We start from the raw sequence: 88522 nt of genomic DNA, 5'->3' as shown, positions 1-88522 counted from the left end.
GGCCGATCCCGACGGCGGCTTCCCCTCCCCGGAGGACCCCCGCGGTCAGGCCGCCTATCCCGGCTTCCGCGGGTACGCCCGCGCGCAGACCCTCACCGGCGAGTTCGGCGTGTTCACCCTCAAGCCCGGCCGGGTGCCCGACGGCGAGGGCGGCTGGCAGGCGCCGCACGTCGACGTGTCGGTGTTCGCCCGCGGCCTGCTCGACCGCGTGGTCACCCGGATCTACTTCGCCGACGAGGCCGACGCCAACGCCGCCGACCCCGTGCTCCAGGCCCTGCCGGAGGACCGGCGCCAGACGCTGCTGGCCACCCCGACCGGCGACGGCTACCGCTTCGACGTGCACCTGCAGGGCGAGCAGGAGACCGTCTTCTTCGCCGTCTGAGCAGGCCCGCTCTCACACCCGGCCGGGGCGGCGGGGGGACCGGCCCGCCGCCCCGGGTGGCACGCGTCAGTGCGCCGCGTCGGCCTGCGCGGTCTCGTCCGCGGCGTGGGCGATCGAGCGGGTGTCCTGGAAGGCGCGGACGCCCTCGATGCCCTGCTCGCGGCCCATGCCCGAGGCCTTCATGCCGCCGAACGGTGCCCGCAGGTCCAGGCGTGCCGCGCCGTGGTCGTTGACCCAGACGTAACCGACCTCCAGCTGGCCGCCGATGCGGTTGGCGGAGTCGGTGTCGGCGGTCCAGACCGACGCGCACAGGCCGGCCCAGGTGTCGTTGGCCAGCCGCACGGCGTCGGCGTCGTCGTCGAACGGGAGCACCGGGATCACCGGGCCGAACTGCTCCTGGGTGACCACCCGCAGCGACGGGTCGGGGTCGACGACGATGGCCGGGCGGAGGAAGTTCCCCTCGGCGAGCTCCCCGCCGGGCAGCTCGCCGAACTCCAGCACGGTCGCCCCGGACTCCTTCGCCTCCTCGACGATCTCGGCGACGAACGCCTTCTGCGCCGGCTGGTGGAGCGGGCCCATCGTCGTGTCCTCGGCCAGCCCGTGGCCGAGGACGGTCCGCTCCAGCCGCGCGGACAGCCCCGCCACCAGCTCGTCCATCCGCGACCGGTGCACGTAGATCCGCTTGGCGTTCATGCAGATCTGGCCGGTGGTGTCGTAGACGGCGCTGAACAGCCGGTCGAGGTGCTCGTCGTCCAGGACGGCGTCGGCCCGGATGATCGCGGGGTCGTTGCCGCCCAGCTCGAGGGTGACCCGGGTGAGGCTGCGCGAGGCCATCTCCATGATCTTCTTGCCGCCGTTGACGCTGCCGGTGAAGCACACCTTCGCGACGTCGGGGTTCTCGATCAGGCTGGCCATCTCGCTGTCGCGGCCGGTGACCACGTTGAGCACGCCGGGGGGCAGCTTCTCGGCGACGCGCTGCACCAGGCGCGTGGTGGCCAGCGGCGTCGACGGCGGGGGCTTCACGATCACCGTGTTGCCGGCCAGCAGCGCGTGCGGGAGCGACGCGGCGAGGATCGCGATCGGCCAGTTGAAGGGCACGATCACCGTCACCACGCCGAGCGGCTGGTGGGCGACGGTGGTCTGCACGGGGATGCCCGGCGCGGGCGGCAGCACCTTCGTCTGCTCCACCTCGTCGGCGAGGGAGAGGGCCAGCTGCCACCGGATCTCGAAGACCAGGGCGTCCACCCACGCCTCGTGGACGATCTTGCCGTTCTCCAGCGAGAGGACGCGGGCGTCCTCGTCGCGCTCGTCGGCCAGGCCCTCGATCGCGGCGGCCATCCGGGCCGCGCGCTCGGTGGCCGGCAGGGCCGACCACGCCGGGTAGGCCGCCTTGGCCGCCGCCACGGCGTCGGCCACGTCCTCCTTCGTCGCGGCCGCGGCGGTCCCGACGACGACGCCCGGCCGGGCCGGGTCGACGACCTCGAGCACCTCCTGCGTGGACCGTTCCTGCCCGCCGATGTAGAGCCCCGTCGTGACGGGGGCCGTCGTGCTCACCGTGCTCGTCATGCGGATCGCCACCTCTCTGTGTGTCCGTTGTCGGTCGTGTCCGGTTGATCATCGGGATGCCTGCGTGCCGTGTCGACGGCCGCGAGGACGCGGACGGCGTCCGCGCTGCCGGCCACGTCGTGCACGCGCACGCCCCACGCACCCGCGCGGGCGGCCAGCACCGAGGTGGCCAGGGTGGCGCTGTCGCGCCGGTCGGGGGGCGGGGGGTGCCCGTCGGCGCCCGCGAGGACGGCGCCGAGGAAGCGCTTGCGGGAGGCGCCGACCAGGACGGGGAAGCCGAGCTCGGTGATCCGGTCGAGTCCGGCCAGCAGCGCGAGGTCGTGGCCGGGCTGCTTGGCGAAGCCCAGGCCGGGGTCGACGACGATCCGCTCGGCCGCCACGCCCGCCGCCATCGCCGCGTCGACGCGCCGGCACAGCTCCCGCCGCACGTCCGCGACGACGTCCCCGTAGGTGGCCCGGGCGTCCATGTCGCGGCTCTCGCCCCGGCGGTGCATGAGCACCCACGGGACGCCGGCGTCGGCCACCACGGAGGCCATGACCGGGTCCGCGAGGCCGGCGCTGACGTCGTTGACCATGACGGCCCCGGCCGCGAGGGCGGCCGCCGCGACCGACGCCCGCGTCGTGTCGATGCTCACCGCGATCCCGAGCCGGGCCAGCCCGGTGACCACCGGCAGGACCCGGCGGCGCTCCTCCGCGGCGGGCACCCGCTCCGCGCCGGGCCGGGTGGACTCGCCCCCGACGTCGACGTAGTCGGCGCCGGCCCCGGCCATCGACAGCCCGTGCGCGACCGCGGCCTCGACGGTGGGGTGGCGGCCGCCGTCGGAGAACGAGTCCGGCGTGACGTTGAGGATCCCCATGACGACGCAGCGGCCGGGACGGGCGATCACGGCCGGGCTCCGCGCGCAGCAGGGCACGGGCCCGCGCTCACGCGCCGCCTCCCGGGGATGCCGCGACCGGCGTCCCGGCCGCCGCCCCGGTGAGCAGGCGCGCCGCGCGCCGGCCGCGCAGCGAGTTGAGCACCGCGACCTCCTCGGCCCCGAACAGGTCGGGGACGGTCAGGACGCGCTCGTGCAGGACCCCCGACTCCAGCAGGCGTCCCCGCTCGACGCCGGGCAGGCAGCCGGAGGTGGTGGGCGGGGTCCACCACCGGCCGCCGATCCGCAGGGCGAGGTTGGACGTGGTGGTCTCGGTGAGCTCGCCGTGCCGGTTGACCAGGACGACGTCGTCGGCCTCGGGGTGCCGCAGGGCCCGGGTCAGGTAGACGTCGCGGCGGGTGCTCTTGTGCTGCAGCCACGGGTTGCCGGCGTCCACGGGCTCGTCGTCCAGGGCGAGCCGCACCGGCCGGTCGGGAGCCGGTGGCATCGCCCCCAGCTCGACGTCGACCTCCCCGTCGCGCGAGAGCAGGACCCGTACCCGTGCCGGCTCGGTGCGCCCCGACACGGCACGGCGGACCGACTCCGCCGCCGCTGCCGGGTCGAAGCGGAAGCCGGCCCAGTCGGCGGAGTCGGCCATGCGGGCGAGGTGCCGCCCGAGGTGGCGCAGGCCCTCGCCGGGGATGAACGCCAGCGTCTCCAGCAGCCGGTGCTCGGTGACGTCGTGGGTCAGCACGGCGGCCTTGGCGTGCAGCTCGGCCCGCTCCCGCGCCGGCTCCGAGCCCCAGGTGATGCCGCCGCCCGCGCCGTACACGGCCTCGCCGGTGGCACGGTCGACGACGGCGGTCCGGATGGCGACGCCGAAGCGGGCCCGGAACCGGGCCGACGGGGGACCGACCAGCCCCACGGCGCCGCAGTAGACCCCGCGCGGCGTCGGTTCCAGCTCGTCGATGAGCTGCATCGTGCGCCGCTTCGGGGCGCCGGTGACCGAGCCGCACGGGAACAGGGCGGTGAACAGGTCCACCAGGCCGGTGCCGGCCGGGACGCGCGCGCTCACCTGCGAGGTCATCTGCCAGACGGTGGGGTAGCGCTCGAGGGTGAACAGCTCGTCGACCACCACGCTGCCGACCTCGGCCACCCGGCCCAGGTCGTTGCGGAGCAGGTCGACGATCATGAGGTTCTCGGCCCGCTCCTTGCTGCTGGCGCGCAGCCGGCGGCTCTGCTCGCGGTCCTCGGCGGTCGTGCGGCCGCGCGGGGCGGTGCCCTTCATCGGCCGCGTCCGGACGACGTCCCCCGCCCACTCGAAGAAGAGCTCCGGGCTGGCGCTGGCGACCACGTGCCGGCCGAGGTCGAGGTAGGCGTTGTACGCGCCGCGCTGGGCGAGGGCCAGGCGGGCGTAGAGGGCCTCGGGGTCCTCCGGGGCGGCCGAGCGCAGCCGGTCGGTCAGGTTGCACTGGTAGGTGTCGCCGGCCGCGATGTGCTCCCGGACCCGGGCGACGGCCGCGGCGTACTCGTCGTCGGTCCGGTCCGGCCGCCACGACGCCGGTCCGGTCGCGGCCGGCGCGGCCACGCAGGGGACCCGCGCCGGTTCGTCGCACAGCCCGAACCACACCAGCGGCGGGTCCCCGGCCGGAGTGGCACCGCCGGGCAGCTGCGGATCGAGACCGGCGGCGGCCTCGTAGGCGACGTGGCCGAAGGCCCAGCTGCCCTGCTCCGTGGCGTCGTGCACCTGCTGGAGCACCGCGGCGACGTCGTCGGGGTGCTCGGCGGTCAGGACCCGGGACGGCGGCGGGCAGAGCAGCGCCTCACCTGCCCGCAGGTCGTCGAACCGCGCCCACGGCCGGGCCATCAGACCCCGACACCCTGCTGGACCCTCGCCGCGGTGAGGGTGTTGGCGAGCAGCATCGCGATCGTCATCGGCCCGACCCCGCCGGGCACCGGGGTGAGCGCGCCGGCCACCTCGGCGACGGCGGCGGCGTCGACGTCCCCGCGCAGCCCGTCCTCGCCGCGGTGGATGCCCACGTCGATGACGGTCGCCCCGGGCCGGACCGCGTCGCCCCCGACCAGGCCGGGGATGCCGGCGGCGACGACCAGCACGTCCGCCCGCCGGCAGACCTCGGCGAGGTCGCGGGTGCGCGAGTGGCAGACCGTCACCGTGGCGTTGCGCGCCAGCAGCAGCTGGGCCATCGGCTTGCCGACCAGCACCGACCGGCCGACGACCACCGCCTCGGCGCCGGAGAGGGGGACCTCGTACTCGTCGAGCAGCGCCATGACCCCGGCGGGCGTGCACGGCCGCAGCCCCGGCCGGCCCTGGGCGAGCAGCCCGGCGTTGGCCGTGGTCAGCCCGTCGACGTCCTTCGCCGCCGGGATGCGGGAGATCAGGGCGTCGCTGTCCAGGTGCGCCGGTAGCGGCAGCTGCAGCAGGATGCCGGACACCGCGGGGTCGGTGGCCAGCTCGTCCACCAGCGCGGCCACGGTCGCCTGGTCGGCGTCGGCGGGCAGGTGGCGGTGCAGGTCCCGCATGCCGGCCCCGACGGAGAGGCGGCGCTTGTTGCGGACGTAGACCTCCGACGCCGGGTCGTCGCCGATCAGCACCGTCGCCAGGCCCGGGGCGACCCCGCCCGCGGCCACCAGCGCCTCGACCCCGCGGCCGACCTCCTCGCGGACCCGCCGCGCCACGGCGGTGCCGTCGATGAGCCGTGCGGTCACTGGGGTCTCCTCGGGAGGTCGGGTCAGCAGGGGTGCGGACGTCGTCAGGCGAGGTCCGCGAGCACCCGCTGGCGCCACGCCTCGGTCGGCCCGAGGTCGTTGAAGGTGAAGACGTGGAAACCCTCGATGTGGTTGTCCGGCTTGCCGATGTGCGGGGCCAGACCCTTGATGATCTTGTCGGGGCTGTAGCCGCCGGGGACGAAGAAGCGCCACAGCAGGTTCTGCTGCTTCTTGAGGAACTTCGCCGACTCCCCGATGCCGATCCCACCGGAGACCCGGAGCAGCTTCTGGCGGTGGACCGCCCCGGGGACGCCCACGTGCACCGGCAGGTCGATCCCGCGGTCCTTCACCTCCCGCGCCCACGTCAGGATGGCCGCCGGGTCGAAGACGATCTGGGTGGTGATGTGGGTCGCCAGCGGTGCCTTGTCCTCGAGCGCCTGGAACAGGACCTCCGTCGACGCGGTGGGGTGGCCCTCCGGGTGGCCGCCGATGCCGATGTCGGTGAACCCGTGGTCGATCTCGTGCAGGGCGACCAGCAGGTCGTGCGCGTGGCGGAACTGCGTCGGGTGCTCGGCGGGGTCCCCGCCGACGACGAAGACGTCGGTGATGCCGGCCTCCCGGCAGCGGGCGACGACGTCGGCGAGGTGGGCGCGGTCGCGGACCTGCTGGGCCGAGAGGTGCGGCGCCACCGTGTAGCCGTGCCCGGCGAGCGCGACGGCGAGGTCGACCGTGGCGTCCTGCCCCTTGGCCGGGGAGGCGGTGACCGTCAGCCGGACGTCCTTGGGGACGCACGAGAGCACCGACTGCTGCGTCTTCTTGAACGGGATGACCTCGTAGCCGAGGCCGGAGAACGCCTGCCTCAGCGAGTTCCGGGTGGTCGCGTCCCGGACGGCCAGCGAGCGCTTCACGGTCTCTCCTCTGCAGGGGTCGGGCACGGTCCCGATCCATCGTGACCTGCGCCACCCCCGGCGGGCACGGTGCCATGACTGCACCTCGGGAGCCGGTTCGGCGGGAGGCCGTACGTCAATCGTCGCGGTCGGCCGCCCCGGACGGGTGGCCGAGCGGCAGCACTCCCCGCGCACCGCTGCCCGCGGACGGCGGCGCGTGCCAGCATCTCCCCGTGGTGGTGCGTGTCCCGGGTGGTCAGGGACGGGGCATCGGGAGGGAGGGTCGGGTGCGACCAGGAGCACGACCGGCCGCCGGCGCGGCGGGTCCGGTCCCCTCGGCCGAGGAGGTGGTGCGGCAGGCCCCCGACGGCCTGGCGGTCGTGGACGCCCGGGCCCGCTTCGTCGACGCCAACCCCGCCGCGGTGCTCCTGTGCGGGCTCGACCCGGACGCCGTCGCCGGTGCCCCCTCGCCGTTCCCCGTGCCGGGTGCCCCGTCCGCGGCCCGGTCCGGGGAGCTGACCGTGGCCTGGGAGCCGCTCCCCGGGCAGCGCCGCGAGTTCGCCTACGTGCTCGCCCCCGTGCCCGGCGGGGAGCACTGGGTCGTCTCCTTCCGCGACGTGACGCTGGACCGGCTGCGCGAGCGGCGGCTGGCCGCGATCGCCAAGGCGGCCTCGAGCGTGGCGTCCAAGGGCTCACTGGTCGGCACGCTCGAGGCGCTCGCGCAGGAGGTGGCGCGCACCGACGCGCTCGCCGGCGTGCAGGTCCTCACGGTCAACTCCGCCGGCGACCGGCTGCACGTCATGGGCGCCGCGGGCTTCGGGCGGGCGGCGGACTTCTTCGACCGGCTCATGGAGTGCCACGCCCTGGGTGTGGAGCTCAAGATGCTCGAGGCGCTGCACCGCCGGGAGCCGCTCGTGGTGCCCGACCGCTACGAGCAGACGATGCGCGATCCCGCCTGGGCGCCGCTGCACGACCTGCTGCGCCACCCCCGCTGGGACTGGTTCGTCAGCGTCCCCCTCCTCGCCCGCGGGGAGCCGGTCGGCATCCTCAACGCCTTCTACGCCCCGGGCCAGGCCGTCGGGGAGACCGAGCTGGAGTTCCTGCTCGCCATGGCCGAGCAGGCCGCCCTGGCCGTGGACCACGCCGCGCAGCGGCAGCGGGAGCGCGACATCGCCCGCCGCGAGGAGCGCCAGAAGCTCGCCCGCGACCTGCACGACTCGGTGGTCCAGCAGGTGTTCTCGATGATGATGCAGGCCCGTTCGCTGGGGGTGCTCGTCGAGCGGGGGCTGCCGCCCACGCCGGACCGGGTGGCCCAGGTGGCCGACGACCTGAGCAGCAGCGCCGAGGCCGTGCTGGCCGACCTGCGGGGGATGGTCGTGGAGCTGCGGCCGGCGACGACGACCGGCAACGGGCTGCACTCCGCGCTGCAGTCGCTGGTCGACACGACCAGCGCCCGCACCGGGCTGGCCGTGTCGCTGGAGGTGGACGACCCCGACGACGAGTTGTCGGCCCAGGACGGCGACCTGCTGGAGGACGTCTACCGGGTCCTCGCCGAGGCGCTGCACAACAGCGTCAAGCACGCCGACGCCTCGGGGATCGCCGTCCGGCTCTCCGTCGGGCCCCGCGGGCGCCGGCGGCGGCTGGTCGCCGAGGTCACCGACGACGGGCGCGGGCTGGCCGCCGGCGACGCCGCACCGGCTCCCGCGGGCGACTCGACGTCGAGCGGCTTCGGCATGACGGTGATGCGCGAGCGCGCGGAGCGCTGGGGCGGCACCGTCCGGGTGCGCCAGCCCGCGGCGGGCGGCACCACCGTGCGGCTGACCCTGCCCCTGCGGACCTCCCTGCCCGCCGCGCCGGCGGCCGACCGTACGGTCGCCCCGTGACCGCGCCGCACCCCATCCGGGTCCTTGTCGTCGACGACCACGCGGTCGTGCGCCGCGGGGTGGTCGCCTACCTCGAGGCGCTCGAGGACGTCGAGGTGGCGGCCGAGGCCGGCGACGGCCAGGAGGCGCTCGACCGGCTGGCGCGCGCCGCGGCCCACGGCGAGCTGCCGCACGTCGTCCTCATGGACCTGCAGATGCCGGGGATGGATGGGGTGACGGCGACGGGGGAGGTGCTGAGCCGGTTCCCGGAGCTCAAGGTCGTGATCCTGACCAGCTTCGGCGAGACCGAGCGCGTGCACGCGGCGCTGGAGAGCGGCGCGTCGGGCTACCTGCTCAAGGACGCCGGACCGGCGGAGGTCGACGCCGCCCTGCGCGCGGCGGTCCGCGACGAGGTCTTCCTCGACGCCGCGGTGACCCGCCGCCTCACCCAGGAGATGCGCGCCCCGCGGACCGGGCTCGGCGCCCTCACCTCGCGGGAGAAGGAGGTGCTGGTCCTCGTCGCGGAGGGCCGGTCGAACAAGGACATCGCACAGCACCTCGTCATCAGCGAGCGGACCGCGCGGACGCACGTGAGCCACCTGCTGACCAAGATGGGCCTCACCTCCCGGACCCAGGCGGCCCTGCTGGCCGTCAAGGAGGGGCTCGTCCAGCCCCGGTGAGGGGCGGACCGGACCGGGACGGACGACCCGGAGACGGATGACCCGGAGACGGATGACCCGGGACGGATGACGTAGCGCGCGCCTGCCGCGGCGGTGGCCCGGCCGTGACATCGGGCGGATCCGCCCGCGCGCCGCGCTGCCTACCGTGGAGGGTCGACGGGGACCGGTCCCCGCGAGGTCCTCGGCGAGGAGGCGGCATGGCCACGTTCGTGCTCGTGCACGGGGCCTGGCACGGCGGGTGGTGCTGGGACCGGGTGGCGGGCCCGCTGCGCGCGGCCGGCCACGAGGTGCACGCACCCACGCTCACCGGGCTGTCGGAGCGTGCGCACCTGCTCTCGCCGCTCGTGGGGCTGGAGACGCACGTCGAGGACGTGGTCCGGGTGATCGACGTGCTGGGCCTCACCGACGTCGTCCTGGTCGGGCACAGCTACGCCGGCCAGGTGGTGACCGCCGTCGCCGACCGCCGCCCGGGCGCCGTCGCCCGGCGCGTGTACCTCGACGCCTTCGTGGGCGACGACGGCGAGGCCGCCCGCGACCTGCTGCCCGAGACGGTGGAGCACCACTGGGCGCAGTCGGCGGCCGAGCAGGGCTTCGGCTGGCTGGTGGCGGTGCGGAAGCTGTCGGTGCTGGGCGTGACGGAGCAGGCCGACGTCGACTGGCTCACCCCGAGGCTCACCCCGCACCCCTGGAAGACCTACACCGACCCGCTGCGGCTGACCGGGGCGGTCGACTCCGTGCCCGCGGCGTTCGTCGAGTGCGTCAGCTGGATGCGCGTGTTCGCCGCCCAGGCCGAGCGCGCCCGCGCGCGGGGATGGCCGGTGCGCGAGATCGAGACCGGTCACGAGGCGATGGTCACCGCGCCCGAGGAGCTGGTCGCGGTGCTGACCGAGCTCGCCGGCCCCGTGCCGGACCCGTCCGACGGAGGAGACTGACGTGGAGTTCCTGGTCCGGTCCGAAAACCGGCTGCCGCCGGACACGCCCGCCGAGCGGCGGGAGGAGCTGCGGGCCGCCGAGCGCGCGCGGGCGATGGAGCTGCGCGCCGCGGGGGTGCTCAAGCGGTTGTGGCGGGTCCCCGGGCGGAACGCGACGATCGGTCTCTACGAGGCCGAGGACCCGGCCGCGCTGCACGACGCGCTCGTGTCGCTGCCGATGTCGCCGTGGCTCGACGTCCACGTCGAGGCGCTGGCCACCCATCCCCAGGAGCGGACGTGACGCACCGGCCGGGGACCCCGCCGGTGCGGGAGAGAGGAGAAGCGAGGGCCATGGGCACAGGCGCCGGGGCGGGCCGTCTCGACCTGCCGGGCACACCGATCTTCGACGGCGACACCAGCCGCCGGGGACTGCGGATGAACAAGCTCTTCATGAGCCTGCGCGACGCCGCCAACCGCGAGCGGTTCCTCGCCGACGAGGCCGCCTACTGCCGCGAGTTCGGCCTGTCCGAGCAGCAGGAGGAGGCCGTCCTGGCTCGCGACTGGCAGGCGATGATCGACCTGGGCGGCAGCATCTTCTACGTCTACAAGCTGGCGATGATGGACGGCCGGTCGATGCAGTACCTCGGTGGCGTGTTCACCGGGATGGGCGAGGAGGACTTCCTGGCCGCGATGCGTGCGGGGGGCCGCCGCGATGGCTGAGGTCACCTGGGGTCTGGCGACCTCGCACGTCCCCTCGATCGGCGCGGCGATGGACCGCGGGAAGACCGACGACCCGAACTGGAAGGCCCTCTTCGACGGCTACGCCCCGGCGCGGGCGTGGCTGGCCGAGCACCGGCCCGACGTCGCGATCGTCGTCTACAACGACCACGCCAACGGCATCGACCTGGACTTCATCCCGACCTTCGGCCTCGGCACCGCCGAGCGCTACGAGGTCGCCGACGAGGGCTTCGGCCGGCGGCCGGTGCCCGACGTGCTCGGCCACCCCGAGCTCTCCTTCCACCTGGTCGAGAGCCTGGTGGACGAGGGGTTCGACCTGACCGTCTTCCAGGAGCTGGCCGTCGACCACGGCTTCACCGTGCCGCTGTCGGTCTGGACCCCCGACCCGGGGGACGCCTGGCCGTGCCCGGTCATCCCGCTGCTGGTCAACGTCATCCAGTACCCCCAGCCCACGGCGGCGCGCTGCTACGCCCTGGGCCAGGCGCTGGGGCGGGCGATCCGCAGCTACCCGGAGGACCTCACCGTCGGCGTCCTCGGCACCGGCGGCATGTCCCACCAGCTGGCCGGCACCCGCGCGGGGTTCATCAACCCCGACTTCGACTCCATGTGGATGCAGGCGATCGAGACCGACCCGGCCCGCCTGGCGGCGATGTCCCGGGAGGAGCTGATCCGTCAGGCCGGGTCCGAGGGGATCGAGCTCATCATGTGGCTGGTGATGCGCGGGGCGATGGACGAGCGGATCACGAAGGTGCACTCGGACTACTTCGTGCCGGCGTCCAACACCGCCGCGGGCATCGCGCTGTTCGACAACCGGCCGCCGTCGGCCTGACGACCGCGGCTCCCGCCGTCGAACACCCCCGGGACGACCCGTCCCGGGGGTCTCGACCCGTTCAGCGGCCGCGGTAGGACTCGCGGGCGAAGTCGACGAACGGGACGGGGGCGACGGTGGCGCGGATCTCGACCTGCACGTGGTCCTCGACCGCGGGCTTGCCCGAGACCGGCTGCTCACCCCACACCACGGTCACCTCGGTGCCGGGCACGGCGAACTCGTTCTCCAGCGTGGCCAGCGAGACCATCACCCGCTCGTTGGCGAGGTAGCCGCAGTCGAGCGAGAGGCCGATCCGCCGGCCGTCCTGGAGCACGACGTCCTCGTGGTGGGTGGCGTAGCGGGCCTTCGGCATCTCGATGTACTTCGCGCCGGGTCCGGGCCGGTAGGCCGAGCCGACGGCCGCGGTGACGTCGTCGGCGTCCCAGACGAGGGTCACCTTGGTCCGCGGCGGCGCCTCGGCCAGCCGCTCGAGCGCCTCGCGGCCGACGAACTCGTGGTCGAACCGCACGTTCTTGCCGTACCCGACGTCGAACGGCGTCAGGTAGTAGTCGCGGATGTCGGCGGAGTCGTGGCTGCCGCCGATCGACCCGACCTTCGCGAGCGGGAGCCACTCCCGGTACTCCTGCATGAGCGGGTGGTCGGAGAACAGGGCCGCCATGGGCGCCGGCACCCAGCCGGACTCGAGGTTGGCCGTCGAGTACGCCTTGGCGCCGACCCGCACGAGGCCGTGGTCCTCCCCGGCCGCGAGCAACGCCGCCAGGACCGCCTCGCCGTCCTCCCACGGGCCGAAGAGCTCGAAACCGGGCTGGCCGGCCATGCCGTGCCGCAGGCCGCGCACCCGCCGGCCGGCGATCGAGAACTCGGTCATGGAGAAGAAGCGGACCTCGGGCAGCGGGGCGCCGGTGACCTGCTCGATCAGGGCGGCCGCCGTCGGCCCCTGCAGCTCGTAGCGGTAGAGCCGCGGCGGGCCCGAGGCCCGCACGGCGGAGTTGTCGTCCCGCTCCGCGGTGGCGTCGACGTCGCCGCGCTCGAGGTGGAAGGTGACCCAGTCGATGACCATCGGGTGCCCGACGAGGTCGAAGAGCTCCTCCTCGAGGTGGAAGAGGATGGCGTCACCGATCAGGAAGCCCTCCGGATCCACGGCGACGTACTGCTTGGCCCTGCCCACCCCGAAGCCCGCGAAGGTGTTGACGGCCAGGCCGCTGAGCAGCCGCAGGGCGTCCGGTCCCTCGATGAAGAGGTCGGTCATGTGGTGCGACTGGTCGAGCAGCGCGCAGCTGTCCAGCCAGGCCCGCTGCTCGGACCGCCAGTTCGTGAACTCGGGCCGCACGGGGAAGGTGCTCGGCGGGAACGCCAGGTTGCGCAGCAGCTCGACCGGGCTGCCGACCCGGGCGAGGGCCGCGGCCAGACTCTCGGAGGACATGACGGTGGTGGCCCTTTCGTCGCGGGGCGGATCGGTCGTCCCGACCGTAGGGAGCCCGGGTGTGCCGCGGATCACGCGGATGACCACGTCCGGCGACCTCTCCGACGCCCGCGCCCCGCGACATGTGACGTACCCCGCCGACCGGGCCCGGACATGACGGTGGCCGGGCGACGAGGGGGTCGTCGCCCGGCCACTGCCGGGGATGCGGTCAGGCGCGGCCGGCGGTCCGCCAGCCGCTGTGATAGGTCTCCCGCGCCATCCTGGCGTAGGGGACCGGGCTCACGATCGCCCGGACCTCGAACTGCTCGTGCGGCTCGACGGTGGTCTTCTTGCTGCCGCCGTCGGGCTCGCCCCACACCACGCGGACCTCGGCGCCGTGCGGGACGTCGGGGCTGATCGTCGCCAGGGACAGCCCCTTCTTCTCGTTGGCCGAGATGCCGGTGAACATCGAGACACCGAGCACGGTGCCGTCGGCGTCGAGGACGGAGTCGAAGTTCGACGACCCGTAGTTCGCGTTGGGCAGGTCGAAGAACTGGTACCGGGCGTCCTCCACCTGGTTGGCGAGGAGCTTGGCCAGGTCCTCGGAGTTCCACTCCAGGGTGACCTTGCGGCGCTGGCTGTCCTTGTCCAGGGCCTCGAGGGCGTCCCGGCCGACGAAGTCGTGGTCGAACTTGACGAAGGAGCCGTACCCGAGCTCCCAGGGGTTGGTGTAGTAGTCCTCGATGTCGGAGGAGACGAAGCTGCCGGCGATGGCGTTGGTCGCCTCGTAGCTGTCGGCGCCGAGCCACTCGCGGTACGGGCGCAGCTCCTCGCCGGTGTAGATGGCCGGCAGCGGCGAGGGGATCCAGCCCGACTCGAGGGTGTTGGTGGAGTAGGCGCGCGAGCCCACGGGCTCCATACCGAACTCCCGGCCGGCCTCGAGGATGGCCTCGCGGATCCGGTCGTAGCTCTCGTACGGGCCGAAGATCTCCAGGCCCGGCGCACCGGCCATGCCGTGCCGCAGCGTGCGCACGGTCTCGCCGGCGATCGTCATCGTGCTCATGCGGAAGAACTTCAGCTGCTCGACGCTGCCGCCGTTGAGCTTCTCGATGATCGGCCAGGCGTTGGGCCCCTGGATCTGGAAGCGCCACAGGTCGCGGGTGACGGCCTTGCCGTACGGGCGCGACGGCGACCGCGGGTCGTTGCGGATCTCGACGTCGTAGCCGCCGGTCTCGCCGCGGAACTGCAGCCAGTTGGCGCCGGGCGCACGGCCGACGTAGACGAACTCCTCCTCGGCGAGGTGGAAGAGGATGCCGTCGCCGATGACGTTGCCGGCCGGGGTCACCGGGACGAACTGCTTGGCCATGTCGACCGGGAAGTTGGCCACGCTGTTGATCCCCGTGTCGGAGATCAGCTTGAGCGCGTCCGGGCCGCGCATGAAGAGGTTGAACATGTGGTGCGACTGGTCGAAGAGCACGGCGGTCTCCTGCCACGCCTTCTGCTCCCGCCGCCAGTTGGTGAACTCCGAGGGGACGACCGGGTAGATGTAGGCGCCGAGCTGGGAGTTGCGGAGCAGCCCGACGGTGTCTCCGGTCTGGTCCAGGAGCTCCTGGAGGTTCTTCGCAGTCATGTCCGTCCGTTCTCGTCGGTTGTCGCTGCCCTGGGTGTCACTGCTCTGGGCCGGCCCTGCTGCCGGCGGCTGCTGGCCTCCGGTGTCCCTGCGAGGGACCGGGGACGTGCGGGGCCCACGCCCCTGCTGCACCGCAGCCCGAGCCTAGAGCGACCGCTGTGGTCCAGCACACAGACATCCGTCACCGCGCACCGGCCGTTCCGGCTGCCGGGCGTGCGTCGGATGACCGTCCGTCCGCGTCATTTGACGTAGAGCGGGGCAGGTCTGCGGCTCTGCGCGTGACGACGGCGCCGGCATCGGCGAGGGTGGCCGCGTCGGGACCGCGGAGGGGGGCAGGCTGTGAGACGTCGGCCGGTCGCCCCGGGGACCCCGCTCGCGGCGGCCGGGGCTCCCGGCCGGACGTCCTGGTCCGCCGTGGCCGCCCTCCTGGGCGCCGGGGTGGTCGCCGCGGCGCAGATCGGCGGGGCCGCGGCCGCGCTGCCGGTCCTGACCGACGACTTCGGGCTCGGCTCGGGCACCGCCGCCTGGTACCTGTCGACGGTGAGCGCCCTGAGCGCCGTCGGGGGTGCCCTGCTCGGGTGGCTGGGGCAGACGCTGGGGTTCGGCCGTCAGGTCCGGCTCGGCCTGACGGCGATCGTCGTCGCCGACCTCGCGGGCGCGGCGGTCGACTCCCTGGCGGGGCTGCTGGCGGCCCGCGTGGGGGAGGGCATCGGGCTCGTGATGGTGATCCTCGCGGCGCCGCCGCTGCTCTCGGAGGTGTCCGGACCGGAGCACCGGCGGCTCGTCGCCGGGACGTGGGGCGCGTACATGCCCGTGGGCGCCGGGCTGGCGGCGCTGCTCGTCCCTCCCGCCATCGGGCTCGTGGGCTGGCGGGGGGCGTCGGTCGCCGACGCCTGCGTGGCCGCGGGCGCGCTCCTGGTGGTCCTGCGCTGGGTGCCGTCCGGCGCGGTGCGCCGGAAGCCGTCCCTCGCGAGCCTGCTGGGGGCGTTCCGCTCGCGGTCCGTGGTGGTCATCAGCGTCGTCTTCGGGCTCTACTCGGCCCAGTACCTGGCCGTCGTCGGCCTGCTGCCGGCCGCGCTGGTCGCCGATGAGGGACTGTCGGTCGCGGACGCGGGACTGGTCGGCGCCGTGGTCTTCCTCGTGAACGCCCCCGCCAACCTCCTCGGGGCGTACCTGGTGCACCGGGGGGTGCCCCTGCGGTGGGTGGTCCCCGCTGCGAGCGCGGGCATGGCCGCGACCGTCTGGGGCGTGCTCGACCCGGCCCTGCCCGCGGGCCTGCGGATCGTGTGGGCGGTCGCCTTCTCGTTCGTCGCGGGGCTGGCCCCGGCCGCGCTCTTCGCCGGCCTGGCCGCGGTGTCGGCGGGCACCGGATCGGCCGGTGCGGCCATCGGCCTGGTGACGCAGGGGTCGGGCGTGGGGCAGTTGCTCGGTCCGCCGCTCGTGGTGGCGGTGGGCACGGCCGCCGGCCCCGGGGCGGCCCAGTCGGCGGTGCTCGTGTGCCTCAGCTGCCTGGTCGCAGCGGGTGCCGTGCTGCTCCCTCGAGGCGCGCGGATCCCCTGACGGGGGTCCGCGGCGACTGAGACAAGTTTCACATCAAATCGTTGACAATCCCCGTGAGGCCTCCGTACGTTGCGGCGACGGGCCGGGGGCCCGCGCACCGGAGCACGCCCCAACGGCGGGAGATGCGGCAATGGCAGGTGAGCTGACGCTGCAGGACGTGAGTCTGCAGTTCGGCGGGATCAAGGTGCTGCAGGACGTGTCCTTCGCCGTCGAGCCGGGCCAGATCTTCGGCCTCGTGGGGCCCAACGGCGCGGGCAAGACCTCGCTGTTCAACTGCATCAGCGGGCACTACAAGCCGACCGCGGGCACCGTGCTGATCGACGGCACCGAGGTCCAGGGCGCACGCCCGGCGACGCTCGCGCGCCACGGCCTGGCCCGGACGTTCCAGCACCCGGCGCTGCAGCTGCACGAGACGGTGCTCGAGAACGTGCTGCTCGGTGCGCACGCGCGCCTCCCCGGCGGAGCGCTGGAGTGGTCGGTGCGGACACCGCGCACCCGGCGCGCGGAGAAGGAACTGCGCGCCGAGGCGCTCGACCTGCTGGAGCGCAACGGCCTGGGCTGGGCCGCGCACCTGCCGGCCGACGAGCTGTCGCACGGCCTCCACAAGGGCATCGAGCTCTGCCGTGCGCTGCTCATGAAGCCGAAGCTGCTGCTCCTCGACGAGCCGGCCGCCGGTCTGCCGCACAGCGAGGTGGAGACCCTGATCGCGACGGTCCGGCGTCTGCGCACCGACGACGACATCACCGTCGTCATCGTCGAGCACCACATGGGCCTCATCGCCGCCCTCACCGACCGCGTCGTCGTGCTCGACCACGGGGCCAAGCTCATGGAGGGGACGGCCGCCGAGGCGCAGTCCGACGCCCGCGTCATCGAGGCCTACATCGGGAAGGACGCCGCGGATGACGCTGCTTGAGCTCGAGGGCGTCACCGCGTCCTACGGCCCCGTGCAGGTGCTCGACGGCGTGTCGCTCAGCGTTCCCGAGGAGGGGGCGGTCGGCATCCTCGGCGCGAACGGCGCGGGCAAGACCACGACGCTCCGCGCGATCAGCGGCACCGTCCGCGCGGGCGGCCGCATCACCTTCGACGGCAAGGACATCCGCGGCATGCGGCCCGACCAGGTCGCCGCCCTGGGCATCGCCCACGTGCCGGAGGGGCGCGGCACGCTCGGCGACCTGACCGTCCGCGACAACCTGCGGGTCGGCGCCTACCTGCGCAAGGACCGCAAGGGCGTCGACCAGGACATCGACTACTGCCTCGACCTGTTCCCGAACCTGCAGGAACGCATCACCTCGAACGCGTCGGCCCTGTCCGGTGGTGAGCAGCAGATGCTCGCCGTGGGCCGGGCGATCATGTCCAAGCCGCGGCTGATGCTCCTCGACGAGGCCTCGCTCGGCCTCGCCCCGAGCACCGCGAAGAACGTCTACGACGCGATCCGGCGCCTGCGGATCGAGTCCGGGATCGCCATGGTCGTGGTCGAGCAGAACGCCAACCTCGCCTTCACCCTCGTCGACAGCGCCACGGTCCTGGAGACCGGGCGGAACGCGCTCACCGGCACGTCCGCCGAGCTCAGGGGCATGGACGAGATCCGTCGCGCCTACCTGGGAGGTTGAGATGGGGAAATTCGTCCAACTCGTCGTCGACGGCCTGTCGACGGGCTCGGTCTACGCCGCGCTCGCCCTCGCCATCGTGCTGGTCCACCAGGCGACCGGCCTGATCAACTTCGCGCAGGGCGGCATGGCCGTGCTGTCCGCGTACGTCGCGTGGTGGCTGACGAACCAGGGCCTGCCACTCATCGTCGCCATCCTGCTGGCGATCGTCTTCTCCGTCGTGTTCGGCGCCCTGGTGGAGCGGTGGTTGATGCGGCGCTTCGAGCGTGGCGACCCCGACACCGCCGTCGTCGTCACGATCGGCCTGCTGACGCTGATCACCGGCTTCGCCGGGTGGCTCTGGACGTACAACAACCAGCAGTTCCCCTCGCTGTTCCCCCTCGACACGGTGTCGTTCCTGGGCGTCTCCGTCAGCGTCCGCTCGCTCGGGACCACCGCCGTGATCGTCGTGGCGATGCTCCTGCTCCAAGGGCTCTTCGTCGGCACCAAGCTCGGCCTGGCGCTGCGCGCCGTCGCGATCAACCCGCAGTCCGCGGCGTTCTCCGGGCTCCCCGTCGGACGCCTCCTCATGGTCGGCTGGGGCCTGGCCGCAGCGCTGGGCGCCGTCGCCGCCGCGCTCGTCGCGCCGCAGCTCACGCTGACCCCGGGAATGCTCGACAACGCCCTCGTGTACGCGCTGGCCGCCGTCATCCTCGGCGGTCTCACGAGCCCGATCGGGGTGGTCGTCGCGGCCTGGATCATCGGCATCCTGGAGAACCTGGCCGCGGTCTACGTCCCGTTCATCGGCTTCGACCTGAAGGTGGCCGTGCCGTTCATCCTCATCTTCGTCGTGCTCATCGTCCGACCCCAGGGCCTGTTCGGCCGGAAGACCGTGGTGCGCGTGTGATGGCCTCCTCCCCGAAGACGTCCGCCTCGACGACATCCGCGCCGGCGTCGTCCGCCACGACGTCGTCCGCCTCGTCGTTCCGGCAGCGTCCGTGGGTGCGCTGGGGAGCTCCGCTGCTGCTCGTCGTCGGGCTCGCCGTCCTGCCGCTCGTGATGACGGAGGGCGCCAACGACACGCTCGCCCGCATCGGCGTCTTCGCCGTCGCCGTGCTGGGCCTCAACGTGGTGATGGGCTACACCGGGCAGGTCTCGCTCGGCCAGATCTTCTTCCTGGGTCTCGGTGCGTACGTCACCGCGTACGGGGTCCAGAGCGGGTGGAACATCGTCCTCGTCTTCGTGCTCACCTGCCTCATCCCCGCCGTCGCAGGACTGCTCGTGGCACTCGCCGCCGCACGCCTGGGTGGGCTCGCGATCGCGATGGTCACCATCGCGCTGCCCATCGTCGGTGTGCCGCTGGCGAAGCGGTTGAGCGACTTCACCGGCGGCTCGCAGGGCCTGTCCGCGCGTTTCGTCGAGGCGCCGGAGGGGAGCGGGCTCTACGACGACCAGTGGCAGCTGTACCTCGTGCTGGTCATCGGCGGGATCGTGTTCCTGATGACGAGCCTCCTCGTCCGGGGCAAGTACGGCCGGGCCTTCGCCATCGTCAAGGGCAACGAGAACGTGGCGTCGTCCATGGGCATCTCGCCCTACCGCTACAAGGTGCTGGCCTTCACCATCGCGTCGCTGATCGGCGGGGTGAGCGGCTTCCTGTACATGGTCGTCGTCCAGTACACGTCGCCGGAGACCATGAGCTTCGGGCACTCGATCGAGCTGCTCGTCGCCATGGTGATCGGCGGCGCGGGCAGCATCGTGGGGTCGCTCCTCGGCGGCGCGTTCTACGTGATCGTCCCCGACGTCACGAACGCCATCGACCCGAGCCTGACGGCGCTGCTGCAGGGCGCGCTCCTGCTGGCCGTGCTGTTCGTCCTGCCCGGTGGCCTCGTGTCGCTGCCCCGCGCGCTGACGCGCAGGCTGCGGCGCTCTCCCGCCGGACGCGGCTCCGCCGCACCACCGACCACTCCGTCATCGACCCCCGGGTCGGGCACCGCGGCGGAGCAATCCGAGACAGAGAGGCAAGGTCACGCATGAACAGACACCTCCGATCGCGGAGGGCGCTCGGCATCGCCGTCGCGTCGGCGCTCGCGGTCACGGTCGCGGGTTGCGGCAACCGGGACGACGCCGGCCGCAGCGGTGACGCGGCCGAGGGGGCGCCCAGCCCCGGTATCACCGACGACTCGGTCACGCTCGGCATCACCACCCCGCTCAGCGGTGCCACGGCGGGCCCGGGCACCTGCACGGTCGCCGGCATCACCGCGTACTTCGGCATGAAGAACGCCGAAGGTGGCATCGAGTTCGGCGACGGGCAGACCCGCACCGTCGAGATCGAGGCGCTCGACGACACGTACGACCCGCAGCAGGCGGCGGCGAACTACGACCAGCTCAAGGACGACGTCTTCGCGATGACCGCGGGGCTGGGCACGCCGACGAACCGTGCCTGGCGCGACGCGGCGATCGCCGACGAGGTGCCGCAGGTGCTGATCATGACGGGCGACCCGCTGTTCAGCGACACCGAGGAGAGTCCGTGGCAGCTCGGCTTCGTGCCGATCTACCAGAACGAGGGCGAGGCCTTCGGTGAGCTGCTGGCCTCCTCGAGCGGCGAGCACCGGGTGGCGATCCTGTCGCAGAACGACGACTTCGGTGCCGGCTACGTCGAGGGCTTCAAGTCGGCCATCGAGGGCGCGGACAACATCGAGATCGTCGACGAGCTCACCTACGAGGCCACCGACACGTCGGTCGACGCTCAGATCACCGAGCTGGCCAACAGTGACGCCGACGTCTTCTTCAACGCGATGTCGGTGACCCCGCTGGTCATCTCGTCGCTGCAGAAGGCGCAGCAGCTGGGCTGGACGCCCAACTGGTTCCTGCCGTCGAACACGTCGAGCCCGACGGCGATCCTCGAGCCCGGCGGCGCCGCGGCCTTCCCCGGCATCTACTCGGTGTCGTTCGCCAAGGCGCCGCAGAGCCCCGCGTTCGCCGAGGACGAGGACGTGCAGACCTACCTGTCCGCCCTCCCGCAGTACGGCAACTACCCCGACCCGCCGGCGTTCCCGCACTGCCAGTGGAGCTGGATGGTCGGCGCGACGCTGGAGCAGGCCTTCACGGAGATGCAGGAGCCGACCCGCGACAGCTTCATGGAGGCACTGCGCGGAATCGAGGGCTTCGAGGCGCCGCTCATGCTGCCCGACACGTCGGTGACCACCACCGAGGACGGTCAGCCCGCGGTGTCGACGGTGGTCGTGCAGAAGTACAACGGCCGGGGCTACGACACGGTCGAGACCTTCGAGTGACGCCGGCGTGAGGCGCGGGGACGGCCCGTCCGTGGACGAGCCGTCCCCGCGTGCGGCGCATCCGCCGTGGTCGTCGCCGACCGGCCGGCTCGGGGGACACCGCGCCCCCGGGCGCTCGCCCGGCCGCGATCGCGGTCCCTACGGTGACCCGGTGGCCCACCGCACCGGCGAGCACGCCCGCCTGCTGAGCGGTGTGCAGGCCCGGCGCATCGCCGAGCGACGACTCCGGGACGAGATCACGCGCGGTGTCGTCGTCCCGGGACAGCGGCTGGTCGAGCCCGAGCTGGGCGAGCGGTACGGCGTGACCCGCAACAGCGCCCGGCTGGCCCTGGACGTGCTGATCGCCGAGGGCCTGGTGGAGCGCATCCCCAACCGCGGGGCGCGGGTCCGGGTCATGTCCGGGTCCGAGGTGGTCGCCGTCCTGGAGTGCCGGCAGGTCCTCGACGGCCTGCTGGCGCGCAAGGCCGCCGAGAACGCCGCCGGCGACCAGGTCGAGCGACTCCAGGCCACCGTCGGGCGGTTGCGGCGGGCGGTCGCCGACCACGAGTCCCTCGAGTGCTGGGAGCTGATCCAGGAGCACCACCGGCTGGTGGCCGAGGCCGCCCGCCACGGCCTGGCGTCGTCACTGGTCGAGCTCCTGCAGAGTCGTGTCGCGCGGCACTCGTTCCAGTTCCTGCTGCGCCCGGGCCGCGCGCAGCAGGCGCTCGCCGAGCTGACGCAGGTGGTCGACGCCATCGCGGAGCGTCGGGCCGACGCCGCCGAGCGGGCCGCCCGGGCGCACCTGCAGAGCGGCATCGACGAGCTGCTGCGGGAGCCGACGGAGGCCTGACCGGCAGTCGGCGAGAAGAACGCCATCGATTGCTCACAGGATCGTTGGCAATCCTGCACCCCTGGGACTACCGTGCCGCCATGGCTTCCCCGGCCCAGGAGACGGCTGAGCGCGTCCTCCGCGTCGCGATCGCCCGCGGCGACATGCCACCGGGATACCGGCTGGTGGAGGCCGAGCTGGTGTCCCGCACGGGGGTCAGCCGCGGTGCCGTGCGGCTGGCGATCGACGCGCTGATCGTCGAGGGTCTGGTCGAGCGGATCCCGAACCGCGGCGCGCGGGTGCGGGTCGTGTCCACCGACGAGGCGGTGGCGATCACCGAGGTCCGGCTACCGCTGGAGGCGCTGCTCGCCCGCAAGGCGGCCGAACGCATCACCGACGCGGAGGCCGATCGGCTGCGCGCCCACCTGGAGACGATGACCGCCGCCGTCGACTCCGGCGACGTCCGCACGTACTCCGAGCTCATCCAGCAGCTCTACGGCATGGTCGGCGCCGCCGCCCGGCACCCGATCGCCGCGGACCTGGTGAGCCGGCTGCAGGCGCAGCTCGTCCGCCACCAGTTCCGCCTCTCGCTCCGTCCCGGCCGGCCCCGCGTCAGCCTCGCCGGGTTCACCGAGCTCGTGGACGCCGTCACGGCCCGGGACCCTGCCCGGGCCGAGGCCGCGGCGACCACCCATCTGCGCGGCGTCATCGCGGCGCTGTCCGAGCCGAACCCCGAACCGGGAGGACCAGCATGAGGACCGTCGTCGTCACGGATCCGCCGCGTGCCGACGTCGGCGACGCCGAGACGCTGGGCGGCTTCGGCGTCGCCACCGTGCACGAGGCCCTGGGCCGCGTCGGCTACCTGGGGCCGGTGTTCCGCCCGGCCTGGGCCGGGGCGCGCATCGGCGGGACGGCGGTGACCGCGCTGTGCTGGCCCGGGGACAACCTGATGATCCACGTCGCGGTGGAGCAGTGCCGTCCCGGCGACGTGCTCGTCGTCGCCACCAACTCACCGTCGACCGACGGCCTGTTCGGGGAGCTGTTCGCCACCGCGCTGGCGCACCGCGGCGTCCGCGGGGTCGTGCTGGGCAGCGGCGTGCGCGACGTCGCCGAGCTCCGGGAGATGGGCTTCCCCGCCTGGTCGACCGCGGTCAGCGCGCAGGGGTCGGTGAAGGCCACCGCCGGGGCGGTCAACGTGCCGGTCGTCCTCGGCGGCCAGCGGATCTGTCCCGGGGACGTGGTCGTCGCCGACGACGACGGCGTCATGGTGGTGCCCCGCGCCGACGTGCCGCGGGCCCTCACCGCCTCCCGGGCGCGCCTGGACAAGGAGGCGGCCAGCCGCGAGGCGTTCACGCAGGGCGAGCTGGGGCTCGACCGCTACGGCCTGCGCGCGCGGCTGCCGGAGTTCGGCATCGAGTACGTCCCGTACGAGGAGTTCGCGGAGGAGGAGCGGTGAGCTACGACGACACCGGGGTCCGCTGCACGATGCTGCGGGCCGGCACCTCCCGCGGGCTCTACCTCGAGGCACGGGACCTGCCCGCCGACGCCGCCGCGCGCGACGACCTGCTGCTGCGGCTGATGGGCACGCCGGACCCGCGCCAGATCGACGGCCTCGGCGGCGCCACCACCCTGACCAGCAAGGTGGCGGTCGTCTCGCCGTCGGAGGACCCCGAGGTCGACGTCGACTACCTGTTCCTGCAGCTCGGGGTGGACGAGGCCACCGTCAGCGACCGGCAGAACTGCGGCAACATCCTGGCCGGCGTCGGGCCGTTCGCGGTCGAGCGGGGGCTGGTCCCCGCCGCCGGGGACGAGACCAGCGTGCGGATCCGCATGGTCAACTCCGGCAGCGTCGCCGTCGCCACCTTCCCGACGCCGGACGGGCGGGTCGAGTACCGCGGCGACGTCGCGATCGCCGGCGTGCCCGGGACGGCGGCCCCGGTCGTCCTGGACTTCGCCGACACCGAGGGGTCGGCCACCGGCGCGCTGCTGCCGACCGGCCACGTCCGCGACACCGTCGAGGGCATCGAGGTCACCTGCGTCGACAACGGGATGCCGGTCGTGCTCGCGCTCGCGGAGTCCTTCGGGCTCACCGGGCACGAGCCGCACGAGCAGCTGGCCGCCGACGCGGCGCTGCTCGACCGGGTGGACACCTTCCGCCGCAAGGCCGCCGAGCTCATGGGCATGGGCGACGTCTCCCGCGCCTCGGTGCCGAAGACGGTGCTGCTCGCCCCGCCGCGCGACGGCGGCCAGGTCAGCACCCGGTCGTTCATCCCCGACCAGCCGCACACCTCGATCGGCGTGCTCGGCGCGGTCAGCGTCGTGACCGGGATGCTGCTGCCCGGCGCCGTGGGCTCCGAGCTCACCGCCGGCTGGCCGCAGGGGACCTCGCAGGTCGACGTCGAGCACCCGACCGGGCACCTGCTCGTCGACGTCGTCGTCGACGCCTCCGCCACCCCGCCGCGCGTCGTCCGCTCGGGGGTCGTGCGCACCGCCCGCAAGCTGTTCGACGGCACCGCCTACCCCCGCTGACCAGCCCGACCCGGAGGAGAGTCCCGTGCCGCCACTGCACGACATCGCGCACCTCGCCCACGTCGAGGTCCTCACCGACAAGCCGGAGGAGTGCCTGGACTTCTACGTCCGCTACCTCGGCATGACCGAGAACGGGTCGGCCGGCGACTCGGTGTTCCTGCGGGCGTGGGACGACTACGAGAACACGACGATCAAGCTGACCGCCGCGCCCCGGCCCGGCGTCGGCCGGACCAACTTCCGGGCCGGCGCGCCGGAGGCGCTGCAGCGCCGGGTGGCCGCCATCGAGGCGACCGGGCTGGGCCGCGGCTGGGAGGACGGCGACCCCGGCTACGGCCCGGTGTACGTCTTCACCGACCCCGACGGCCACGAGATGGGCGTCTACTACGAGACGGAGTGGTACCGGCCGACCGGCGACCTCGTGCCGGCGCTGAAGAACCAGGCCCAGGCCTATCCCGGCCGCGGCGTGAGCGTCCGGCGGATCGACCACATCAACTACCTCGGCGTCGACGTGGTGGCCAACCGCGACTTCGCCCGCGACGTCCTCGGCGGGATGGTCACCGAGCAGATCGTCCTCGACGACGGCGTCGCCGGGAGCTGGACGACGTTCACGAACAAGGGCTACGACGCCGTCTGGACCCGGGACAACACCGGCACCTCCGGCCGGCTGCACCACCTGTCCTTCGCCGTCGACAGCCGCGACGACGTCATCCGCGCCGCGGACCTCGCGCTCGAGCACGGGATCCACATCGAGACCGGGCCGCACAAGCACACCATCCAGCAGAGCTTCTTCCTCTACGTCTGGGACCCGGCCGGCAACCGGATCGAGCTGGACAACCCCGCCGCGCGGCTGGTCATGGCCCCCGACTGGCAGCCGATCGACTGGTCGGCGGCCGAGCGGGCCAAGGGCCAGGCGTGGGGGCTGCAGACGATCAGCACCTTCCACACCCACGGCACGCCGCCGGTCGAGGTGCCCGGGCAGTGACCACCTGCATCGCCGTCCTCGGGCTCGGTGAGGCCGGCTCGGAGATCGCCCGCGACCTCGTCGCGGCGGGGGCCGACGTGCGCGGCTACGACCCCCTCGGCATCGTCGTCGACGGGGTCGCGCCGCGGGGGAGCGAGGCCGAGGCGGTGGCCGACGCCGACCTGGTGCTCAGCGTGAACAGCTCGCACGACGCCATGACCGCGCTGGGCAACGCGCTCCCCGCGCTGCGTCCCGGCACGCTGTGGGCCGACCTCAACACCGCGAGCCCGGGACTGAAGGTCGCGCTGGCCGAGCGCGCCGCCGGGCACGGCGTGGACGTCGTCGACGTCGCGCTGATGTCGCCGGTGCCGGGCAGGGGCCTGCGCACGCCGATGCTGGTGTCGGGCGAGGCGGCCGACCGGTACGTCGGGCTCGTCACCGCCCTGGGCGCCGAGGCCGAGGTCCAGGAGGGCCCGGTCGGCACCGCCATCTCCCGCAAGCTCCTGCGCAGCGTCTTCTACAAGGGACTGGCCGCCGCCGTCGTGGAGGCCCTGCGCGGTGCCGAGGCGGCCGGGTGCGCCGACTGGCTGCGGGGGAACATCGCCGCCGAGCTGACCGGGTTCGACGCGCGCACCGTCGACCGGCTGGTGGAGGGCACCCGCGTGCACGCCCGGCGGCGGGCCGACGAGATGGCCGCCGCCACCGAGCAGCTGGAGGAGCTCGGCGTGCCGGCCCGCGTCGCGCCGGCCGCCCGCGACCTGCTCGTGGAGCTCCGCGACGCCGCCGCGCAGGAGGACACGTGATCATCGACTGCCACGGGCACTACACGACCGCGCCGGCCGCGCACACCGCCTGGCGCGAGCAGCAGGTGGCGGCCTGGCAGGCCGGGACGACGCCGCCCGCCTATCCGTCCATCAGCGACGACGAGATCCGCGAGACGATCCGGTCGAGCCAGCTGCGGCTGATGGACGAGCGGGGCATCGACGTCACGCTCTTCTCGCCGCGCGCCTCCGCGATGGCCCACCACGTCGGCGACGCGGGCGTGAGCCTGGAGTGGTCGCGCCGGTGCAACGACCTCGTGCACCGCGTGGCGACCCTGCACCCCGGCCGGTTCGTCCCCGTCGCCCAGCTGCCGCAGTCGCCGGGGGTGGACCTGCAGGCCTCGATCGACGAGCTGCGCCGGTGCGTGGACGAGCTCGGGTTCGTCGGCTGCAACCTCAACCCCGACCCCAGCGGCGGGTTCTGGACCTCACCGCCCCTGACCGACCGGCACTGGTATCCGCTCTACGAGGCGATGGTCGAGCTCGACGTGCCGGCGATGGTGCACGTCTCGGCCTCCGCCACCCCGGTGTTCCACGCCACGGGCGCCTACTACATCAACGCCGACACGACGGCGTTCATGCAGCTCGTGCAGGGGGACCTGTTCACCGACCTGCCGGACCTGCGGCTGGTGATCCCGCACGGCGGGGGAGCGGTGCCCTACCACTGGGGCCGCTACCGGGGACTGGCCGACATGCTCGGCCGGCCGCCCGTGGAGTCCGCCGTCATGGGCAACGTCTTCTTCGACACCTGCGTCTACCACCAGCCCGGCATCGACCTGCTCCTCGACGTCGTGGACACCCCGAACGTGCTGTTCGGGTCGGAGATGGTGGGCGCCGTCCGGGGCATCGACCCCCGGACCGGCCACCACTTCGACGACACCCGCCGCTACGTGGAGGCGGCCGGGCTCGACGACGACGCGCGCGCGGCCGTCTTCGAGGGCAACGTCCGGCGGGTCTACCCGCGGCTGGAGGCGGCGCTCGCCGGGCGGTGACCGGGGAGGGTCAGCTCGTCTCGGGGACCCGCAGGTGGGCGACCGCGACGTCGAACTCCGCCGAGTCGAGCACCTCCAGGCCCATGGCCGGGGCGAACTCCTCGCGGAACTCCCGCGCGCCCTCGCCGGCCTGCTCGGCGTGCGCCCGGCTGTCGTAGGAGACGGCGGCCACGGTCAGACCCTCCGCCCGGCGGACCATGACGCTGACGCTGCAGAAACCGGGCAGGTCGTCGAGCTTGGGCATCAGCGACAGGCGGACGGCGTCGACGGCGCGGTCGACCGCGTCGGGCGCGGTGCGCAGCCAGGTGACCCGGGCGCGGGCGCCCTCCCCGGCGTCCAGGACGCGGTGCATCGCCGCGATCTCCCACTCCTGCACCTCGGGCCGCCCGCCCAGGATCGCGGCGGTCCGCTCGGCGAACGGCCGCACGTCCTCCCGGCTGTCCTGCAGCGCCGCCTCGTCCCGCCAGGACGTCGTGACGATGCAGCGGCCGCCGGCGCGGTCGGCGAGCACCGACAGGCCGAGGCACCCCGCCATCCGCTGCACCGCCGGCAGGACCTCGTCCCGGGCGTGGTCGACCGCGGCGTCCACCGACCCGGGGGGCCCGGAGATCTCGGTGGACCGGGCACGCATCTCGGTCACTGGGGCCTCCCGTCGGTCCTGCGCGAGCCGGCGGTGCCCGGAGCGGGCGGCCGGCGCGGCACAGGGTGCCCGTCGTCGCCGCGGACGGGCAACCGAGTCAAACGTCGCGCTCGACGTACGACGGGAACGCCTGCGATCCGTATCACCCGGTGGTCAGGATCGGGGCCAGCCGGACGCGACGCGGTGCGGACCGCGGGGGACAGTCGACCGCTCAGCGCCCCGCCCGGTCGACGGAAGTCCTCGACCCCTGGGGGGATCCAGCCCATGCGAACACGTCCACACCTCGCCGTGCTCTCGGTCCTGGCAGCGACCGCGGCCGCGGTGCTCGTCGCGCCCGGCGCGAACGCCGCGCCCCCGGCGCCGGAGCCCGCACCCGTCCTGCCTGTCATGGACTGCGCGGAACTCGCGCAGTTCACCCGCCCGGACACCACGGTCACCGCGGTGGAGCAGCACCGCGGCGACGACGCGACCCCGGCCTCCTGCCGGGTCACGCTGCGCGTCGAGGACCCGGAGGACGGCGGCGCCGTCACGGTCTGGGTGTACCTGCCCGAGGAGACCTGGAACGGCCGGTTCCAGGGCGTGGGCGGCGGGGGGTTCTCCGGCGGGAGCGCCGGCAGCCTGGAGGCGCCGCTGCGCGCCGGTTACGCCGCGGCGGCGACCGACGCGGGACACGTGGGGCCCTCGGGGACCTTCGGCCTCCGTCCCGACGGCACCCCCGACCAGGCGGCGAGGGAGGACTTCGGCCACGAGGGCGTGCACGACATGACCCTGACCGCGAAAGCGGTCGTGGCGGCCTACTACGGGCAGCAGCCTGCCTACTCGTACTGGAACGGCTGCTCGACCGGCGGCCGCCAGGGACTGATGGAGGCGCAGCGGTACCCGGACGACTACGACGGTGTCCTCGCCGGCGCGCCGGTGATCAACTTCCCGGAGATGCAGACCGGCCAGATCTGGGGCCAGATCGTGATGCTGCAGGAGGACAACCCGATCCCCGCCTGCAAGTTCGAGGCGGCCCTGGCAGCGGCGATCGCCGCCTGCGACACCGTCGGTGACGGCGTGGTCGACGGCGTCATCGGGGACCCCTTCGCCTGCGACTTCGACCTGACCACGCTCGTCGGCACGGTGACCCCGTGCGGGACCATCACGGCGGAGGACGTCGCGGTCATGCAGCGGATCCACGAGGGTCCGCGTGGCACCGACGGCCGCTTCCTCTGGTACGGGCTGCCCTACGGCGCCCCCTACGCGGGCCTGCACAACGTGACGCTCGACGAGTCCGGCCAGCTCGTCGGGGACCCGTTCGTCTACGACATCTGGTGGATCCGCTACTTCCTGACCGACGACCCGACGTTCGACTGGCGGACCCTCGACCGCGCCTCCTTCGAGGCGCTGTTCGACCTCGCCGTCGAGCGGTACGGCGACATGATGGGGGCCAGCGACCCGGACCTGTCTGCGTTCCGCGACAGCGGCGGCAAGCTGCTGATGTGGCACGGGCTCGCCGACTTCGGCGTGACGGTCCGTGGCACCGTCGACTACGTCGAGCGGGTCCTCGCCGAGCTCGGCCCGGGCCACACGCAGCAGTTCGCGCGGCTGTTCCTCGCTCCGGGCGTGGGGCACTGCGGTGGCGGCGCCGGCGCCCAGCTGGTCGACCCGTTCGGCGCGCTGGTCGAGTGGGTGGAGGGCGGCCGGGCACCCCGGACGCTCGACGCCGCCACCGCTGACGGGGCCACCCGTCCGATCTGCGCCTACCCGACCGTGGCGCGGTGGACCGGCCGGGGCGACGCGTCCGACGGCAGCACCTACCGCTGCGTGCCCGCCACGCGGATGGAGCTGCGGCAGGCGTGACGACTCGACGCAGGCCGGGGGCGACCCGTCCCCGGCCTGCGTCGATTGTCGCGGTCGGGGTGCTGACTTCCGCCGCGGCAGAGACGTCATCTGTGGCGTGCGGCACACCTCCGCGCGGCCGTAGGTTCAGCGAGCCCGACCACCCGCCGAGGAGGCGCGATGACCCGGCCCGCCGAGGCCCAGCACGGCGTCCTGGTGCTGTCCTGCGAGGACGCCCCGGGCATCGTCCACGCGGTGTCCGGCCTGCTGCTGCAGGAGCGGTGCACGATCGTGGAGAGCCACCAGTTCGACAGCCCGACGAGCGGCATGTTCTACATGCGGGTCGAGTTCGCCCACGTCGACGGCGCACCGCTGGACCTCGCCCACCTGTGCAGTGCCTTCGAGGAGACGGCGCAGCGGTTCGGGATGGACTGGCGGATGGTCGACACCGCGCAGCGGCAGCGGACGCTCATCATGGTCAGCCGGTACGCGCACTGCCTCAACGACCTGCTGTTCCGCAACTCGATCGGCGAGCTGCACCTCGACGTCGTGGCGGTCGTGTCCAACCACCCCGACCTCGCCGACACGGCCGCCTTCTACGGCGTGCCCTTCCGGCACATCCCGGTGACCCGCGAGACCAAGCCCGAGGCCGAGGCGGCGCTCCTCGAGATGGTGCGGGAGGAGCGGATCGACCTCGTGGTGCTGGCCCGCTACATGCAGATCCTCTCCGACGGGCTGTGCCAGGAGCTCGCCGGCCGGGCGATCAACATCCACCACTCGATGCTGCCGAGCTTCAAGGGCGCCCGGCCCTACCACCAGGCGCACGCCCGCGGCGTGAAGTTCATCGGCGCGACGGCGCACTACGTCACCGCCGACCTCGACGAGGGCCCGATCATCGAGCAGGAGATGCTGCGCGTCGACCACACGGTGACCCCCGAGGAGCTCGCCGCCCGCGGCCGGGAGGCCGAGACCCGGGCGCTCGCGCACGCGGTGCGCTGGCACACGGAGAACCGCGTGCTCATCCGCGGGAACCGGACCGTCGTCTTCGAGTGAGCCGGACGGCGGCGCCTCCGACGGCCAGGACCGGCATCGGGAGTTCCCCCTCGGCCGCGAGGCCCGGTCGTCCTCGATGTCCTGAGGTGTCGCCCGGTGGAGCGCGGCGCCTTCCGGACGTGAGCGCCACGCGGCCCTCGGCTCAGGCCCCTGCCACCGGTGGCGCGGTGGGGTCGGCGGCCTCGGTCGTGACCTCCCGGAGCACGTAGTCCTCGATGGTCTCCAGGTCGTGGGTGGAGCGCTTCACGATCGTGAGCAGGTCGCTCATCTTGCTGACCTCCTCGATCTGCTCCTTGATGAACCACTGCATGAACTGGTCGGAGGCGAAGTCGTTCTCCCGCCGCGCGACCCCGATCAGCGCGCCGATCTGCTCGGTGACCCGCTTCTCCTGCTCCAGCGCCAGGGCGACCGGCGCCACGACGTCGGGGAACTCGTTGACGGGGGCCGCGACGGCGGGGATGCGCACCGGCGCGTCGGAGTCGAGCAGGTAGCGGACCATCATCATGGCGTGCTGCCGCTCCTCGAGCGCCTGGTCGAAGAAGAGCTGCGCCGTCCGGGGCATGGTCAGCTGGTCGAAGTAGACGGCGCAGGAGACGTACTGCTGGTGCGCGGCGAACTCGTTGCCGATCTGCGTGTTCAGCAGCTCGACGAAGGCAGGGGCGGCCATCGGGACTCCCGGGCGTGTGGGGTGGCGGTCACCGGACGTTAACCGGTGACCCGCCGGTGCCCGTGGATCGCCCGCGAAGGCAAGGCTAGCCTCACCGGGTGGCCAAGTCGGCGGGCATGCCCAAGAAGAAGTGTTGCCAGGACAGGCCGCGCTGCAAGCGGTGTCCCCTCCGCGCCCTCGCCGAGGGGACGCTCCCGCCGGGCTACACGGTCAAGAAGCGCCGCCTGGTCAAGCTGGACAAGGCCGACAAGGTGCTCGCCAAGAGCAGCCGGAAGGCCGCCTGATCCCTCCCTCCCCACCGCGCGCCCGGGCGGCGGTCGGCCGGCCTCTCGTGGTCACGGGCCCGTGTCGGCGCTGATGCTGGCCGCGGCCGCCGGGATCCAGGCGTGACCGGCATCGAGTCCCTCGGCGGTGGCTGCGGCGCGCAGGGTCGCTGCCGCCGTCTCGAGCGGCTGGCCCATCGCTCGATCCCTCGCCAGCTCGTACACGGCGAGCGCCTTCAGACGCTGCTCGAGCGGTAGGTCCGCCAGCAGGCTCCTCCAGTCGTCCTCCACCCGTGGTGTCGTGCCCTCTGACACGCGGACCATGCCGGTCGCTCAGTCGGGATCACCCCGGCCGAGGAGGAGGGTCGGTGGTCCCGCCCTCGGGAGCACTGACGGCCTTCACCATCGACCGGGTCAGCAGGCCGGCCGCGACGGCCGCGGCGGCCGCGATCGCGGACCGGAGCAGTCGGTCTCTGAGATCCATGGCGACCTCCGGAGGGAGAGGTGTGCCCCGTTCCTGACCCGGGCGAGCTACGTCTGGTCGGGCCGGTGCGGAGCGTCGGAGACCGTGCGTGCGATCCGGGCAGGGCCGGCCCAGCCTGACCGCATCATGGCCGTGAGTGCCCGGGCCGAGGACTCGTCGGCCATGGCGGCGCCGCGGACCCAGGCCGTCGCGAGCACACCCAGGAACAGGTCCCTGCCGCGCACCTCGGGACGGGCGCCGCCGTCGCGCTGGGCCGCGCGGAGGAACTCGTCGGTGTCGGTGACATAACCCTGGCAGGTGAGGGCCAGCGGGGAGCTGTCCTCGGTCAGCGCCGCCCGCAGGGGCTCGGGCAGCCCGTCGAAGGCAGTGGCCCAGCGTCCGAGCGCGTCGAGCCACTGGGCGAGCGCTGCTGCGGAGTCCGCCTCCTCCCGGCGGATCTCGTCGCGGCGGGTCATCAGGTCCTCGTCGCGCGCGCGGAGCAGCGCGGCGAGCAACGCGTCCCGGTTCGGGAAGTGCCGGTAGAGGGTGCCCGCGCCGACACCGGCCCGCTTGGCGATGGCGTCCAGCGAGCCGGTGATGCCGTGCTCGGAGAAGTGCCGCTCGGCGACGTCGAGGATGTGCGTCCGGTTCCGCTGTGCGTCCGTCCGTGGCCGGCGCTCACGCGCTCCTGTCGTCTCGGACACGTCCGACCACCCTTCGTTGCAAAGCGGAGACTGTCTCCGTATGGTCTGAGCAGTCAACCGGAGACCTTCTCCACCTTAGCTCCTCGGCGACCGCCGTCCCACCCGCTCCAGGGAACCGGCGCCCTTGCCTCCAGACGAAGGACGAGTCGTGACCACCCCTCAGATGCTCCTCGCCATCCAGATCGCCAACGGCTACGGCGCCCAGCCCGGCGCCTGGCGCATGCCCGGCGTCGACCCGTCCGGGTACACCGACATGGACGTTCTCGTCCGCCACGCGCAAGCCGCTGAGCGGGGCAAGATCCAGCTGGTCTTCCTGGCCGACACCCCGGCGCTGACCGTCGACCTCGAGCGCGAAGCGCCGCAGATGGCCGTCGACCCGCTGGTGGTCCTGACCTCGATGGCGCGGGGCACCGAGCGGATCGGACTGGTGGCCACCGCCTCGACGACGCTGAACGAGCCGTACACGATCGCCCGCCAGTTCAAGGCGCTGGACGTGGCCAGTCACGGCCGGGCCGGCTGGAACGCCGTCCCGACCTCGTCCCCGGCGGCGGCCGCGAACCACGGCCTGGCGCTGCCCCCGCGGGCGGAGAAGTACGAGCGCGCTCACGAGGTCGTCCAGATCGTCCAGGCGCTGTGGGGCAGCTGGGAGCGCGCCGCCTGGGTGCGCGACGTCGCCGGCGGGCGGTTCGCCGACACGAGCAAGATCCGGCCGGTGGACCTGCAGGGCCGGCACGTCGCCTCCCGGGGGCCACTGCCCATCCCGCCGTCGGAGCAGGGACAGCCCGTGGTCTTCCAGGCCGGCGGCGGAGGGAACGGGCTGGAGGTGGCCGCCCGCTACGCCAGCGGCGTGTACGCCAACCCGTTCAGCATCGAGGAGGGCCGGGCGCACCGGACGGCCCTGCGGGCGGCCGCCGAGCGCGTCGGCCGCGACCCCGACGAGGTGGAGCTGTTCGCCGGGTTCATGCCCAGCGTCGCGTCCTCCCGTCGCGCCGCCCTGGACCGGCGCCGCCGCCTCGACGAGGTGGTCGACCTGGACCAGCGCGTGACCTACCTGGGCGCGATGCTCGGGCTGCGGCTGGGCGCCGAGCAGCTGGACGAGCCGCTCACCGACCAGCAGCTGGCCGCGGCCCGCCCCAGTCCGGGTGACCCCCGCGCTCCGCACACGTTGGAGATCGCGCGGGAGGGCTGGTCCCTGCGGGACGTCCTCGCCCACGGGGTCATCGACTACCACCCGGTCGTACCCGGCACGGCCGCCGACGTCGCCGACCACATGCAGCAGTGGTTCGAGGCCGGCGCCTGCGACGGCTTCTCCCTGGCCATCGACGTCCACGCCGACGGCATCGACGCCTTCGTCGACCAGGTCGTCCCGCTGCTGCAGGAGCGCGGCCTGTTCCACCGCGACTACGAGGGCGCCACCCTGCGCGACCACCTCGGCGCCCCCGACCAGTACGGCCTCGACCCGCGCCTCGCCGGAGCGGCGCACGCGTCGAGCTGACTCCTCACCCTCCTCGACAAGGAAGACAGAGCACACCCATGGCCATCCAGGACCCTCCGGCACCCGACCTCGCACCCCTCGCACCCCAGACCGGCTCCAGTGACCGGCTGGCGCCAGGGAGCGCCCTCGTCATCGGCCTGCTCATGGCCTCGACGTTCACCGTCCTGCTCAACGAGATGATGCTCGGCGTCGCGCTCCCGACCCTCATCGCCGACCTGGGCATCACCCCGACCACCGGGCAGTGGCTCACGACCGGCTACCTGCTGACGCTGGCGGTGCTCATCCCGGCGACCGGCTTCGTGATGCGCCGCTGGCACCTGCGGACGATCTTCCTGGGCGCGATGTCGCTGTTCGCCGTCGGGACGGCCATCGCCGCCGCCGCCCCGGGCTTCGGCGTCCTGTTCGCCGGCCGGATCATCCAGGCCGTCGGGACCGCCGTCTTCCTGCCCCTGCTGATGACCACCGCGATGCGACTGGTGCCCGCCGCGCGCCGCGGCTCGATGATGGCGATCGTCACGGCCGTGCCGGCCGTCGCTCCGGCGGTCGGACCCGCGCTGTCCGGCGTGGTGCTGTCGCAGCTGAGCTGGCGCTGGCTGTTCCTCCTGATGCTGCCGGTCGCCGTCCTCGCTCTGGCCTTCGGGGCGTGGAAGCTCCGCAACACCACCACGCCCGAGCCGGTGACGCTCGACGTGCTGTCCCTGGTGCTGTCCGCGGTCGGTTTCGGGGCGCTGGTCTACGGGCTGGCGTCGATCGGTGAGTCGGTGTCCGGGCACGTGCCCGTCGCCCCGTACGTCCCGATCACGGTGGGCGTGGCCGGCGTCGCGGCCTTCGTCCTGCGCCAGGTCGCCCTGCAGCGCTCCGGCGATGCGCTGCTGGACGTGCGGATCTTCCGGTCCCGGTCGTTCGTGCTCCCCCTGCTGGTGATGCTCGTGATCGCGATGATCGGCTTCGGCAGCCTGATCGTGCTGCCGCTGATCCTGACCAGCGTCCTCGGGTTGAGCACGCTGTCCCTCGGCCTGTTCCTGGTGCCGGGCGGAGCGGCCATCTCGCTGGTCTCGGCGTTGGGCGGGCGGGTGTACGACCGGGTCGGCCCGCGCCCCCTGGCCGTCCCCGGCGCGGTCATCTGGACGGCGTCCCTGTGGTTCCTCGCCACGGTGGACGAGAGCACCGGGGTCGGCACGGCCCTGGTGGCCTACCTGGTCATGTCCGGATCACAGGCCCTGATGTGGGCACCCATGACGACGACGGCGCTCGCAGGCCTCCGCGCCGACCTCTACCCGCACGGCACCGCGGCCTTCACGACCGTCCAGCAGTTGGCCGGCGCCGCGGGCGGGGCTGTGCTCATCTCGGCCTACACCATCGGCTCGGACGCCGCGGACGCCGGCGTGCTCACCCTCGCCCAGGCCGAGTCCGCGGGGCAGGCCGCCTTCGTGACCGCGGCGGTCCTCGGCCTCGGCGCCGTCCTCGGCACCCTCGTCGTGCGGCGCGCACCGACCGCGCCCACGCCCCACCTGACCTGACCTGACCTGACCACACGACCAAGGAGAACCAGCATGCAGATCGGCATCCTCGGCGTCGGCAACATCGGCGCCACCCTGACCCAACGACTCAGCACCGCCGGGCACGAGGTCAAGGTCGCCAACTCCCGCGGCCCGGAGACCATCCCGGCCGAGGTGACCGCCTCGGGCGGACGGGCCGTCCACGCCCACGACGTCGTCACCGACGTCGAGGCACTGGTCGTGTCCATCCCGCTCGTCCGTGTCCCGGACATCCGGCCGCTCGTGGACCGGCTGCCGGCCGGCGCCGTCCTGCTGGACACCTCGAACTACTACCCGTTCCGCGACGGCCACATCACCGCCCTCGACGAGGGACAGGTCGAGAGCCTGTGGGTCGCCGAGCAGCTCGGCCGCCCCGTCGTCAAGGCGTGGAACGCCATCCTCTCGGGCTCGTTCGCCACCAAGCACGCGGCTGCCGGCACCCCCGGTCGGATCGCCATCCCCGTCGCCGCGGATGCGGAGGCGGACCGGGCGCTGGGCATGGCGCTGGTCGAGGACACGGGCTTGGACGCCGTCGACGCCGGGCCGCTGGCCGACTCGTGGCGCCAGCAGCCCGGAGCGCCGGTCTACTGCACCGACCTCACCCGCGAGGAGGTACCCGGCGCCCTGGCGGCAGCGGTCGCCACCCGCTCACCTCGGCGGCGCGACCTGGCGATGACCGTCCTCGCCGAGTTGCTGGGGGACCCGACGGTCGACCGAGGGCCGGACTTCCTCGTGCAGGTGAACCGGCTGCTCTACTCGTGACCCCAGCCATCGCGGGACGCCGCCGTCCGGGCGGTGGTCGTGACCGGGAGGTCAGCCGGCGGGGCGGCGGCTGACCACCACGGGGATCTCGCCGTCCTGGAGGGCCTGGTCGCGCTGGTCGAAGAGGGTCCGGTGCGGACGTCCTCGTAGTAGTAGCTGCCCCCGGTCCGTGGCGACGACCCGGTCACCGGGACGCGGTCGTCTCGCGCACGCGGAGGAGGACCCGTCCTGTCGCCCGGCGCTCGTCGAGCTCGCGGATCGCCGCTGCGACGTCGTCCAGGCCGAACACCGAGCCGATCGGTGGGTCGATCGCACCCGACTGCACCAGGGGCACCAGGTCGCGCCACTGCCGGCCGACGTAGGAGGGCTCGGTCCGCCAGAACTCCGCGGAAGCGGCACCCATCACCGTGGTGTTGGCCAGCAGCAGCCGGTTGACCTCCACCGTGGGGATCTCGCGGCCGGTGAAGCCGAGCACGACGAGCCTGCCCTCCCTGGCCAGGGAACGCAGCGAGTCGGGAAAGCGGTCACCGCCGACCGGGTCGACGACGACGTCCGCCCCTCGGCCGTCGGTGAGCCGGCGGACCTCCTCGCGGAAACCGTCCACCGGCACGACCTCGTGGGCACCCGCGGCCCGGGCGACCTCGCCCTTGTCCGGGGTCGACACGACCGCGATCACCCGTGCTCCGTAGGCCACCGCCAACTGGCACGCAGCAGTGCCGACGCCGCCGGCCGCGCCGTGCACCAGAACGGTCTCGCCCGTCGTCAACCGCGCGCGGCGGAGCAGCGCGAAGTGCATGGTCAGGTAGTTCAACGGCAGCGCCGAACCCTTGTCGAACGGCACGCCGTCGGGCAGCGGGAAGACCATGTCCGCGTCGACGGCGACGGTCTCGGCGAAGCCGCCGGTGACCGGCATGGCCGCCACCCGGTCACCGGCCCGGAGACCACCGGCGTCCTCGCGGACGACCCCGGCGACCTCCCAGCCCGGGGTGAAGGGCAGCTCGGGCCGGTGCTGGTACTCCCCGCGGGTCTGCAGGACGTCGGGGAAGACGACGCCCGCGACGTGCACGTCGACCAGCACCTGTCCCGGTTGCGGCACCGGGGCCGGGATGTCGCGGACCTCGACCGCGTCCGGACCGGTGAGGGTGGTGATGACTGCAGCGCGCACGGGTGGCTCCCTGGTCGTCGACCCCTGGGAGGGGCCGGGATGGGGACGGGCTCGTCAGGCGGGCTGGGGAGTTCGTTGCCGTCGGTGGGGCCTTCTCCCGTTCTCCTCCGGTGCTCCGCCAGCGGCCGAAGTGCCGCACGGCCTGGCTGGAGATCCCGATCGTCCGCGGCTTCGCGGCGTCTCGCAGATGCCGCGGGAACGACGCCAGTGGGTCCTCGAGCCCGTCTTCTCGGTCCGGATCCCGCGCCGGCACCGAGAGACCGGTCAGCCGTAGACGTCGGCGCGGTGCGAGATGCGCACGACCCTGACGAGGACCTCGTCGTCGTGGATCGAGTAGATGACGCGGTACTGGCCCCGTCGCGCGGACCAGTAGCCCTCGAGATCGAAGCGCAACGGCTTCCCGACGCGGTACGGGTCCGCAGCCAGCGGCCCGAAGAGGAAGTCGACGACCGCAACAGCCACCGGCTCGGGGAGGTCGCGCTCGATGGCACGTTTGGCCGCTGCCGAGAGGACGACGGTGTGATGACGAGGGCCGGTCACCGCCGGCGGGCCGCGAGTGCGGCACGCACCTCGGCCTCGCCGTAGACCTCACCGGTGGCCATCGCTTCCTCGGCCTGCCTGATCTCCGATCGCGCTCGGGGATCGGAGAGGATCTCCAGGGTCTCCACCAGGGACTCGTAGTCCTCGACGGCGAGGATGACCGCGACCGGGCTGCCGTTCCTGGTGACGGTGACGCGTTCGTGCGTGCCGGCGACCTCGTCGATCACCTGGCTGAAGTGCGCCTTGACCGCCGCCAGCGACTGCGTCGTCATGACCTCAATTGTGGTCAATTGGCCAGCTGTGGTCAAGGAGCTCGGCCAGGGGTCGCCGGGGAGCGCCGGCAGCGCCGGGGCCCACGCCTCGTCGTCATCGTTGGTTGTCCGTCGAGTGATCGCTGCGCTTCCCTGGCCTCGAGCGGTGACTCATCCGTCCGCGCTGGTAGGACGCCTGGCGCGGCTCGGCTGGACCCGCATCGGCTCGCCGGGCATCTTCGGGGAGCGAACCCCGAGAGCGCTGTTCGGAGCGGCGGAACCGCAGGTCGCGCATGAGCGAGAGTGCGGGAGTTGTCGGGCGAGTTCTCACGCCTGGGAGCGGCGCATCGATCCCGGCCGCCCACCGTTCACGGTAGTCGTGCTCGCTGCCGCTCGAGCAGTGATCGGCCGCATCGGCAGACGCGGGAGAGGGCCACGGCACCTGGCCTCCGAGCCTGATGGCGCCGTCGTGTCGAAGGCGTGTGATGCCCGTCAAGACTCCAGGGGGAGCGCCTGCTCGAGCTCCGCCACGGCCTCGCCGGTGTAGACGGCGAGTTTCTGGAGGTGGGGGACGGTGTCGCGGCAGCCGGTGAACCCGAGGTGCATCTGGCCCGCGTAGCTGAACAACGTGATGTTCAGGGCAAGACCGTTGCTCACGATCGAGGCCGGGTACATCGCTTCCACGCGGGCTCCGGCGAAGTAGAGCGGCTCGGCCGGCCCGGGCACGTTCGAGACGACCACGTTGAACAGGTGTCGCGGTGGGCCGAGCCCGGTGACGGCGCTCAGCGTCTGCAGTCCGACGGGCGCCATCAGCATCGAGCTGTAGGCCGTGATGGCCTCCGGGGTCATCCCGTCGAACTGGTTCTTGGCCTCGGTCGTGGATGCGTTGACCGCCCGCAGCCGCTCGATGGGGTCGGCCACGTCGGTCGCCATCGAAGCCAGCAGGGCGCCGACGGCGTTGCCGCCGCCCGGGTCGTCCTTGGGCCGGATGTTCACCGGGACGAAGGCGACCAGGGGGGTGTCCGGCAGCTCGCCCAGCTCGAGCAGGTATCTCCGGATGCCGCCGCCGCAGACGGCCAGGGCGATGTCGTTGAGCGTGGTCCCGCTGATCTTGGCCAGCCGCTTGAGTTGCCCCAGCGGGTACTGCTGCGTCGCGAAGCGGCGGTTGCGGGTGATCCGCTGGTTGAACGGGGTGTGCGGTGCCTGGAAGGTCCCGACCAGCGCGCCGCGGTTCCATGTGAGCCGGCTGAGCGCGCGGGTCAACGGGCCGAGCGCGCGGACACCCTGGCCGGCGGAGCGGAGCAGGCCTGTCGGGCTCGCCCACGAGGCGGCGAGGTCGTCGGAGGCGGCCGAGGTCTTGAGCGGGACGTCGTAGAACAGGCGCGACTGCGCGCTGTCCGGGTCGGTGGTGAAGGCGCGCTCGTGGGCCTTCGTGAGCGTGTAGCCGTCCACGAGGGAGTGGTGCACCTTGGCGAACAGCGCGAAGCCGCCGTCCTCGAGTCCCTCGATGACGTGCAGCTCCCACAGGGGCTTGGACAGGTCGAGGGGGCTGGCGTGCAACCGGGCGACGAGGGTGCCGAGCTCGCGCTCGTCGCCGGGGGCGGGCACGGCGGTGCGGCGTACGTGGTAGTCGAAGTCGAAGTCCTTGTCCTCGACCCAGGCGTGGAGAGGGTTGTACTGGAACCACGGCGTGGCGAGCCGGCCATTCCACGGGTTGGCGACCGACGGTGCGGTTCGGAGCCGCTCGAAGACGCCGCGCAGGTACTCCGGCGGCGCATCCTCGGGCGGCCGCAGTCGCATCAGGGTGCCGACGTGCTGGGGTGCCTCCCGCGTCTCGGCATAGAGGAAAGCCGCGTCCGCGGGGCTGAGAGGTCGTGGGCGTGCCATGGGGGCTCCTTCCACCTGCGCCAGAGGGCGGGCCGTGTGTACGGATCGTTGTCCCACTCGAGCGACGGCCACGCGACCCGCCGCACCGGAACGGGGACGGCGGCGGCCGGCCACTCCGTCAGCAGCGTCGTCTTCCTGATCCGCGCAGGCGCCGACACCAGCGCCGGCGACTACTCCTCCGCCCGGTTCAAGCGCTCGGCCAGCCGCAGACGCGCCGCCACGCCGCGCCACCGGCGAGAGACGTGCAACTCGGTCTCGATCAGTGGGCCGGCCATGACGATCTCCCTGGGGAGCGGGCTCTCATCTGCCTTCGACTGACACGCCTCGCCGGCGACACCGATGGCTCACGCGCGCATGCTGTCAGCACGAACTGGGCGGTGTCGATGGAGCTCGGCCCGCGCAGGTGCACGGATTCCGCGCTCCGTCGTGTGGAAGGGCGGGGCTCGTGTCTGCCGAGGGCGCGACGGGAGCAGGTACCGCCTCGCGTCGGGCGGCGGCGTGCCGGGTGCATCGCGACCACGTCCCGTCTGCAGGGCCGCTGGAACGGCCCCGAGGCCCGCTGTCGCAGAAGCGCCGGACGCATCGGCTGTAGAGCGCGGTCGTCCGCAGGGGTTCGGCAGCGGCTGCTGTCGCGCCCGACGGAGCGACTGGGGAGTACGCGAGAACCACCGGAGGACGGGGGTTGTCCGTCGAGTAGGCGCTGCGCTTCGACTCGCGTCGCGCGCCGGATCACTCGTCCGCGCTGGTGGGACGCCTGGCGCGGCTGGGCTGGACGCGCATCGGCTCGCCCGGCATCTTCGGGTAGTCCGGCGGATAGGGGAGGTCGCCCAGGCCGTCGTCCTTCGCCTGGCGCTCGGCGAGCTCGAGCAGCGGCTCGATGCCGAAGGCGTGCCCGGCCAGGCCGGCGTGCTTGTCACCCACTGCCTTGAAGCGCTCCGGCATGGTCAGCACGTCGAAGTCGAACGGCGAGACGTCGGGCAGCTCGTCCCAGTCCAGCGGCGCGGAGACGGGGGCGTGCGGCTTGGGCCGGATGGAGTACGCCGAGGCGATCGTGCGGTCCCGGGCCATCTGGTTGTAGTCGATGAAGATCTTCTCGCCGCGCTCCTCCTTCCACCACGACATCGTCACGCGGTCGGGGATCCGTCGTTCCAGCTCGCGGCCGAAGGCGATCACCGCCCGGCGCACCTCGGGGAAGGTCCACCGCGGCTGGATCGGCACGTACACGTGCACGCCGCGCCCGCCGGAGGTCTTCGGCCAGCCCTCCATGCCGAGCTCGTGCAGCAGCTCGCGCACGTGCGGGGCCACCCAGACGGCGTCGGAGAAGTCGGTGCCCGGCTGGGGGTCGAGGTCGATGCGGATCTGGTCGGGCTGCTCGACGTCGCCCTTGGACACCGGCCACGGGTGGAAGGTCAGGGTGCCCAGGTTGGCGCACCACGCGACGACGGCGACCGAGTCCGGCGCGATCTCGTCGGCGGTCCGGCCGCTGGGGAAGGTGATGTGCGCCGTCGGCACCCACTCGGGCGCGTTCTTGGGCACCCGCTTCTGGTAGAAGGCGTCGCCGGTGTTGTCCATCCGGGTCGACAGCCGGGCGCCCTCGAACACCCCGCTGGGCCAGCGCTCGAGCGTCGTCGGCCGGTCCCGCAGGGCGAACAGGATCCCCTCGCCGACGGCGACGAAGTACTCGACGACGTCGATCTTGCGGATCCCGCGCTCGGCGAAGTACGGCTTCTCCGGGTTGGAGACGCGCACCTCGTGCCCGTCGACGGTCAGGACGACGGCGTCCTTGCTGCTGGCCACCATGAGCTCCCCGGGTCAGGGGCGGCTCAGGCCGGGCACGTCAGCCCGTCCTGCGGCGCCGTGAGGTCGATGAGGTAGGCGTTGACCGCCGCGGTGACGCAGTCGGTCTTCGGGTAGGCGGTGTGCCCCTGGCCCTGCCAGACCAGCAGCGTGCCGGCGCTGAGGTCCTCGGCCATGTCCTCTGCGCCGGGCAGCGGCGTCACCGGGTCGCCGGTGTTGCCGACGACGAGGATCGGCGCGCTGCCGTCGGCGTCGCGCTCGGGCAGCGGCGTGCGCTCGGCGTCCCACACCCCGCAGGTGTAGAGGCTGGAGGCCGCGCCGGCGCCGAAGAGCGGATAGCGCTGGTTCCAGTCCTGCGCGAGCTGCAGCACCTCCTCCTCCGAGTACGTCACGTCCTCGGGGCGGTCGGCGCAGTTGACCGTGATGTTGGCGTCGAGCTGGTTGGTGTACGTGCCGTCCTCGAGCCGGCCGTCGTAGGCGTCGGCGAGGGCGAACAGGCCCGCGGCGTCGCCGGTGCTCGCGGCGGCCAGCGCCTGCGACAGCTGCGGCCACGACGACGTGTCGTACAGCGCCGCGGCGACGGCGGTCAGGATGACGCCGGGCGTCGCGGTGCGGGTCTCGCCGGGCCTGCTGCTGGCGATCGGCGCGGCCGACGCCGCCCCCATCAGGTCCTGCACGAACCGGCGCGGGTCGCCGCCGATCGGGCACCCCGACACCAGGCTCGTGCAGTTCGCGGCGAAGGCGTCGAAGCCGGCCTCCAGGCCCGCGGCCTGCGCCTCGGCGTCGGCCTGCGGGTCGGCGTCGGGGTCGACGGCGGCGTCGAGCACCATCGCGCGCACGTTCTCGGGGAACAGCTCGGCGTAGGTGGAGCCCAGCGTGGTGCCGTAGGAGTAGCCGAGGAAGTTCAGCTGCTCGTCGCCCAGCGACTCGCGCAGCAGGTCCATGTCCCGCGCGGTGTCGACGGTGTTGAACGTCCCCAGCGCGTCGCCGTACTCCTCGGCGCAGGCGTCGGCCGCCTCGTCGGTCAGCCCCAGGACCTCGTCCATCTGCTCCTGCGTGACCGGTCGCGGCTCGGCGGCGACCAGGCGGTCCTTGAGGTCGGCGGGGATGCACTCGACCGGCGTCGACAGCCCGACCCCGCGCGGGTCGAAGCCGACGAGGTCGAAGCGGCGCAGCACGTCCTCGGGCATGGACAGCGCCAGGCTGAGCGCCGCGTCCGCCCCGGAGGCCCCGGGACCGCCCGGGTTCACCAGCAGCGAGCCGATCCGGTCGGTCTGCCCGGCCAGCGTCGCGCGCACGAGGAACAGCGGCAGCGTGGCGCCGTCGGGCTCGTCGTGGTCGATGGGCACCTCGGTGCGGCCGCACTCGAAGGCGAGGTCGCGCTCGCTGCCGGGGGTGCCGGAGATGAGCTCGGTGATCTGCGCGTCGCAGTCGGTCCAGGTGATCGGGGCGGCCTCGGGCTCGGCCGGCGTCGTCGTCGCGGACGACGACGAGGAGTCCGCCGACGACGAGTCGGTGAACGAGCTACAGCCGGTGACCGCCAGGAGCAGTCCGGTCGAGGCGGCGAGCAGGCCGCGGCGCAGACGCATGATCACCACCGTAGGAGCCCGGTGCCACCCGCGCAGGCGCCGCTCATCCGGCCAGCACCTCGGCCAGGTCGTAGCGCACCGGGACCTCCAGCTGGTCGTAGGTGCAGCTCCGCGCCTCCCGGTCGGGCCGCCAGCGGAGGAACTGGCCGGTGTGCCGCAGCCGCCGGCCCTCGAGCTGGTCGTACTTGACCTCCACCACGAGCTCGGGCCGCAGCGGCACCCACGAGAGGTCCTTCTTGGCGTTCCAGCGGCTCTGCGCGCCGGGCATCCGGTGCTCGCCGTTCTCCTGCACCTCCGCGTTCGCCCAGTCCTGCCACGGGTGCCCGTCGAGGGCGTCGGCGCGGTAGGGCGCCAGCTCCTCGACCAGCTCCGCGCGCCGCGCCATGGGGAACGACGCCGCGACGCCGATGTGCTGCAGGCCGCCGTCGTCGTAGAGCCCGAGCAGCAGCGAGCCGACGATCGGCCCGCTCTTGTGCCAGCGGAACCCGGCGACCACGCAGTCGGCGGTGCGCACGTGCTTGACCTTGGTCATCAGCCGCTGGTCGGGGCCGTACGGCAGGTCGGGGGCCTTGGCGACGACGCCGTCGAGCCCGGCGCCCTCGAACTCCTCGAACCAGCGCTGCGCGGTCCCGGCGTCCCGCGTGACTGCCGTGACGTGCACCCGCTCGTGCTGCCTGCCCAGCACCTCGCGCAGCCGCGCCCGGCGCTGCTCGAACGGCGTCTCCATCAGCGACTCGTCGCCGACGGCCAGCAGGTCGAAGGCGACGAAGTGCGCCGGCGTCTGCTCGGCGAGCAGGTCGACGCGCGACTTCGCGGGGTGGATGCGCTGCAGCAGCGACTCGAAGTGCAGCCGGTCGCCCTGCGGCACCACGATCTCGCCGTCGACGACGCAGCGCTCCGGCAACGCCTCCTTCACCGCGGCCACGACCTCGGGGAAGTAGCGGGTCAGCGGGCGCTCGTTGCGGCTGCCCAGCTCCACCTCGTCGCCGTCGCGGAAGACGATGCAGCGGAAGCCGTCCCACTTGGGCTCGTAGAACAGGCCGTCGCCGGTGGGCAGCTTCGTGGCGGCCTTGGCCAGCATCGGCTTGACCGGCGGCAGCACGGGCAGGTCCATGCCGGTCAGTCAACCAGCGGGCCCTCCCCGGGGCAGGTCGCCGTCGACCGGACGGGTGGCAGGGATGGCCATCTCTGCCGCTGGGGGCTCAGCCGAGGGCGTAGCGGGTGAAGAGGACGCCGTCCTCCTCGAGCACCTGGACCAGCCGCGGGCGGACGACGTCGCGCAGCGCCCGGTCCAGCAGCCGCGCCTGACCGCCGACCAGCGCGGGGGAGACGGTGAGGTCGAGCTCGTCGACGACGCCCGCGTCCAGCGCCGCCGTCAGCAGCGACGGGCCGCCCTCGCACAGCACCGCCTCGAACCCGCGGTCGGCGAGGGCGTCCACCGCCAGCGGCAGGTCCACGTCGGCGTCCCCGCACACGAGCACGTCGACGCCGGCGTCGGCCAGCGCGGCGCGGCGGGCGGGGTCGGCGGCCGCGCAGGTGACCAGGAGCGTCGGCGCCTGCGCGAGCCGGTCGCCGGGCGCCATCGACGCCCGCCGCGACACCACCGCGACCGGCAGCTCGGGCGTGCGTCCGAGCCGGGCCCGGCGCCGGCCGAGGGGCGAGTCCGCGGTCACCGGCCCGTAGCCCTCGCCGGCCGCCGTCCCCTGCCCGACCAGGACGACGTCGGCCAGCGCGCGCAGCGTCGAGAACACCCGCCGGTCACCGGGCGAGCCGAGTCCCGCGCTGACGCCGTCCACCGTCACCGCGCCGTCGAGCGAGGCGACGAAGTCGACGCGGAAGGAGCGCCCCGGCGGGAGCCGGTACGCCTCGGTGAGGTCGGCGTCGTTCAGGTCGGTGGCCGGCGACGGGTGCAGCCGGCGCATCAGGTGCGGACGACGGCCGCGCTCTCGGCGGGCACGGTCACCGACGTCCCGGACAGCGCCGGCTCCTCGCCGGTCGCGAACAGCACCCCGGTGGCGGGCCGGTCCAGCTCGACCTCCTGCTCCTCACCGGAGAGGTTCGCCACCACCCGCAGCCCGCCGCGGTGCACCACGAGCACCCGGTCCTCGTCGTCCCAGCCGACCTCGGTGGCGGCGAGGTCGGCGTCGACCAGCTCGGGGTGCTCCCTGCGCAGGGCCAGCAGCCGGCGGTGGACGGCGAGCAGCGTCGCGTGCGGCTCCCGGTCGAGCTCGGACCAGTCCAGCTTCGAGCGGGTGAACGTCTCGGGGTCCTGCGGGTCGGGGACCTCGTCGGCGTCCCAGCCGTGCTCGGCGAACTCCCGCTTGCGCCCCTCCGCCGTCGCCTGCCCGAGCTCCGGCTCCGGGTGGGAAGTGAAGAACTGCCACGGCGTCGAGGCGCCCCACTCCTCGCCCATGAACAGCATCGGCGTGAACGGGCTGGTGAGGACGATCGTCGCGCCGACGGCGAGCAGGCCGGGGGAGAGGGTCGCCGAGATCCGGTCGCCGACGGCGCGGTTGCCGATCTGGTCGTGGTCCTGCAGGTAGCCGACGAACTTCCAGCCCGGCAGCCGCGTGGTGTCCACCGGCCGGCCGTGGTGGCGGCGGCGGAAGCTCGACCACGCGCCGTCGTGGAAGTAGGCGCCGGTCAGGGTCTTGGCCAGCCCCGCGATGCCGGCCTCGGCGAAGTCGCGGTAGTAGCCCTGCCCCTCGCCGGTGAGCGTCGAGTGCAGCGCGTGGTGGAAGTCGTCGCTCCACTGCGCGGTCATGCCCAGCCCGCCGGCGCCGCGCGGCGTCACCATCCGCGGGTCGTTGAGGTCGCTCTCGGCGATCAGCGACAGCGGCCGGCCGACGGCGACCGACAGCCGGTCGACCTCGCGCGCCATCTCCTCGAGGACGTGGGTGGCGCGCTCGTCGACCAGCGCGTGCACGGCGTCGAGCCGCAGCCCGTCGACGTGCATGTCGCGCAGCCACATGAGCGCGTTGTCGATGATGTACCGGCGGACCTCGTCGGAGTCGGGACCCGACAGGTTGACCGAGTTGCCCCAGGTGTTGGCGCCGCCCTCGCTGAAGACCGGCATGAACAGCGGCAGGTAGTTCCCCGAGGGCCCGAGGTGGTTGTAGACGACGTCCTGGATCACGCCGAGGCCGCGCTGGTGGCAGGCGTCGACGAAGCGCTGGTAGGCGGCCGGCCCGCCGTAGGTCTCCTGGACGGCGTACCAGGCGACGCCGTCGTAGCCCCAGTTGTGCGTGCCGTTGAAGGCGTTGACCGGCAGCACCTCGACGAAGTCGACGCCGAGGTCGACGAGGTGGCCGAGCCGGTCGATGGCGGCGTCGAGGGTGCCCTCGGGCGTGAACGTGCCGACGTGCATCTCGTAGACGACGCCTCCGGCCAGCGGGCGCCCGGTCCAGGCGCGGTCGCCCCAGGAGTACGCCGAGGGGTCGAACCGCCGGGACAAGCCGTGCACGCCGTCGGGCTGCCGCCGCGAGCGCGGGTCCGGGTAGACCTTCCTCCCGCCCTCCTCCCCGTCCTCGTCGTCGCCGAGCAGGAAGCCGTAGTCGGCCTCCGCGGCGGCCTCGACCTCGGCCCGCCACCAGCCGTCGTGGTCGCGGCGCATGTCGTGCACCGCGCCGTCGACCTGCAGGCGCACGCGCTCGGGCACGGGCGCCCAGACGGCGAACTCGACGGGTGCGGACATGCGGGAGCCTCCGGGGATCGAGCGGGTGACGGGGGGTCATTGCCCCCGCAGTGCCCGGTCAACCGCCGGAGGCGACGGCCGCCGGGGGAAGGGTCCCCCGGCGGCCGGGTGCCTCACGGCAGCTGCAGGACCTGACCGACGTAGATCCGGTTCGGGTCGCTGACCGTGCCCTCGTTCGCGGCGAAGAGGGCCTGCCAGGTGGTGCCGCTGGCCGCGGCGATCTTCGACAGGGTGTCCCCGGCGGCGACGGTGTAGCTGCCGCCCGCCGGCCGCTCGGCGCGGGACGCCGCCTCGGTCTCCCGCGGGGCGGGAGCCGGTGCGGGGGCCGCGGCCGGTGCCGCCTCGGGCGCGCCGGCCACGGGCGCCGACGGGTCGAGCGCCTTGCCGCAGGACGGCCACGCGCCGGGACCCTGCATGTCGAGCAGCACCTCGGCCGCCGCGATCTGCTGGGCCTTGGTGGCGAGGTCCGGCCGCGCCGCGTACTGGGTGCCGCCGGCCGCGGCCCACGACGACAGGGAGAACTGCAGGCCGCCGTAGTAGCCGTTACCGGTGTTGATCGACCAGTTGCCGCTGGACTCGCACTGCGCGACGGCGTCCCAGTCGTTGGGGGCGGCCGCGGAGGCGGGGGCGGCCAGCGCCCCGAGGGAGAGGGCGGCCGCGCCGGCGGTGAGGACCGTCCGGCGGGCCAGCCGGACCGCGCGCTGCTGGCGGCCGGTGGCGGGCATGGTGGAGGGGGTCGTGCGCATGGTTGTGCTCCCGATCCGCCGCCTGCGGGGTGAGCTGTCGGGTTCGGAGCGATCGGTGCCCCGGCCGCACGACGTGCGGCTTCACCCCGAGACGGTGCTGCGTGGCCCCCCGTGACCACGGCGGCGCGCCGTCGAAGTGGTTCCCCCACCCCCGTCCTGGCGGTGCAGGAGGTACGGACGCCGACGGACGGGGTTGGGCGGATCGGCTCCGGCGCCCGGCTCTCGGTCGGCCGGTGCGCGGGGCAAAGGTAACGGGTGGGTCACGAGACGGCGCGCCGAACCCCACGGGTCGACTCCCGCCCCACGCGGCACACCCCACCGGCCTCCGGCGGAACGCCTGGTCACACCGCCGCGGGGCGGCCTGCCCCCGCGGCGATGTGACCTGGGACTCATTCCCGGACGAGCAGTGCCACGGGCAGCCGGGACAGCAGGTCGGCCACGGGCAGGCCTGCTGCGTCGGAGACCACCCGCGTGCCGGTGAGCACGTCCCGCCAGGAGCCGGTGGGCAGCGCGAGCGCGGTGTCGCCCCAGCCGGTGCCGGCCAGGCCGACCGGCAGCCGGGTCGCGACCGTCACCGCACCGCCCCGGTCGAAGGCGACGACGGAGCCGGCGGCGGACCCGGTGGCCTCGACCGGTGCGTACCCGGTGAACAGCTCCGGGCGGTCCCGCCGCAGCCGCAGCGCCCGCGAGACGACGAGCAGCTTGGCCGCGCCGGTGTCGTCGACCTCGGGCACCCAGCCGCCGTCGAGGCGGGCCAGCAGCGCCCGGCGCCCGTCGTAGTCCACGGGGCGGCGGTTGTCCGGGTCGACCAGCGAGCGGTCCTCGAGCTCGGTGCCCTGGTAGACGTCGGGGACGCCGGGCATCGTCAGCTGAACCAGCTTCTGCGCCAGCGCGTTGGACCGTCCGGCCGGGGCGATCCGCGCGACGAACGCCTCGATCTCGGCGTTCGTCGTCGCGTCGTCGAAGGCGGCGTCGACCATCGCGTGCAGCTCGGTCTCGAACGCCTCGTCGACGTCGGTCCACGTCGTCGACAGGCCGGCCTCGCGGGCGGCCTTCTCGGCGTAGGCGTGCGCCCGTTCGCGCGACAGCGGCCAGGCGCCCACCAGGTTCTGCCAGACCAGGTGCGCCAGCGGCCGGTCGGCCAGCGGGTGGCGGGACAGCCAGCCGCGGACCAGCTCCGCCCACTCGGTGGGCACCTCGGCGAGGACGGCCAGGCGAGCCCGGGTGTCCTCGCTGCGCTTGGTGTCGTGCGTGGTGAGCGTCGTCATCGACGCCGGCTTGCGCTCCAGCCGGCGGGTCTGCGCCTCGTGGAACTCCTCGACCGTGGCGCCGAAGCGCGCCGGGTCGCCGCCCACCTCGTTGAGCACCACGAACCGCGCCCACCGGTAGTAGGCGCTGTCCTCGACGCCCTTGGCCATCACCGGGCCGCTGGTCTGCTCGAAGCGGGTGGCCGCCTCGGTGCCGGCCTGCGCGAGCACCGGGTGCAGCGCGTCGACGGCGGCGACCAGGTCGGGCCGGCGGTCGCGGACGGCGGACACCGCGGCGTCGAGGTGCTCCCGACCGTCGGGCAGGTAGCTGCGGTAGACGGAGAAGGTGGCCAGCAGCTCGGCCAGCGCCTCGGTCTGCTGCGCGCGGTCGACGCCCGGCAGCTCGCCGATGACCCGCACCAGCCGGGCGACCTCCGAGCCGAGGATCCCGTCGGTGACCTCGCGCTTGCAGTCGTGGACCAGCTGCGCGTAGTCGACCGGCCGCCCCGACAGCTCGGTGTCCAGCGCGGTCAGCGCCGCCTCGCCGGCCGGGTCGACCAGGACGTCGTCGACCTCGGCGAGCGCGTCGTAGCCGGTGGTGCCGGCGCAGCGCCAGCTGCCGGGCAGGTCCTCGCCGGGCTCGAGGATCTTCTCGACGACCGTCCACCGGCCGCCGGAGGCCTCGGCCAGCCGGTCGAGGTAGCCCTTCGGGTCGGCGAGGCCGTCGGGGTGGTCGATCCGCAGCCCGTCGACGGCGCCCTGCTCCACCAGCCGCAGCACCAGCTCGTGGGTGGCGTCGAAGACCGCGGGGTCCTCCACGCGCAGCCCGGCGAGGGTGTTGATCGCGAAGAAGCGCCGGTAGTTGAGGTCGGAGTCCGCGCGGCGCCAGTCGACCAGCTCGTAGTGCTGCCGGTCGTGCACCTCCTGCGGCGTCCCCTCCCCGGTGCCGGGCGCGAGCGGCAAGCGGTTGTCGTAGTACCGCAGCTCGCCGTCCACGACCTCAAGCTTCTGCACGTCGTCGGCCGACCCGAGCACCGGGATCCGGATCCGGCCGCCGCCGAAGTCCCAGTCGACGTCGAACGCCGACGCGTGCGCGCTCTCCCGCCCGTGCTGCAGCACGTCCCACCACCAGGGCGCCTCGGCCGGGTCGGCCACGCCCATGTGGTTGGGCACCAGGTCGAGGACCAGCCCCAGCCCGTGCTCGTGCAGCGCGGCGACGAACCGGTCGAAGCCCTCCTGCCCGCCGCGCGACTCGTCGACGTGCGCGTGGTCCACGGTGTCGTAGCCGTGCGTGCTCCCCGCCGCCGAGCGCAGCAGGGGGGAGGAGTAGGCGTGGCTGACGCCGAGGTCGGCCAGGTAGCCGGCCACGGCGGCCGCGTCGTCCAGGGTGAAGTCGGCGGTCACCTGCAGCCGGTAGGTGGCCGACGGCGTCGCCCGCCGGCGCTCCCGGCTGTCGCGGGGCCCGCTCACGGCGCCGCCTGCAGCACGACGGTGGCACGGGCGGCGACCGACAGGCTGTCACCGGCCTTGAGCTGCACCGGCTCGACCTCGCCCATCTCCGCGGTGTCCACGACGACCGTCCAGCCCTCGGCGTACTCGCCGGTGGGCAGGGTGAACTCGATCGGCTCGTGGTGGGCGTTGAAGGCCAGGAAGAAGCAGTCGTCGACGACGTCCTCGCCGCGCTCGTCGGTCTCCCGGATGCCGTGGCCGTTGAGGTACATCGCCAGCGACTTGGCGAACCCAGCGTCCCAGTCCTCGTCGGCCATGACCTCGCCGCCGGGGGTGAACCAGGCGATGTCCTGGACCGGGTCGCCCTCCTCGCGGCGCACCGGCCGGCCGTGGAAGAACCGGCGGCGGCGGAACGTCGGGTGCTCGGTGCGCAGCCGGGTGACCAGCTTGGTGAACTCCAGCAGGCCCTCGTCGACGGACTCCCAGTCGATCCAGGTCAGCTCGGAGTCCTGGCAGTAGCCGTTGTTGTTGCCGCCCTGCGAGCGGCCGAGCTCGTCGCCGTGCAGCAGCATCGGCACGCCCTGGCTGAGCATCAGCGTGGTGATGAAGTTCCGCCGCTGCCGGGCGCGCAGCTCGAGGACCTCGGGGTCGTCGGTCTCGCCCTCGACGCCGCAGTTCCAGCTGCGGTTGTGGCTCTCGCCGTCGTTGTTGCCCTCGCCGTTGGCCTCGTTGTGCTTCTCGTTGTAGGAGACGAGGTCGTTGAGCGTGAACCCGTCGTGCGCGGTGACGAAGTTGATGCTCGCCACCGGCCGGCGCCCGGAGTGCTTGTAGAGGTCGGCCGAGCCGGTGATGCGGCTGGCGAACTCGCCGATGGTGGCGTCCTCGCCGCGCCAGAAGTCGCGGACGGTGTCGCGGTACTTGCCGTTCCACTCGGTCCACAGCGCGGGGAAGTTGCCCACCTGGTAGCCGCCGTCGCCGACGTCCCACGGCTCGGCGATGAGCTTGACCTGGCTGACGATCGGGTCCTGGTGCACCAGGTCGAAGAACGCCGACAGCCGGTCCACCTCGTGGAACTGGCGAGCCAGGGTGGAGGCGAGGTCGAAGCGGAAGCCGTCGACGTGCATCTCGGTGACCCAGTACCGCAGCGAGTCCATGATCAGCTGCAGCGCCTGCGGGGTGCGGACGTTGAGCGAGTTCCCGGTGCCCGTGGTGTCCATGTAGTACTGCTCGTCGCCCTCGACCAGCCGGTAGTACGTCCGGTTGTCGATGCCCTTGAACGACAGCGTCGGGCCCATGTGGTTGCCCTCGGCCGTGTGGTTGTAGACGACGTCCAGGATGACCTCGATGCCGGCCTCGTGCAGGGTCCGGACCATGCCCTTGAACTCCTGCACCTGCTGGCCGTCGGTCTGCTGCGCGTACTCGTTGTGCGGCGCGAAGAAGCCGATCGTGTTGTAGCCCCAGTAGTTGCGCAGGCCCTTCTGCAGGAGCGTGTCGTCCTGCACGAACTGGTGCACCGGCATGAGCTCGATCGCGGTGATCCCCAGCGACTGCAGGTGCTCGATGACCGCCGGGTGCGCGATGCCGGCGTAGGTCCCGCGCAGTTCCTCGGGGATCCGCGGGTGGGTCATCGTCAGGCCCTTGACGTGGGCCTCGTAGATGACCGTCTTGTTGTAGGGCGTCCGCGGCGGGCGGTCCACGCCCCAGTCGAAGTACGGGTTGATCACGACGGACTTCGGCATGTGCGGCGCGGAGTCGTCGTCGTTGCGCTCACCGCTGCCGAACCGGTAGCCGAAGCAGGCCTCGTCCCAGTCGATCGCGCCGTCGATCGCCTTGGCGTAGGGGTCGAGCAGCAGCTTGTTCGGGTTGCAGCGCTGCCCGTTCTCGGGGTCGTAGGGGCCGTGCACGCGGAAGCCGTAGCGCTGCCCGGGCTGGATGCCGGGGAGGAAGGCGTGCCAGACGTAGCCGTCCATCTCGGGGAGCCGGATGCGCTCCTCGTTGCCCGCCTCGTCGAAGAGGCAGAGCTCCACCTTCTCGGCCGCCTCGCTGAACAGCGCGAAGTTGGTCCCGGTGCCGTCGTAGGTGGCTCCGAGCGGATAGGCGGAGCCGGGCCACACCTGGGTCATGGACGTGTTTCCTCCTGCACTGGCGCCCGACGGGTCCGGGGCGCGGTGGCCCCCCGCCACGGCCGTCGGCAGGGGGTCTGGGCACACGGTGCCCGCCGGTCCCTTGCCCGAACCGGGCGGCTCCACACCTGACGCGGCGCAGATCACGGGAGCGCGCCCGCTCGGACGACGACGCCCTCCGCGGCGGGGCCGTGGAGGGCCGTGCCGTGGAGGGCATCGTGCGCAGGTCCGGGAGGCCGCGGCGCGGGGCGCCGGTCCCACCTGGTACCGAGTCGCGGGGCGCCGGGGTCCGACCTCGTCCGGGCATCCCGGGTGGCACTGGTCCCCGGCGCGGCACCGCGCCTGCGAGAGGGCACGCTATCGGGTCCCGGGCACGCGCACGAGCACGACGCCGTCGCGGCCGCAAGCCACCCGTCCCGCGTGCCCCTGGGTGCTCGCCCGTCACACGCGGCGTTCTGTCACCGGACGGTCGTACCGTCGACCCGTGCGCGCGACCACCGACATCCGGCCCACCCAGGGGCGCTTCCGCGTCGTCAGCGACTTCGAGCCCTCGGGCGACCAGCCGACGGCGATCAAGGCCCTCGCGGAGCGGGTGAACTCGGGGGAGAAGGACTCGGTGCTCCTCGGCGCCACCGGCACCGGGAAGTCGGCCACCACCGCCTGGCTCATCGAGCAGGTGCAGCGGCCCACGCTGGTGATGGCGCCGAACAAGACGCTGGCCGCGCAGCTGGCCAACGAGTTCCGCGAGCTGCTGCCCGACAACGCCGTCGAGTACTTCGTCTCGTACTACGACTACTACCAGCCCGAGGCCTACGTCCCGCAGACCGACACCTACATCGAGAAGGACTCGTCGGTGAACGACGAGGTGGAGCGGCTGCGGCACTCGGCCACCCAGGCGCTGCTCACCCGGCGCGACGTCGTGGTGGTCGCCACCGTCTCCTGCATCTACGGCCTGGGCACGCCGCAGGAGTACGTCGACCGGGCGCTGAAGATCTCGGTGGGGGAGGAGCGCGACCGCGACTCGCTGCTGCGCACCCTCGTCGAGGAGCAGTACACCCGCAACGACCTGTCCTTCACCCGCGGCACGTTCCGGGTGCGCGGCGACACCATCGAGGTCTTCCCGGTCTACGAGGAGCTCGCCGTCCGGATCGAGATGTTCGGCGACGAGGTGGAGCGGCTGTACTACCTGCACCCGCTGACCGGCGAGGTCGTCCGCGAGGTCGAGGAGCTCTTCGTCTTCCCGGCCACCCACTACGTCGCCGGCCCCGAGCGGATGGAGCGGGCGATCGGCTCCATCGAGGCCGAGCTCGAGCAGCGGCTGGCCGAGCTGGAGCGGCAGGGCAAGCTGCTGGAGGCCCAGCGGCTGCGCATGCGCACCACCTACGACATCGAGATGATGCGCCAGGTCGGCTTCTGCTCCGGCATCGAGAACTACTCGCGGCACATCGACGGCCGCGCCCCCGGCACCGCCGGCGCCTGTCTCATCGACTACTTCCCCGACGACTTCCTGCTCGTCATCGACGAGTCGCACGTGACCGTCCCGCAGATCGGCGGCATGTACGAGGGCGACATGAGCCGCAAGCGGACGCTGGTCGAGCACGGCTTCCGGCTGCCCTCGGCGATGGACAACCGCCCGCTGAAGTGGGAGGAGTTCACCGACCGGATCGGCCAGACCGTCTACCTGTCGGCCACGCCGGGCCCCTACGAGCTCGGCCGGGTGCAGGGCGACGTCGTCGAGCAGGTCATCCGCCCCACCGGCCTGGTCGACCCGGAGGTCGTGGTCAAGCCGACCAAGGGCCAGATCGACGACCTGGTGCACGAGATCCGCGTCCGCATCGAGAAGGACGAGCGGATCCTGGTCACCACGCTGACCAAGAAGATGGCCGAGGACCTCACCGACTACCTGCTCGAGCTCGGCATCAAGGTCCGCTACCTGCACTCCGAGGTCGACACCCTGCGCCGGGTGGAACTGCTGCGCGAGCTGCGGCAGGGCGAGTACGACGTGCTGGTCGGCATCAACCTGCTGCGCGAGGGCCTCGACCTGCCCGAGGTGTCCCTGGTGGCGATCCTCGACGCCGACAAGGAGGGCTTCCTCCGCTCGGGCACGTCGCTGATCCAGACGATCGGGCGCGCGGCGCGCAACGTGTCGGGAGAGGTGCACATGTACGCCGACACGGTCACGCCGTCGATGGCGCACGCGATCGAGGAGACCAACCGGCGCCGCGAGAAGCAGGTCGCCTACAACCGCGAGCGCGGCATCGACCCGCAGCCGCTGCGCAAGAAGATCGTCGACATCCTCGACGGCATCTACCGCGAGGCGGAGGACTCCGAGAGCGCCGAGCTGATCGGCGGCTCGGGCCGGCAGCAGTCCCGCGGCAAGGCGCCGGTGCCGGGGCTGTCGTCGAAGAAGGCCGCGGGCACCAAGGGCAAGGCCGGCGCGATCGACGTGCAGGGCCTGCCGCGCGCGGAGCTGGCCGACCTCATCACGCAGATGAACGACCAGATGCTGGCCGCGGCGCGGGAGCTGCAGTTCGAGGTGGCCGCCCGCCTGCGCGACGAGCTCGCCGAGCTGAAGAAGGAACTGCGCCAGCTCGACGCCGCGCACGCCTAGGCGTACCGGCTGGGCACGCTTGGCCGTACCGGCTAGGAGACCAGTCGCTGGCCCGCGGCGCGGTCCGGTCCCGCGGGGCCGGCCGCGCCGTCGGACGGGTTGATCTCCGCCCACACGGCGTCGAGGGAGAGCCCGAGCACGTCGGCGATCGCCGCGATGGTGGGGAAGGCGGGCGTGGCCACGCGTCCGGACTCGATCTTCCGCAGCGTCTCGGGGGAGACGCCGGCCTCCAGCGCGGTGTGCAGCATCGACCTCGGCCCCCGGGCTCGTCGCAGGAGGGCGCCGAGGCGCTGTCCGCGTTCGACCTCGGCGGGAGTGAGCGGCAACCGGACCACGGCACCGATTCTAGTACCGGGATAGTCTTACCGGGATCGTTATCGGCCGAACGAGGAGGACGCAGGGTGATCGAGGTCTTCGACGCGACGGATCTGCCCCGGGCCAGGGAGGCCGGCGCCCTGGTCGCCGGCATCCTGCAGACGCTCAAGAGCCGCTGCGAGGTGGGCACCGACCTGCTGGAGATCGACGCGTGGACCCGGGCCATGATCACCGAGGCCGGGGCGCAGTCCTGCTACGTCGACTACGCGCCCTCCTTCGGGCGCGGGCCGTTCGGTCACCACATCTGCACGTCGGTCAACGACGCCGTGCTGCACGGGCTGCCGCACGCCTACGCGCTGGCCGACGGCGACCTGCTGACGCTCGACCTCGCCGTCTCCCTCGGCGGGATCGTCGCGGACTCCGCCATCAGCTTCGTGGTGGGCGAGTCCGCGTCGCCGGAGAGCCTCGCGCTGATCCGGGCGACCGAGCGCGCGCTGAGCGCGGCGATCGCCGCCGCCCGCCCGGGCGCCCGCATCGGGGACGTCTCGCACGCCATCGGCACGGTCCTCGGCGAGGCCGGGTACCGGGTCAACACCGAGTTCGGCGGCCACGGCGTCGGATCGACGATGCACCAGGACCCGCACGTCCCGAACTCCGGCCGACCGGGTCGCGGGTACCGGCTGCGCCCCGGGCTCCTGCTGGCGCTGGAGCCGTGGGTCATGGCCGACACCGACGAGCTGGTCACCGATCCCGACGGCTGGACGCTGCGCAGCGCCACGGGCTGCCGGACGGCACACAGCGAGCACACGGTCGCCATCACCGACGACGGCGCCGAGGTCCTCACGCTCCCGGAGCGGGTGCCTGCCGTGTGACACACGTCGCAGGTTCGTTACGTTCGGGTCCTCCCCCTCCCGGACGAAGGAGTCCTGCGCGTGTCCCTCCTGCGATCCCCCGGACTGCGCCGCGGTCTGGTCGCCACCACCCTCGCCGCGCTCTCGCTGAGCACGGCGGCGCCGGCGCTGGCCGCACCGGGCGGGAACGGCCGCTCCGCTCCGCTCGCCTCGGCGGTCACCGCGGTGCAGGCCACCAGCGCGCCGATCACCGTCGGCGGCGAGGCCTGGACCCGCACGACGGGCACCGTCTCCGGCGTCGTCGACCCGCGCGAGCAGGTCGCCGGGCTCGCCGGTCTGGCGCGGGACGCCCGCGGCCTGGTGCCCTGGACGAGCGAGTTCGAGCTCATCGCGCCCGCCGACCCGGGCGGCAGCGACGTCGTCCTCGTCGAGGCGGAGAACCGCGGCCGCCCGGCGGTGCTCCCCTCGGTGCAGGGCTTCCCGGTCACCGGCGACACCACCCCCGACGGCGCCGTCTACCCCGACGGCCTCGGCAACGGCTGGCTGGCCGGGCAGGACCTGTCCTACGCGCGGGTGCAGTGGGAGACGGCCATCTCCGCCGGCGTGCCCGCCTCGGCCCAGGGCGTCGGCGAGGTGATCGTGCGCGACTTCGGCCGGCTGCTGCGGGGCACCGCGCCGCGGCCGTCGGGCCCGGCGCTGCCGGTCTACCGGGCCGCGGTGCTGGCCGGCATCAGCCAGAGCGCCTGGTTCGTCGACACCCTCGTCGCCGAGGGCTTCAACGTCGACGACCGCACCGGCCGCGGGGTCTTCGACGCCGCGGTCGCGGTCTCCGGCGCCGGGAACTGGCTGGCGGTCAACCAGCTCGCCGGCGGTGCGGCGCAGCGGCCCTACGTCCTCGAGGACGGCGTCCCGCTGACCTACGACCAGATCCTCACCCGCCGCACGAGCGACCCGCTGTTCGTCGACGTCGCCACCTACACCGACTACCACCGGCTCCGGGCGAGCGTCACCGCCGAGGCCGGGCGCCCGCGCGACGTCGTCCGCTACGACTGGCCGGCTCCGCACGCGGGCATCGCCGCCTATCCGGACGCCGTCGTCTTCGGGGCGCTGCGGTGCAACGGCGGGGTCGCCGTCCCGCGCAACCCGATCTCCTACAACCCGCACCTGCGCACGCTCCTCGCCGACGTCGTCGCGGTGGTGCGCCACCCGGGCCAGGGCGACCGGCGGCTGCTCCCGCCGTCGGCGACGTTCGCGCTGCAGCCGGCCCCGGCGGGGGACCGGGCGTCGTTCAACGACCTGCCCGGCGTCGCGCTGCAGGTCCCGCGGACCGACCCGGTCACCGCGCAGCCGCTGGGCGGGGTGCGCTTCCCCGACGCCGTCGTCCCGCTCGGCCGGCCGGTCCCGGTGGCGCTGTCCCCGGTCGGCACGACGTCGATCACCGACGTCTGCGGCAACTGGGGCGGCTGGCAGCCGTTCTCCGCGGCGGAGCTCGCGCAGCGCTACGGCTCGGTCGACGGGTACCTCGCGCAGTACGCCGCCGCGGTCGACGCCCAGGTCCGCGACGGGTACCTCGACGCGTCGGAGAAGGCGGGGATGCTGGCCGCCGCCCGGGCCGCCTACCTGGCCGCGCGCTAGCCGCTGCGCAGGTCCCGCACAGGAGCGAGGGGTGCCCGGGAACCCCGGGCGCCCCTCGTCCGTTCTGCCCTGTGACTCCGCGGGCCCGGTCAGCCGTGCCCGCGGAACCGTGGAGGGGAGTATCCCGCTCGCGGTGACGTCGTCAACACGGGTGGAGACACCCCGGCGTCATCGGCCGGTCGCTGCAGTCGCCGGTGGGAGAGACCTCCGGTGCTGACAGCTGCCAGTCGACCGGAGGTATCCGCATGGACGTCCCCATCTGGGTCTGGGCGATCACCGTCGCCGCCATCATGGCCATGATCGTGTTCGACTTCGTCGGCCACGTGCGCACGCCGCACGCCCCGACGCTGCGCGAGGCGGCGACCTGGTCGGCGGTCTACGTCGCCATCGCCGTCCTCTTCGGCATCGGCGTCTGGCTCTTCGCCGGCGGCCAGTACGGCGGGGAGTACTTCGCCGGCTACATCACCGAGAAGAGCCTGTCGGTCGACAACCTCTTCGTCTTCGTGCTGATCATGGCCAGCTTCGCGGTGCCGCGGGAGCTGCAGCAGAAGGTGCTGCTGTTCGGCATCGCCTTCGCGCTGATCCTGCGCACCGTCTTCATCTTCCTCGGCGCCGCGGCGATCGAGAACTTCAGCTGGGTCTTCTACCTGTTCGGCGCGTTCCTCATCTACACCGCGATCGCGCAGGCCCGTGCCGGCGGCGGCGAGGACGAGGAGTTCACCGAGAACGCTTTCCTCCGGCTGACCCGCCGGATCATCCCGACGACCGACGAGTACCACGGCGACCGGATGACGACGAAGCTCGCCGGCAAGCGCTACATCACCCCGCTGGCCATCGCGCTGGTCGCCATCGGCAGCGCCGACCTCCTCTTCGCCGTCGACTCGATCCCGGCCATCTTCGGGCTGACCGAGGAGACGTTCCTCGTCTTCGCCGCCAACGCCTTCTCCCTGCTGGGCCTGCGGCAGCTGTTCTTCCTCATCGACGGCCTGCTCGACCGGCTGGTCTACCTGCACTACGGCCTGGCGGTCATCCTCGGCTTCATCGGGGTCAAGCTGCTGATCCACGCGCTGCACGAGAACGAGCTGCCGTTCATCAACGGCGGCGAGCACGTCACGGTGGTCCCGGAGATCCCGACCTGGCTGTCGCTGTCGGTCATCGTCCTCACCCTGCTGGTCACCACGGTGGCGAGCCTGGCCCGCAGCCGGCGCGACGCCCGCGAGGCGGCCGCGGCCGGGGACGCCGGCGTGCCGGTCGTCGGGTCGGCCGCCGAGCCGGTCGCCGAGCCGCTCCCCGGGTCCCGGCCGGAGCACGGCACCCCTGCGGCGAGGCCGGCCGAGCGGCCCGACGGCGGCTCCCGGTGACGCACAGGTGACCGGCGGGCGGACGCCCGGCCTCTCGCGCCGGTGAGCCTGTTGCTCCCGGTGATCGTGCGGCACCATCCACGACACGTCCGCTCCGCTGGGTGCCCGTCCGGCACCCTGCGCAGCGGTGCCGGGGGAACCGCGCTGGGCGCCCGCGCCCGCGCCGTCCCCCGGCGGCGCCGGCCACGTCCGGTGTCCAGCACAGCGGCGACCGCCGCTGCGCCCCCGACAGTGACATGGGAGTCCAACTGATGGGTGTCAGCCTCTCCAAGGGCGGGAACGTCTCGCTGACCAAGGAGGCGCCGGGCCTGACCGCGGTGAACGTCGGCCTCGGCTGGGACGTGAACACGTTCTCCGGCGGCGAGTTCGACCTCGACGCGTCGGCGATCATGATCGGTGCCGACGGCAGGGTCACCCCCGACGACTCGGGCTTCATCTTCTTCAACAACCTGCGCAGCCCCGACGGCTCCGTGGTCCACGTCGGTGACAACCTCACCGGTGAGGGCGAGGGTGACGACGAGGTCGTCCAGGTGAACCTGGCGGGTGTCCCGCCGACGGTCGAGAAGATCGTGTTCCCGGTGTCGATCTACGACGCCGACAACCGCAAGCAGAACTTCGGCGCGGTGCGCAACGCCTTCATCCGCATCGTCAACCAGGCCAACGGCCAGGAGGTCGCCCGCTACGACCTCACCGAGGACGCCTCGGTCGAGACCGCCATGGTCTTCGGCGAGCTCTACCGCAACGGCGCGGACTGGAAGTTCCGCGCCGTCGGCCAGGGCTACGCCTCCGGCCTGCGCGGCATCGCCCAGGACTTCGGCGTCAACGTCGGCTGACCACCGCCGCCGGGCCCGGACGCGCACCCGCGTCCGGGCCCGGCACCCTGCCCGCACCAGCCCCGAAGCCGGAGGTCCCGTCATGGTCGACTACACCCGCCCGAGTTCCCCGCCGCCGTCCGGCGGCGGCGTCAGCATGAGCAAGGTGACGCTCACCAAGAGCGCGCCGTCGGTCTCGCTCACCAAGGGCCGCGGCGCCGGCGGGCAGATGCGGGTGAACCTCAACTGGGAGTCCGGCCGCCGCGGCCTGTTCTCCAAGGGCTCGGCCGTCGACCTCGACCTCGGCTGCCTGTGGGAGACCGCCGACGGCAGCAAGGGCGTCGTGCAGGCGCTGGGCAACGCCTTCGGCGCGCTCGACCGCCCGCCCTACGTGCTCCTCGACGGCGACGACCGCTCCGGCGCCAAGTCCGGCGGGGAGAACCTGCTCGTCAACCTCGACCACCTCGACCGGATCCGCCGGGTGCTCGTGTTCGCCTACATCTACGAGGGTGCGCCGAACTGGGCCGCGGCCAACGGCGTCGTCACGCTGTACCCGCAGGGTGCCGCGCCGATCGAGGTCCGTCTCGACGAGCACGCCCAGGGCGCCCGCTCCTGCGCCATCGCGCTGCTGACCAACTCCGGCGGCTCGCTGACCGTGCAGCGCGAGATCCGCTACCTGCCCGGCGTCCAGCGCGACCTCGACGGCGCCTACGGCTGGGGCCTCAACTGGACGAGCGGGCGCAAGTGACCGCCGCCGCGACCCCCGCCTGAACGGCCGCGCAGTGGTCCACGTCCTCACCCGGGGCGGCAACGTCGGCCTCGCCCAGGCCGGCCTGACCGGCCCCGTCGTCGTCACGCTCACCTGGACGCCGGCTCCCGGCGTCGACGCCGACCTCTCGGCGTTCCTCACCACCGCCGCGGGGAAGGTCCGCAGCGACGCCGACTTCGTCTTCTACAACCAGCCCAGCGGCGCCGGCGGCGCGGTCCGCCACCTCGGCAAGACCGCCCGCGGCGGCGCGACCGTCGACCAGGTCCGCATCGACCCCGCCGCGCTGCCCGCCGACGTCGAGAAGGTCGTCATCGGCGCCTCCCTCGACGGCGCGGGCACCTTCGGCGCGCTGTCCGGGCTCGCCGTCGAGGTGGGTCCCGACGGCGGTGCCGCGGCCATCCGCTGCGAGCTCGCCGCCGGCGCCGAGACCGCGCTGGTCTTCGCCGAGGTCTACCGCCGCGGCGCGGAGTGGAAGGTGCGCGCCGTCGGGCAGGGCTTCACCAACGGCCTGGCCGGCATGGCCACCGACGTCGGCGTGCGCGTCGACGACGAGCCGGCGCCCGCGGCGCAGCCCGCACCCCAGGCCCAGCCCGCCGCCGCGCCGGTGAGCATGGAGAAGCGCCGCATCGTCGACCTGGAGAAGAAGCTCGCGACGTCGGCGCCGCAGATGCTCAGCCTGGTCAAGACTGCCGGCGTCAGCCTGGAGAAGCGCGGCCTGGGCGAGCACACCGCCCGCGTCGCGCTGGTCCTCGACATCTCCGGGTCGATGGCCGCGCTCTACCGCGCCGGCGCCGTGCAGCGGCTGGCCGAGCGGGTCCTGGCGCTGGGCCTGCGCTTCGACGACGACGGCGTCGTCGACGTGTTCCTCTTCGGCAAGGACGTGCACCGCCCCGAGCCGGGGCTGCGCCTGGAGGGCCACCAGCAGTACATCGCCGACCTGTCGCGGCAGTACCCGCTGGAGTACGACACCCGCTACGGCGCGGCGATGGCCGCCGTCCGGCAGGCGTACTTCGGCGACAGCCGCGAGCGGGTCGAGCCCCAGCCGGCGCAGGTCCCGGTCTACGTCATGTTCCTGACCGACGGCGCCCCCAGCGACAAGTCGGTGGCGACGAAGCAGATCAAGTCGGCGTCGTTCGAGCCGGTGTTCTGGCAGTTCATGGGCATCGGCCCGGAGCGGCAGTTCAGCTACCTGCAGCGGCTCGACGACCTCGACGGCCGCTACACCGACAACGCCGACTTCTTCGCCGTCTCCCAGGACGACCTCATGGGCTCCCGGCCGATCAGCGACGACGCGCTGTTCGACCGGCTCATGACCGAGTACCCCGACTGGCTCCGGCGGGCGCGCGCCCAGGGCCTGCTCGTCCGGTGAGTCCCCAGCAGGAGGGAACGACCGTGCGCCACTTCTCGTACCTCACCGACGACGAGCGCGAGCGGCTGTTCGCCGTGCCGCCGGGCGACGTCGGTCCGGCGACGCCGCGCGGCATGCTCGCCCTCGCCCTCGGCGCGACGCTGTACAGCCCCGCCACCCGCCCGGCGCTGGACGCCGACGCCGCGCGCGCGGCCACGGTGGGGACGACCAGCGTGGTCTGGTGCCTCGAGGACGCCATCCCGCACGCGGCGGTCCCCGACGCGGAGGCCAACGTCGTCGCGGCACTGCGGCGCATCTCCGCGCGGGCGGCCGCCGGTGAGCAGCCGGCGCTGCCGCTGCTGTTCGTGCGGGTGCGCTCGGCCGAGCAGATCCGCTCGATCGCGCTGGCCGCCGGGCCGGCGCTGGCCTGGCTCACCGGCTTCAGCCTGCCCAAGGCCACCGGCGCCACGCTCGCGCCCATGCTCGAGGCCATCGCCGAGGTGGGCTCGGCGACCGGGCAGCCGCTGTACGGCATGCCGATCCTGGAGACCGCCGAGCTCGCCTGGCGGGAGACCCGCGCCGACGCGCTCGCCGCCCTCGCCGCGGTGGTCGACGCCCACCGGGAGTCGGTGCTGTGCCTGCGAGTGGGCGGCACCGACCTGTCGGGGCTGTTCGGCCTGCGGCGCGACCGCGACACCACCATCTGGGACGTCGCCGTCGTGCGGGACTGCCTGGCCGACGTGGTCAACCGGTTCACCCGCGGTGGCGACCAGGTGGTCACCGGTGCGGTGTGGGAGCACATCCCCGGCCCCCGGCTGTTCAAGCCGCAGCTGCGCTCGACGCCGTTCAGCGACCAGCACGAGGGCGGGTTGCGGCAGCGGATGATCGCCGGCGACCTCGACGGGCTCATCCGCGAGGTGACGCTGGACAAGGCCAACGGCGTGCTGGGCAAGACCGTCATCCACCCGGCGCACGTCTCGGTGGTCAACGCGCTGCTCACCGTCTCCCGCTCGGAATACGACGACGCCCTCGAGATCCTCATGGCCCGTGGCCGGGGCGGGATCGCGGTGTCGACGAACGGCCGGATGAACGAGATCGGGCCGCACGCGCTGTGGGCGGAGCTGATCAGCCGCCGCGCCGCCGTCTACGGCGTCGTCGCCGACGAGGCCGCGCTGGTCGACCTGCTCTCCACCGGGCAGCGCCGGCTGGCCGAGGTCTTCGCCGGCGGGGAGGCGCAGCGCGCGTGACCGCCACCCTCCCCGGTGCCGCCTGGCTGGGCGGCACCGTCTCCGGCCTGCTCGGGATCGACGTCGCCGCGCGCGACCGGTTCGCGCGGCTGTGCGGACTGGGGCTGCGGGACAACCCCCGCCGCGCCCACCTCGTCGTCTCGCGCGTGCTCGGCAAGCACGTGCCGGCCGCGCCGGACACCGTCCTCGCTGCCGGGGCGGCGGTCGGCGACGCCGTCGCCGCGGTCCTCGGGGACGAGCGGCCCGGCCTGGTCATCGGCTACTGCGAGACGGCGACCGGCCTCGGCCACGCCGCCGCCGACCGGCTCGGCGCCGCCTACCTGCACACCACCCGGCGCGTGCACCCCGGCGTGCCGGTGGCCGCGGCGTTCGAGGAGGAGCACTCGCACGCCGTCGCGCACGCGCTGCAGCCCACCGGGGCGGTGACCCTCGACGTGCCCGGGCCGCTGGTGCTGGTCGACGACGAGCTCACCAGCGGCCGCACCGCGCTCAACACCGTGGCCGAGCTGCAGGTCCGCTGGCCGCGCGAGCGCTACGTCATCGCCACGCTGCTCGACGCGCGCACCCCGGCCGCCCGGGCGGCGTTCGCCGAGCGGGCGGCGGCCCTGGGCGTGCGGGTCGACGTCGCCGCCGTCCTCGCCACCGAGCTGACGCTGCCGGCCGACGTCCTCGACCGGGCTGCCGCCGCCCGCGCCGCCCTCCCCGCCGCGGCGCCGCCGCCGTCGGGCGCGCCGGGGTCCGTGGCCGTGCACGAGGGGCTGTGGCCCGCCGGCGTCCCCTCCACCGCCCGGCACGGCCTGACCCCGGCCGGCAGCGCCCGCCTCGCCGAGGCCGCCGACGCCGTCGCCGCGGCCCTCGCGCCGGCGCTGGCCGGCAGCCGTGGCGTCCTCGTCCTCGGTACCGAGGAGCTCATGCACGCGCCCACCCTCGTGGGTGCGCGGCTGGCCGGGCGGCTGCCCGGCGTCCCCGTCACCACCCAGTCGACCACCCGGAGCCCCGTGCACGCCGCCGACGACCCCGGCTACGCCCTGCGCCGCAGCCTGGCCTTCCCCGCACCCGACGACCCCGCCCGGGTCTCCCGCGTGCACAACCTCGCCGACCCGGCCGCCGTGCCCGCCGCGGGCCCGTGGTCCGACCGGCGCGCCGACGACGTCGTCGTGGTGGTGGACGCGTCGGCCGCCGACGCCGCGCCGATGGCCGAGGCGCTGCGGCCCTTCGCCGCCCGCGCCGTGCACCTGGTGACCGTGCCGCTCGCGGAGCCGGCCCCGTGACCGCGCTGTCCGCCCGGCTCGCGCCCGCCGTCCCCGGCCGGTTCGGCTCGTATGCGCCGGAGGAGGTGACCTGGCTGCTCACCGACCTGTCGTCGGTCGCGCTGGAGCGCGGCACCGAGGACCGCGAGGAGGCCATCCAGTCGGGCACCCACTACTCGGAGATGCTGCCGGTCGAGTACCAGCCCGACGACGACTACCTGGCGCTGTTCACCGCCGCGCTGGCGCAGTCCGCAGGCCGGCTCGCCGACGCCGTCGCCCGGGTCGGCGAGCTGGTGTGGGACGCCGCGGCCGCGCACGGGCAGACGCCGGTGCTGGTGTCGCTCGCCCGCGCCGGGACGCCGATCGGCGTGCTGCTGCGGCGCTGGTTCCTCGCCTCGCGCGGCGTGGCCGTGCCGCACTACACCGTCTCGATCATCCGCGGCCGCGGCATCGACGAGGTGGCGCTGGCGCACGTGCTGGCCCGGCACCCGGCCGCCGCGCTGCGCTTCGTCGACGGGTGGACCGGCAAGGGCGCCATCCAGCGCCAGCTGACCGAGGCCGTCGGCGCCTGGACCGCCGCGCACCCCGAGGACGCCGCCCTCGACGACCGGCTCGCCGTCCTCGCCGACCCCGGCGTGTGCACCGACCTGTACGGCACCCGCGACGACTTCCTCATCCCCAGCGCCTGCCTCAACAGCACGGTGTCGGGGCTGGTGTCGCGGACGGTCCTGCGCGAGGACCTCATCGGCCCCGGCATGTTCCACGGCGCGAAGTACTACGCCGAGCTCGCCGACGCCGACGTCTCCGCGCTGTTCGTCGACACCGTCGCCGCCGCGTTCCCCGCGGCCCGACCCGTTGACGACGTCCCGGCCGGCGAGCGGCGTCCGACGTGGGAGGGCTGGGCGGCGGTCGAGGCGATCGCCGCGGAGTTCGGCATCGCCGACGTCAACCTGGTCAAGCCCGGGGTGGGGGAGACCACGCGGGTGCTGCTGCGCCGGGTGCCGTGGCAGGTGCTGGTGCGGCCCGACCGCGCCGAGGACCTCCGCCACGTCGCCGCGCTGGCCCGGGCCCGCGGCGTCCCGCTGGTCGAGGTTCCCGACCTGCCGTACTCCTGCGTGGGGCTGATCCGGCCGGTGGGCAGGTGACCGCCGTCCTCACCTCGGCCCTGGCCGCCGTCGACCTGGACCGCACGCTCATCTACTCCGCCGCCGCGGCCGGCGGCGCCGAGGGCCTGCAGGTCGTCGAGCACCTCGACGGCGCCCCGCTGTCGCACGCCACCCCGGCGTCGTGGCGGCTGCTGGCCGACCTGGCGGAGCGGGCGCTGCTCGTGCCGGTGACCACCCGCACCGTGGCGCAGTACGAGCGGGTCCGGCTGCCCGTCGTCCCGCGGTACGCGCTGTGCGCCAACGGCGGCGTCCTGCTCGCCGACGGCGTCCGCGACCCCGACTGGGACGACTGGGCCGCGGCCACCGCGGCGCAGGCCGCCCCGTTGCCGGAGCTGCTCGCGCTGCTCGAGGCCGTGGCGGGCGAGCCGTGGGTGCGCACCGTCCGCGCCGCCGAGGGCCTGTTCTGCTACCTCGTCGCGCACGCGCGGGAGGCGATCCCGGCCGGCTGGCTCGCCGACACCGGCGCCGCGGTCACCGCCGCCGGGGCCATGCTGTCGGTGCAGGGCCGCAAGGTCTACGTCGTGCCCGCCGGGCTGTCGAAGGCCGCGGGGCTGCTGCGGCTGCGCCGGCTGCTCGCGGGGGAGGGGCCGGCGCCGCGGCTGCTGTGCGCCGGCGACAGCCTGCTCGACGCCCCGATGCTGCTGGCCGCCGACGCCGCCGTCCGCCCCGCGCACGGCGAGCTGCACGAGCAGGGCTGGACCGGCGCGCGCGTCGCGGTCACCGCCGCGAGCGGCGCGGCCGCCGGGGAGGAGATCGTGCGCTGGCTGCTCGACCGGGTCGGCTAGTCGGCCCGCGCGGTCCGCACCAGGCGGTCGAGCGCGTCCTCGATCGCCTGCGCCTCGCGCAGCACCGCGCCCCAGTCGGGACGGCGGCCCCGCGCGGCGTCCTCCAGCGGGGGCAGCCGCCGGGCGAGGTCCTCGAACGTGCGGCGGAAGCGGCGCGCGCGGTCCTCGGGCAGCCCGGCCAGGAACCGCCGGGCGTCGACGACGGCGCGCTGCACCTCGGTGAGCAGCGACCCGGGGTCCGCGGCGACGGCGTCGAGCCGCTCGAGCCGGCCGGTCGCCGACCGCACCTCCTCGTCGACCCGCCCGGCCGCCGCCCGCACCCGGGCCAGGTGCGCCGCGGCCGCGGGGACGTCGAGCACCGGTGCGTCGAGGGCCGCCTGCAGCGCGCTGAGCGCCTCGTCGGCCTCCGCCAGCGCCTCGGCCGCCCGCTGCGGCGCGCGTTCGACGTCGGCCCACGCCGACAGCGGATAGCGGCGGCGCAGCTCGCTCATCACCGGCGTCAGCCGCTCGTGGCGGGTGCCCAGCGCCTCCCGGCGGGTGCGCACCGAGGCCGCGCCCCGGCGCACCTCCGCGGCCCGCTCCGGCAGCGCCCGCGCCCGTTCGGCGGCGGCCTCCGCGGCGTGCCGGCCCCGCTCGGCGGCGTCCAGCGCGGGCCCGGCCCGGCGGGCGGCCAGCTCGGCGGCGGCGGCCGCGGCGAGGCGGTCGGCGTCGGTCAGCGCGGCGTCGAGCCCGGGGTCGGCCAGCCCGGCGGCGCCCGCGGCGTCGAGCGCGGCGCGGGCCGCGGCGGTCGTCTCCCGCGCGGCGGACACCGAGCGGGCGGCCGTGGCCCGGGCCCGCGCGGCGGTCGCCAGCACCTCGCCGTACTGCTCGCGGAAGCGCACCACCTGGGCGTGGACCTCGCGCAGCGCGGTGGCGGCGGCGCCCAGCTCCGTGGCCGCCGTCCGAGCCCGGCCGGGGTCGGCGTCGGCGGCCGCGTCGTGGTTGGAAAGCGCCTGCAGATAGTGTCCAATGACCGCGTCGGCGTGGGTCGAGAGGTCGCGCCAGTCGCGGGTCAACGAGTCGGGGGCGGAGATGCGGTGCTGAAGCCCTCTCGCGCCTGCCCGCCCGTGTCCCCGCTCGCCCGTGCCGCCCCCGGCCTCCTCGGCCGCGGCCACCGCGTCCGGCAGGTCGGCCAGGGCGGTGTCCAGCTCCAGCATCGCCGCGGCCGCGGCCTCGCGTGCCGCGCTGGCCTCCCGCCGGGGCGCGTCGCGGTCGCGGCGCCACCACGGGGTGCCGACCGGTCCGCTCACGGTCGCCTCCCGTCGCGGTGGCCCGCGTCCGGCGGGGCGGGCCGGCGCCTCCGTGGCCCGGCGGCCTGTGGATACCACGCCGGCACCGCTCCCGTGGGAACGGGCGGCCGGGGCCGCCCGGTCCGCTGACCCCGCACCGCCCGTCGCCCGCCCGGGGGGTGCCGGGAACAGCGCCGGGAACAGAGCCCCACCGGGGTCCGTTGACTGCAGGACCCGCCTCCCGGCCGATCCGGCTCGTCCGTCGTCGTCGCCGCCTCGCCCGCCAGGCGTCGGAAAGGAAACCCTGATGCTCCGCTACTTCGGCTTCTCCGTCGGTCTGACGGTGGCCGCGCTCGTCACCGCCGTGTTCTTCGGCGGACCGGCCGCCCTGCTGGCCGTCGCCGTCCTCGGCGTGCTCGAGGTCTGTCTCTCGTTCGACAACGCCGTGGTCAACGCCAAGGTGCTGCGCCGGATGAGCCCGCTCTGGCGGAAGCTGTTCCTCTACGTCGGCATCTTCATCGCCGTCTTCGGCATGCGGCTGCTGCTGCCGATCGTGCTGGTCTCGGTCACCGCCTCGCTGTCGATCCCCGAGGTGTGGAACCTCGCGCTCAGCGACCAGGAGGCCTACGGCTCGGCCGTCGAGGACGCCGCCGAGGCCATCTACACCTTCGGCGGGATCTTCCTGCTGATGATCTTCCTGAACTTCCTCTTCGACGAGGACCGCGACATCCACTGGCTGTCCTGGCTGGAGAAGCCGCTGGCCAAGGCCGGCAAGCTGCCCTACCTCGCGATCGTCATCGCGCTGGCGGTCATCTACCTCGGCTCGCAGATCGCCGACGACGACAAGTACGCCACCGTCCTGGTCTCCGGCCTCGCCGGCCTGTTCACCTACCTGCTCATCGGCGGCCTCAACGAGCTCATGGAGGCCCCGGAGACCGACGACGACGACGTCACCGCCACCGGCGAGTCGACCTCGCGCGACGGCGTGGGGACGGCGACCAAGGCCGTGGCCGGCGCCGGCGCGGCGGCGTTCCTCTACCTCGAGGTGCTCGACGCGTCGTTCTCCTTCGACGGCGTCATCGGCGCGTTCGCCATCAGCAGCGACATCTTCGTCATCGCGCTGGGCCTGGGCATCGGCGCCTTCTGGGTGCGGTCGCTGACCATCTACATGGTCGACAAGGGCACGCTCGACGAGTACCGCTACCTCGAGCACGGCGCGATGTGGGCGATCGGCTTCCTGGCCGCGATCATGATCCTGGAGCTGCGGTTCCACATCAGTGAGTACGTCACCGGCCTCACCGGTCTGCTCTTCATCGTCGCCGCGGTGATCAGCAGCGTCCTCGCCACCCGGCGCGACCGGACGCACGAGCCGGAGCCCGTCGAGGCCGAGCGCGACGAGGTCACCGCCGGCCAGCGCTGACCGGCACGGCGTCCAGCGGCCCCGGGGCACCCGCCCCGGGGCCGCTGCCGTGTCCGGGGTGGGTCGCGGCGCGGGACCTACCGCGCCGGGAGGGTGCCGGATACGGTCCGCCCGGTCCCGTCCCCTGCACCGAGAGGCATCCGTGGCACAACTCACCGCCCAGAAACGCGTCCTGCACGCCGACCTGCACGGGGACCGCATCCGGGCCGCCAGCGGCTCGATGGTCGCCTACGAGGGCAACGTCGACTTCAAGAACTCCGGGATGGGCGGGGGCGGCGGCATGCGCGCCGCGCTCAAGCGGGCCGTCGCCGGCGAGAGCATCTCCCTCATGGACTGCACGGGCCACGGCCGCGTGCACCTCGCCAAGGACGCGATGGACGTCCTCGTCGTCGACCTCGGGGGCGACACGCTCACCGTGGAGAGCGAGCACATCCTCGCTCACACCGAGCACCTGCGCCTCGACGTCCAGTTCGCCGGCCTGCGCGGCATGACCAGTGGCCAGGGGCTCGCCACCACGACCGTGACCGGCCAGGGCCAGGTGGCCATCGTGTCCGACGGGCCGGTGATGGCCCTCGAGGTCGCGCCCGGCCAGGACCTCGTCGTCGACCCCGACGCCTACGTCGGGTCCCGCGGCCAGCTGTCGATGAACCTGGTCAGCGGCGTCTCCTGGAAGTCCCTCGTGGGCGAGGGCTCCGGCGAGCCCTTCTCCCTCCGTTTCACCGGGCACGGCCTGGTGCTCGTTCAGTCCTCGGAGCGCTGAGCGTTGTCGTTCGAGACGGTCAACAGCAAGGTCGTGCGCGCGCACGTCGGCCCGGCCAGCCCCGTGCTGGCCCGCCGCGGGGCGATGCTCGGCTACTCCGGCCAGGTCACCTTCCGCCCGGTGCACGGCCAGGGCCGTGGCGTCGGCGGGATGCTCGGTGCCGCGATGTCGGGCGAGTCCAACCCGATGATGGCCACCGAGGGCACCGGCCAGGTGCTCTACGGCTACAAGGGCCTGCACGTCACCGTCCTGGAGCTCGACGGCAACGCCCCGCTGGTGTGCGAGGCCGACCGGCTCCTGGCCCACGACGCGAACCTGCAGACCAGCGTGCAGTTCCTCGGCTCCGGCGGCGTGAAGTCGGCGATCTCCGGCGCCATGACCGGGCAGGGGCTGTTCACCACCAACGTGCACGGCCGCGGCTCGGTGGCGCTGCTGTCGCACGGCGGCGCCTTCCCGCTGCAGCTCAACGGCACGCAGGTCGGCGTCGACCCGCAGGCCTACGTCGGGCACGTCGGCCAGCTCTCGGTCGACCTGGCGGCGAAGGTCGGCTTCCGCGACGTGGTCGGCCGGGGTTCCGGCGAGGCCTTCCAGTTGAAGATCAGCGGCTCCGGCACGGTGTACGTGCAGGCCAGCGAGCAGAAGTTCTGAGGACGGCGACGATGACCTACCCGCCGAACAACCCCTACGGCGGCGGCAACCCCTACGGGGGTCAGCCCCAGCCCGGCTACGGCCAGCCCCAGCCCGGCTACGGCCAGCCCCAGCCCGGCTACGGCCAGCCCCAGCCCGGCTACGGCCAGCCCCAGCCCGGCTACGGCCAGCCGCCCTACGGCGGTCAGCCGCAGCCGCCGTACGGCGGCCCGCCGCAGCCCTCGGGCCCGCCGGCCGGCGTGCCGACGACGCTCAACGTGCAGTCGCTGCCCGACGACGACAACGTCAACCCCTACGTCTTCTGCATCACGCTCAACGGCGAGTGGTTCATGAGCAAGGGCGCGATGCTGGCGTACTACGGCAACGTCCAGTTCGACGCCGTCACCGAGTACTCGTCGGTGCAGGCGTGGGTGGGCGCCAAGTTCTCCAGCCCGATCTACGTGCAGGACTGGGTGGTCGCCCAGGGCCACGGCAAGGTGCTCATCGGCGACCGCGGGTTCGACCTCAACGCCTACGACCTCGACGACGGCAACCTGACGATCAAGGCGAGCAACCTCTGCGCGTTCTCCCCGGCGCTGGAGCTCAAGCAGTCGATCGTGCCCGGGTTCGTCACGCTCATCGGCACGGGCAAGTTCATCGCCTCGTCCAACGGGCCGGTGATCTTCGTGGAGCCGCCGTTCCGGGCCGACCCCGACGCGCTGCTCGGCTGGGCCGACTGCCCCTCGCCGTCGGTGCACCACGACGCGCAGTGGATGACGCAGAGCATGCTCGGCGCCCTCTCCGGGGCGCTGGGTCGGGCCTCGGGCGAGGAGCGGCAGTACGACTTCACCGGCAAGGGGACGATCCTGCTGCAGTCCTCTGAGGTGGCCCGCGAGGACCCGGCGGTGCTGCGGCTGGTGGAGTCGCAGACACAGCTGCTCACCAACGCCCAGGCAGGCAGCCTGGGCCAGCGGCTGGTCGCCCGCGCCCAGCAGCAGCACTGACCGTCGCCCGGCCGGGCCCCCGCTCGGGGACCCGGCCGGGTGACGACTGCACTACGCTCGGTGCCCCATGCGGCCCGCCGACCTCGCCCTGCTCCGGACCCCCGGGGTGCCGGCGGTCTCGCCCGACGGGCGCATGGCGGTGGTCGCCGTCGGCCGGCCCGACCTCGATGCCGACCGCTACCGCGGGCAGCTCTGGGCCGTCCTCACCGACGGCTCGGCGCCGGCCCGCCCGCTGACCTCCGGCGCGCGCGACACCGCGCCGGCGTTCTCCCCGGACGGCCGCTGGCTGGCCTACCTGTCGGCCGCCGACGGCGGGCACCCCCAGCTGCACCTGCTGCCCACCGCGGGCGGCGCCCCCCGCCGGCTCACCGACGCCCCGCTCGGGTGCGGCGTCCCGGTCTGGTCGCCGGACTCCCGCCGCCTGGCCTTCGTGGCCCGGGTCCCGGAGCCCGGCCGCTACGGCACGGCCGAGGGGGTGCCGCCGGAGGCCGAGCCGCCCCGGCTGGTCACCCGGCTGCGGCACCGCGTCGACGACGTCGGGTACACCGCCGACCGGCCCAGCTGCGTGTTCGTCCTCGACCTGCCCGCCGACCCGCTCGACGACACCGCCGAGCTCCCGCAGCCGCGGCAGGTGACCGACGGCCGCGGCGAGGACACCGACGTCGCCTGGTCACCCGACGGCCGGACGCTGGCCTTCGTCTCCGCCCGGCACGCCCGCGCCGACCGCGACCTGGTGCGCGACGTCTGGCTGGTCCCGGTGACCGGCGGCGAGCCGCGGCGGGTCACCCGCGGCCGTGGTGAGTGCCGGATGCCGGCGTTCGACCCGGCCGGCGCGTCCCTGTACGTGACCGCCCGGCCCGACCTCGGCCCCGACGGCCTCGACGTCGCCGCGCGGGGCCTCACCCTGTGCCGGGTGCCGGTCGCCGGCGGCCCGCTGCAGCCGGTGCTCGACCCGCGAGAGCACCACCGCGGCGACGACACCCCGGCGACGGTGCTGGCGGAGGGAGCGGCGCTGGTCGGCGTCGAGCGGCGCGGCTCGGTGGCGCTGCTGCGGGTGCCCCTCGACGGCGGCGCACCCGAGACGCTGGTCGACGGGCCGTTCACCGTGCGCGGGATCGGCGCCGGCGGCGGGGTCGTCGTCGCCACCGTGGCGCACGACCGGTCGGCGGGGGAGCTGGTGGCCCTCACGCCCGGCCGGCGGCGGCTGCTCACCGGCTTCGGCTCCGCGCTGGGCGCCACCGGGCGGCTGCACCGCAGCACCGAGCGGACCGTCGTCGCGCCCGACGGCACGCGGGTGCACGGCTGGGTCACCGTGCCCGAGGGCCCCGGGCCCCACCCGGTGCTGCTGACCGTGCACGGCGGGCCGTTCACCCAGTACGGCTGGTCGCTGCTCGACGAGACGCAGGTGTACGCCTCGGCCGGCTACGCCGTGGTGCAGTGCAACCCGCGCGGGTCCTCGGGGTACGGGGAGGAGCACGCGCGGGCCGTCGTCGGTGCATGGGGGCAGCGGGACGCCGACGACGTCCTGGCCTTCCTCGACGCCGCGCTCGCCGACCCGGCGCTCGACGCCGGCCGGGTGGGCGTCCACGGTGGCTCCTACGGCGGCTTCCTCACCGCGCTGCTGCTCACCCGCACCGACCGGTTCGCCGCCGCCGTCGTGGAGCGGGCGGTGACCGACCCGGCGTCGTTCGCCGGCTCCAGCGACATCGGCTGGTGGTACGCCGCCGCCTACATGGGGCCCGACCCGGTGAGCCCGCTGGCGCAGGCGGCCGCGATCCGCACGCCCACCCTCGTCGTGCACTCCGAGCAGGACGAGCGCTGCCCGGTCGAGCAGGGCCGCCGGCTGTTCGTCGCGCTGCAGCAGCAGGGCGTGCCGAGTGCGCTGCTGCTGTTCCCCGGCGAGGGCCACGAGCTGTCCCGCTCCGGCCGCCCCCGGCACCGGCTGGCCCGCTTCGAGCACCTGCTCGCGTGGTGGGACCGCTGGCTGCCCGCCGGCGGTCAGCCGAGCCGCAGCCGCGCGCCCTCGGCGGACACCACCAGCCGGCCGCCGTCGCGGGTGCACGGGAAGACCGCCACGTGGCCGGAGCCGGGGACCGGGAACCCGCCGTCGATCTCGTAGCGGGCGTTGGTCACCTTGCGGCGGGTGGCGACTGGGTCGTCGGGGTCCGCGGGCGGGGCGTCGGGCCGCAGCAGGACGACCACCTCGGTGCAGCCCGAGGGCCAGGTCCAGCGCAGCCGGTCGCCGGCGAGGGCCAGGCCGGTGACCGGCGGCAGGGACACGGGAGCGGCGGCCGGCGGCCGGGTCTCCCCGCTGACGGCCTCGGGGGCGACGACGCCCAGCCGCGAGGCGACGACGACGTAGCCGGCGACCGGGCCGTAGCCGCCGTCCTCCAGCGCGGTGGTGGCGGTCGACCCGACCACCTGGCGGGTGCCGTCGGGCCGCACGCGCAGCACCCGGTACCCGACCGGGCCGGGGGAGGCCGACGCCGTCCAACGCACCTCGCGGGCACCGCCGGGTGCCGGGGCGACCACGACGCCGGTGGCCGGCGCGACGCCCAGCGCGGCGAGCTCCGCCTGCGCGGCCGGGTGGTCGGCCACCGCGCCGAGGGCGGCGAGCAGCGCGGCCTCCCGCCCGGGTCCCGACGGCGGTGCCGCGGCGAGGGCGGCGTCGGCGGCGGCGAGCGCGGCGCGGGAGGTGGCGAGGAGCTCCGCGGCGTCCTCGCCGGCCGGGCCGGGCACGTCCGCGGCGTCGGCGGCCAGCCGCTCCAGCGTGGCGGCGGCCGCGGCGTGCCGGCGGGCGGCCAGCACCGGCGCGAGCGTCCGCCACGACGCCTCCGCGCGGGCGGCGACCTCGGCGGCCTCGTCCTGGGCGGCGCGGATCGGCGGGTGCATGCCCCCGGCCGCGGCGAGCGCGGCGGCGGCGTGCCGGGCGGCGGCGCGCGGCCGGCCGGCCCGCAGAGCGGCGCGGGCGGCGGACACCTCGGCCGACCAGTCCGGCGTCCCGCCCGGGCGCACGGCCGGCGGGGGAGGAGGCGGCGTGACGGGGGAGCCGGCCTCGCCGGCCAGCGCGGTGACGACGGCGGAGGCCCGCTGCGGGTCCAGGCCGGCCGCCATCGCCTCCTGCACGAGGACGGCCGCGTCGGCGGGGGTGAGCCGGTCCTCGACGAGCACCGCGGCGGCGACCCGCGGCCGCAGTGCCTCGCGGACGTCGGCGGCCAGCGCGTCGAGGTAGGCGTCCGGGTCGCCGTCGACGAGGAGTGCGCCGACGGCGACCAGCAGGTCGTCGACGAGCGCCCGCCGCCGGTCGGGGCGGCGCTGGCGGTTGAGGACGACCAGCGCGTCGCGGCGGCGGCGCACGGTGTCGCGGTCCGCCGTCGGCGGGAGCTCGAGGAAGGCGTGCAGGCTCGGTACGCGGGCGCCCTCGATCCGGCCGAGCTCCTCCAGCCCGTCCCGGACCTGCCGCAGCACGGCGTCCCCGGCGGCCGGTCCCGAGCCGAGCTGCCGGTGCCGGCGCAGGCGCGCCTCGAACGCGGCGTCGTCGATGCCCGCGGCGGCGGCCAGGCCACGCAGCCCCTCGACCTTGTCGGCCGGCACGCCGCCGAAGCGCTCGACCAGCCGCTGCAGGGCGGCGTCGAGCTCGGCGTACCGGGCGGCCTCCCGCCGGGCGCGCTCGGCGCGGGTCTGCTCGGCGAGCCGGGCGCGTCCGTCGGCGGTGCGCAGTTGGGCGGCCAGCGCGTCGTGCGTCTGCAGCAGCGCCGTCACCAGGCCCCGGTACTTGGGGTGGTCGCGCTGCTTCTGCCAGAACGCCCAGACCTCGCCGACCCGGCGGGCGACGTCGTCGTCGGGGAGGAGCCCGTCCAGGGGGAGGTCGTAGACCTCGAAGGGATCGGACGCGTCGGGGCCGCCGCGCGCCTCGATCGCGGCGAGGACGCGCTTGCGGTAGTCGTTGCCGTCGAGAGGAGGGAGCACGCGCTCAGTCCCGCCGGCGGCGGATGCGGCCGACCTGTGCGCGCTCGCGGGCGACGTCGGCCTGGCTGAGCGCCGCGCCGGTCTCGACGCGCACGGTGAGCGGGCGGTCGGCGAGCCCCTCGTGCAGCGCGGTGAGTTCGAGGATGCCGTCGAAGCCCATGCGCAGCACGACCTGGATCTCGGTGCCGGCGGGGTGGCCGGGCGGGATGTCCTCGATGGAGGCCTCGGCGAGCAGCTTGGCGTCCTCGGGCCGGGTGGACTCCGTCCCGCCGCCCTGCTCGACGACGCGGATGGTGACCCGCCGCTGGTCGTCGTGCACGGTGCCGAAGGAGCGGCGCACGGCCACGGGCAGGCGGTCGTTGCGGTGCACGAGGAAGACGGTGGCCGGCTCGCCGAACCGGTCGAGCGCCAGGACGCCGAAGCCGCGGGAGACGGTGTTGAGGACCTGGATCTCCACGGTCCGCCGCACCTGCGCGGCCGAGAGCCCGAAGGCGTCGCCGAGGCGGGCGCAGGCGGCGTCGACGTCGGCGGGGGCGGCGTACTCCAGCGGCGTCCCGGCGCGCAGCTGCCCGCGGGTGACCAGGTCGGCGACGAGCAGGCGCTCCAGCTGCTTCTTGCGGCCGTACACCGCGGCGCCCTTGGCGACGGCGAGGTCGGGGTCGTGCACCTCGGCGCGCACGCCCAGCTGGGCGGTCAGCCGCTGCGCGACGGCGGGCATCCGGGTCGAGCCGCCGACCAGCAGCACCCGGTCGATGCGGTCGACGCCGCGGGCGCGGGCCGCGGCGACCGCCGCGCGGGTCAGCGCCATCGTGCGGTCGAGCAGGCCCGCGGTGAGCTGCTCGAACTCCGCCCGGGTCACCGGCACGTCGACCCGGCGGCCGTCGTGCTCGACCGGCACGACGACGGCGTCGCGGACGCTGAGCTCGCGCTTGGCCCGCTCGGCGGCGAGCACGAGGGCCTGGCCGCCGGCGCTGTCGTCGAGGGGGTCCTCGGCGTCGGGGTGGGCGGCGAGGAAGGCGCGGGAGAGGTGGACGGCGAGCTTCTCGTCCCAGTCGGCGCCGCCGAGCTCGTGGTCGCCATCGGTGGCGACGACGGCCAGCCGCCGGTCGGCGAGCTCCACGACCGCGACGTCGACGGTGCCGCCGCCGAGGTCGTAGACGAGCGCGACCTCCTCGAGGTGGTCCGAGGGGCCGCCGCCGTCGAGGCGGGCGAAGCCGTAGGACAGCGCGGCCGCGGTCGGCTCGTTGATGACGTCGAGGACGGTCAGGCCGGCGTACTCGCCGGCCAGCCGGGTGGCCCGCCGCTCCTCGTCGCCGAAGTAGGCCGGCACGGTGATGACGACGTCGCGCACCGGTCCGTCGGTGGAGAAGCTGGTCTCGCTGACCAGCGCGCTGAGGACCAGGCTGCTCACCGCGGGCGCCGACCAGGACCGGCCGTGGCTGACGAAGCGCCAGGTGCTGTCGCCCATGCGCCGCTTGACCAGCGTGCAGACGTCGTCGGGCTGGGCGCGGGCCAGGACGCGGGCGCGCTCGCCGGTGACGTAGTCGTCGGGGCCGACGAAGAGCACAACGCTGGGCAGCGTGGGCGCGCCGTCGAGGAGCGGGACGACGCGGGCGGTGCCGTCGTCGTTGACCTGCGCCAGGCAGCTGTAGGTGGTGCCGAGGTCGATCCCGTGGACGGTGGGGGAGGGCGAGGGGGCACCGGCCGGCATGGGCCGGAGGGTAGCGGCGCCTCTAGTCTCGGGGTGACGTGTCCGCCGCTCAGAGCGCAGGTCCGCCTCCGGGGGTGACCTGCGGGGAGGCCCTCCTTGGTCGACTACACGAAGCGCCAGAAGTCCCCGCCGCCGCAGCCGGAGACCCCTCCGGCGCCGCCGCAGCCGCCGCCGTACCAGCCGCCCCCGCCGCCGCCCCACCAGCAGCCGCCGGGCCAGCCGTACGGGCAGCCGCCCTACCCGCCGCCGTACCCGCCGCCGGGGCAGCCGTACGGCCAGCCGCCGTACCCGCCGCCGGGGCAGCCGTACGGCCAGCCCCAGCCGCCGCAGGGCCCCTACGGGCAGCAGCCGTACGGTCAGCAGGCCCCGCCGCCGCCTCCCCAGCAGGGCGGCGTGAACCTGGGCAAGGTGTCGCTGACCAAGTCGGCGCCGTCGGTCTCGCTGACCAAGACGGCCGGCACCACCGGCGTCCTGCGGGTCAACCTCAACTGGAACTCCCGGCCCGGCGGCGGCGGGGGCGGTGGCTTCCTCAAGCGGCTCGCCTCGGCCGGCTCGGGGGCCATCGACCTGGACCTCGGCTGCCTCTACGAGTACGCCGACGGGTCCAAGGGCGTCATCCAGGCCCTGGGCAACGCCTTCCGCGGGCAGCACACGCTGGGCAACGGCCAGTCGATCGTGTGGCTGGACGGCGACGACCGCTCGGGCTCGAACAGCGGTGGCGAGAACCTGATGGTCGACCTGCAGCACACCCAGCTGATCCGCCGCATCCTCGTGTTCGCGCTCATCTACGAGGGCGTGCCGAACTGGGGCCAGGCCGACGCCGTCGTCACGATGTTCCCGGCGAACGGGCCGCAGATCGAGGTGCGCCTCGACGAGCACGACCCCCGCGCCCGGATCTGCGCCATCGCGATGATCGAGAACCAGGGCGGCCAGCTCGTCGTCAACCGCGAGGTGCGCTACGTGCACGGCGGCCAGGACGTCCTGGACCGCCAGTACGGCTGGGGCATGGACTGGACGCCCGGCCGCAAGTGACGTCCTGAGCGGTCCCACTCCTGGAGCCGTCCTCGTCCTCCGGGGGTCCTGCGGGACCCCCGGAGGACGAACTCCACCCCAGGAGACCGCGCGGCCGATCCTGAGCCGCGCGGGCCCGGTTCCGGTCGGCGCCCACGGGTACCCGCTGCTCGTGCAGCTCCTCCTCACCGGCGCGTCCGGGTTCGTGGGCGGCCGGCTCGCGCCGGCCCTGGTGAAGGCGGGGCACGACGTCCGCGCCATGACCCGCCGGCCGGACGACTACGGCGGCGCCGGCACGCCGGTGGCCGGTGACGTCACCGACGAGGCGTCGCTGCGGCAGGCGCTGCGCGGCTGCGAGGCGGCCTACTACCTGGTGCACTCGCTCGGCGACGCCGACTTCCGGCGCAAGGACGCCGAGGCCGCGCGCACCTTCGCCCGCGCGGCCGCCGACGCCGGCGTCGAGCGGATCGTCTACCTCGGCGGCCTCGGCCGCGACGGCGACCAGCTCTCCGCGCACCTGCGCAGCCGCCGCGAGGTGGAACGGCTGCTCGCCTCGACCGGCGTCCCCGTCACGACCCTGCGCGCCGGCATCGTCGTCGGGCACGGCGGCGTCTCCTGGGAGATGACCCGCCAGCTCGTGGCGCACCTGCCCGCGATGGTCACGCCGCGCTGGGTGCACACCCGCACGCAACCGATCGCCGTCGCCGACGTCGTCCGCTACCTGGTGGGCGTCCTCGAGGCGCCCGACGCCCGGGGCCGGGTGTTCGAGGTCGGCGGCCCCGAGGTGCTCACCTACCTCGAGATGCTCAGCCGGGTCGCCGACATCCAGGGCCGGCGCCTGTTCGTCGTCCCGGTGCCGCTGCTGACGCCGAGCCTGTCCTCGCGCTGGCTGGCACTGGTCACCGACGTCGACGTCACCACCGGCCGGTCCCTGGTCGACTCGATGATCAACGAGGTGGTCGTCACCGACGACGCCATCCGCACGGTGGTGCCCTTCGAGCCGATGGACTACGACCAGATGGTGCTCGTGGCGCTGGGCGAGCGGGCGGCCGACCGCCGTCGCGCGGCCCGCGCCCGCCGGGCCGGCCTGCTCGCCCGCGGCGCCCGCTCGTGAGCCGACGGCACCCGCTCGTGAGCCGACGGCGCGGTGGCCTGCTCGCCCGGGCGGCCGACCGGCTGCCGGACTGGCTGGTCCAGCCCGTCCCGCGCGACCATCGCGAGACCGACGCGGCCTTCCGCCGCCGCCGGAGGGTCACCGCCGGCGTGACGCTGGGGGGTGCCGGGCTGCTCGGGGTCTCGCTGTCGACGCGGCCCGGGTCGCCGGGCTTCTACGGCCTCACGATGGCCGTCGCCGGCACGTGGATCGCCGGCGGCCTGGCGTCGGGTCCGCTGCACCTGGGCTGGATGCTCACCCCCGACCACCAGCTGCGCCGCCCCGTGGTGACGCCGGTGCTCACCGGCGCCGGCGCGTTCGGCCTGTTCTACGGCGCGGCCCTGGTGGCCCGCCGGATCCCCGCCCTCGACCGGGCGATCACCAAGGTCATGCGCTACGCGTACCAGGGCTCGACCCCCCTGGTGGCGACGACGGCGCTGGCCAACGGCGTGGCCGAGGAGGTCTTCTTCCGTGGCGCGCTGTACGCCGCGATCGGCGTCGACCGCCCGGTGCTCACCTCGACGGCGGTCTACGGCCTGGCCACCGCGGCCACCCGCAACCCGGCCCTGCTGATCGCCTCCCTGGTGATGGGGGCGCTGTTCGGGATGCAGCGGCGGGTCACCGGCGGCATCCAGGCCCCCGTGCTCACCCACGTCACCTGGTCGGCGCTGATGCTGCGCTTCCTGCCGCCGCTGTTCGCCGACCGCTCCGACGTCTACGACCGGCGCCCCGCGGACGCCTGACCCTCACCAGCCCCGCTCGCGCCACTCCCCGAGGTGCGGGCGTTCGGCGCCGAGCGTCGTGTCCTTGCCGTGCCCCGGGTAGACCCACGTCCCGTCGGGGAGGACGGCGAACAGCCGCTGCTCGACGTCGTCGAGGAGGCTGGTGAAGCGCTCCGGGTCCTGCTGGGTGTTGCCCACGCCGCCGGGGAAGAGGCTGTCGCCGGTGAAGACGTGCGTACCGGCGTCGCCCTCCCCGCGCCAGACCAGCGCGATGCTGCCCGGCGTGTGCCCGCGCAGGTGCACCACCTCGAGCACCTGCTCGCCGACGGCGACGGTGTCCCCGTGCGCCACGGTGCGGTCGACCGGGACGGGCAGGTCGGCGGCGTCGGCGGCGTGCGCCACCGTCTGCGCCCCGGTGGCCGCCACGACGTCGGGCAGCGCGCGGTGGTGGTCCCAGTGGCCGTGCGTGGTGACGACGGTGCGCAGGTCGGCGCTGCCGATCAGCCGGTGCAGCGTCTCGGGCTCCGCGGCCGCGTCGACGAGCAGCGCCTGCCCGGTGGCCGTGCAGCGCAGCAGGTAGGCGTTGTTGGCCATCTCGCTGACCGCGACCTTGCTGATCGTCAGGCCGGGCAGCTCCCGCACGTCGGCCGGGCCGCCCACCTGCACGTCGCCGCTGTAGACGTCGCCGCTGCCGCTCATCGGGCCTCCGTTCGAGAACTGTCGGCGACCGCGGATACGGTCGGCCCCATGGACGCTAGCGGAGCTCCGGGCGGCGCCCGGCTCGTCGGCCTGCCCGCCTCCGTCATCGCCGCGGGCGTGCGCTCCGGGCAGCTGTCCGCGGTCGACGTGGTGCGCGCCCACCTCGCCCACCTCGCCGACGTCGAGCCCCGGATCGGCGCCTTCCGCGTGGTCCGGGCGGCGGCGGCGCTGGCCGAGGCGGCCGCGGTCGACGCCGACCCGCGCCGGGGCACGCTGCCGCTGGCCGGCGTCCCGGTCGCGGTGAAGGACAACGTCGCGGTGGCCGGCGAGGTGGCCACCGACGGCTGCGCCGCGTCCTCCGCCGGCCCGGCCGGGGCCGACCACGAGGTCGTCGCCCGGCTGCGCGCCGCCGGTGCCGTCGTCGTCGGGATCACCCGCGTCCCGGAGCTGTGCCTCTACGCCGCCACCGACGGCCCGGGCACGGTCACCCGCAACCCGTGGGACACCGCCCGCTCGCCGGCCGGCAGCTCCGGGGGCAGCGCCGCCGCGGTCGCCGCGGGCGTCGTCCCGCTGGCGCACGGCAACGACGGCATGGGCTCGCTGCGGCTGCCCGCCGCGGCGTGCGGCCTGGTCACGCTCAAGCCCGGCCGCGGCGTGCTGCCCGGCGGGATCGGCGCCGACGACTGGTCGGGCATGGCCGTCAACGGCGTCCTCGCCACCACGGTCGACGACGTCGCGCTGGGCACCGCCGTCCTGGCGGGGGAGATCTCGGCGCTGGACTGGGCGGGGCCGTCCGCCCCGGGCCGGCCGCTGCGGATCGCCGTCGCCCGGCGTTCCCCGGTCCCCGGCGCGCGGCCCGACGGTCCCGCACGGGCGGCGGTCGAGCGCACGGCGCGGCTGCTGCGCGGCGCCGGGCACGTCGTGGTCGAGAAGGACCCGGTGGTCCCGCCCGGTGCCGCGGCCGGCGGCATCGCCCGCTGGCTGGCCGGCGCGGAGGACGACGCCGCGTTCCTGGGCCTGGACCGGGCGGCGCTGCAGCCGCGCAGCCGCACGCACGCGCGGCTCGGCCGGCTGGTGCGCCGGGCCGGGCTCGTCCGCCCGCGGACGGCCGAGCGGTTCCGCGAGCGGACGGTGGCCTTCTTCGCCGACGACGGGATCGACGTGCTGCTGACGCCGATCACCAACGGCCCGCCGCTGCCCGCGCGGCCGTGGCACGAGCGCGGGTTCTGGGCCAACGTGACGGCCAACGCGCGCTGGGCGCCGTGGGCCTCGCCGTGGAACCTGGCCGGGGTCCCGGCGGTCGTGCTGCCTGCGGGGACGCGTTCCGAGGGGCACCCGCTGGCGGTCCAGCTGGTCGGCCCCCCGGGGAGCGAGACGCGACTACTCTGGCTGGCCGGAGAGCTGGAACGCCGTGCGCCCTGGCGCCGTCACGCGCCGGTCTTCGACCCCGCCGGAGTGCCGTCCCCGGCTCCCGCCTGAGCACCCGCACCCAGGCGGCAACGTCACCGTCGTCACGGATTGCGCGCGGTCCGTGACGGCGTTGCCCGTATCGACATCTCGACACCACCAGGGCCCCGGCACGACCGGCCGGCCCGGCTGACCGACAGGGATCACATTGGACCGTCTCGTCGTCCGCGGCGCCCGTGAGCACAACCTCAAGGACGTCCACATCGACCTGCCCCGCGACGCCCTGATCGTCTTCACCGGGCTGTCCGGATCGGGCAAGTCGAGCCTTGCGTTCGACACCATCTTCGCCGAGGGGCAGCGGCGCTACGTCGAGTCGCTGTCGGCCTACGCCCGGCAGTTCCTCGGGCAGATGGACAAGCCCGACGTCGACTTCATCGAGGGCCTGTCGCCCGCGGTGTCGATCGACCAGAAGTCGACCAACCGCAACCCGCGCTCGACCGTCGGCACGATCACCGAGGTCTACGACTACCTGCGGCTGCTCTACGCCCGCGCCGGCCAGCCGCACTGCCCCAACTGCGGCAAGCCGATCGCGCGGCAGACGCCGCAGCAGATCGTCGACCAGGTGCTGTCGATGGAGGAGGGCACCCGGTTCCAGGTGCTCGCCCCGGTCGTGCGGGCGCGCAAGGGCGAGTACGTCGACCTGTTCAGCTCGCTGCAGACCCAGGGCTTCTCCCGCGTCCGCGTCGACGGCACGGTGCACCCGCTCACCGAGCCGCCGAAGCTGAAGAAGCAGGAGAAGCACACGATCGAGGTCATCGTCGACCGGCTGACGGTGAAGGAGAGCGCCAAGCGCCGCCTCACCGACTCGGTCGAGACGGCTCTCGGTCTCGCCGGCGGCCTCGTCGTCCTCGACTTCGTCGACCTGCCCGAGGACGACCCCGAGCGCGAGCGGACCTTCTCCGAGCACCTCGCCTGCGTCGACGACGGCCTGTCGTTCGAGGCCCTCGAGCCGCGGAGCTTCTCGTTCAACTCGCCGTTCGGCGCCTGCCCGGAGTGCACCGGCATCGGCACCCGCAAGGAGGTCGACCCCGACCTCGTCGTGCCCGACCCGGAGAAGAGCCTGGCCGACGGCGCGATCGCCCCGTGGGCCGGCTCGATGAGCAACGAGTACTTCCAGCGGCTGCTCTCCGGCCTGGCCGACCAGCTCGGCTTCTCCATGGACACCGCGTGGGAGAAGCTGCCGGCCAAGGTGCAGAAGGCCGTCCTGCACGGCTCGCCGGACCAGGTGCACGTCCGCTACAAGAACCGCTACGGCCGCGAGCGCAGCTACTACGCCGCCTTCGAGGGCGTCCTGCCCTTCCTCGAGCGCCGGCACGAGGACACCGACAGCGACTACATGCGGGACAAGTACGAGGGCTACATGCGCGACGTGCCCTGTCCCGTCTGCCACGGCACCCGGCTCAAGCCGGAGATCCTCGCCGTCAAGCTCAACAGCCGCTCGATCGCCGAGGTGACCGGCCTGTCGATCGGCGAGGCCGCCGACTGGCTCGGCGCGCTGGAGCTCGGCGATCGCGAGCGGGCGATCGCCGACCGGGTGCTCAAGGAGATCCAGGCCCGGCTGTCCTTCCTCGTCGACGTCGGCCTGGACTACCTGTCCCTCGACCGCCCGGCGGCGACGCTGGCCGGTGGCGAGGCGCAGCGCATCCGGCTGGCCACGCAGATCGGCTCCGGGCTGGTCGGTGTCCTGTACGTCCTCGACGAGCCCTCGATCGGGCTGCACCAGCGGGACAACACCCGGCTGATCGAGACGCTGGTCCGGCTGCGCGACATGGGCAACACCCTCATCGTCGTCGAGCACGACGAGGACACGATCAAGACCGCCGACTGGGTGGTCGACATCGGTCCCGGCGCCGGTGAGCACGGTGGCGAGGTCATCGTCAGCGGCACGGTCGAGGAGCTGCTGGCCAGCGAGCGGTCGCTGACGGGGAAGTACCTGTCCGGCCGGATGGAGATCACCGTGCCGAAGGTGCGGCGCCAGCCGCAGCCCGGCCGGGAGCTGGTGGTCAAGGGCGCCCGCGAGCACAACCTCAAGGGCGTCGACGTGACGTTCCCGCTGGGGCTCCTCGTCGGCGTCACCGGGGTCTCCGGGTCCGGCAAGTCCAGCCTGGTCAACGACATCCTGTACACGGTCCTGGCCAACCAGCTCAACCGCGCGCGGATGGTCCCGGGCCGGCACCGGACGGTCACCGGGCTGGAGCACCTGGACAAGGTCGTGCACGTCGACCAGTCGCCGATCGGGCGGACCCCGCGGTCCAACCCGGCCACCTACACCGGCGTCTGGGACCAGGTCCGCAAGCTGTTCGCGCAGACGTCGGAGGCGAAGATCCGCGGCTACCAGCCGGGGCGGTTCTCCTTCAACGTCAAGGGCGGGCGCTGCGAGGCGTGCTCCGGCGACGGCACGCTGAAGATCGAGATGAACTTCCTGCCGGACGTCTACGTTCCGTGCGAGGTGTGCAAGGGCGCCCGGTTCAACCGGGAGACGCTCGAGGTGCACTACAAGGGCAAGACGGTGGCCGAGGTCCTCGACATGCCGATCGAGGAGGCCGCGGACTTCTTCGCCGCCATCCCGGGCATCGCGCGGTACCTGCGCACGCTCACCGACGTGGGCCTGGGCTACGTGCGGCTGGGTCAGCCGGCGACGACGCTGTCCGGCGGTGAGGCGCAGCGGGTGAAGCTGGCCAGCGAGCTGCAGAAGCGGTCCAACGGGCGCAGCGTGTACGTCCTCGACGAGCCGACCACCGGCCTGCACTTCGAGGACATCCGCAAGCTGCTGCTCGTGCTGCAGGGCCTGGTCGACAAGGGCAACTCGGTGATCGTCATCGAGCACAACCTCGACGTCATCAAGAGCGCCGACTGGCTGATCGACATGGGTCCCGAGGGCGGGTTCCGGGGCGGCACGGTCGTGGCCGAGGGGCCGCCGGAGTTCGTCGCGTCGGTGCCGGAGTCGCACACCGGGCGGTACCTGGTGCCGCTGCTCGACCCGAAGGCGGTCGAGGCGGCGGCCGCCGGGACGAAGAAGCGGGCGACGCGCAAGCGCGCCAGCTGACGGGAGCGGGACGGGTGCGTGTCGGCGAGGTGCGGGTCGACGCCGTCGCGGACGGGACCTTCGTCGCCCGCCGGAGCTACTTCGGCGAGGCGGTGCCGGCCGACGCGCACCCGGAGCTCTTCGACCGGGACGACGCCGCGTGGCTGCCGATCGGCTGCTTCGTCGTCCGCACCGGCGACCGCGTCGTCCTGGTCGACGCCGGACTCGGGCCGGAGGCGCAGTCGCTGCCGGACGGGATGCTCCTCGTCGGCGGGCAGCTGCCCACCGGCCTGCGGGCGCTCGGCGTGCGGCCGGACGACGTGACCGATGTCGTGTGCACGCACCTGCACGCCGACCACGTCGGGTGGCTGTTCGGCCCGGACGGCGAGCCGGTGTTCCCCGGCGCGACGGTCTGGTTCGGCGCCGGCGACGCGGCGCACTTCGTGGACGGGCCGGGGGAGATGGCCGCGCACGTCCGCACCGGCTTCCGGCGGTGGGCGGGGACGCCGCGGCTGCGTGCCCTCGCCGAGGACGCCGTCGTGGCGCCGGGGGTGGAGGCCGTGCTGACGCCCGGGCACACGCCCGGCTCGCTGTGCGTGTCGGTGACGTCGGCCGGCGAGCGCCTGCTGCTGCTCGGGGACGCGATCACCTGCCCGGTGCAGCTCGCCGAGCCCGGTTGGCGGTCCCTCGGGGACGTCGACCCGGCGCTGGCCGGCCGCACCCGCGCGCGGCTGTGGCGGGTGCTGGGGGAGGAGGGGACCTCGGGCGTGGGCGCCCACTTCCCGCAGCTCGCGCACGGCCGGGTGACGGGCTCCCGTCTCTGGCAGCCCGCCGACCAGCGCTAGACCGCGGCGTCGGCCAGGTGGGCGGCCAGGACGGCGCGGCCGCCGCGGCGCGGGTCCCGGCTGATGCGGGTCAGCGACCGGCCGTCGCTGCGTGGTGCCTGCGTCGTGGTCTCCAGGACGTCGTCGCCGCGCCAGAACCGGACGAGCCGGGCGTGGACCGTCCGGTCGCCCAGGACGAGCTCCGCGGCGCCGGTGGCCAGCAGCTCGTCGGCAGCGCGGTGCAGCTCCGGTCCCCAGCGCTGTTCGACGTCCGCCAGGTCGGCCTCGCGGTCGGTGCGGGAACGGGCGGCCTCCTCGGCGAGCGCTGCCCGTTCGGCGTCCGTGGCCGGACGGCTCCCGCCCGGGACACCCGGTCCGAAGACGACCGCTCCTCGGTGGACCGGCTGGTGACCTGGACCGCCGTCGAGCCGGTGCTCGTCGAGATACGCCTGCGCCGGGTCGATCACCCGCATGAGGAGCCTCGGCAGCGCCATCCGCGGACCGTAGTGCGCCCGCCTGCCCTCGGTGCTGCGCCGACCCGCTCAGTACGGCGGTGGGGTGGTGGCGGCGGTGAGGCCGGTGGGTGTGGTGACGGTGAGGGTGCCGTCGGGGGCGAGGGTGTGTCGCCAGCCGGGTGCCTGGTGCTTGCCGCGGTGGTGGCCGGTGCAGTAGCCGGTGAGGTTGCCCGCGGCGGTGGGTCCGGCCGGCCACGCGACGGCGTGGTCGAGTTCGCCGCTTCTCGGGACGCGGCGGCGGCAGCCGGGGAAGCGGCAGCGGCGGTCGCGGGCGCGGACGTGCCGGTCCAGGGCGACGCCGGGGCGGTAGCCGGCGGTCGGGCCGGGCGTGCTCAGCCCGGTGCCGGTGGTCGCGGCGCGGCGCAGGGCAGGCAGGTCGGTGAGGCCGAGCAGCGCACCGGTCAGGGCGTCGGTGAGGACCAGGCGGGGCCGGTCGGCCAGCCCGCCGCCGCCGGTTGTGGCCAGCAGGCCGGCGAGCGCCTGACGGGCTTCGTCGGTGGCGGCCGCGAGGGCGGTGAGGGCGTCGGGGGCGGCGGTGACCCGCCCGGCGGGGCCGTGCGCCCAGGCGGCCTCATCGGCGGCGTCGGCCCGGGCGGCGGTGGCCACCAGGCGGTGGGCGCGGCTCAGCTCCTGCTGCGCGGTCAGGACCGCATCCCCGGCGTCCTCGATCGCGCGGTCGGCGCGCGCCCACCAGCCATCCGGGGGACCGGCTGGGTGCGGAGGTGGTGCGGAGTGGGTCCGTGCCAGGAGGTCGGGTGGCCCGTCCTCGTCGATGAACTGCGGTGGCGGCTCGGCATCGAACTCCCCGGCCAGCACCCGACGCTCCATCTCGGCCCACCACGCCGCCAGTTCTCCGGCCTCGGCCTCGTAACGCGCCGCCTCAGCGGCGGTGATGCCGCGCAGCGCCTGATCGCCCAGCGGGGAGTCATCGCCAGCGGTGCCCTGGCCTCCTCCGCGACTGCCGGTGGGGGTGGTGGTGGAGGTGGTGCCGGTGCCGGCGTCGGTCGTGGCGGCGTCCTCGGCGGGGGCGGCAGCGGTGGTGGCCGGCGGGTGCCCGGTGAGGGCGGCGAGCAGGGCGCGGACCGTCTCGGCGGGCACCACCTGTCCGTCGATCTCGCACGGCTGGTCCCCACCGAGCAGCGCGCCCAGCGGTGCGATCACCGACAACACGACCTGCACCGGCGGGAGAACGGTCTCGCCGGGGCGCAGCACCAGGTCGAGCAGGCAGTCGGCCATCTTCTGCCCACGGGAGCGCCCATCGGCGGGGTCGGCGGGCAGCGCGTCG

78 protein-coding genes and 1 riboswitch are annotated in these 88522 nt (G+C 74.1%); of the genes, 48 read left to right on the top strand and 30 right to left on the bottom strand.

Annotation, left to right across the window (positions count from 1 at the left end; genetic code table 11):
• Positions 1–382, top strand: a 382-nt coding sequence (pcaG, locus tag FN207_RS23965) for a protocatechuate 3,4-dioxygenase subunit alpha (protein WP_142460962.1), incomplete at its 5' end; no start/stop codon positions are given.
• 66 nt (positions 383–448) lie between these two features.
• Here pcaG and FN207_RS23960 read toward each other — a convergent pair.
• The 5 genes from FN207_RS23960 to FN207_RS23940 are packed head-to-tail and all read right to left on the bottom strand — an operon-like array spanning position 449 to position 6437.
• Positions 449–1948, bottom strand: coding sequence for an aldehyde dehydrogenase family protein (locus FN207_RS23960; RefSeq protein ID WP_142460961.1), 1500 nt, complete (start codon positions 1946–1948; stop codon positions 449–451).
• Positions 1945–2835 carry a dihydropteroate synthase gene (folP, locus tag FN207_RS23955; RefSeq protein WP_246066320.1) on the bottom strand — a complete coding sequence of 297 codons (891 nt, stop codon included), beginning with the start codon at positions 2833–2835 and terminating at the stop codon, positions 1945–1947. Before folP ends, FN207_RS23960 begins: the two co-directional genes overlap by 4 nt.
• Before the next feature lie 37 nt (positions 2836–2872).
• Entirely contained in the window at positions 2873–4669 is a 1797-nt protein-coding gene (gene pabB / locus FN207_RS23950; protein WP_142460960.1) for an aminodeoxychorismate synthase component I, read from the bottom strand.
• On the bottom strand, positions 4669–5529 hold the full coding sequence (gene folD, locus FN207_RS23945; RefSeq protein ID WP_142460959.1) for a bifunctional methylenetetrahydrofolate dehydrogenase/methenyltetrahydrofolate cyclohydrolase FolD: 861 nt from the start codon (positions 5527–5529) through the stop codon (positions 4669–4671). Before folD ends, pabB begins: the two co-directional genes overlap by 1 nt.
• A 44-nt stretch (positions 5530–5573) precedes the next feature.
• A complete protein-coding gene (locus FN207_RS23940; protein WP_142460958.1) occupies positions 5574–6437 on the bottom strand; it encodes a methylenetetrahydrofolate reductase in 864 nt (287 codons plus the stop codon).
• A 266-nt stretch (positions 6438–6703) separates the two neighbouring features.
• Between FN207_RS23940 and FN207_RS23935 the strand changes: the two genes are divergently transcribed.
• The 6 genes from FN207_RS23935 (at position 6704) to FN207_RS23910 (ending at position 11436) form a co-directional block, all read left to right on the top strand.
• The gene (locus tag FN207_RS23935) at positions 6704–8299 is read left to right on the top strand and encodes a sensor histidine kinase (protein ID WP_246066319.1); all 1596 of its coding nucleotides are present in this window, start codon (positions 6704–6706) and stop codon (positions 8297–8299) included.
• Complete coding sequence (locus tag FN207_RS23930; RefSeq protein ID WP_142460956.1) at positions 8296–8958, top strand: response regulator; 663 nt, start codon at positions 8296–8298, stop codon at positions 8956–8958. The genes FN207_RS23935 and FN207_RS23930 overlap by 4 nt, the downstream gene beginning before the upstream one ends.
• Positions 8959–9155: 197 nt before the next feature.
• Positions 9156–9890, top strand: coding sequence for an alpha/beta fold hydrolase (locus FN207_RS23925; protein ID WP_142460955.1), 735 nt, complete (start codon positions 9156–9158; stop codon positions 9888–9890).
• 1 nt (position 9891) lies between these two features.
• Complete coding sequence (locus FN207_RS23920) at positions 9892–10170, top strand: muconolactone Delta-isomerase family protein (RefSeq protein WP_142460954.1); 279 nt, start codon at positions 9892–9894, stop codon at positions 10168–10170.
• 50 nt (positions 10171–10220) lie between these two features.
• Positions 10221–10589 (top strand): protocatechuate 4,5-dioxygenase subunit alpha, encoded by a 369-nt coding sequence (ligA, locus tag FN207_RS23915; protein WP_185938548.1) that lies wholly within the window; start codon positions 10221–10223, stop codon positions 10587–10589.
• Entirely contained in the window at positions 10582–11436 is an 855-nt protein-coding gene (locus tag FN207_RS23910; protein ID WP_142460953.1) for a class III extradiol dioxygenase subunit beta, read from the top strand. Before ligA ends, FN207_RS23910 begins: the two co-directional genes overlap by 8 nt.
• 61 nt (positions 11437–11497) lie before the next feature.
• Here FN207_RS23910 and FN207_RS23905 read toward each other — a convergent pair whose 3' ends face one another.
• Together FN207_RS23905 and ligM are read right to left on the bottom strand one after the other, a co-directional pair.
• The gene (locus FN207_RS23905) at positions 11498–12859 is read right to left on the bottom strand and encodes an aminomethyltransferase family protein (protein WP_142460952.1); all 1362 of its coding nucleotides are present in this window, start codon (positions 12857–12859) and stop codon (positions 11498–11500) included.
• Positions 12860–13067: 208 nt separating this feature from the next.
• Positions 13068–14468, bottom strand: coding sequence for a vanillate/3-O-methylgallate O-demethylase (gene ligM / locus FN207_RS23900; protein ID WP_142460951.1), 1401 nt, complete (start codon positions 14466–14468; stop codon positions 13068–13070).
• 414 nt (positions 14469–14882) lie between these two features.
• Between ligM and FN207_RS23895 the strand changes: the two genes are divergently transcribed.
• From FN207_RS23895 to FN207_RS23835, 13 genes are all read left to right on the top strand, one after another.
• Complete coding sequence (locus tag FN207_RS23895) at positions 14883–16028, top strand: MFS transporter (RefSeq protein ID WP_185938547.1); 1146 nt, start codon at positions 14883–14885, stop codon at positions 16026–16028.
• A 130-nt stretch (positions 16029–16158) separates the two neighbouring features.
• Complete coding sequence (locus FN207_RS23890; protein WP_142460949.1) at positions 16159–16941, top strand: ABC transporter ATP-binding protein; 783 nt, start codon at positions 16159–16161, stop codon at positions 16939–16941.
• The gene (locus tag FN207_RS23885) at positions 16928–17638 is read left to right on the top strand and encodes an ABC transporter ATP-binding protein (protein ID WP_110910174.1); all 711 of its coding nucleotides are present in this window, start codon (positions 16928–16930) and stop codon (positions 17636–17638) included. Before FN207_RS23890 ends, FN207_RS23885 begins: the two co-directional genes overlap by 14 nt.
• 1 nt (position 17639) lies before the next feature.
• Positions 17640–18521, top strand: a complete 882-nt coding sequence (locus FN207_RS23880; RefSeq protein WP_142460948.1) for a branched-chain amino acid ABC transporter permease — start codon at positions 17640–17642, stop codon at positions 18519–18521.
• A 95-nt stretch (positions 18522–18616) separates the two neighbouring features.
• Positions 18617–19648, top strand: coding sequence for a branched-chain amino acid ABC transporter permease (locus tag FN207_RS23875; RefSeq protein ID WP_246066318.1), 1032 nt, complete (start codon positions 18617–18619; stop codon positions 19646–19648).
• The gene (locus tag FN207_RS23870; RefSeq protein ID WP_142460946.1) at positions 19645–20907 is read left to right on the top strand and encodes an ABC transporter substrate-binding protein; all 1263 of its coding nucleotides are present in this window, start codon (positions 19645–19647) and stop codon (positions 20905–20907) included. Before FN207_RS23875 ends, FN207_RS23870 begins: the two co-directional genes overlap by 4 nt.
• Positions 20908–21058: 151 nt before the next feature.
• Entirely contained in the window at positions 21059–21736 is a 678-nt protein-coding gene (locus FN207_RS23865; protein ID WP_246066317.1) for a GntR family transcriptional regulator, read from the top strand.
• Positions 21737–21816: 80 nt separating this feature from the next.
• A complete protein-coding gene (locus FN207_RS23860; RefSeq protein WP_142460945.1) occupies positions 21817–22470 on the top strand; it encodes a GntR family transcriptional regulator in 654 nt (217 codons plus the stop codon).
• Positions 22467–23171 (top strand): 4-carboxy-4-hydroxy-2-oxoadipate aldolase/oxaloacetate decarboxylase, encoded by a 705-nt coding sequence (locus tag FN207_RS23855; protein ID WP_142460944.1) that lies wholly within the window; start codon positions 22467–22469, stop codon positions 23169–23171. Before FN207_RS23860 ends, FN207_RS23855 begins: the two co-directional genes overlap by 4 nt.
• On the top strand, positions 23168–24244 hold the full coding sequence (locus FN207_RS23850; protein ID WP_142460943.1) for a 4-oxalomesaconate tautomerase: 1077 nt from the start codon (positions 23168–23170) through the stop codon (positions 24242–24244). Before FN207_RS23855 ends, FN207_RS23850 begins: the two co-directional genes overlap by 4 nt.
• A 25-nt stretch (positions 24245–24269) precedes the next feature.
• Complete coding sequence (locus tag FN207_RS23845) at positions 24270–25226, top strand: VOC family protein (protein WP_142460942.1); 957 nt, start codon at positions 24270–24272, stop codon at positions 25224–25226.
• A complete protein-coding gene (locus FN207_RS23840; protein ID WP_142460941.1) occupies positions 25223–26008 on the top strand; it encodes an NAD(P)-dependent oxidoreductase in 786 nt (261 codons plus the stop codon). The genes FN207_RS23845 and FN207_RS23840 overlap by 4 nt, the downstream gene beginning before the upstream one ends.
• The gene (locus FN207_RS23835) at positions 26005–27018 is read left to right on the top strand and encodes an amidohydrolase family protein (protein WP_142460940.1); all 1014 of its coding nucleotides are present in this window, start codon (positions 26005–26007) and stop codon (positions 27016–27018) included. The genes FN207_RS23840 and FN207_RS23835 overlap by 4 nt, the downstream gene beginning before the upstream one ends.
• Positions 27019–27028: 10 nt before the next feature.
• On the opposite strand, the gene FN207_RS23830 is transcribed toward FN207_RS23835, so the two are convergent.
• On the bottom strand, positions 27029–27649 hold the full coding sequence (locus FN207_RS23830) for a putative quinol monooxygenase (RefSeq protein WP_142460968.1): 621 nt from the start codon (positions 27647–27649) through the stop codon (positions 27029–27031).
• Positions 27650–27922: 273 nt separating this feature from the next.
• On the opposite strand from FN207_RS23830, the gene FN207_RS23825 reads away from it, so the two are divergent.
• Together FN207_RS23825 and purU are read left to right on the top strand one after the other, a co-directional pair.
• Positions 27923–29500, top strand: a complete 1578-nt coding sequence (locus FN207_RS23825) for a tannase/feruloyl esterase family alpha/beta hydrolase (protein ID WP_142460939.1) — start codon at positions 27923–27925, stop codon at positions 29498–29500.
• A 159-nt stretch (positions 29501–29659) separates the two neighbouring features.
• On the top strand, positions 29660–30532 hold the full coding sequence (gene purU, locus FN207_RS23820) for a formyltetrahydrofolate deformylase (RefSeq protein ID WP_142460938.1): 873 nt from the start codon (positions 29660–29662) through the stop codon (positions 30530–30532).
• Positions 30533–30674: 142 nt separating this feature from the next.
• On the opposite strand, the gene FN207_RS23815 is transcribed toward purU, so the two are convergent.
• Positions 30675–31199 (bottom strand): ferritin, encoded by a 525-nt coding sequence (locus FN207_RS23815; RefSeq protein WP_142460937.1) that lies wholly within the window; start codon positions 31197–31199, stop codon positions 30675–30677.
• Between the two features lie 98 nt (positions 31200–31297).
• Between FN207_RS23815 and FN207_RS23810 the strand changes: the two genes are divergently transcribed.
• Positions 31298–31483 carry a hypothetical protein gene (locus tag FN207_RS23810; protein ID WP_110910195.1) on the top strand — a complete coding sequence of 62 codons (186 nt, stop codon included), beginning with the start codon at positions 31298–31300 and terminating at the stop codon, positions 31481–31483.
• A 51-nt stretch (positions 31484–31534) separates the two neighbouring features.
• Here FN207_RS23810 and FN207_RS23805 read toward each other — a convergent pair whose 3' ends face one another.
• From FN207_RS23805 to FN207_RS23800, 3 genes are read right to left on the bottom strand one after another with little or no spacing between them, the layout of a single operon-like run.
• Positions 31535–31753 carry a hypothetical protein gene (locus FN207_RS23805; RefSeq protein WP_142460936.1) on the bottom strand — a complete coding sequence of 73 codons (219 nt, stop codon included), beginning with the start codon at positions 31751–31753 and terminating at the stop codon, positions 31535–31537.
• Positions 31754–31805: 52 nt separating this feature from the next.
• Complete coding sequence (locus FN207_RS26570; protein ID WP_185938546.1) at positions 31806–31946, bottom strand: hypothetical protein; 141 nt, start codon at positions 31944–31946, stop codon at positions 31806–31808.
• Between the two features lie 47 nt (positions 31947–31993).
• Entirely contained in the window at positions 31994–32629 is a 636-nt protein-coding gene (locus tag FN207_RS23800; RefSeq protein WP_142460935.1) for a TetR/AcrR family transcriptional regulator, read from the bottom strand.
• A gap of 148 nt (positions 32630–32777) precedes the next feature.
• Here FN207_RS23800 and FN207_RS23795 point away from each other — a divergent pair, with 148 nt between their 5' ends.
• The 3 genes from FN207_RS23795 to FN207_RS23785 are packed head-to-tail and all read left to right on the top strand — an operon-like array spanning position 32778 to position 36424.
• Entirely contained in the window at positions 32778–34124 is a 1347-nt protein-coding gene (locus FN207_RS23795) for an NtaA/DmoA family FMN-dependent monooxygenase (RefSeq protein ID WP_221888377.1), read from the top strand.
• Positions 34125–34162: 38 nt separating this feature from the next.
• Complete coding sequence (locus FN207_RS23790) at positions 34163–35644, top strand: DHA2 family efflux MFS transporter permease subunit (RefSeq protein ID WP_142460934.1); 1482 nt, start codon at positions 34163–34165, stop codon at positions 35642–35644.
• Positions 35645–35677: 33 nt separating this feature from the next.
• On the top strand, positions 35678–36424 hold the full coding sequence (locus FN207_RS23785; RefSeq protein ID WP_142460933.1) for an NADPH-dependent F420 reductase: 747 nt from the start codon (positions 35678–35680) through the stop codon (positions 36422–36424).
• 184 nt (positions 36425–36608) lie between these two features.
• On the opposite strand, the gene FN207_RS23780 is transcribed toward FN207_RS23785, so the two are convergent.
• The 12 genes from FN207_RS23780 to glgX form a co-directional block, all read right to left on the bottom strand.
• Complete coding sequence (locus FN207_RS23780; RefSeq protein WP_142460932.1) at positions 36609–37589, bottom strand: NADPH:quinone oxidoreductase family protein; 981 nt, start codon at positions 37587–37589, stop codon at positions 36609–36611.
• Positions 37590–37853: 264 nt separating this feature from the next.
• Positions 37854–38129 carry a type II toxin-antitoxin system RelE family toxin gene (locus FN207_RS23775; protein ID WP_142460931.1) on the bottom strand — a complete coding sequence of 92 codons (276 nt, stop codon included), beginning with the start codon at positions 38127–38129 and terminating at the stop codon, positions 37854–37856.
• A complete protein-coding gene (locus tag FN207_RS23770; protein ID WP_142460930.1) occupies positions 38126–38401 on the bottom strand; it encodes a type II toxin-antitoxin system Phd/YefM family antitoxin in 276 nt (91 codons plus the stop codon). Before FN207_RS23770 ends, FN207_RS23775 begins: the two co-directional genes overlap by 4 nt.
• A 471-nt stretch (positions 38402–38872) precedes the next feature.
• Positions 38873–40267, bottom strand: a complete 1395-nt coding sequence (locus tag FN207_RS23765) for a WS/DGAT/MGAT family O-acyltransferase (protein WP_142460929.1) — start codon at positions 40265–40267, stop codon at positions 38873–38875.
• Positions 40268–40996: 729 nt separating this feature from the next.
• On the bottom strand, positions 40997–42067 hold the full coding sequence (locus FN207_RS23760) for a DNA polymerase domain-containing protein (RefSeq protein WP_185938545.1): 1071 nt from the start codon (positions 42065–42067) through the stop codon (positions 40997–40999).
• A gap of 23 nt (positions 42068–42090) precedes the next feature.
• The gene (locus FN207_RS23755) at positions 42091–43653 is read right to left on the bottom strand and encodes an alpha/beta hydrolase (protein ID WP_142460927.1); all 1563 of its coding nucleotides are present in this window, start codon (positions 43651–43653) and stop codon (positions 42091–42093) included.
• Between the two features lie 43 nt (positions 43654–43696).
• The gene (locus tag FN207_RS23750) at positions 43697–44767 is read right to left on the bottom strand and encodes an ATP-dependent DNA ligase (RefSeq protein ID WP_142460926.1); all 1071 of its coding nucleotides are present in this window, start codon (positions 44765–44767) and stop codon (positions 43697–43699) included.
• An 88-nt stretch (positions 44768–44855) separates the two neighbouring features.
• A complete protein-coding gene (locus FN207_RS23745) occupies positions 44856–45575 on the bottom strand; it encodes a dihydrofolate reductase family protein (RefSeq protein WP_142460925.1) in 720 nt (239 codons plus the stop codon).
• Positions 45575–47347 carry a malto-oligosyltrehalose trehalohydrolase gene (gene treZ, locus FN207_RS23740; protein WP_142460924.1) on the bottom strand — a complete coding sequence of 591 codons (1773 nt, stop codon included), beginning with the start codon at positions 47345–47347 and terminating at the stop codon, positions 45575–45577. Before treZ ends, FN207_RS23745 begins: the two co-directional genes overlap by 1 nt.
• A gap of 113 nt (positions 47348–47460) precedes the next feature.
• Positions 47461–48093, bottom strand: coding sequence for a LysM peptidoglycan-binding domain-containing protein (locus FN207_RS27420; protein ID WP_142460923.1), 633 nt, complete (start codon positions 48091–48093; stop codon positions 47461–47463).
• 26 nt (positions 48094–48119) lie between these two features.
• Positions 48120–48203: riboswitch (cyclic di-AMP (ydaO/yuaA leader) on the bottom strand.
• 279 nt (positions 48204–48482) lie between these two features.
• Positions 48483–50810: a malto-oligosyltrehalose synthase gene (treY, locus tag FN207_RS23730; RefSeq protein ID WP_142460922.1), complete on the bottom strand. Its 2328-nt coding sequence runs from the start codon at positions 50808–50810 to the stop codon at positions 48483–48485.
• Positions 50807–52912, bottom strand: a complete 2106-nt coding sequence (gene glgX, locus FN207_RS23725) for a glycogen debranching protein GlgX (RefSeq protein WP_142460921.1) — start codon at positions 52910–52912, stop codon at positions 50807–50809. The genes treY and glgX overlap by 4 nt, the downstream gene beginning before the upstream one ends.
• A 484-nt stretch (positions 52913–53396) precedes the next feature.
• Here glgX and uvrB point away from each other — a divergent pair, with 484 nt between their 5' ends.
• Positions 53397–55523: an excinuclease ABC subunit UvrB gene (gene uvrB, locus FN207_RS23720; RefSeq protein ID WP_142460920.1), complete on the top strand. Its 2127-nt coding sequence runs from the start codon at positions 53397–53399 to the stop codon at positions 55521–55523.
• Between the two features lie 32 nt (positions 55524–55555).
• On the opposite strand, the gene FN207_RS23715 is transcribed toward uvrB, so the two are convergent.
• A complete protein-coding gene (locus FN207_RS23715) occupies positions 55556–55858 on the bottom strand; it encodes a helix-turn-helix transcriptional regulator (protein WP_142460919.1) in 303 nt (100 codons plus the stop codon).
• A 66-nt stretch (positions 55859–55924) separates the two neighbouring features.
• Between FN207_RS23715 and map the strand changes: the two genes are divergently transcribed.
• From map to FN207_RS23665, 10 genes are all read left to right on the top strand, one after another.
• Positions 55925–56710, top strand: coding sequence for a type I methionyl aminopeptidase (gene map, locus FN207_RS23710; protein ID WP_142460918.1), 786 nt, complete (start codon positions 55925–55927; stop codon positions 56708–56710).
• Between the two features lie 60 nt (positions 56711–56770).
• Positions 56771–58324 carry an alpha/beta hydrolase domain-containing protein gene (locus tag FN207_RS23705; protein ID WP_142460917.1) on the top strand — a complete coding sequence of 518 codons (1554 nt, stop codon included), beginning with the start codon at positions 56771–56773 and terminating at the stop codon, positions 58322–58324.
• Positions 58325–58569: 245 nt separating this feature from the next.
• Positions 58570–59685, top strand: a complete 1116-nt coding sequence (locus FN207_RS23700; RefSeq protein ID WP_142460916.1) for a TerC family protein — start codon at positions 58570–58572, stop codon at positions 59683–59685.
• A 251-nt stretch (positions 59686–59936) separates the two neighbouring features.
• Positions 59937–60518: a TerD family protein gene (locus tag FN207_RS23695; protein ID WP_142460915.1), complete on the top strand. Its 582-nt coding sequence runs from the start codon at positions 59937–59939 to the stop codon at positions 60516–60518.
• Positions 60519–60600: 82 nt separating this feature from the next.
• Positions 60601–61245, top strand: coding sequence for a TerD family protein (locus FN207_RS23690; protein WP_142460914.1), 645 nt, complete (start codon positions 60601–60603; stop codon positions 61243–61245).
• Positions 61246–61279: 34 nt separating this feature from the next.
• Positions 61280–62635, top strand: coding sequence for a VWA domain-containing protein (locus FN207_RS23685; protein WP_142460913.1), 1356 nt, complete (start codon positions 61280–61282; stop codon positions 62633–62635).
• Positions 62636–62658: 23 nt separating this feature from the next.
• A complete protein-coding gene (locus tag FN207_RS23680) occupies positions 62659–63861 on the top strand; it encodes an HpcH/HpaI aldolase/citrate lyase family protein (protein ID WP_142460912.1) in 1203 nt (400 codons plus the stop codon).
• A complete protein-coding gene (locus FN207_RS23675) occupies positions 63858–65132 on the top strand; it encodes a phosphoribosyltransferase domain-containing protein (protein WP_185938544.1) in 1275 nt (424 codons plus the stop codon). The genes FN207_RS23680 and FN207_RS23675 overlap by 4 nt, the downstream gene beginning before the upstream one ends.
• On the top strand, positions 65129–66256 hold the full coding sequence (locus FN207_RS23670) for a cysteine protease StiP family protein (RefSeq protein WP_185938543.1): 1128 nt from the start codon (positions 65129–65131) through the stop codon (positions 66254–66256). Before FN207_RS23675 ends, FN207_RS23670 begins: the two co-directional genes overlap by 4 nt.
• Complete coding sequence (locus tag FN207_RS23665; protein WP_185938542.1) at positions 66253–67062, top strand: HAD family hydrolase; 810 nt, start codon at positions 66253–66255, stop codon at positions 67060–67062. Before FN207_RS23670 ends, FN207_RS23665 begins: the two co-directional genes overlap by 4 nt.
• Here the strand turns inward: FN207_RS23665 and FN207_RS23660 are convergent.
• Positions 67059–68351 (bottom strand): hypothetical protein, encoded by a 1293-nt coding sequence (locus FN207_RS23660; protein WP_142460910.1) that lies wholly within the window; start codon positions 68349–68351, stop codon positions 67059–67061. The two genes, FN207_RS23665 and FN207_RS23660, sit on opposite strands and share 4 nt — an antisense overlap.
• A 286-nt stretch (positions 68352–68637) precedes the next feature.
• On the opposite strand from FN207_RS23660, the gene FN207_RS23655 reads away from it, so the two are divergent.
• The 5 genes from FN207_RS23655 (at position 68638) to FN207_RS23635 (ending at position 74260) form a co-directional block, all read left to right on the top strand.
• Positions 68638–69750 carry a DUF475 domain-containing protein gene (locus tag FN207_RS23655; protein WP_221888376.1) on the top strand — a complete coding sequence of 371 codons (1113 nt, stop codon included), beginning with the start codon at positions 68638–68640 and terminating at the stop codon, positions 69748–69750.
• A 142-nt stretch (positions 69751–69892) separates the two neighbouring features.
• Positions 69893–70510, top strand: a complete 618-nt coding sequence (locus tag FN207_RS23650) for an AIM24 family protein (RefSeq protein ID WP_142460909.1) — start codon at positions 69893–69895, stop codon at positions 70508–70510.
• A gap of 3 nt (positions 70511–70513) precedes the next feature.
• On the top strand, positions 70514–71158 hold the full coding sequence (locus FN207_RS23645; RefSeq protein WP_142460908.1) for an AIM24 family protein: 645 nt from the start codon (positions 70514–70516) through the stop codon (positions 71156–71158).
• Positions 71159–71169: 11 nt separating this feature from the next.
• Positions 71170–72141: an AIM24 family protein gene (locus FN207_RS23640; protein WP_185938541.1), complete on the top strand. Its 972-nt coding sequence runs from the start codon at positions 71170–71172 to the stop codon at positions 72139–72141.
• A 67-nt stretch (positions 72142–72208) separates the two neighbouring features.
• A complete protein-coding gene (locus FN207_RS23635) occupies positions 72209–74260 on the top strand; it encodes a S9 family peptidase (protein ID WP_142460907.1) in 2052 nt (683 codons plus the stop codon).
• Positions 74261–76114: 1854 nt separating this feature from the next.
• Here the strand turns inward: FN207_RS23635 and FN207_RS23630 are convergent.
• Positions 76115–77821, bottom strand: coding sequence for an Hsp70 family protein (locus FN207_RS23630; RefSeq protein ID WP_142460906.1), 1707 nt, complete (start codon positions 77819–77821; stop codon positions 76115–76117).
• A gap of 96 nt (positions 77822–77917) precedes the next feature.
• Between FN207_RS23630 and FN207_RS23625 the strand changes: the two genes are divergently transcribed.
• From FN207_RS23625 to FN207_RS23615, 3 genes are all read left to right on the top strand, one after another.
• The gene (locus FN207_RS23625) at positions 77918–78853 is read left to right on the top strand and encodes a TerD family protein (protein ID WP_185938540.1); all 936 of its coding nucleotides are present in this window, start codon (positions 77918–77920) and stop codon (positions 78851–78853) included.
• 151 nt (positions 78854–79004) lie between these two features.
• The gene (locus tag FN207_RS23620) at positions 79005–79946 is read left to right on the top strand and encodes an NAD(P)H-binding protein (protein ID WP_142460905.1); all 942 of its coding nucleotides are present in this window, start codon (positions 79005–79007) and stop codon (positions 79944–79946) included.
• 17 nt (positions 79947–79963) lie between these two features.
• Positions 79964–80728, top strand: a complete 765-nt coding sequence (locus tag FN207_RS23615; protein ID WP_142460904.1) for a CPBP family intramembrane glutamic endopeptidase — start codon at positions 79964–79966, stop codon at positions 80726–80728.
• A 3-nt stretch (positions 80729–80731) separates the two neighbouring features.
• Here the strand turns inward: FN207_RS23615 and FN207_RS23610 are convergent, their stop codons facing one another.
• Positions 80732–81406, bottom strand: a complete 675-nt coding sequence (locus FN207_RS23610; protein ID WP_142460903.1) for an MBL fold metallo-hydrolase — start codon at positions 81404–81406, stop codon at positions 80732–80734.
• Positions 81407–81454: 48 nt separating this feature from the next.
• On the opposite strand from FN207_RS23610, the gene FN207_RS23605 reads away from it, so the two are divergent.
• The 3 genes from FN207_RS23605 to FN207_RS23595 all read left to right on the top strand — a co-directional run bounded on the left by FN207_RS23605 (position 81455) and on the right by FN207_RS23595 (position 86743).
• The gene (locus tag FN207_RS23605) at positions 81455–82885 is read left to right on the top strand and encodes an amidase (RefSeq protein ID WP_142460902.1); all 1431 of its coding nucleotides are present in this window, start codon (positions 81455–81457) and stop codon (positions 82883–82885) included.
• Between the two features lie 136 nt (positions 82886–83021).
• Positions 83022–85919: an excinuclease ABC subunit UvrA gene (uvrA, locus tag FN207_RS23600; RefSeq protein ID WP_142460901.1), complete on the top strand. Its 2898-nt coding sequence runs from the start codon at positions 83022–83024 to the stop codon at positions 85917–85919.
• 14 nt (positions 85920–85933) lie between these two features.
• A complete protein-coding gene (locus FN207_RS23595) occupies positions 85934–86743 on the top strand; it encodes an MBL fold metallo-hydrolase (RefSeq protein ID WP_185938539.1) in 810 nt (269 codons plus the stop codon).
• Here the strand turns inward: FN207_RS23595 and FN207_RS23590 are convergent.
• A complete protein-coding gene (locus FN207_RS23590) occupies positions 86740–87216 on the bottom strand; it encodes a hypothetical protein (protein WP_142460899.1) in 477 nt (158 codons plus the stop codon). The genes FN207_RS23595 and FN207_RS23590 overlap by 4 nt on opposite strands.
• Positions 87217–87264: 48 nt before the next feature.
• The coding region (locus FN207_RS26565) for an HNH endonuclease signature motif containing protein (protein ID WP_185938538.1) at positions 87265–88522 on the bottom strand (1258 nt) is incomplete at its 5' end.

The organism is Geodermatophilus aquaeductus, from assembly GCF_900182545.1.
In the GTDB taxonomy this organism is placed as follows: domain Bacteria; phylum Actinomycetota; class Actinomycetes; order Mycobacteriales; family Geodermatophilaceae; genus Geodermatophilus; species Geodermatophilus aquaeductus.
This window is presented reverse-complemented; position numbering and strand designations above follow the sequence as displayed.

Excerpts from the sequence above, each read along its gene's own strand:
- FN207_RS23960 (WP_142460961.1), bottom strand. The coding sequence starts at position 1,948 with ATGACGAGCACGGTGAGCACGACGGCCCCCGTCACGACGGGGCTCTAC.
- pabB (WP_142460960.1), bottom strand. The coding sequence starts at position 4,669 with ATGGCCCGGCCGTGGGCGCGGTTCGACGACCTGCGGGCAGGTGAGGCG.
- FN207_RS23925 (WP_142460955.1), top strand. The coding sequence starts at position 9,156 with ATGGCCACGTTCGTGCTCGTGCACGGGGCCTGGCACGGCGGGTGGTGC.
- ligA (WP_185938548.1), top strand. The coding sequence starts at position 10,221 with ATGGGCACAGGCGCCGGGGCGGGCCGTCTCGACCTGCCGGGCACACCG.
- FN207_RS23910 (WP_142460953.1), top strand. The coding sequence starts at position 10,582 with ATGGCTGAGGTCACCTGGGGTCTGGCGACCTCGCACGTCCCCTCGATC.
- FN207_RS23905 (WP_142460952.1), bottom strand. The coding sequence starts at position 12,859 with ATGTCCTCCGAGAGTCTGGCCGCGGCCCTCGCCCGGGTCGGCAGCCCG.
- ligM (WP_142460951.1), bottom strand. The coding sequence starts at position 14,468 with ATGACTGCGAAGAACCTCCAGGAGCTCCTGGACCAGACCGGAGACACC.
- FN207_RS23890 (WP_142460949.1), top strand. The coding sequence starts at position 16,159 with ATGGCAGGTGAGCTGACGCTGCAGGACGTGAGTCTGCAGTTCGGCGGG.
- FN207_RS23885 (WP_110910174.1), top strand. The coding sequence starts at position 16,928 with ATGACGCTGCTTGAGCTCGAGGGCGTCACCGCGTCCTACGGCCCCGTG.
- FN207_RS23880 (WP_142460948.1), top strand. The coding sequence starts at position 17,640 with ATGGGGAAATTCGTCCAACTCGTCGTCGACGGCCTGTCGACGGGCTCG.
- FN207_RS23870 (WP_142460946.1), top strand. The coding sequence starts at position 19,645 with ATGAACAGACACCTCCGATCGCGGAGGGCGCTCGGCATCGCCGTCGCG.
- FN207_RS23860 (WP_142460945.1), top strand. The coding sequence starts at position 21,817 with ATGGCTTCCCCGGCCCAGGAGACGGCTGAGCGCGTCCTCCGCGTCGCG.
- FN207_RS23855 (WP_142460944.1), top strand. The coding sequence starts at position 22,467 with ATGAGGACCGTCGTCGTCACGGATCCGCCGCGTGCCGACGTCGGCGAC.
- FN207_RS23830 (WP_142460968.1), bottom strand. The coding sequence starts at position 27,649 with ATGCGTGCCCGGTCCACCGAGATCTCCGGGCCCCCCGGGTCGGTGGAC.
- FN207_RS23825 (WP_142460939.1), top strand. The coding sequence starts at position 27,923 with ATGCGAACACGTCCACACCTCGCCGTGCTCTCGGTCCTGGCAGCGACC.
- purU (WP_142460938.1), top strand. The coding sequence starts at position 29,660 with ATGACCCGGCCCGCCGAGGCCCAGCACGGCGTCCTGGTGCTGTCCTGC.
- FN207_RS23815 (WP_142460937.1), bottom strand. The coding sequence starts at position 31,199 with ATGGCCGCCCCTGCCTTCGTCGAGCTGCTGAACACGCAGATCGGCAAC.
- FN207_RS26570 (WP_185938546.1), bottom strand. The coding sequence starts at position 31,946 with ATGGATCTCAGAGACCGACTGCTCCGGTCCGCGATCGCGGCCGCCGCG.
- FN207_RS23790 (WP_142460934.1), top strand. The coding sequence starts at position 34,163 with ATGGCCATCCAGGACCCTCCGGCACCCGACCTCGCACCCCTCGCACCC.
- FN207_RS23785 (WP_142460933.1), top strand. The coding sequence starts at position 35,678 with ATGCAGATCGGCATCCTCGGCGTCGGCAACATCGGCGCCACCCTGACC.
- FN207_RS23770 (WP_142460930.1), bottom strand. The coding sequence starts at position 38,401 with ATGACGACGCAGTCGCTGGCGGCGGTCAAGGCGCACTTCAGCCAGGTG.
- FN207_RS23765 (WP_142460929.1), bottom strand. The coding sequence starts at position 40,267 with ATGGCACGCCCACGACCTCTCAGCCCCGCGGACGCGGCTTTCCTCTAT.
- FN207_RS23760 (WP_185938545.1), bottom strand. The coding sequence starts at position 42,067 with ATGGTGGCCAGCAGCAAGGACGCCGTCGTCCTGACCGTCGACGGGCAC.
- FN207_RS23755 (WP_142460927.1), bottom strand. The coding sequence starts at position 43,653 with ATGCGTCTGCGCCGCGGCCTGCTCGCCGCCTCGACCGGACTGCTCCTG.
- FN207_RS23750 (WP_142460926.1), bottom strand. The coding sequence starts at position 44,767 with ATGGACCTGCCCGTGCTGCCGCCGGTCAAGCCGATGCTGGCCAAGGCC.
- FN207_RS23745 (WP_142460925.1), bottom strand. The coding sequence starts at position 45,575 with ATGCGCCGGCTGCACCCGTCGCCGGCCACCGACCTGAACGACGCCGAC.
- treZ (WP_142460924.1), bottom strand. The coding sequence starts at position 47,347 with ATGTCCGCACCCGTCGAGTTCGCCGTCTGGGCGCCCGTGCCCGAGCGC.
- FN207_RS27420 (WP_142460923.1), bottom strand. The coding sequence starts at position 48,093 with ATGCGCACGACCCCCTCCACCATGCCCGCCACCGGCCGCCAGCAGCGC.
- glgX (WP_142460921.1), bottom strand. The coding sequence starts at position 52,912 with ATGACCCAGGTGTGGCCCGGCTCCGCCTATCCGCTCGGAGCCACCTAC.
- FN207_RS23700 (WP_142460916.1), top strand. The coding sequence starts at position 58,570 with ATGGACGTCCCCATCTGGGTCTGGGCGATCACCGTCGCCGCCATCATG.
- FN207_RS23695 (WP_142460915.1), top strand. The coding sequence starts at position 59,937 with ATGGGTGTCAGCCTCTCCAAGGGCGGGAACGTCTCGCTGACCAAGGAG.
- FN207_RS23690 (WP_142460914.1), top strand. The coding sequence starts at position 60,601 with ATGGTCGACTACACCCGCCCGAGTTCCCCGCCGCCGTCCGGCGGCGGC.
- FN207_RS23655 (WP_221888376.1), top strand. The coding sequence starts at position 68,638 with ATGCTCCGCTACTTCGGCTTCTCCGTCGGTCTGACGGTGGCCGCGCTC.
- FN207_RS23640 (WP_185938541.1), top strand. The coding sequence starts at position 71,170 with ATGACCTACCCGCCGAACAACCCCTACGGCGGCGGCAACCCCTACGGG.
- FN207_RS23635 (WP_142460907.1), top strand. The coding sequence starts at position 72,209 with ATGCGGCCCGCCGACCTCGCCCTGCTCCGGACCCCCGGGGTGCCGGCG.
- FN207_RS23630 (WP_142460906.1), bottom strand. The coding sequence starts at position 77,821 with ATGCCGGCCGGTGCCCCCTCGCCCTCCCCCACCGTCCACGGGATCGAC.
- FN207_RS23610 (WP_142460903.1), bottom strand. The coding sequence starts at position 81,406 with ATGAGCGGCAGCGGCGACGTCTACAGCGGCGACGTGCAGGTGGGCGGC.
- FN207_RS23605 (WP_142460902.1), top strand. The coding sequence starts at position 81,455 with ATGGACGCTAGCGGAGCTCCGGGCGGCGCCCGGCTCGTCGGCCTGCCC.
- FN207_RS23590 (WP_142460899.1), bottom strand. The coding sequence starts at position 87,216 with ATGGCGCTGCCGAGGCTCCTCATGCGGGTGATCGACCCGGCGCAGGCG.